Genomic DNA, 115,343 nt, shown 5'->3' with positions numbered 1-115,343 from the left:
TACAGCCTTTCCAGCAAGAGTATCACCAGAAACTTATCCCCACCATGCAGGTTGAAGGCGTCATTTACAGAACAAGGACAGTATGATGCGGCTCCTTGACCTCCTTCGAACTTTTTTCAAACAACCAATTGCCACCTTCAACAAAACCCAATACTCCCCGCGTGTATGTGACGCGACAGGTACATTTTAATGCAGCTCACCGCCTCCACAATGCGGCATTTGATGATGCTTGGAATCACCAGACCTACGGCCATTGTAACCACCCCAATTGGCACGGACACAACTATGTATTGGAAGTTACCCTTGCTGGGCCTCCAAATCCAGACACAGGGTATCTTATGGATCTGGGCGAACTGAACCGGATCCTTCAGGAAAAAATTGTAACCAAATGTGATCATCGTAACCTAAATATGGATGTGGACTTTTTACAAGGCATCATTCCTTCGTCCGAAAACCTAGTGGTCGCTTTTTGGAATGAGTTGACTGGTGTGCTGCCTCCTCATCTCTTGCATTGTGTCCGCCTTTGGGAGACTCCCCGCAATATGGCCGAATATTTTGGAGAAATGGCCTGATTTTTATTCACCGAAACAACTTTTGATACATATGTGTGACTTCCGTCCAGAACCCGAAGAATTTGAGGTATCTCCAACGACCCATGGCTACGAGAGAAGCGATACCTATAACGCCGAAACAACCGATCGGATTGCTCAGAACATCCGGCAAAATTTGCAGCTCTTGGGTGAGGATGCAACACGCGAGGGGTTGCAAAAAACACCGGAGCGGGTGGCCAAGGCCATGCAATTTATGACGCAAGGGTATCACCAAGACCCCCGCAAAATCCTTACCTCCGCACTATTCGAGGAAGACTATAGCGAAATGATTTTGGTGAAAAACATCGAATTTTATTCGATGTGCGAACATCATATGCTCCCTTTTTTTGGAAAAGCACACGTGGCCTATATCCCGAATGGCCGTATTGTGGGCTTGAGCAAAATTCCACGGGTCGTGAACATTTTCGCACGGCGGCTACAAGTACAAGAACGCATGACGCTTCAAATCCGCGATGCCATTCAAGAGGTTCTCCAGCCTTTGGGCGTGGCGGTAGTATTAGAAGCCCGTCATATGTGTATGATGGTTCGGGGGGTGGAAAAACAAGACTCCTCTACCATTACCAGTGCCGTGAGTGGTGAATTTATGAAAGAGGCCACCCGTGCCGAATTCATGAAGCTCATTCGTTCCCACGCAAGGGGCTTATGAGTATTATTCAAAAGCCCGAAGCAGGTTTTCGCAGGCTTCTTCTAAGACGGGCCATTCTTTTGCAAAACAGAACCGCAAATAATAATGACCATCTTCGGGATGATGAAAGAATGAATTTCCTGGTACCGAAGCCACTTTGGCCCGTTTAACGAGTGTTTCGCAAGCGGCCCTATCGTCCGAAAATCCAGCCACTTTTCTTGAAAGGTCTTCAAAATTCGCCAATATATAATATGCGCCTTGTGGCCAAGGTACCTCGAATCCAATCGCTTCCAAGGTATCCCCCATCCGTTTACGCTTGCGGGTATAGTCTGCCATCATGTGGGTAAAGTAATCATCTGGCATCATAAAGGCTTCGGCAAGGCCATATTGTAAAGGTGCTGGCGCACAGATATAAAACAAGTCATTCAATAAGCCCATTTTTTCAATGAGCGGTTCGGGTGCAAGTGCGTATCCGAGCCGCCAGCCCGTCATGTTATAGGTTTTAGAGAAACCGGAAAGCGTGATGGTACGCTCATAAGCGTTAGGCAGCGACGCAAAGGACACATGTTCATTCCCGTCATACGTCATGTATTCGTAAATTTCATCTGTAATGACGTACAGGTCATATGCTTCGGCAATTGCCTTTATTTCCTCTAATTCTGCTCGGGTCCACACTTTCCCGCACGGATTTCCGGGGGTATTGATCACGATGGCCTTTGTTTTGGAAGAAAGGACCGCACGCACCTCGCCAAAGTCCACCTGCCAATTCAAACCACGCATGGCAATGGTTTTGGTAACCACGCCTGTCAGTGCCAGCAAATTGCGGTGATACCCATAGAACGGCTCAAAGAGAATGGCCTCATCACCCGGCTCGAAAAGGGCAAACATAGTGGAAACAAAGGCTCCCGTAGAACCTACGCTCACCATTACATCATTGGAGGAAGGGACCGTAATGTGGTTAAAACGGCGGGCTTTTTCGGTAATAGCAGTCCTCAACTCAGGAATACCCGCATAAGACGTATAAATGCTTCGGTTTTCCTCGATAGCCGCTTCTGCCCCTTTTTTAATCGGCTCCGGCGTAGGTAAATCGCAAATACCCTGTCCCAGATTAATGCCGTTTACACGGTTAACAAGAGCGGTAACGGCACGAATGTCACTTTGGAACAAGGTGTCGGTGCGTTTGGCAAGTGGTTTCATGACCAGTTGAAAGGGTTCGTCTTTGTAAGCAGTGAGATTTATTTAAGCGCCTACAATATAGGTGTTCCACACCATAGAAGTCCACCCTTACCCAATCCCCACTGTCTTGTACCTCGAACCCATTCTCTAATTCAAATTTAATCTTCTATTTTTTACCATAAAAAGACTTAAAACACCTAAAAACATTCTAAGGTGACAATTTATCACCTTGTATATCAAAAATGATTTTTATACCTTAACCAAGAACCCAACAAGACGGATATCTCCCACCGAAGCCTTGTTGAAAAATCCCACCCCCACAAAACTGAACTGCGCTATCCACGCAGGCCTTTGTTTATCCTCTTAGCCGGACTGTTAACAACCTTTCGCTCGCTTTCATATAGGGCGGATGGCAGGAAGCAACCCGACCTTTACGGGTGGTTTCGGCTTAGGTAGATGCCTTAGGACGCTGTTTTTGATCGGGTAGTGCAGTGTATACTACAGACGTTGCGTAATCCACTTGGCTTATAATGCTCGAAAGTGGGTTATGTATGACCTCACTTATCCAACCAAAACCAAAATTCTATGCTCAGACCTGTAAAAACACTGATCGGTTTGGTTTTCCTTCTTACACCGTTTGTGGCGATGGCCCAAAGTGGGAAAGTAGCAGGAAACGTAACTGATGCTAGTTCTGGCGCTCCGTTGCCAGGTGCAACCGTCCGTTTGGAACCTACACGCCTTGGTGCTGCCACCGATAACGCGGGCCGTTATGTGGTAACACGTGTACCAGATGGTGAATATACCCTCTCTGTCACCTTTATCGGTTACCGCAACTTTAAACGTGCGGTGACGGTGCGAAATGGCGGTGAAGTGGTGGTAAATGTCTCACTTCAAGAAGACCCCACAGGTCTCGATGAGGTGGTAGTAACGGGTTTGGCCGCTACAAACTCGAAGGCCATTGCCCCTGTAGCAACCTCCAAGGTGGATGTGGGCGCGCTGACGCAGGACAAGTCTTTCTCGAATGTAAACCAAATGTTGGCGGGCAAAGTCTCTGGCGTTACGGTGGCTTCTTCATCGGGGAATGTGGCGGGCGGTTTGCGCTTCGACATTCGTTCCGGTGGTGGTCTTTTTGGCGGCGGTCAGCCATTGATTATTGTAGATGGTGCCCGCATTTTGGACATCCAAAGCCTTACGTTCGGAACAGGGGGGCAGTCTATGGGAACGTTTGTCACCCTAAACCCAGACGACATCCAAAATATTGAAGTGCTCAAGGGGCCAGCAGGTGGCGCACTCTACGGAACGAGTGGTGCAAATGGTGTTGTAATCATTACCACAAAATCCGGCAAAAAAGCCCAAGGCGCTGGCGGCCTAAAAATCGAATACAAAGGCATTACAGGCTATAACGAGCGTCAAAAAGAATATACCGAAGACATGGCAATGTCGTATAAAGGACACAATGCCTTGTACATCAAAGGCCCTATCCAACAGCACACGCTTAATGCCGCAGGAAGTACAGGAGCCATCAACTACTTCACCTCGTTTGATCAACGTAAAGAAGAAGGAATCCTCCGAAACAATGGCCTTGACCGGACGAGCTTCCGCGCCAACTTCGAAGCGTATCCTTCCGATAAGTTCACGATTCGCGTCTCCTCCAGTTTCTCCAATAGCAAAGCAGACCTTCCACAAAACGACAACAACATCCTTGGTTATTTGGGTAATACCTTGTTGTTTGGACCTAACTTGACGACAGGTGTAAGACGCGACTGGGGCTTTACCGATAGCTTGGCCGTAGAAAACATCCAAACCCAATCGGAAGTCAACCGCTTTATCGGGTCTGTTGGGTTAGACTTTAATCCCATTCAAGGACTTTCGCTAAAGGCCACGATGGGCTTCGACGGCTTTGACCAACGCGACGACCAAACGTTCCCTGCAAACTTCCGGTATTCCGGTAGAACCAAAGGAGAGCGCAACGTGGCCATGCGCCGCTATCAACTATTAAACTATGATGCTACGGCGCGTTATAGCACCTCTTTTAGTGAGATTAGATCCAATACTAGTATCGGATTAACGGCTTTTGCCAATACAGCCTCTAACTTCTTCATCACCAAACAAAATTTTGCCACCGAGCTAACGACCAATGTGGGTGCAGGGGCAGATTTTATTGGCGGTAACGAGGGCTTTGGTGATAGTCGCGAGGCAGGCGTTTTTGTGCGGCAAGAATTGACCTTTAAAGATGCCATTTTGGTATATGGCGGTGCACGGATGGACTTTGCCAGCTCGGTTGGGCGCAATGCACCGAATGCGATTTATCCGCAAGCGGGCCTTTCGATTAACTTAGAGCGACTCGGTATCATGCCATCGCACTTTAACCTCTTGAAATTCCGTACGGCCTATGGTGCATCAGGGGTATTGCCCGGTTCGTTGGATGGCTACGACCGTCTTTGGACTGCCGTAAACTCTGGCTATGGTGGTGCTGGGGTGTTGGCACAAATCGGGAATGCGGGTATTAAGCCAGAAAGCCTACAAGAAGTGGAAGCTGGTCTGGATGCCGAGTTATTGAATAGCCGTATTGGTTTTGAAATCACCGGATTCTACAACTTTGCCACAAACGCCATTATTGGGAAGCCCAATGCACCTTCTACAGGACAGACCGCCTCATCGGTGCCGTTCAATGTCGGTAAACTGAATGGCTGGGGCGTAGAGTCCAAAATCTATGGCACACCCGTGAAGTCACAAAATGCCGTTTTGGACCTGACGTTTATCTGGAACTACAACGACAACGAAGTAAAAGACATCGGAGACTCGCAACCGATCTATGATGGCTTTAGCCGGAACGTGATCAAAGCCGGACTTACCCGTAGTGCATTCTACCTCCCGATTGTCGTTGGGGCAAACTTCGATGCAAATGGCAAGTATCTTAGTCCAAAGTTTCAGACAGATGCAAATGGTGTGCAAGAACGTGTTTATGTAGGTCGCCCAATGCCACTCTACAATGGTTCCTTTACTGCAAACCTGAACCTCTTTAAGAGTCTGAATGTGTATGTCCTTACCGATTGGGCATTGGGTCATAGCATGTTTAATGGAACCCAGCAATTCCATAGCAATCCCACCTATGGTAACAACAAGGCTTATAACGAACTGCGGGCGCAATTGGGCTTGGTCACCATCCCCAATATCACAGCGCTTGCTGTTGGCTCTGCCGAGTATAAAACCGCCGCCGAAAAGTTGGTGTATATGGAACACAGTGTGATTTCCAACTACATCCAGCCTGCAGACTACTTCAAAATCCGCGAGGTGAGCGTTAGCTACAATATTGGTCAGTTGCTTACCAAAACAACGGCCAATAAAGTATTAAAAGGGGCAAGCCTCTCGGTCGCTGGACGCAACCTCTGGACCTTGACCGATCCAAAATTCAAAGGGGCAGACGTGGAAATCAATGGAACGGGGGCTCGTAGCTTGGGTCGTGGACAAGACTTCCTGACACTCCAAACCCCACGTCAGTATTATGCAACCCTTAGCTTGGGCTTCTAAGCCATGGCAACATTCTTTTGGATTTTAATATGAAAACCTATATGAAAAAGTACTTTTTAATGTTAGGACTTGTGTTTGTCATTACTGGTTGCGATAACTGGGTGCAAGACATCGAGAAGCCTATCAACGTAATTACAGAAGAAGACCTGACTACCGAGGCACAAATCCCGTTCTTGGTATCTGGTGTAAAAGCCCGTTTTTCGTCCACCTATGACCAATTGGCCTATATGTCGGGCGCGCTATCGGACGAACTGATCTTCGATACCCGTGTGCCAAATGCCACTTTCCCGACCTTTGACCAATTGAACAAAGCCGATGTATTGCTGGATAACAACTCGGTTACGGGCGGGATGCTGGCTTTGGGAGAATTGCTCTACTTCTCGGACAATCTCGCCGAGCGGGTGGGGAAAATTACCTTCAAATCTGAAGCCACCAAAAACGATGCCCTCTATAATGCAAACCTTTATGGGGCTATTGCACGTTATTTTTGGGGCGCATACTTCGGGTTGAATCCCCAACAAGGTGGCGGCGTGATCAATGCAGGTCCGTTTATTGCTTCCAATCAAATGTATGACGATGCCGTAAACAAGCTAAAAACAGCACTTACCTTCGTACAAGGCAAAGCCTATGAGACCAAGCTCGTGAACTCGGTGATTGCAAAAGTCCTCTTTGCGAAAGGAGACTACACTACGGCAAAAGCCCATGCACAGGCGGGATTAAAGAAAGGCGATAACCCAATGTTGGCCCTTTACGCCACCACTGCCGCAAACGGTTGGTATAACAACGCTGGTATTGGCCGTGCGCAATTGGTTGCCGATCCGCGTTATGCCACCTACGCTGCCGAAACGGGAGAGACCGCACGGGTTCCACTTACCAAACTCGGAACCACCTATGTGTATTACCGCCAAGAGAAGTTCCCCGCACGCGAGTCTTCTATCCCGTTTATAACGTGGCAAGAAAACAACTTGATGTTGGCCGAGATCGCTGTCCGCGAAGGAGATGCCCCAACTGCCCTCTTGTTGGTCAACGAAGTTCGGACGACGGGTCGCACCATTCCTGCACTAACGGAAAACCCAACGGTGGACACCATCCTCGTTGAGCGCGAGAAGGAACTCTTCTGCCAAGGTGTTCGGTTGATAGACCAACGCCGTACCGGAAAGTGGCACCTCGGCAACACGGCCGCAGGAACGCCAACGTGGCAGTATATGCCGATCACAGAGCGGGAACGCAATGCCAATCCGAATCTGAAATAACACAAAAAACCTCCTCCTCCTGCTCCAAGGGCCCTGTGTACGTAACGGGGCCTTTGGTGTTTATGGGAATGTAGCTACACACGCCACACCAGAACGGGGTCATTGGATTATTCGCTACACAGTCATTTGAACAGTATCAGAGAACCCATGCACAAAGAAACTGCACCTACAAACCAGGCCTACTCTCCATTCTGGATGCCACCTCCTGACGCACAAAAACCGGAGAAGCCGGAAATACAAAGGCCATCACCAGACGGATCACCCAGACGCAAAAAAACGAGAAAAAGGGCGCAGCCAATACATCTATTGTATAATGTACATGTTGCCACAGCAATAAAAGCGCCACGAGTACTGTCCCAAAAATGAAGGCCAAGCGCCAGCGAACATCCCGTTCCATAAAAATGAACATCCCTACCGTCGCCGTATGACCAGAGAAAAACAAGTCTTTGATTTTGGGAGCACCCGCATAGACACCTCCCTCCAAAAAGGGGTCGCGCAAAGCCATAATTGTTTCAGGCGGTTCTAAAGGAACAATGGCCATGGTGATCATTCGGAACAAATTGATCCCGGCATAGGCAAAAATAATCCAAAGTACATGGTGTGGTGAGTGGATGTTGCGGAACACGCCCAAGAAACTAACCGAATAGGTCGCCACAAAAATCCATTCTGAAATATGAACCGGACCAATGATAGCCAGAACGGGGTCATATATGCGGCGACCCGTTCGCGCCTCGATGACGTCTAAAAACGGAGGTAGGATAAAAACGATAGCAGCAATGGCAAGCAAGATGCCAAAGACCATCACCAAAATAAATTTCCAATCTGTTATAACCTCCGACCAACGCGGAGATGAACCATTTCTCATGCGAATTCGTTTATCGCTTCTTCATAGAAGCACTCTATTTTGCGCATAATCGTCTCCCAATCGTACAACTGGGCACGCTTCACCGCTTCTTGTGACATGTTTTGGCGCAGTGTAGCATCTTCAAGAATGGTGCGGGTCGCCTTATAAAAAGCATCTACATCTTTAGGCGGTGCCAAGAAGCCCGTCACACCCGGCTCTACCAATTCCTTACTGCCCGTAGCATCGGCACAAACCGCCGGAAGCCCCGAAGCCATCGCCTCGAGGGTTACCAGTCCAAAGGTCTCGGTATCACTTGGAAAGAGAAAGACCTCTGCCGAGGCAAAAGCACGCGCCAAGGCTTCTCCCTTGAGATGGCCCGTAAAAACCGCATCAGGCAGTGCGGCACGTAGCCCTGGCTCCATCGGGCCTGCCCCCACAAACAGAGTTTTGTGTGCAACACCATCGGCAGAAAGACGCTGCACCACCTCTCGAAACACATCGAGGCCCTTTTCTGTAACCAAACGGCTGACAAAGGCCACAACCCGGTCTTCATCGGCAAAGCCCAGATTTCGCCGCCATTCCAATGAGCGTTTTGTGGGGTTAAAACGATCGGCCTCTACGCCATGCTCCCAAATACGCATATCAGCCAAGATGCCGTTTGCATGGAGTACATCGGCCATAGACTGTGAGGGTACGTACAACTGAAGACACGATTTGTAAAAACCACGTAGGTGTCGCCAAATCATTGGCTCCAACCAGCCCAGGCCATAAAAAGACAGATAGGAGCAAAAATTGGTGTGATATGAAGCCACAATGGGGGTATTCGCCTGTTTGGCATAGCGAATGGCCGCTTTTCCAAGCATATCGGGCGTTGCCAAGTGGACAATATCCGGCTTAAACGCCTTGAGTCGTCGAGCCGCATCCGTACCCATCCGAACAGGAACACGGTATTCTTGTCGGTTGCCCACGGGCATTGGAATGGATGGTACTGGAACATATGCCCCTGTATGCTTTATTGCAGGACGATCGCTGTGCGGGCCAAAGACCAATACTGTGTGCCCACGTAATTCTAAATGGCTGACCAAGCGATTGAGCGTTAAGGAGACGCCATCCGCAATATGGTTGTAATTGCCGGTGAATAAGGCAACTTTCAATGTAGCAAGGGTTAAGGGGCTAATCGGGGGGCTTGTAATTGGTATTATGGCTATTTTATTCAAATAAGCAACTGGATGGCAAAAGACGCCCTGCCAATTAATTGACGGGGCAGTGCCATATACAAGAAAGTCCCGAATCAAAAAGGTAACAAACTTTTAATGCTAACACAATACACCGCGAACTTCTGCTTTGACCATTTTTTAGTAAAAGTGTCATGAATTAAAAAAACCACATATAATAGTCATTAAAGATTACAAAAAATAAATTAAAAGCGTTTTTATAATTCATAGAGGCTTCGCAAGCTTTTGAAGAGCTGGTAACATACGAATAACGTTTTAGCAACTTAAAATTTATATTTTGAACATACAAACCACCAAATGACCCGTATTGGGTCAAAACCCTCAAACACCAAAACCATTTCTCCATGTTTAATACCCTCAGACGTATGTTTGGGATGGGTCTTTTGTTATTTGGCCTGTTCCATTCTATCGCCCTTGCACAGGTAACCACTGCCGCTTTATCCGGACAAGTAACGGATGCCAAAGGCGAAGCCTTGCCTGGTGCCACTGTAAAAGCCATACACCAACCTTCGGGGACCGTGTTTGGGACCGTAACCCGTGCAGACGGACGGTTCAACCTACCGAATTTGCGTATAGGTGGCCCATATGTGGTCGAGTTTAGTTTTATTGGATATAAAACCAATCGGACGGAAGGAATCCAACTATCGCTGGCCCAAAAACTGAATCTTTCGGTGGCGCTGGAGGAATCCGCACAAACCACAACCGTGGAAATAACGGCCAATACCGATGCTACCATTAACAAAGAGCGGACAGGAGCAGCCACCTATGTGAGCCAGGCCCAAATACAAGCCTTGCCCACCATCTCGCGCTCGGCCTCGGACTATACGCGCCTGACACCCGCTTCGGATGGAAATTCGTTTGGCGGTCGAAACGACCAATTCAACAATTTCTCGTTGGATGGGGCCATTTTTAATAATCCTTTTGGTCTGGACGCGGCCACACCCGGCGGTCAGACCGATGCGCAACCAGTTTCATTGGATGCCATAGACCAGATTCAGGTTTCACTCGCGCCTTACGACGTCACGCAAGCGGGGTTTACGGGTGCTGCCGTAAATGCGGTAACCAAATCTGGAACCAATTCTTTTGCCGGAACCGTATTTAGCTTTTACCGGAACGAAGCGCTCACGGGTAACAAGGTGGGCAGTAGCGAAGTCTTTAAAGGTGATCAATCGCAGTTTCAAGGTGGTTTTGCCATTGGCGGCCCGATCATTCAAAATAAATTATTTTTCTTTGCCAATGCCGAATTTGAGCGGCGGTCCGATCTTGGCTCCAACTACTTAGCGGCGGCTTCTGGACGCACTGGCGAGAATGTTTCACGGGTTTTGGCCTCCGATCTTATGGCCGTTTCCAATGCACTGAAACAACGATTTGGCTACGATACGGGTGCGTATGAGAATTATACCCACCAAACCCCCAACCAAAAAGGGATTTTGAAGTTAGACTGGAACCTGAGTGATCGGAGCAAACTCGCAGCCACCTACCAATTCCTCCAAGCCTCTAAAGACAAGCCTGCCCACCCATCTGCTATTGGACGTCGTGGCCCCGATTATACCACCTTACAATTTGAAAACGCTGGCTACCGCATCAACAACAACCTGAACACGGCAATCGTGGAACTGCGTACCCTCTTTGGTAACAAAGCCAGCAACAAACTTCAGGCTGGTTTCTCCTCGTTCCGAGATACGCGGGATCCGTTTTCTCCCCCTTTCCCGGTCATCAACATTAATAAAGACGGGATTCGCTACATTGTGGCAGGTCACGAACCTTTTTCCATTAATAACCGATTGAACCAAAACGTTTATCAGTTTACCGACAACCTCAACCTCTACTTAGACAAGCATACCCTGACATTGGGGGCTTCCTTCGAGAAATTCGAGTTTGATAACTCCTTCAACTTAGATGCCTTTGGTGGCACCTTTACACCCGGTTATAACAGTGTTCAAGAATTTATCACCCTCGTCAATTCAGGCGGTTTAGACACTGCAGTGAATGCGGCCAAGAATACAGCGGCCACCAAAAATGCAAAGGCATGGGGAGACAAAGACGGTTGGGCACTCGCCGAGACCAATATGGGGCAATTTGCCCTTTATGCACAAGACGAACTGGCCGTAAGCCCTACTTTGAACGTCACGTTCGGGGTGCGTGTGGATATGCCCTTATACTTCGATAGCGCCACCAAAGCACAAGAAAATATTGATCGCAACTGCTGTTATGACCCCAGTGTAGAATACTTTACCGAAACGGGTGCCAAGATTAAGTTCGACTCCACTCAATTACCCGATCAAAAGCCGCTGTTTTCGCCTCGTTTTGGTTTTAACTGGGACGTAAAAGGCAACCGGACCCAACAGGTTCGTGGTGGGAGTGGCCTCTTTACCGGACGTTTCCCCTTCGTTTGGGTGGGTAACCAAATCGCCAACCCGAACTTCTGGTTCTATACCGTAACCTCGCCCGACTTTAAGTACCCGCAAGTTTGGCGCACCAATTTGGGATACGACCAACAATTTGGCCAAGGCTGGACGCTCTCTGGTGACTTTATCTATACCCGCGACCTCCATGCGATGATGGTGCGGAATTATGGCCTTAACAAACCTTCGGGAACCCTGAAAGGGGTGGATAACCGCCCCATTTATACTGCTGCCGATCGCACAGTACCTTACGCCAATAATGCCTATGTCTTTACCAATACCGACATTGGCTATACCTTCAATGCCTCGTTCCAACTACAACGCAATTGGGCAAATGGCCTTTACACATCGCTCGGCTATAACTACGGCATAGCCATGGATGCCTCTTCGATTGATGCGGAAATCTCTTCGGATGCCTTCGACCGGAATCCGGCATACGGCAATGTAAACGAGGCCATACTCGCCCCTTCACTTTATGGCAATAAACACCGGATTGTGGGTGCGGCCTTTAAGAAATTTAGCTATGGCAATGGCAGAATGGCTACCACCGTTTCCCTGTTCCTGCAAGCAGCCGAAGGCGGACGCTATAGCTACACATATTCTGGAGACCTAAACGGTGATACTTCTGGCTTGAACGACCTGATCTTTATTCCTACCGATGCACAGATTGACCAGATGAAATTCTCCGGCACCGCCTCCGAGCAAACTGTGCAAAAAGCGGCCCTGAAAGCCTATATCGCACAAGATGGATACCTCTCTACCAATCGTGGGAAAGTGGCAGACAAGTTTGCGACAACCTCCCCTTGGTACAGCCAAGTGGACTTACGCCTTCTGCAAGACTTCAACCTAAGCATGGGTGGGCAAACTAAAACCCTTCAGGTAAGCTTGGATGTGTTGAACCTTGGCAACCTGATTAATTCCAATTGGGGCGTGCGCCAAATCCCTGTTAATACACAACCTATTGGGGTGTCGGTAGATGCCAATGGCAACCCTACCTATAGCTTTGATACCAACCTTCAAAATACCTTTGCCGATGACTTTAGCCTGCTTTCGCGTTGGCAAGCACAGTTGGGCATTCGGTTTATTTTCTAATCTGACACGTTAAAAAGTAACGACAAAAGCCGTTCCGGAATACACCGAAGCGGCTTTTTTGATCCTCAACACCTGCTGTTAAAACCCATCCCCAAATGCAGGTTCAATTTTGCCTTTCGGCGGCCTCCTGCCCACACTGAATGATCCCAAAGACCGTTTCCATCAGAGCGGGAATGTCTTTTCGGGTAAAACCATTGGTTTCTATGGCCGGATGAAAAATCACCCGAACTTCGCCTGGCGAGACCAAATAGCGGCGTTCATCGGCACAAGCATAAAAACCCACAAAAGACATTGGAATAATAGGGACACCTGCCTCAATGGCCACCTCGAACGCCCCTCGCATAAATGGAACCATCTGGTTGCTCCACGTGCGTTCTCCTTCCGGATAAACCATGATCGCATGGCCTTCGCGCACCATTTTTCCGGCTTGCCGGATGCTCTCGACGGCCTTACGCGGCGTGGAACGATCCACAAAAACACAAAAACGCTGTAGTACCCAGCCAATAAAAGGCGCTGTTTTAAGTTCTACCTTCGCCAAAAAGCCAAATGGGACAGGTATAAATCCAGTAGAAACAAAAATATCCAGCACATTTTGATGATTTGCCAAAAAGATATATGGCTTTGTGGGGTCTAGAGCAAAAGGCAATGCCACATGGGTCCGTATGCCCATCAACGCCAACATGCCTCGGCCCCAGCGCCTACTCCAGCGATGAAAGATGGCAAGGCCCGGCTTTAAAAGGCTGTGTACCAGCACCGCTGTACAACAAAAAATGGTATAAAGACTGCCGGAAAACAAAATCCAAACCGTCCAGCACCCAGTTTTGAAGGAGGGCTTTAAAACATCCTCCGAAGTTCTTTTTGGGACAGCACTTGTGGGGACATTCATGGTACAAATAAGGTTAACAATGTTAATATCCGAATTAACACCCGATTCTGCAAAAAAATGATCGGTGAAAAACACGGAACTTTACCCGCAAAATGTCCTCTTCGCTTTATGCCGGCACTTGTTTTTCCGCAACCTCGCGAATGATTGATAGCAGATAATCTATGGCTGCCTGGTCTTTTCGGTGATTGATGAGGCAGGCACGCAAGGCGAATTGTCCTTTTAGCTTGGTTCCCATGATAAATACACGCCCATCTGCCTCCAGTGCCGGAACCAAACGCTGATTAAATGCGGCCTTTTCGGCCTCGGTGACCATCGCACCTCGATATCGAAAACAACCCACCGCCAATGGCCCCGATGCGAGCCACTCAAAATCGGGTGCTGCTTCCACTTGCGCTTTCAGATATTGGGTAAGAGCAATGTCTTTCCGGATCATGGCCCGAAACCGCTCGAATCCATAGACCTTAACAGAGGTCCAGACCTTGAACGCCTTGGCATTGCGCGAGAGTTGGAAATAATGGTCGTTAAAATCAAATTGTACCGATGCCCCGTCGAAGTTGTTGTCCAAATAATCCGCATGTTGATGGTAAGAAGTCCGCAGCGTTTGCCAATCACGGACCAATACACAGCCCACCTCGAAGGGTTGATACAGCCATTTATGAAAATCCAAGGCGATAGAGTCCGCCAAGGCTATTCCACAGTACGCAGCGCTTAATTCTGGAAGCCCGGAAGCCAACCCACCATAAGCCCCATCCACATGGAACCACAACCGATATTTTTGGGCCAGCAGTGCCAACGACTCTAACGGATCAATCGCACCCGTATTCACCGTCCCCGCATTGCCCACAATACAAAAAGGTTGTAAACCAGCCGCCAAGTCCGACTGAATCTGTGCCTCTAACAAATCCAACCGAATGGTAAAATCGGCATGAGTGGGGATTTTGCGTATGTGTTTACGCCCAAGCCCCAAAAGAGCCATGCTTTTATCTATGCAATTATGGGTTTCTTCTGAAGCATATAAGATAAACGGCTTTTGACCAAAAAGCCCATTGTTTTGCACTTCTAAGGTATTGAAAAACGTATTTCGGGCTACGGTCAATCCAGCCAAATTGGCCTCAGAGCCTGCACTAACCATCGCCCCACCTGCATCGTCGGTAAAACCAATCATGGCAGCGGCCCATTTGACCACCCGTTTTTCAATCTCGGTCATGGCTGGCGCCAAATGCCATTTTGTATTATTTTGGTTTAGGGTGGTCATGATCAACTCGGCCAAGGTTGATACCTGATTTCCGCCAGACATGACATAGGCATACATGTGTTTGCCAAAATTGCCGGTCGCCGTCACCACCACTTTTTCCCGAATCTCGTCAAAAACCTCGGACAACGGCTGTGGTTCCTCAGGCAGCGGAGCATCAAAAAGAGCAGCCATTTCTTGTGGAGTTCCAGCATTAAACCCTTTAAGGGACTCCATATGCCGATAAAACCCCATGACCATCTGGAAGGTTTGGTCTAACATGTCCTGAAATTCATCCAGTGGGAAATCGAGTGTTTGGGTATGGTTTTTTGATGGGTGCATGTTTTTTCTCTAAGATACGGACACCCGAAGCGATATACCGGACTCTATGACGGATGCTTCCATAAATCCTTTTCCTACTATGCTAAGCTAAGTTACTCCCGCCATCTATGAATGCCTATCCGACGTGGCCTTTATAGGTGTGTAAAATATGTAATTAACTATATGTAATTAGTTATCTTGATGTGATTGATGTCCTAGCAGGGCAGATGTATGGGAAAGATCAAATTGGATTGGCGATAACCCATCCGGTTCACACCAAGCACTTTTTTTTTATTCATCCCTTTTTAAAGTGAAACAAGGCTGCAAGTTGGTCGTTTATGTATTAACTTTAAAATACAAAGTTCTTTATAATTTTTATTTATTTACCGAAACCAACCCCATTATGTTGAAAAGAATCATCGCCATCGGCTTCATCTTTATCATGACGGCCATTGCATGGTCTATCCTCGGCGCCAACCTGTTCATCCGCTCCAACGAGTCCGACCAAAGCCTCACGCAGGCGGTCGGGGATTTATGGGGGCGTCCGTTGGAGCAAACGGCCCCACAGGTGTATTGGGAAGAAAAATCCACCAAAACCGTAGTTGAAGCGGTGGATGGAAAAAATGTATCGCGTACCCAAACCGAGACCGAGCGCCACCCTGTGAACCTTGCAGGTTCTACGGTTGATGTACGCTTTAAATTGGAACACCGCCAAAAGGGCTTGATGTGGTATCCTACCTACTCCCTTTGGTACGATGCCACCTATACCATCCTGAACGATACTGGAGAACCACGTACTTTGCGATTCCATTACACCTTTCCCTCGTCTTCGGCGGCCTACGACGACTTCACTTTTCAGGTGGGCGATAAAATGCGGGCAGATATGACGGTAGAGGGCAGTCAAATGGTAGAAGATTTGGCGTTGGCCCCCGGTGCTGCTCAAGTCATCCGCGTGAAGTACAAAACGCAGGGCATGAAAACCTGGATGTATAACCTAGGCGAGGGTGTAAAACAGGTACGTAACTTCCGCCTGACGGCCCATACCGATTTCGACAATGTGGATTTTCCAGCAACAGGGGTTTCTCCCACCCAAAAATCGCAAACCAACGGTGGTTGGAAGCTCACTTGGGCTTATACCAACTTGCTGGCAGACATTAATGTAGGTCTGGTAATGCCCCAAAAGCTAAATCCGGGGCCTTGGGTGGCGAAAGTAACTTTTTTTGCCCCTATTTCGCTCTTCCTATTTTTCTTTGTGCTCTTCATCATTACAGTTATTCGGAAGGTGAACATCCACCCCATGAATTACTTCTTTATTGGGGCCTCTTTCTTTAGCTTTCACTTATTATTAGCCTATTTGGTGGATCATATTTCGGTAGAATGGGCCATGCTCATTTGCTCGGTGGTGTCTATCGCACTCACGGTCTCGTACATGCGGCTGGTGGCTGGCAATACCTTTGCATGGCGAGAGGTGGGCCTAAGCCAATTTGTATATCTGGTTTTGTTTTCTTACACCTTCTTCTTGGAGCACTACGTCGGACTGGCAGTTACGATCCTCTCTATCCTCACGCTCTTTGTGGTGATGCAAATGACAGGTCGCATCAACTGGGACGAGGTATTTACCAAACCCAAAACCACGTCCGGATAAAAAAAGGGGGCTTTATTTTATCCGGAGTGGCACAGTGTACTACTCCGGATTTTTTTTGCCGTTCTGCCCTAAAGGTTGCCCCTATAGAAAGATATTTCTCATGATGCTACGACCACTTCACAACCAATACACGTGGACATGGCCCCTCTTCAGGGTGGTTTTTACCTAAATAGATGATTAACTTCCGGCTTCTTGCCGAACACGCCCTGAATCCACCACGCCCAACCAAACCGAGCTTATACCAAGATGTCTATCACCCGCGAAAAACTAGCCCTCGCCCTTAAAAAGGAAGCCCTCCGGCTGGGATTCTCGGCATGTGGCATCTCTAAGGCCGAGTTTTTGGAGGACGAAGCCCGAAAATTGGAGGCTTGGCTGAAAGGCGGACACCAAGCAGGAATGGCTTGGATGGAAGGACACTTTGATAAACGGACGGATCCCCGTAAACTAGTGGAGGGCGCAAAATCCGTGATTTCCGTGATCCATACCTACTACCAACCCATCGAGCGCTTAGACCTGCCCACCACCGGAAAAATCAGCCGATATGCTTGGGGAGACGACTACCACGATGTCCTAAAAGATAAACTCAACATGCTTTTTTGCTGGCTCGAAGCGCATGTGGGCACGCTGAATGGACGGGCATTTGTGGACTCCGCACCCGTTATGGATAAAGTGTGGGCGGCCAAAAGCGGATTGGGATGGATCGGTAAAAACACCAATCTTATTTCTCGTACCGCTGGCTCCTTTTTCTTTATTGGAGAACTGATCGTGGACCTCGATTTGCCTCCCGATAGCCCAATACCCGACTATTGCGGCTCTTGTACCCGCTGCATTGATGCTTGCCCGACTGATGCCATCCATCCAGCAGGTTTTGTTCAGGCCGAAAAATGTATCTCGTATTGGACCATCGAACACAAGGGGATCGAGGTGCCGGACGCTTTAACGCGGCAATTTGATCAATGGATTTTTGGGTGCGATGTCTGTCAAGAGGTGTGTCCCTGGAATAAGTTCAAGAAACCAACCCAAGAACCACGATTTGAAGCCCGAACGGGCATGACGGACACTTCCTTGCAAACTTGGATGGAATTGGATTTGGAGGAATTCAGAAAACGCTTCAAAGGAAATCCCGTAAAACGCACCAAGTACGAAGGATTTAAACGCAATATCCGATGGGTTTTACCCGATGACCTTCCTCCGTAAAGGTTGTAGCACCCCCATAGGGGATCACAAAAAAAGCCGCTCCCAAATAGGGAAGAGCGGCCCTTATGCAAAAACAAACGTAACAGAACCCTTATTTAGCAGGGCTATATGGCAAAGAGGAGTGGTGTAGTACAATGCGTAACTTCCCATCTACCCCTCTCTTATAACCAAATGTTTTGTCCACCATGGTTTCTTTGCCATCTTTGCCCGTGATATAGACGTTCCCTTGCCAAATGGCCATATTACCATCCGTATTCAGGCTACTCGTAACGTAGCGAGCAGCCGTCCAGCCCTTGAGTGCAAAACCAGTATCCTCAGGGTACTTTGAATTGCCTCCGATAAAATAGGCGGCTGCACCCTCGCGGGTTGTGCGGAAGGTCCGTTCTCCAGAGGCTAAGGTTGGCTTGAAGGATACGGGCGCATCTGCATAATTATATAAATTGTCTAAGACCTGTCCGGCAATCGTCTTATAGTCTTTATTTTCTGCATGAGCTTTGGAGATGCTCACCAATCCATCGCACCATGCCCGAAGCGCAACGTCCACGTTTGACTGTGTGATTCGGTTGCTGGTAGCGGTACTGGTGGTGGAGTTTAATGAGATCGCTTGCTTAGGCGTGCTACATGCGGCGAAGGTAAAAACAAAAGATGCTAACAAGAGGTTTAAGACATTTTTTCTCATACATATCGGATTTAAAAAGTTAAGGGTAATTATTTACTATTCGTTGAAGCCTATAAAAAGACCCAGTAATTTTCTAAAAATGTGGGCCATCTAAAAACTTATTAAGACAATCTCTGAATTTACCAATACCTTATTAAGTACTTATTAGTGTAGGGTTAGAAGTGAATTAAAAAGACATCCTACGATACATTTTCAAAATCATCTTCTTAGGCGGTGGAAAAACGGTGGCGAGGCACCTCTGGAAGGCGGTAACGCGTAGGGAAGGCGGTGTGATAAACACCTCCCGATCCTTCGGCTGCGAAAGGGTTTTTCGTTCCACCTTTCGGCGTTCGCAGCACCCCAAAGCGTTAACAAAAACAAGATTATCATCAAAACCACCACGGTGCGGCAATAAGCTCTTTTTTGATAAGGAACGCCCGTTGTTTCATAAAGCGTTTGATGGCAGCTGCACCCATGCGCGTTCCACCAATCCCCGACATTTTGAACGATTGTTTCTCGCCTTCATGCACCATCGAGGTTAAAGCACATTCGTTAATCGAGATCGCGCCCGCTTCGATGTGTTGCCCAATGTGATAGGCTGTTTCCCAATCTTTGGCAAAAACCGCCGCACTTAATCCGAAAATCGTGCCATTCGCCAATGCCAGTCCTTCTGCTTCGGTTTGGAACGTCATCACAGGAATAAGGGGCCCAAAAGTTTCTTCTGTCATGACCTTCATGGTGTGGTTTACGCCTATTAGCACCGTTGGGCGGCAATACCAACCACCATTTTTCTGCTCACATTGTGCATTTCCCGTCAGCAAGGTTGCCCCTTTTTCCAACGCATCTTGTAGATGGGCATTGATGATACTGACTTGCTTATCTGAAATCACGGGTCCAATTTGTCCATCAGAAACGGTGGGATAAGCAAGTTGTACCTTTTCCGCTTTGGCTTTTAGTAAGGCTAAAAAGTCGGGTGCAATAGATTTTTGTACATAGACCCGCTCAATAGAAAGGCAAGATTGTCCACAATTAACCGTACTACCCCATAAAATCGAGGCAGCAGCTTGGTCTAAGTTCGCGCCTTCAAAGACCAACGCGGGGTCTTTTCCCCCAAGTTCGAGAAAACAAGGGATAAAGTTTTTCGCACAAGCGGCATACACCTTACGCCCCGTTGCAACGCTTCCCGTAAAGCATAATAAATCCACATGCTTAAGCAAAGTCGCGCCTGTTTTGCCATCGCCTGCCATAAACGACAATACGCCTGCAAGTTCGGGCGTTTCTTGAATCGAACGCATCAAGGGTTCAATAAAACGCGGGGTTACTTCGCTCGGTTTGATCACCACGCTGCATCCTGCTAAAAGTGCGGGCAAGGTATCTATCAAAGCCAGCAAGAGGGGAAAATTCCAAGGACTAATCACACCCACCAAGGGATAAGGCTGCAAGTCTTGCTTGATCTGAATGAAGGGAATGGCGGAGGTTTTATCGGGGCTGGGGACAAAGAAATCCGTAGCAAACCCACACCAACGATCTATGCTTTGGGCAATGAGTTTCGCCTCCAATTCGCTTTCATACCGCCGCCCTGTATCAAGCGTAAGTGCTTCAATGATGTCTTCTAAGTGTGAAGCAAGGCCGTTCTTCCATGCTTGTAAAACCGCAATGCGTTCGGCAATGGTCTTCTGTTGCCAAGCCACTTGATTGGTACGAAGCCGCTTCGTTTCGTTGCGGATTTGAGCAGGGGTTGGGAGCGGAAACGTATAATCCAATGCCCCTGTTCGAGGATTTCGGACCTGGTAGAGTTGATCTGATTTCATGACATTCAAGAAGGTTTATATGCGGTCGTACTCGATAGGGGTGCTGTAAGGTGTGAGGCGTTGCCCGTCTTTTTCCAAAAGCTCCATCACCTGCAAGCGGTCTTTTGCAATGGTTTCGATCAAGGTAAAACGCATTCCATTACCCCAATCGTTGGGCGCATGAAGCGTAAAAGCTTCGTCGTTCAAGGCATATTCGGCGGGAGCAAAGCGTGGACTCACTTGAAGCGTACCAAAATCAATGGAAAGCGTTGGATTGTCGTTGGTAAGTTGCGCCATGGGGAGCGAATCGGGTAACTGATAGGCATAAAGCCGCACGGTTTGCGCGTTCACGCCTTCAAAAAAGAACAAGTGATGGTTGATTTTCTCGCTGCCATCAGGATAAGTGTAATAACTTTCTTCGATGAGCCAAAATCCGTTCCGCGATGGTGCGTTCCTAATTTTCTCATCTGCAAGGCGGTTGATATGGCGGGCAAAAGGATGGGCTTGTGTGCCATTTTTTCGCTCGCGTTCTACTTGTTGGTGGTTGTCAAAGTCGCCTGTAATGTAAGTTTGAAATAAATCAAGGACTGTCATTTATGTTATTATGATAGGGTTTGATGGCAAGAACATGGTTTCATAAATTGGCAGAGCCTGCACTTTGGGCGTGTTAATTCTGAATCGTAAACGCTGCCACACGTTGCTACGTTCCGATGAGGCTACGAAAAACGGCAAGGCGAGAATGCGAGATTGGGTTTTGGGTAACGACGGAACTGTATGCAGTTGCCCGACTGCGGGCTGCTTTTCGGTCGAGCCACACCGCAGTTGTTGTGAGCTACGCGATTTGTCGTCAGGCCATTGACATATAGTTTTTGTTGCGTTAGGTTTTTCTATAATGGTGGCCCAAAATTAAGGGAATTCGAGATAGTCATTTTTTTTGTGCATTTAATATGCAGGAAATAATTATTTTTACAACGTGTTTGAGGGCGAAAAATAAATTTTGAACTTTATTCTAAGAAATGGCTAATATATAATAGAGGAAAATAAAACATTACCTCCTACACCAAAAGCTTGGAGAATGACTTTCAGGGGTAATATTGATTGATTGATTATCCTGAAAACCAAAGGTAATGTTATTTTTAACGTTTTTTAGCGAGAATAAGGTTTTTTTATTGTCTGGTTTGGTCAAATTTTTGGAAACTAAATACTAAAAATATGTCAAAAATTTATTCGTAAATGAAATTTTCATACAGCGATAAAAAATAAAATAACCCCTAATTCGGCTACATATGCTGTAATGTAATCAGGGGTATTTATATTACACATTATCTAAAGAAGGATTCTTGAAAATTGTTTTTGGCATCACTTTAGCATGGCTCCCATCGCCCCCCAAGCGCGTTATTTTTTAGCTCGCCTCGCATCAACATCCTTGCGCCGCTTCTTGTCGGCCGTGTACAATCCTCGTTTACCTTTGGTTATGTTACACATATTCTTCGATCGGCGGGCAGGCACATACCAAATTCCGGTCGCCATACGCATTGTCCACCCGTCCTACATATGGCCAGAACTTGTGGCTTCGGAGGCCGAGTAATGGGTAAGCGGCCTTCTCGCGGGAATACGGGCGTTCCCATTCCCCAAGCAATACCTCGGCAGTATGGGGAGCATGTTTTAGTACGTTGTTATCAGCGGGATAAAGCCCGTTTTTTACTTCTTCCATTTCCTGACGAATGGCGATCAGGGCATCACAGTAGCGGTCTAATTCGGCTTTGGTTTCAGATTCGGTCGGCTCTATCATGATGGTTCCTGCCACCGGGAAACTCATGGTAGGCGCATGGAAACCATAGTCCATGAGGCGTTTGGCCACATCTTGGTCATCAATCCCTGTTTCTTTTTTCAATGGACGAAGGTCTATCATAAACTCATGCGCCGATCGGCCATTGCTTCCTTTGTATAAAATCGGAAAATGCCCTTCTAAGCGCTTGGCCATATAATTGGCATTCAAAATGGCATATTTGGTGGCATTGGTCAACCCTTCTGCACCCATTAAGGCGATGTATGCCCACGAAATGAGCAATACACTTGCCGAGCCGAAAGGGGCTGCCGAGACGGGGCCTTGTGCCAAACCGAGGGAAACCACGGGGTGTCCGGGTAGGTGGGGCGTCAGGTGCTTGGCCACGCAAATGGGTCCCATGCCAGGCCCGCCTCCTCCGTGTGGAATGGCAAAGGTTTTGTGCAAATTCAGGTGGCAGACGTCTGCGCCAATGGCTGCCGGAGAGGTGAGGCCCACTTGGGCATTCATATTGGCGCCGTCCATATAGACTTGTCCGCCGTATTGATGGATGATTTCGCAAATTTCGTGGATGGCTTCCTCAAAAACGCCATGCGTAGAAGGGTACGTCACCATCAGTGCGGCCAAATTGGAGGCGTGTTTTTCGGCTTTCATGCGAAGGTCCGATACATCTATATTGCCATGATCGTCGCAATTTACCACCACCACCTTCATTCCAGCCATCACCGCCGAGGCCGGATTGGTGCCGTGTGCCGATGAAGGGATTAGGCATACGGTGCGGTGGTGGTCGTTATTGGCTTGATGCCATGCACGAATCGTTAGCAAGCCCGCATATTCACCTTGTGCGCCGGAATTGGGCTGGAGCGAAACGCCATCAAAGCCCGTAATCTCGGCAAGCCAGCGCGAAAGCTCCTCAAAAATCATCTTATAGCCCGTCACTTGGTCTTCCGGCGCAAAGGGATGGAGGCCGCCAAAAGCAGACCACGTTACCGGAATCATCTGTGTGGTCGCATTGAGCTTCATGGTACAGGAACCCAGTGGAATCATGCTGGTGGTGAGCGAGAGGTCTCGCGATTGCAGGCGGTGGATGTAGCGGAGCATCTCGTGCTCGGTCTGATACAGGTTAAAGACCGGATGTGTCAGATAGGTTGACGTTCGGCGCATATGGCCTTGATAGCCGCTTTCTATATCCTGTGCATACAAGGCGGATGTCCGCTGAAAATTGGTATGTAAAAAGACTTCCAGAAGGGCATCCACATCGGCAGCGGTGGTGGTTTCGTCTAAAGAAATCCCCAGATGGCCATTTGGAAAAGTGCGCACATTGAGGTGCTTGGCCAACCCTCTTGAAACCGCAAGGTCAGCGTCGTGATGGTTCATTTCCACCTCAATGGTATCGAAGAAATCGGTGGTAAGGACGTTAAAGCCTTTGTCCGTAAGTCCTTCTACCAAAATTTTGGTAAGGTCATGAATGCGTGTAGCGATTTTTCGCAGGCCTGTCGGGCCATGATAAACGGCATACATCCCCGCCATCACCGCCAAAAGGACTTGTGCTGTGCAGATATTTGAGGTTGCTTTGTCTCGGCGGATGTGCTGTTCACGGGTTTGGAGTGCCATCCGAAGGGCCGTTTTGCCATTGGCATCTTTAGAAACCCCGATAATCCGTCCGGGCATTTTGCGTGTAAAGGCTTCCGAGGCGGCCATAAACGCGGCATGTGGTCCGCCATAGCCCATCGGAACACCAAACCGTTGTGTATTTCCGATGACAATATCGGCCCCAAACTCGCCGGGCGGTGTGAGCAAGGTCAAGCCCAAGAGGTCTGCTGCTATAATAACGGTTGCTTTGGCAGACTTGGCCCTTTCGCAGAAGGTACGGTAGTCGTGAACCTGTCCGGTGGTGTTGGGGTATTGCAAGACCGCCCCAAAAACATCGTCATGGAAGGCAAACGTTTGCCAGTCTCCCACCTCTACTTTAAATCCTAAGGGCAGTGCACGGGTTTGGATAACGGCGATGTTTTGCGGATGGCAATGGGCATCCACAAAAACCGTCTGCCGTTTGGGTTGTTGGCCATGTGCCATACTAACCGCCTCGGCACAAGCGGTGGCTTCGTCTAAAAGGGAGGCATTGGAAATTGGCAGTCCAGTAAGATCCGCCACCATTGTCTGGAAGTTCAGCAGGGCTTCCAACCGGCCTTGTGCAATTTCGGCCTGATAAGGGGTGTATTGGGTGTACCAGCCGGGATTCTCCATGATGTTCCGGAGAATCACAGGGGGCGTAATGGTATCCGAATAACCCATTCCGATGTAGGACTTGAATATTTTGTTTTTGGAAGCAATCTTACGCAGGTACGCCAAGACTTCCGATTCGGCCATCGGCGGGTCTAAAGCCAAGGGTCGAGGCAGACGAATGGATTCCGGGACGGTTTGTTCTATCAGGTCTTCTAAGGTTTCTGCGCCCACCACTTCCAGCATGGCTGCCAAATCGGCAACAGAAGCGTTGTGACGGGGTTCAAAACAGTCTAAAGGGGCGAGTTGAATAGACATAACAACTTTGTAGGTGAATGGTTTAGGCTTTTTGCAAGTTAATCAATCCCATCCGGAGGATCTGCGAATTTGTCTTCAGGTTCTTTGAAAGGGCTTTTTTGATAGCATAAAGCCCTTCTTGGTATCGAGGGGTCTTGTTGCTCCCCGAACAAATCGGGAGCCAGTTGCCCAAGGGCAAACAACGCCAAGGATGGCTCATCTTGTCCTGCCAGTACCCCCGATAACAGGCGAATGGGCAAAAAATAACCCAAAACTTGTTTGTCTCATGTAGGCATTGTATTATGATCTACGTTTATTCGCCGCCCACCTTCACGCAAAAACATGCTGTGTGGAAGGACGCGGAGCAGACCGCCTAAGGGAACAATTACGCGGAAAAGCCGCAAGGATATGCTTAAGGAGTGTAATTTTCAGCAGGCTGCGGTAAACGTTTCTGCACCAGCTAAAGCCAAGCAAGTGGTGCAAAGTCTTGGTAGGTCCTCATGCGGTCTTACCGTATTCGTATGACCTGCTTTGTGTGAGAGGACGTTGGGGTTAGCAACCGAACCCAATACACTCCATTGGGCAATTCGTTACCTGCGTCATTTTTCCCATCCCATACAACCGACGTTTGACCAACTTCCAGATGCCCCTGAAGGAGTGTACGTACTTGCTGCCCCAATAGGTCATAGACCATTACTTGTATGCGCTGAGGAGCGGTCAGCGTGACCGGAATCCGAACCTCAGAAGAAAAAGGCATTGGATATGCAGCGGATAATCTGGATTGGGTGGGAAGGGCGGTCTCTTGCGATTGTGCAGCAGATGTACGGGTGTGCCAGAGCGCCAAGCGCGGCGATATCTTGCCCCCAGCCGATGAGAACTCGCCGCCCACATAGAGTTCGCTGCCGAGGACGGCAAGAGACAAAACCGTATTATTCGTGCCTTGTCCGAGTGCCGCCTATGTATTGGTCGCTGGACTGTATTTGGCGATGTTATTAGCTTTTACGCCGCCTATCTGCAAAAACTCGCCGCCTACATAGAGGTTGCCTTGTGCATCTTTGGCAAGGGCATAAATCACAGTTACAGCATCCTGGTTTTCAAAGCGGCTGTCCCAGTTGGCATCATCGTCGGTGGGCGTGCTTTGGGGGATAAAGCGCGGTGCGCCGTTTGCGTCCTGCACCATGCGGAAGCCCTTGGCCTCGTAGCTACCGGCGGGCAGGTTGCGGCGGAGGCGACCGTCTGCATCTAAGGCTTTTTCAAGCGGTGTAGCAGGAGTCGTAGGGATTTGGGCCATCACCCCAAAAGGGAGGAGTTAACACATCCAAAAAACAAGTGGTATAGAAAGGCAGTCATTTGTTTGGCGCTTTTGCATTAAAGAGAAACCTTAAAATACTATATACCTACATACCAAAACAAAACTTAATTATTCAGTTTACCCAAACTTAAGGGACTATACTTCCATCGCCAATTGTGTCAAGAAAGCCCGCAGGAAATCGGCCCGGCATTTTGCTTCTTTTCGGCCCGTTTCGGTTTGCATTTTATCTGGCAATAAGAGCAACTTGGTGTAAAAGTGGTCTATGGTAAACGTGGCATCGTCGGGCGGGCGTTGCGTGCAAAAGGGGTCTTGGAGGCTGTATAACGGCTTGCCCCAAGCACCACCGAGCATGAGGCAGCGGGCCAGTCCCACCGCGCCGATGGAATCCAAGCGGTCGGCATCTTGAACCACTTTGGCCTCGATGGTTTCGGGGGGGATATTGGCCGTGAAGCTATGCGCCTCTATGGCATGACGTATGTCTGCGAGATGCTTGGTGGGATAGCCAATTTTCTTTAGAAATTCCTCGGCTTTCTGTGCAGAAATGCGGGAGGCTTGAGAACGAAGCGGACTTGTTTTCTCGACATGTACACAGTCGTGGAGCCAAGCGGCGGGAGTCACTACGGCCAAATTGGCGCCTTCGGTAACGGCCAAGACTTTGGCTGTTTTCACCACCCGCTGGATGTGTGAAAGCCCGTGTGCGGCATCACTGCCGGGTTGTCTTTCTAAAAATGCCCTAATCTGGGCTTCCCATGCTTCCATTTGGTTGTGTTTTCAACGTAAAAAAGTGAAGATACGTTGCTTGTTTTGTATGGCCAAAAAGAGATGGGTTTTTGCTGCGTATTGCCCTATTTTGGCTTGATGACTGGAGCCTGGTTGAAAGTGTAAGGACTTGTAAGACCACCAGTAGGACTTTTTGTGCTTGTTTTGTGTTCATAAAAAAAGCCCGGAATGAGCCTCCGAGCTTTTCTGATAGACGCCTGTGTGCTTAGTTAGAGATCGAAATCCCCAACATCGGGAGGAAAAATTCCTCGGTATAGGGGTTGGCCACTAATTTTAGGATAACAGTTGCGGGAAGTGGGCCTAACTTCATTTCTTTCGAGAGGTTCAGCCCCAGTTCCGTAAGACCTGCTTTATTGGTTCCATAGTAGCCGCTCTTGCTTAGTGTGCCGCCGCCTACGATCTCGAACGTCAGGTTGTTACGGGTAATGGGGTATTTTACCTGAACGTAATTGGACTTGTCGTCGTCTCCAGAGACATTCAGGTTGCCATTAATGCTAAGTGGGAAGTTTTCTGGACCGCTCCACGTGGCATTCAACTCTATGGTTTGATACGTATCGTCATCGGCAAACACAAGGTAGTCGGTTGCGCCAACGGCCAAAGAACCCGCATTGCCCAAGCCCAATTCGTAGGCAGCAATCAGGTCCACTTCTTTGGCGGGGCCATGAGTTTTACCTTCTGGTACGCCAAATGCAAATTTGTCTAAGGTGAGGTTGCCCCAAGCACTAACAGACAATTTACCAATCCCTAACGACAGGCCTGGTTGGATACTGGGGCCATAGCCCAACATGCCATTCCGCCAGTGATATTGGCTGTATAGGTCGAATGTAACGCCCACTTCAACTTGGGCAAATGCCCCTGGGGCCATGAAGGCCATCATGAGTAGGAGGGTAGAGAGTCTTTTTTTCATGTCGTTTTAAGTTTTGTTGGTATAAGAATATTGGTTATTGGGGAATTTAGGGTTTTTAATTAAAAACAAAAAGTTATTAGGATTATGTTATTAATAATTTAAGTTAAATACACACTAAATCATTAATTTATTCAAAAGTGGTTGATAGGTATCCACTCTTCGGTCTCGCAAAAAATGCAAGAGTTCACGGGCTTCCCGTATTTTTTGCAAGGCACAATCGGCGTAGAGAATGGTTTCATCGGAGCCGGCTTGTGCCAGAAGGTCGCCAAAGGGATCGCTGACGAAACTTTTGCCATAGAACGTCATCTCGTCCTCGGTTCCTACGCGGTTTACGGCGGCAATAAACACGCCGTTGGTAATGCCGTGTGAACGGATAACGGTTTGCCATGCAGCATCGGAAGAATAATCCGGACGGTCTGGCTCCGAGCCTATCGCAGAGGGATAAAAGATAATGCCTGCGCCCTGTAAAGCAAAAATCCGCGCTACTTCCGGGAACCACTCGTCCCAGCAAATCCCTACGGCAATACACCCAAACATGGTCTGAAAGACCGGATAGCCAAGGTTTCCGGGCGTAAAGTAGTACTTTTCGAGATATTGCGGGCCGTCTGGAATGTGGGTTTTGCGGTATTTGCCCAGATCGCGGCCATCAGCATCGAAGACCACGACCGTATTAAAATACACACCGGGCAGGGCTTCTTCATAGATTGGTACGATGATCACCACACCCAACTCCGCAGCCAGTGCCGAAAGGGACTGGGTTGTTGGATTGGGCAAGGGTTGTGCATACCGATACCCACTTACTTCCACCCGTTGTGGGAAATATACCGCATTGTACAACTCTTGCAAGCAGATGATTTGTGCGCCATGCGTAGCGGCCTCTTGGATTTTTTCGATGGTTTTGGCTTCGTTGGCGGTAACATCGGGGCCACAAGATAACTGCAAAAGAGCGATTTTTACGGAACTTAGGTCGTTCATTTCGTTCGTTCGGTTTGGCGGGTATTATTTAGACGATGGTTCCTGTTTGGTGATACAGTGGATGCCACCACCGCCAAAGTTGATGGCAGTTGCATCTATCTGAATCACTTTACGGTCGGGGAAAAGGCTCTCCAATTGCTTTTTGGATTGTTCATCGCGCTGTTTTAACACAGGATCCATACCAGGACGATAAAATTTTTGGGCGATGATGAGGCCATTCGTAATCAGAAAATTCAGGTAACTGGCAGCAGCAACGGTGGCTACGGGTCTGCCAACGGGAAAAGGGATGCCCGTTTTTTTGTATTCCATGGTTGCGATATAGTCGTAGGTTCCATCTCCGGGCTTTTGCATCCGGATGATAGAGCGAGGCATAGGCATACGTACAATTTTGAAGGGTTTTTCATCCTGATCCGTTGCGTTCCGCAGGATTTCGAGGTTTTCGTCTATACGTTTTTTATTCTCTACGGCAATTGGGTCGTCCATATCGCTCGGATCCACTTCGGCAACGGCAATGGTTTGGGCGTCAATAAACCGGACATGCTCATCAATGTGGCCATTGGTGGTGACCACAGTATATACTTTTTGGCCGTTGGGGCCGTCTATGGGGCCATTGAAGGTATGTTCGTCTTCCAGCACGCCTTTTTTTAACCAGATCACTTTTTTGAGGTGGTATTTTTGTTTATAGATCGCAGCCATTTGGTCTAAGGTGAGGTTCGGATTACGGCTTTGGTCGGATTGTGCAACCGCAAGCATCACCCCTTTGCCATTAAATTCATGGTTCCCGCCTTCCGAAATCATCCCTGTGGAAGCCAACGCTAATCCTTCCATTTTGGCAATTCGTTCATCCACGGTTTCGTCTAAATCTGCCAGCACATCGGTTGTGTCAGGGATATAGCCCCAGGTGTTAAAGTTGAGATCCACCATTTTTTTTCCTCCTTTACCATTCACTAAATAGGAGGGGCCCATGTCGCGCACCCAAAATTCCTGATAGTCCATTTTGATGACCTTAATCTTGCCACTGGTGAAGGCTTCTGCGGGTAACTTGGGTTTGATAACATTGAGGGCCGAGTCGTTTTTGACAATCAATTTTACAGAGGTGGTTTCAATAATGGAACGGATAATTTGGGCTATTACATCCTCGTTGTTCTCATCTGCAAGGTGTTGCACGTTGTTTAAAGCCATCCACACAGCATCTTGGGACTCAAATTCACCGGGCATTCTCCAATCAGTGTTAACTGTCTGGTGGGGTTCGGACGTGGAAGCGGGCTTCTGGCAAGCGGAAAGAAAAAAACTTATAAACAAAGTGAGCACGAGGGTACGCATGATTGTTTTTGATTAAGGTTTTGTAAAGGTTATTATGTGCTTTTTTGCATAGAATCAAAAATTGTTCTTTGATGGGTGGGCAAACACAATTTAAGTTCTTTTAGTCTAATCAAGAAAATATGAATGAAAAATATTGAATTTTAAACCATTCTTCTTTACATTTAAGTAACAGGAAGCCCACCAAAATTTAAAAAACACAAATCATCACATGTTTAAACAATATATCGGCGGCCAATGGTGCGATGCCGTAGGTGGCGGGGAATGGTCGGTGATCAATCCGGCGGATGAATCCGTCATCTTGCAAATTCCATTTGGCGGGGCGGCAGATGCCCGGGCTGCTTTGGCGGCTGCGGAGGCTGCTTTTGGCGGCTGGAAGGCGATGAACCCGTATGAACGGGCAGGTATTTTGAAACGAGCCGCAGAAATAATGCGGGAGCGGGCCTATGAGTATGGGGAAAAAACGGTACTGGAGTCAGGCAAGCCGTTGATGGAAGCTGCAGGCGAATGGATTGTTGCCGGAAATTTATTTGAATGGTTTGCCGAGGAAGGGAAACGTTCTTATGGCCAGATTATTCCCGCAGCACGGAATGGCAAGCGCCAACATGTCATTTATCAACCAATTGGCGTGGTGGGGATTATTACGGCGTGGAACTTTCCGGCCTATAATACAGCACGGGTATGGGCGGCGGCATTGGCGGCAGGATGTACTTTTGTGGCCAAACCGTCTGAATTTACCCCTATGACGGCGCATCTGATGACGGCGGCTTTGGAAGAAGCGGGCTTGCCTGCGGGCTGTGCCAATTTGGTGATCGGAGATGCGCCTGCCATCGGAGAGGTGTTTCTGGATAGCCCCGCTTGCCGGAAAATCCACTTTGTAGGTAGTACCCGTGTGGGCCGTTTGCTGATGGATGGTGCTTCTCGGACGCATACCAAACTCTCGTTGGAATTGGGCGGCAATGCCCCCGTCCTTGTGTTTCCGGATGTGGATGTAGAGAAAATGGCGCCCTCTGCGGTCTCGGCCAAGTTCCGAAATTGTGGCCAGGTCTGTATCTCGCCACAACGCTTTTTGGTACACGAGGCGATTTATGACCGTTTCGTGGAAATTGCGACCACACAGACGGTGGCCCTAAAATGGGGGAACGGCTTGGCGGTTAGTAGCAATGTAGGGCCTTTGATCAATGAACGTCAGCGCGTGCATGTGGACGACTTGGTGAAGCGCTCCATTGCGCATGGTGCCCGCTTGATGTGTGGCGGAAGAATTCCGGAACTACCTGAAAAAGGCTACTTTTATCAGCCTACGGTGTTGGCAGATGTGACGCCCGATAATCCCATCTTTAATGAAGAACTTTTTGGGCCAGTGATGCCCATTACCCCATTCCGTACAACCGAACAAGCCATTGCCCTTGCCAATCAAACAGAATATGGCCTTTCGGCCTATATCTGGACGCAAAACCTGAGCAATGCCATGCAGGTGGCCGAGGCCATTGAATTTGGCATTGTGGGGGTAAACGAATGGGCGCCCCAATCAGTTGAAGCGCCTTTTGGTGGTTGGAAGGCCAGTGGCATTGGTGCGGAATGTGGCCAAGACGGACTCCACGAATACCTTGAACAAAAACTAATTTCCTACGGCTTATGAAACCTCTTACCCCATTTTCCAACCGGAAAACCTCTCTCATCGGAACACCCGTTCCACAAACGCCTCTCGCACGCTTCCTGATGGGGGCGGTATTGGTCTTGGTTGCCTTGATTCCGATGGCTGTATTTGCACAAGAAGCAGCAGAAGATGCCGAGGCCGTGAAACAATATTTTGGATGGCTCTCGTTAATCCCGCCGATTGTGGTAGTGGCGGCGGCAATCCTGATGAAACGTGCTTTTGAACCTTTGGTGCTTGGATGCTTGGTGGGATTTGTAATGACGGATGGGCTCTCCGGTTTCTTTACAAAGTCGGTGGATACCACGATGGCGGTGCTGATGGATGAGTCTTCGCAATGGGTGATTATGGTGTGTGGCTTGTATGGATCGCTCATATTTTTGTTGATGATTTCCGGGTCTGCGCTGGCCGTAGGAGAAAAACTAAAAGAACATGCCAAAACCCCACGGAGTGCGCTCTTGGTGACGTGGTTTATGGGGATTTTCTTGTTCTTGGATGACTATCTGAATGCACTTACAGCGGGCGTTACGATGCGGAAGGTGACGGACTCGCACCGCATTTCCCGCGAGATGCTGGCGTTTGTGGTTTCTTCGATGGCCGTAACGGCGTCGGTGCTGATCCCAATGTCCACTTGGCAAGCCTATGTGGGAGAACTGCTCGTGACATCAAATTTAGTGACCGAAGACAATGCTTGGCAGGGCTTTGTCTGGACAATTCCCTATAACGTATATGCATGGGTGAGCCTCTTCTTGGCGCCTTTGGTTATTTTTAAGGTGTTGCCTATGTTTTCTGGTCTAACAAAAGCGGAGTTGCGCGCCCAAACCACCGGCCAGTTGGTTCCGGATGGCTCCGAACATATGGTGGCCGAGATGCCACTCTCCGGAACAGCCCACAAAGCGCAGTGGTTTGACTTTGTGGTTCCGGTTGTTGTCCTTATTGCCGCTACCTTCTGGATGGAAATTGATGCGTTGAAAGGGATTTTTATCGCCATTGTATTCACCATTCTCTATTACTGGGGCCGTGGTTTGGCCACATTTAACCAACTTTCTGATGGTATTTGGGAAGGATTCAAAAGCATGGTGTTTGCACTTGGCATCCTGATGCTTTCCTACATCCTCAAAAAATTGGGTGATGATATGGGGTTGACCGAATTTGTGGTGGATAGCATCAAAGATGTTAATAAAGGGTTTTTACCTTTGCTGGTCTTTGTAAGCCTCGGCGCCATTTCGTTTGCAACGGGTAACAACTGGGGAATGTATGCCATTGCCATTCCATTGATGGTTCCTGTGGCAGCGGCAACAGGAATTAATCCGTATCTCTTGATTGGGGCCATTATTGCAGCAGGGGTTTTTGGGGCCCATGGTTGTTATTACTCCGATGCACGGGTACTCGTTTCTGCAGCAACCGAAGTGGATAATGTTCGGCATGGCCAAACGCAAATTCCGCTCGTAATGATTACCTTTGCCGTCACCTGCCTGATTTACTTGGTCTTGGGCTTTACGGCCTAATAGAATCTTTTTTATACAATGGGGGTTGTGTAGGGCGACCCCCATCTTTTGGATGCAAAAATGATTTATGCAACATTGCCTTCGGGGCTGGTGGTTCGTGAAGCCCGGCCTGAAGATGCGGCAGATATGGAGGCGGTCCAGCGTGCCTGCTACCCCACCCTCTCGGAGGTGGAAATCATTACGGCGGCCCATTTTACGAACCATATTCGCCTTTTTCCAGAAGGGCAAGTGGTGATCGAGGACAACGGGCAGGTCATTGCCTCGGCCTCGGCCATTCGGTATCATTATGCCAACGAACACCATACCTTCTTAGAAATCTCGGACAACCTCTGGTTCGGTACACACGAACCAAATGGCGAATGGCTATACGGGATGGATATGGGCGTCGCGCCAGATTATCGTGGGCAAGGATTGGCGAGGCAAATGTATAATGCACGTCATCAGGTCTGTCTTAGACTCGGCCTAAAAGGCCAAATTATCGTAGGGATGCTGAGTGGGTACCAAACCTATAATTCGCAATATGACGACCAATACACGATCGAACAATATTACGAAAAGGTAAAAAATGGCGAAGTTTTTGATCCAACGGTCTCGGTTCAGGAACGAAATGGTTTTACCATCACCAGTCTGATTACCGAATACCTAGATGACCCCTGTTGCGGAAATGCAGGTGCGTTTCTCAGAAGGTCGGTCTAAATTCTTTCCCACCTGTTCCTTTCGCTATGTACACCTCCTCAATCTCATTAGTTAAACATTAATAGAATCCTCTTTAACGTTAAACCGGAAAAACGGAACCATTGACTTTATGCCAACAATTCAACTTAAAACAGCGATTCCCGGACCCATGAGCCGTGCAATTTTAGAAAGACGTGCGGCTGCTTTCCCAAACGGCTTGGCCAAATCTACCGAAGTGGTGGTGGCAAAGGCGCATGGCGCCATTGTAGAAGACGTGGATGGTAACATCTTAATAGACTTTGCAGGGGGGATTGGAATGCAAAATGCGGGCCATTGCCCGCCTTCGGTGGTACAGGCCATTCAGAAACAGGCCGAGCAATACATTCATCCAGGGCTTTTGGTCACCACGTTTGAACCGGCCATAGAACTGGCGGAGATGTTGAATAAACTTGCTCCGATGAAAGGTCCCAATAAAACCCTTTTGTCCTCCTCGGGAGCCGAAGCATTGGAGTATGCGGTTAACATTGCAAAATATTATACAAAACGTCAAGGCATCATCGTATTTGAAGGTGCCTATCATGGCCGAACCTTGCTGACGATGAGTCTAACAAGCAAGTATAACCTCTTTAAACGTGGATACGGTGCGATGGTGGGTGATATTTACCGGATGTACGCCCCCAATCCATATCGTCGGCCAGCCGAACTTTCCGAAGACCGATACATAGATTGGGCCATCCGGCGCTTCGAGGATGCTCTTGTCTCGCATGTGGACCCCTCGGCGGTAGCAGCAATTTTGATTGAACCTGTGCAGGGGGAAGCTGGCTTTGTTCCGGTACAGCCACGGTTTATGCAGTACTTGCGTGAAGTAGCGGATAAACATGGGATTGTGTTGATTGCCGATGAAGTCCAGGCTGGGTCTGGCAGGACGGGTAAACTGTTTTCTATTGAACATACGGGCGTTGAACCCGATATTGTCACCGTCGCAAAATCGGTAGGGGCGGGAATGCCCCTTTCTGCCGTTATTGGAAAGGCGGAAATCATGGATGCACCCCATCTGGGAGCAGTAGGTGGGACGTACTCTGGCGCACCGCTTGCGGCGGTTGCAGGCATCGAAACGCTTAAAATCTTGACCAGTGAGGCTTTTGTTGCGCACGGAAACCGTGTTGCCGAGGTCATGGAAGAAGTGCTCTCTTCTTGGGTGAAGCGTTTCCCGCTGGTAGGCGCGGCACGTGGCTTGGGCGCGATGCGTTTGGTCGAGTTTGTGAAAGACCGCGAAACCAAAGCACCAGACCCCGATCTGACGCTGGAAATCATCAAGGATGCTTCTGCCCAAGGGCTGATCCTCATTCGGGCGGGCTTGTTCTCCAATGGCATTCGTTTCTTACCACCTATGGTAATTTCGGAAGAAGACCTGCGCGAAGGCTTTGCGATCCTCGAAGGTGCTATCGAACGGGCGCATAAAAAGCGTGGTATCTCAATTGAAAGTGTTGTCTGAGGTTGATTTTGGCTGAAGATGATGGTCTAATGGTTACTTTCATCCAAACCCCACAGATCAGGCATTGCATTCTATGGGCGCGAATTGGTATATTTCGCGCTCCAAACGGGTTCTTAGCTCAGTTGGTTAGAGCGCCACGTTGACATCGTGGAGGTCGGTGGTTCGAGTCCACTAGGACCCACAACATATAAGAGCGTTTCGGAAAACCCGATGCGCTCTTTTTGTTTGGGTAAAAATTGTGGTGGATGTGTCTTAAAACGAATAAACTGCCGTAGTTTTATCACATAACAAGTTTACCGAAATTACCGTCTTACAGACTTATAAGATGATTCAACTAACCCTTCCGGATGGCTCCATCCGTACGTATGAAAGTGGCGTGACCGGGCGCCAAGTTGCTGAAAGTATTTCGATGGGCTTGGCCCGGAATGCCTTGTCTATCTCGGTGAATGGAACTGTAGTGGACTTATCCCGCCCTATTACAGCCAATGCCGACATTGCTATTCATACATGGAATGATGAGGAAGGCAAAGCCACCTATTGGCATTCTTCTGCACACCTAATGGCCGAAGCCATCGAAGCCTTATATCCTGGCACGTTGTTTGGCATTGGTCCGGCCATCGAACAAGGCTTTTACTATGATGTGGATCCCGGCCCCGACCGTAAACTGACCTCGGAAGACCTGCCCAAAATAGAGGCTAAAATGGTGGAATTGGCGAAGCGCGATGTGTCTTTTGTACGTAACGAAGTAAGCAAGGCCGATGCCGAAGCGTATTTTCGTAAAAAAGGAGACCCGTACAAGTTGGAACTGATCGAGGGGCTACAAGACGGCGAAATTACGTTTTATGCGCAGGGCAACTTTACAGACCTTTGCCGTGGCCCGCACATTCCTTCTACAGGGGCCATCAAGGCCATAAAATTACAGGCGGTGGCTGGGGCTTACTGGCGTGGGAAGGAAACAAATCCGATGATGACACGAATTTATGGCATTACCTTTCCTAAGAAAAGTGAGTTGGAAGCGCACTTGCTCCGGTTGGAAGAGGCCAAAAAGCGCGATCACCGCAAGTTAGGCAAAGAATTAGAACTCTTTACTTTTTCGGAAAAGGTGGGAATGGGGCTACCTCTGTGGCTACCTAAAGGGGCAGTCTTGCGAGATACGTTGGTGGAGTTTTTGAAGAAAGCCCAAACCGAAGCCGGGTATTCGCCTGTTGTTACGCCTCATATTGGCAGCAAAGCCCTATACGTTACATCGGGGCATTACGAAAAGTATGGCAAAGATTCTTTTCAACCAATTGCCACGCCAAATGAGGGCGAGGAATATTTGCTTAAGCCGATGAATTGCCCACATCACTGTGAAATATATAAATCCAAACCACGCTCGTATAGGGAGTTACCCATTCGGTTTGCAGAATTTGGAACGGTCTATCGCTACGAACAGTCGGGCGAGTTGCATGGACTAACACGTGTCCGGGGTTTTACGCAAGATGATGCCCATCTCTTTTGTCGGCCCGACCAACTCAGCGACGAGTTTAAAAAGGTGATTGATCTGGTGTTATATGTCTTCACTAAACTTGGATTTGAGGACTATACCGCACAAATTTCCCTCCGCGATCCCGAAAACAGAGAAAAATACATTGGCGCTGACGAAGTGTGGGAAAAAGCCGAGCGGGCAATCATCGAAGCTGTGGCCGAAAAAGGTTTGCCTGCCATAACTGAATATGGGGAAGCTGCATTCTATGGCCCTAAATTAGACTTTATGGTGCGGGATGCGATCGGACGGAAATGGCAATTGGGGACTATACAAGTAGATTATAACCTACCCGAACGATTTGAATTGGAATATACCGGAGCCGACAACCAAAAACACCGTCCTGTGATGATTCACCGGGCACCTTTTGGGTCTCTAGAACGTTTTGTAGCGGTTCTGATTGAGCATTGTGCGGGCAATTTCCCCGTTTGGTTGGCACCCGTACAGGCCATTGTCTTGCCTATTACCGATGCCCAGAACGATTATGCACGTCATGTGGTAAAAAACCTACAGGCTGCCGGCTTCCGCGCCGAGTATGATGAACGTCGCGAGAAAGTGGGAAAAAAAATCCGAGAAGCCGAACTCCAAAAAATTCCTTTTATGCTGGTTGTGGGAAAACAAGAGGCCGAAAACCACACCGTAGCCGTCCGCAAACACGGCGAGGGAGATATGGGGGTGAAAACGGTACCCGAATTTTTCAAGATGCTACATGAATTAATAAATATCTGAAAAAATATCTTGCACGTTTTTTAAAAAACAAGCCCCAATCCTAAAATGGACTTTGTGGGGTCTGTGTTTTTTTCTATATTAGAACTTTCCTTCAAAAATCGTTAACTAAACCCTTACAGCCATCGGAAAACAGTTTCAGGGCCAGCGAAATCAAGACAAAGATCGCAACCGAGACCAGGGGCCTCGCATTAATCGGCAAATCCGTGCAGACATCGTCCGTTTAGTGGACACCGAGGGGCAGCACGGTATCATGACCTTAGATGAAGCGCTCGAATTGGCGCAAAGACGGGAGTTGGATCTGGTGGAGATTTCGGCAGATGCCAAACCCCCCGTTTGTAAAATTATTGATTTTGGTAAATTCCGCTACGAACAGCAAAAAAAAGAGCGCGAGGCCAAAAAGAAACAACATACCATTGTTCTCAAGGAAATTCGCTTTGGACCACAAACCGATGAGCACGATTTTCAGTTTAAGCTAAAACATGCACAAGAGTTTTTGGCTGAGGGAAACAAAGTGAAGGCCTATGTGCAATTTAAGGGACGTGCTATCATGTATAGCAACCAAGGAGCCGAGTTGTTGAAACGCTTTGTGGCCGAATTGAAAGAAATCTCGAAGGTGGATCAGGCTCCGACCCTTGAAGGGCGCCGTATGACCACTATTCTCTCGCCGGTCAAGAAAAAATAAGGCATCCTCTAACCTGTTTTTTTAGAAAGACTAACCTGATCTTCATTGGGGTGTGGGTGTGTCTTTTTGTATTTTAGAAATTCTGCAATTTTTGCAGGCTTCAGACCAACCCATAAAATCTTTAACGGCCATGCCAAAAATGAAATCCAACAGCGGCGCAAAAAAGCGTTTTAAGCTGACGGGCAGCGGCAAGATCAAACGGGAAAAAGCATACGCAAGCCACATCCTGACGAAAAAGTCTCGGAAACGGAAACGCGATTTGCACCAATCCACGCTGGTCTCGCCTCAAGATGCACCGCGTGTACACCGGATGCTCCAGGCCTAATGCGCCGCAACCGATCCGAAAGGACGGTCTTTTATAATCACCATTTAACGAGGAGAAACGCAAATGCCACGCTCGGTAAACCATGTGGCTTCCCGTCGCCGTCGTAAGAAAATTCTGAAACTTGCGAAAGGCTACTGGGGTTCTCGCAGCAAACTGATCACAACCGTTAAACATGCGGTGGATAAAGCGCTGGGCTATGCCTATCGCGACCGCCGCCAGCGTAAGCGTCAATTCCGCCGCCTTTGGGTGGCGCGGATTAATGCCGCCGCCCGTTTGAACGGAACCACGTACTCTCGGCTAGTTCATGGTCTGAAGCAACATAACATTGAACTGAACCGAAAAGTACTGGCAGATCTTGCCGTGAATGACCCCGATGCCTTTGCCGCAGTAGTCAGCAAAGTGAACGGCTAAACGGAAGTCAGTATCCCCTGATAAGCCCTGTTCTTCGGAATGGGGCTTTTTCTTTGTAACACAAAATACAAAATAAACGAAAACCTGTTTTATCTGGTTGTCACCTAAAGATGTAGGAGGTTTTTGTGGAAAAATATGCCCACGTAACCCATTGTAAAGGTGTAACTTGGCAGGTTAATGAAAAGTCTTATATCCAATAACCCCAAACCCAAATTTGTCATGAGATCCGTGCTTTCATTATTGTTTATAGGACTGATTTGGTCTGTGGCTCCTACGTGGTCTCAGCAATCTCCTGTGCAGGTACCTCGCTCGGTTATGCAGGCCATGCGTACCACTACTCCACCGGAAATAGATGGACAAGTGAATGAAGAGGAGTGGGCTCAGGCCATTGTTTTTGATAAGTTTATACAATTTAAGCCGGATGAAGGGAAGCCTGCTTCCGAGCGTACCGAAGCCCGTGTTTTATACGACAATGATGCTCTATACATTGCTGTTGTTTGCTATGACCGGAAACCCGATAGCATCTTGCGCCGTCTCTCGCGGCGCGATCGGTTAGTGGAGTCGGATGGGGTGGGGATTGCGATAGATAGCTATGCAGACCGGAAAACCTCGTTTTTGTTTGTGGTGAACGCGGCGGGCGTGAAGTCGGATGGCTTGTTCCAAAATGATGGAGGAGAGCCAGACATGAACTGGGACGCGCTTTGGGAAGGAATGGCTGCACCACGGCCAGATGGTTGGAGTGTGGAATTTCGGATTCCGTATCAAGCCCTCCGTTTTGCGCCGGGCGAAGTCCAGACATGGGGTATTTTGGTAAACCGCCACATCAGTCGCACGGCCGAGGATGCGATGTCTAACCCCATCCCCAGGTCGGCAACGGGTTTTACCTCCCAATTTGGTACGTTGGAAGGTATCCGAAACATTAACCCAAAAAAGACCCGCTTGGTTACGCCATATGCCTTGGGTGGAGTAACACGCTGGCCCTCGGATGCCGAGCCAGCATGGGAACACGCTTTGGTTCCAGAATATCGTGCCGGACTCGATGCGCAAATCGGAATCACTAGTAAAACGATTCTTACCATGACTGTAAACCCAGATTTTGGGCAGGTTGAGGCCGATCAAGCGCAACTTAATTTAACGGCCTTCGAGACGTTTTTTCCGGAAAAGCGCCCATTCTTTTTGGAGGGCACCGAAATTTTCAGGACGGTGGGTGCATTGGGCGGTGATGGTCCTAGGACGGAGATGTTTTATACGCGGCGCATTGGGCGACGGCCAGAAGGGTACGAAGATTTTCCGGAGGGTTATGATGAATCAAAAGGTAAAATCCGCAGTAATCCGGTGGCTACACCGATTATTGCCGCAGTAAAACTAAGCGGAAAACGGGACAATGGCTTTTCATATGGATTACTGAATGCCCTAACGCCTGCCACTCATAAACGATTGCTTACGGCGGCGGGTCAGGAATTCGTATATCAGACCTCGGCAGCGGGGCGCTATAGTGTGGCCCGCTTTCAGAGCCCACTAAAAGGGGCCGGCTCCTATGTTGGCGGAATTATTACGGGTTTGAATCGTAATGACAGTAGTGAAACAGATGCGTTTTCTGGGGCGTTGGATTTTCGGTACAACACAGATGATTATCGTATTTCTACGGAAGGCGTATTGGCCACAACCCGCCGTCTCACCGAAGAGGGTACTGAACAAGGTCATCATATGCAACTCCGGTATGGCTCGTTCGATCATCCTGCTTTCCTGTGGCAAGTGGGTGTGCAGGGTACATCGAAAGGATTTGATGCCGGAGACATGGGGTTTTCACAAGGAGACAATGACGGCTTTGGGTTTGTATGGACACAATACCGAAATTTAAGTCCCGGCGGGAAGATGCAGCAATTTTCCATTAATGCTGTTACATGGCACTCAAGGGTTTTTCGTCCGAAAAAGATATTTGAACAGGGATTTAACCTCAACCCGCAAATACAATGGAAGAATCAGTGGTTGACCGCGTTTTCATTGAATGTGAATACAGCGGGATATGATCCGTATGAATCACGGGATCATGGCTTATATCGTAAACCACTTAATGCGCAGTTTTTTGGTGTGGTCAGGAGCGACGCCCGAAAGTCTTTCTCCTTTACGGCAAACCCATTGCTTTCCGCAGACCAATTTGGAAAACGGGGCTGGGGTCTTCAGGCTGTGCTAAGCCTAAATGTTGGTTCTGCTACCCAACTCGCTTTGGAACCAGGTGTGAATTTTACCAAAAACGAGACTGGTTTTGCCGACGAGGATAGCTTTCAGGGCGAGACCTATGCCGTTTTTGGTAGGCGCAACGTAGATTATACAAATTTAACCCTGCGCGGTATTCATACCTTTAGACCCAATCTAAGTCTTCAGATGTACGGGCAATATTTTTGGGCACGTGGTGTGTATCAGCGCCTTCAGAAACTACTTGCCGATGGAAAATTGGGGACATTGCCACAGCCTTATTCTGGAAACCCTCATTTTAATTATAGCGAGGTGAACCTAAATGCCATTGCACGCTACGAGTTCAGACCTGGCTCGGTTTTATTCTTGGTTTGGACGCAAAACCGTGCATTAAGTGAGGATAATACCACCATCGGTGGGCTGGATTTTGTTCGGAATACCTTTGAACGTTCATCTGCGAACGTTCTATTGGTAAAGATGTCTTATGCGCTGGGTCATTAAGAATGATAAAAGGTACCACATTTTGAGATACTTTTAATGAAGACGTATTTATATTACTTCTCCTCCGAATTATCTTCATTCATTGTTATGATTCTATGTTCAAGCAGCCTTGCATTTTAGGCGTGTTACTGACCTTTTCTTCTGTCTTATACGGATTTGCGCAACCCAATCGCAACTTAACGGGGACGCACCTGAAGCGGGTCTGGACGACCGCAGACGGCTTGCCCGTAAACCATGCGAACGATGTGGAAGTGGATCGGCAAGGGTTTGTCTGGATTGCAACCGTAGAAGGGCTGGTTCGTTTTGATGGATTTACTTTCTTTGTGTACAATCGGGATAATACTCCTGTGTTGTCGAGTAATCGGATATTATCTATCTTTAAAACGAATGAGGGAATTATTTTCTCGACGCAAGACAATGTTCATTATTTATATCAGAATGGAAAAATTGAAAAATTAAATTTCATCCATCAGCAATACGACCATCGGATTCAGTATCATGAAAAATTAAATCTGCTATATGAGCTTGGATCGAAATCGTTTTCAGTTTATAAATCTGGCATTAAAATATTTAGTATAGCCGGAGATTACTTCAGTCGGGGAGTCTTATCTGATGATGGGGTATATGTTGCCTCTTCAAAAAATATTTCGTTTTATCATTTTCCATCTAATTCTCTCAGAACGATCTATGAGCTTGATAGCGGGTATAAGATTAATCATTTTAGTATTCAAAAAGACCTTACAGCATTTGTGCAAAGAGTTGGTAAAGATGTGATGTGCTTAGAACAGGGTGGGTTAAGAAAAGAAATGAAAAACGTATTTGTGGTAAGAGAAGGGAAGAAAAATTATGTTTCTGAATACGTAAATATTTTCCAAGGGAACCAACTGTTAAAAATGAATCGGTGTAACCCTGTCACTCATTTTGAACTTGATGCGTCTGTAAATCCTTTATTTAGTGCATACTCGCAATTTGTAAGACGAGAAATAGATCAAAAAAATACAGCTTATTATTTTGGCAATTATTTTTATATTAACGATCATAAATTCGATTTTATTAAAAGCCCAATAACCGGTATCATTAAAGATATAAATGGCAATTATCTTGTAACGACAAGTGGTGGAGGACTTTTAATGTATTATACACCTAAAATTAGTAATTGGGCAATAGATTTAGGAGAAGCATCTAATATTTATTCGATATTTCAATTGAATAAAGATGTTTTATTGATAGGGACGAATTTAGGCTATATCTATAAGTTTGATAACAAAACTATGGCGTCGGAACGCTTTGTAAAGCCTTTTAGTGGCGACGACGGCAAACCTTTTAAGGATGCCAACAGCCAAATGTGGCTTATACATGATACCAAACGCTGTAAAGTAAATGCAAAAGGTATTGTGGGTACTTGTTTGCCGCCACTTCCTTTTCAGGGGGTATTTATCATCGAACAGGCCCCTAGCGGCCATTTCTGGGTTGCTACAGGTGAAGGATTATACACAGCCTCGGATTGGAATGGCGCCTGGCAAGAGGTTCGTACAACCGAAGGGGAGGCAATGGATGGGGTTTACCGGATCAGTTTTGTGGATAATGGAGAAGTTTGGTTTGGGCGGCGCGACGATGGGTTGTTTCGTTTTCGGAAGGGGAAGGGTGTACGTGTTTTATCAAAAGAGCATCCGTGTGGAAACCAAACACGGGAAATCATCAGCGATGGTCGTCATCATGTTTGGGTGGGCACGGAGTCTCAAGGAATTTGCCATATTGCATTGTCGGGAAATGGGCAAGTGGGACGTGCTACACAGATCAAAAAACAACACGGCCTTTTTTCTCAGGGAGTCCACCGTATGATAGATGACTATATGGGGCGTTATTGGATGAATTCAAATTTTGGCGTTTTTTGGGTGTCAAAACGGTCTTTATACGACTTTGTGAAGGGGCGGGTAGGCCATGTCTCTTCGGTGGCTTTTGGCGAACGGGATGGCTTGGTGAACCGTGAAGGAAATGGTGGCCGACAAAATTCGGGTATTTACACGATGTCGGGCAAAATACTTTTTCCAACACAGAATGGTATTGTAGAAATTGATCCACGGCAAATCCCTTTCACGACGGCTATACCATCGGTATATCTTGTATCCGTTGACAATCTGGGGAGGCGGTATATGCCCGATGCAATGCTTGCGCTACCTGCCACAGCCCGTGATTTGACGTTTCACTATTCAGCCATCGAAATGGTACAACCCCACAATGTGGTCTTTAGGTATCGTTTGCAGGGTTACGATGAAAGTTGGCGACCAGCTTCGCAAATCCGGTTCGCAAATTACACCAATTTGCGTCATGGTTCCTATACCTTCGAGTTACAAGCAGGCATTGCAGGAAACTTTTCGGGTACTATATTTCAGCAAACTGTTTCTATTGCTCCTTTTTGGTTTGAAACATGGTGGTTTTATGGATTCGTATTGTTTGGGATAGCCTTGTTCGGGAATGGTTGGCTACAATTCCGGACACGGAATATTTCGGCACGAGCACGCGAGTTGGAGGCCAATGTCACCATGCGCACCCTAGAAATAACACATCAACAAGCCCTGCTGAGTCGCCAAAACCGGAGCCTTCAGGAACAGACCGAACAAATACGGCAACAAGCCGCTCAGCTGCAGGAAATAGACAAAGCCAAATCTCGGCTTTTTATCAACTTAGCCCATGAATTCCGGACACCGTTAACTGTGATCTCAACGCCTGTTGAGGCTTATTTGAGGCGAAAAGGGAATCAAGTGTCGGAAGATCAACACCGCCTCTTTGCGTCAATTTTGCGAAATAGCAATCGCTTGTTGGAATTGGTGAATCAACTCTTGGAAATTGCCCGCTTGGAGTCTGGTATGGTTCCTATTCGGTTGGTGGATACCGATTTGCCCGGGTTTGTTCGAGATTGGATTGAGGGACACTTCCGAGAGATGGCTACCGAAAAACACATTCGGATACGCTTCGAGGCCGAGCCTCTTGCCTTCCAAATGGGGGCAGATACCGAAAAATTGGGTACTATTTTGTCTAATTTACTCTCGAATGCCATCAAATTTACGCCGCCAGAAGGCTTGATCTTGGTACAAGTACGAGGCAGTAAGACCGAAGGGTGCCAGATTTGTGTGACTGATTCGGGTGCGGGTATCCCAGAAAACGAAATAAAACGTGTGTTTGATTGGTATTATCGGGCCAGTATGCACGAGATAGACCATTCGGGGACGGGAATTGGGCTTTCGCTCTCGCGGGAACTGGCCTTCGCAATGGGGGGCGATCTGGTTGCCACCAGTAAATTGGGCGAAGGGGCACGTTTTTGCCTGTCATTACCCTTTGTATTGGGAACAAGTCCGAGGAAAATAGAGCCGGAACCCTTTTGGACACCCCAAGAAATGGGGGCTCCTTCTCAAAACGCCGATCTACCGTTGGTGTTGATTGTGGAAGACCAAAAAGAAATTGCAACATTGATTGCCGATGGACTTGCAGAAGAATATCGTACAATTTGGGCTGAAAATGGCGCGGTGGCCTTAAAACTCTTAGATGAACACTTGCCCGATTTGATCATTGCAGATGTGATGATGCCTATTATGGATGGATGGCGATTTGTGCAACATGTACGAAATCGGCCTATTGGCGCAAACTTGCCTATTGTCATGCTTACAGCCCGCGCCGACGAAGATGGACACCGTAGCAGTCTGAAATATGGGGCAGATGTATATTTCAAAAAGCCTTTTGTAATGGATGTCTTGCTGTTGCAAATACACAACTTATTGGGGCAACGCAAAGAATTGGCACGGAAACTCCGGATGCAATGGTTGGCCGAACAAGCCCCAAAAACGGATATAGCCTTACCAGAAGATGAAAATGCGGTGTTTTTACAGACATACGAAAAAGCCCTGACCGATCAATTAGGCAATCCAGATTTTGATGCAGATCAATTGGCTGACATCCTGATGATGAGCAGGGCAAAACTCTTCCAAAAAGTCAAACAACTCACCAATGAAACCCCGACCCATCAATTAAATCGAATGCGAATGGAAGAGGCATTACGTCTTTTGGAAAAGGGGGTTAGTGTTACCGAAGTGGCCTTTGCTGTAGGGTATCATAGCCTGGCGGGGTTTTCTAAGGCGTTTAAGGCCAAATATGGTATTTCGCCTTCGGAGTTTAGAAAAAACACGTTTAGCAAGACCGATCATTCAGCGTAAGATGAAGAGGGACTTTAGTTAGCGTAAGTATTTAAGAGGTCTCGGCTTCTCTTTCCAAGCCCTTACGCAAAGAAGCAAAAGAGAGTCCGTAATATGCATCCTTCTACGAAACACCACGCCCTATACACAACGCCCTTGTAATATCTCACCGATGCCGACGGCAACAAGGTTTTGATGGTGTTATCTTTACAATATTCTGATTGGCTGTATTGATAAATAAAAGGGTATATTTTTGAGATGTGTAGTTTCACTGTGTTGTGTGGCTCATTTTTTAATTATTTATTTTGTAACGATATGAGAAATTGGATTTTTTGGATTGTGGTGGTCTTTGGCCTCTGTACGCTGCCGATTGGAGTACACGCACAGAGCCGTTTTACCATCAGTGGCTATGTGGAGGATGCCGAGAGCGGTGAAAAGCTCATTGGAGCCACCATCTATGCACCAGAACTGAAGGCGGGTACAGTAGCCAATAAATATGGGTTTTATAGCCTTACCTTGCCTGCCTCAGAGGTGGTAAAAATTGTGGTATCGTTTGTGGGCTACAAAGTACAAATCCTACATATTTCAAACCGGAAAGATGTGGTGATGAATATCCGACTCACGCCCGAACCGACCTCTAACGAGACCGAAATTGTGGGTGAACGGGTAGAAAATATCATCCAATCTACCCGGATGGGTACCATAGATGTGCCAATTGAGCAAATCCGAAAAGTGCCAGCCATTTTAGGAGAACGCGATCTATTAAAGGCCATTCAACTCCTTCCAGGTGTAAAAGGGGGAACGGAAGGCTCCTCCGGGTTGTATGTGCGTGGTGGTGGCCCAGACCAAAACCTGATCCTCTTAGACGGTGCGCCTGTCTATAATGCCAGTCACCTTTTTGGCTTTTTCTCAGTGTTTAATACCGATGCCATACAACACGTAGAACTTACTAAAGGGGGGTTCCCTGCACGATATGGTGGTCGTCTTTCTTCTGTTTTAGATATTAGTATGAAGGAAGGGAATTTACGGGAGTGGCAAGCAGATGGCGGGGTGGGCATTATCTCTTCGCGGCTTACCGTACAGGGTCCACTGATCAAAGACAAAATGAGCGTGTTGGTATCGGGACGGCGGACCTATGCGGATGTGCTGGCGCGACCTATCATTCGATCGCTAAATGCAAGAGGCGAAGGGCCGGGTGGGGAGGTAGGGTATTATTTTTATGACCTGAATGCCAAACTAAATTATATCATCTCCCCTAAAGACCGGGTTTATTTGAGTACGTACTCTGGTAAAGACCATGCTTATACGAATATTATCCAAAATAATGAATTGGACAATCTTGCGCTGGGTTTAAGTATATCCACCTCCGAAAGTACCAAGGGCGATTTGAAATGGGGTAATCAAACCACAACATTTCGCTGGAATCACTTGTTCTCTAAGCAACTTTTTGCGAATACCATGATGACGTACTCGGATTATACCTTTAATATAGACCTCGGATATGAATATAAACGATCCGAAAATGGCAAATTGATCGAGCGAGATTATCAACGGGCTCAATATCTTTCTGGGATTACAGATAAAAGTGCGCGAATAGATTTTGACTATCTGCCAATTCCGGCACACGCCATTAAGTTTGGAGCATTGGGGATATGGCACGCATACCGCCCCGGAGCGGCCAGTCTGCGAACAGAAGAAACCGGTGTCGCTCCCAGAGATACTACCTTAGCCCCGAAAACTACGCTTACAAAAGCCACAGAATTGGCGGCTTATATAGAGGATGATTGGGCGATTTCGGAGAAAATGAAGTTCAATGTGGGCTTACATGCCTCTGGATTTCAGGTAGGGAAAACATTTTATCCATCTCTTCAGCCGCGTTTTGCATTTCGGTATTTAACGGGAGCTTATGCCTTTAAAGCCTCTTTTGTGACAATGCGGCAATACGTCCACCTTTTGGCCAATAGTGGGGTAGGACTTCCAACCGATCTTTGGTTGCCAGCAACCGAACGGGTGAAGCCACAATCGGCGTGGCAAGCGGCTTTAGGCATCTCACGTGTGTTTTCGGAAGCAGGCATCGAAGCCAGTATCGAGGGCTATTATAAACCTATGAAAAACTTGATCGAGTACAAAGTAGGGGCAAACTTCCTGAACGATCCCACTACCGATTGGCAAGACAAGGTGGAAATTGGCAATGGCGAAGCATATGGTTTGGAGTTCTTTCTCCAAAAGAAAACGGGGCGAACCAGCGGATGGATCGGTTATACGCTTTCGTGGAGTAATCGGACATTTCCCAATCTGAACAATGGGCTCACATTCCCTTATCGCTACGATCGGCGGCATGATCTCGCCGTAGTAGTGAGTCATAAAATATCGGAAAAAGCAGATTTTGCCTTTAACTGGGTCTATGGTTCGGGAAATGCCGTAACATTAGCACAAGCCCGCTTTCGAGGGATGGATCAGTTGCCCGGAGACCCCATTGGGCTTGTCGGAGGAGGATTTAGGGGCCAGTTGCACGATCTGCGTATGGTGCTTACGGATTATGGGAGCCGGAATGGATACAGAACAACCGCCATGCACCGATTGGATGTAGCCCTCAATATTCATCGCAATAAGTCTATGGCTTTTTTGGGTAATCGCATACGGACGTGGACGTTTGGCGCGTACAATGCCTATAACCACAAAAACCCATTTTATATCTATTTGTCCACAAGATATGAATTTCCGGATGGGTTTTTCGGAGAACCAAAAATGACGACGCAATACCGACAAGTGAGTATTGTTCCTGTTATTCCTTCTATTTCTTATACCTTTAAAATATAATTGGTTACATCATGAAATATATCTTCTTGATAATAGGTCCTTTCTTATTCTGGGGGTGCGACTTCGAGCAAGTGGTGGACATTAATATCCCGCTAAAACCCCAATTGGTGCTCAATGGAGCCCTGAACCCAGACAGTAGCTTGACCATCCAACTGTCGAAAAACACCAATTCGGTTGGCGAGCATAAGATGCCGGAATTTGTACAGAATGCAACCGTTACGGCATGGGAAGATGGCGTAATAGTGGGGAATATGAAGTGGATAGGTGTGGAAGGGCGATATCGTTTGGAAAATGTATATCCGCAGGCCGGAAAAACCTACCGGATTAAGGCAAGTGCCGCTGGTTTTCCGGATGTTGAGGCTGAAACGACTATTCCTAAACCAATTCAACTAAGTGCCAATATCGTTATGCAAGGACAGAATGCGACCCTGAAACTGGTGCTTACAGATGTGCAGGAAGAAATAAATTATTACATGCTGGCAGCCTATACGTATCACCCCGAAACAACTTTGTCTGGGTCAGATGGTGGCCCGAGGACGTTGCCAGCGAGTATTGGCTGGGCGAATTGTTCCGTCAAAGCCTCTTTTCTCCCCGCGTCCTCGTTTGAATTAGAGGGAATGGGGCAATATTGCAGTGGCCGCAGGATGTTGTTTAGCGATGTACTTATGAAAGCAAAAGAAAACCCATTTGAGATATTGCTTTCGGAGTTAGACCAAAGGGACGGAGTAAAAACCTGTGTAGTTGTGGCGGCCATTCCCAAGATATTGATAGACTATGATGCCACCACGTATAACAACAACTCCGATCTTGGCTTGTTTAGCGAGCCAATGAATGTGTTAGGCAACGTAAAAGGTGGGCTTGGTCTATTAATCAGTTATAATGGGGTTCGGTACGATATTTAATGGATCAAAATTTTAACTGGATGCTCAAACTTGGGTTACCATCGGGCGCGGAGAATTGAACCATTGTTTTATTGGCTTTTCTTACCCCTCTGGAAGCCGAAATAGCCGAAAATAAGCGGTTTCCTACTAAAAGCCCAGTAAATAAAATCCGTTGTCGGCGCATGGCTTCTGCTTGATCGCGAAGAGTGGAGTACTGTGCCCTTGCCTCAGTACTGCTCCAAGCCCAGGCATTTTCGGGGTCTTTCGCAGCCTCAAGTTGCCCCCATCGGCGGGCCAGTTCCAGAGCAAAGACATAATCTTCGCTACGGTCGTAATTGCCAATGCGTACCATAAACGCTCGGTCTTTATCCACCAAAGATATCCCTGCTTGGATTTGGGCGTGGTTATAAGATGCTTGCGTATAGTAGTTGTGTCGCCGTAAAGAGCTAATAAACCCAAGCCATAATCCAGCATCGGCGGCAATAAAGGCCGAGGCCTTTCCCTTCCAAGAACCATTCTGGAGGTATTGTTGCCCCCAACCTGGTAATAGCAAACTTTTGGCAAAAGCCTCACTGCTTTTTTTGGTGGCTTGCGCTTCGATGTCAGGAGCATAAACCAACGACAAGAGGAGCACCACAAATGTACCCCAAAAAGAGTGTTTTCTCATTAAAAACCTAGTTTTTTCTTATTGCCCGTATCGGTAAATCGCTCTGGATGAGGGAACTTTTCTTCCCATTCTTCCCGTAATAAGCCCATGAGCATGAGATCGCCATGTTTTCCACCCGAATACGCCAAATGCCTTAGACAACCCTCTTCCTTATACCCTAATTTGTTGTGTAAGGAAATGCCTGCGTCGTTGGTGGATAAGGTGGCAATGGTTACTTTATGATACCGCAACTCCTCAAAGAAATAACGGAGAATTAGTCCGATCGCATCTGTGGCATAGCCCTTTTGTCTAAACTCGCGCTCAACAAATACTTCGTATGAAAAAGTCCCAACACGACGATCACAGGCAACGGTCGTAATCCCCCCCACCACTTCTTTGTTGTTGTCTTCGATCAAAAACCGATAATTATCGTCGTCCAAAGGGGCCGTATTGTGGCGTTCAATGAGGTGTTTTTGCCATGTTTTGGCCACAAGAGGAGGAAGTAGGTCCAATTGGCGCATTGCTTCGCTGTCATTTCGCCAGTCAATTAGGATATCGGTATCTTCGGTGTCTATTTCCCGAAGGCGAATTTTTTTGGTTTGCCAGAAACTCATGGTATTTTGCGGAATAGTTGGAACGGAGGAAGAAAACAAGATACACAAAACACCTGTTTGATTTGGTATAAATCCTGCTGATTTTTTATTGTTCGACGAAAGTCTGGTCGTGTTTTGCGACCCTAGGCCCATAACGTTTTTTTCATTGAGTGGGCCGCCGTTGGGGACACTTTCGCAACGGTGGATATGGGTATATACGGTCTAAACAAAGAAAGTGGCCTAAAGGTGCCAGCCGATAGACCACTTTCCCCCTTATCCGCAATGTTTTCTTTCCTCTATACGCAGGCTCCGTTTTAATTGAAAAAATATGGGTTAGCTATTGTCAGCGATTCTTTAGGATGCAGCACGGAATGTACTGTCGGTATGTAGTGACACAGGAATTTTGGCTCCCGGTGATGGGGGGTGGTTTTCTTTATTACGAACCGGAAGGGAAAGGGGGGTAGGAGCAAAACCATGAAGGGTATAGGTAAGGTTCTGGATTGTTCCCTTTCTCGTTTTGGAACCGCCAAGTAATGTACTAAGCAGTTGATTGTATTCGCCTTCTGTTTGTGGAATGTGTTGCAAAGAGCGGCTATACCGCATTACGGTATTGCTCATTTCGGGAGTGACTTCCAGCACTAAGCGTGGCGAGGCAATATCCTGTACGTCTTCCAATACATTTCGTACCAACGAGGCGATGCATTCGGCAAAGAAATCGTTCTTTTTGGTATTGGTAGAAAGTGCCAGTGAGCGACGTATCGAAACAGGCGGCACAAAGTTGTGCAATTCCCGATCATAGGAGGGTGGGTGAAGTGCTGTAAAGACAATTCTGCCTTCTTCGCCATATCGGCTGATCCAGTATTCCAAAGTCCAGTCTATGACCATACCTAAGGTCGGGTTACCGTCGGCCTCTAATCGGTCTAAAATTTCGGTATTAAATAGCCATGCACGTAATACATCTATGCTACAGGTTGCCAAAAAGTCACGTCCCATGCCTTCTGGAATATCGGTTAGTTGTCCGGGGAGGCTATACATGGCCGCAAATTTTGCAGTGGATAAATTTTCTCCGCATCCCACCCTTGCATGGAGTTGTTCGGCCAAATCTACCGCTTCTTGAGAAGTTAAGTACCGGAAAACTAATTGCCCAGGTGCAATCGGATACATAAAAGGGGTTAGGGCATAAACCTCCTGAATCGCTTCGTGCCATACACGGGTGCATTCAACTGGATCCAAAGCCGTAAAGAGGGCGTCGGGAAAACGGGATATTGCTTCGTCTAAAGGGGTTCCGGCCATAAGCCCAGCCTCGGCCAGATCGGGCGTTCGTGAGACAATTCGGTTTCGCTGAAAAACAGCAGTTTCATGGGTGCGGCTATGTTGGCGGGCGGTGACCCAGGCCGGGAAATCTTGAATGTAGAGGTAACCGATCATTTTGGTATGGGCTTGTGGTTGATTGCTGGCCCCATTTTACGGCAAGAAAAATCTATACACAATAGTTACACATATGTATTTTGTATTTTGTGGATAAGAAATTGTCTAAAGGAATTTTTATTAACACCCGTTTGTCGTTGAAAAAACTATACTTGGGAACAGGAAATTAATATAGTGACTAACATGTTATCCACATATGTATAAAAAAATGTTGCCCTTTTGAAATTTGAAAGGTGTTTATTTGTACTTTGGTCTAAAACAAGATACACAAATGAAATTAGACGTTCTGGCACTTGCTGCTCATCCAGATGATATTGAACTTTCCTGCGGCGGTACGGTGTGCCTGCTGGTTAAACAGGGGTACCGTGTGGGGGTTGTGGACTTTACGCGGGGCGAATTGGGTTCTCGTGGAACCCCTGAACTTCGTGCTTTAGAAGCGGCAGAAGCCTCAGAGGTGATGGGCATACATGCGCGGGAGAACCTAGGTATTCCGGATGGCCATATCGAGAATACTCCTGAAAATCGTCTAAAAGTTATTGAAGTACTGCGTCGGTATAGACCCCATCTTGTCTTGGTGAATGCGCCTAAAGACCGCCATCCCGATCACCCTAATGCTGCCGTTTTGTCTTTGGAGGCTATTTTTTATGCCGGACTTCGTAAGATTATAACGCACGAAAAAGACGGGACCGAGCAAGTACCGTGGCGACCGAGCCATGTCCTCCACTATTTTCAATCGGTTATGGAAGAGATGGAGCCAACCTTGGTGGTGGATGTGACCGAGGTGTGGGAACAACGTGTGGCGGCCATGCAGGCTTTTCGGTCGCAGTTCTGGTCGAAGGCGTATAATCCAAGCGCCGATGAGCCGGAAACATTCATTTCTTCGCCAGCTTTCATGGAGTGGCTTGAGGCGCGCGCGCGCACCTTTGGTTATCGGATTGGGGCAAAATATGCAGAACCTTTTTTATATCACAATGGGCCTATTGGCGTGAAGGACTTGATGGAGACCCTGACCGCCGAAAAGCCATATTGATCAAGGGGTGTCCCAGAGGTCAGAGGTCAGCCCTTTTTGTTTACGAATATGGAGCATTTCTATATGTGCGATAGCGTCTGCTACATCATGGACAATAAAATGGGCGAGTGTTTCGTAACGCTCAGACCGCCCATATCCGGTAAGTACCAGCAAAGACATCATACCCAAGGCACGCCCGGCTTCGATATCCGTATTCCGGTCTCCGATAACAAAGGAATGCTTTGGATCTAACCCCCATTCTTCGATTGCCCTCTCAAACATGCCAGTACCTGGCTTACGGTCTGGGTGGTCTTTCCGATATGCTTCCACGCTGCCCTCCGGATGATACGGCGAGTAATAGAAGGCATCAATATGGGCATTTATTTCCTCTAGTTGGCTTTGCATAAAAGCGTGTAATTGCAAGACTTCTTTCTCCTCATAATAACCACGGGCAATGCCTGCTTGGTTGGTCACCACAATAACGGCATAGCCATTTTCATTAAGCCAGCGAATGGCTTCCGGCGTACCTTCAATCCAACGGAAGTCCTCGATCCGGTGCAGATATTGCACCTCTTCATTCAGGGTTCCGTCACGATCAAAAAAAACGGCTGGGCGCTTTCCGGTGCGTAAAGGGGAATATTGGTGGGGGGGGGGGAGGTCTGATGTTGCTTCGGCGTCCGACCACGACTCGCTAAATTCCTCGAACAGCCGTGCCAGTTTTTCGTTTTCCCAATTTTCCATCGGTTACATCATATTAAGGAGGGGGTGATGGGACTGGATCAAGATGTCTTGTACCTCATAAGTTTGGGTGTCTGGAAGGTAGGTACGTTCCCAAAAATGTAACAATCCTTGGTGGTCTGCTTGTAAAACTGAGTTTACCCGAGTTCCATAGGCTGGAGACCGGATGCACATGGCCGAGAGTACCCGTTCCCATTCTTGGGAAACCCCTGTTTGAGGTAAATCTTCGTCTGGGTAGATGGTTTCATCTTCAAGTAGCGCAAGAAAGTGCGCTGGTTTGGGTGCTTCTTTGTGCAAAATGTCTGCAAAACGACTTCGTCCTATGACTACTTTGGGCCAAGGCGTATTTAGTGCGGCATTTGACAGACCATAAATTCCGGATTGAAGTTTGATGGGTATAGACAAAGAGGTCTTTTGCCCATGATGTAAGTACCAGATTTCGGGAACACCTCTTTCGTTTTTGAGCAATCCCACCAATAGATTGAAGCCATTATACCGATTCAGCGTAGGAACCACTTCCTCTAAATATGCTAAAGGATGTTTATCACTTGTCAGAAAATCCGATACCACTGTCCCTCGTGTAGGAGCATTTGGGGTCAGGTTATTGAGGTCTCGGTAATTGGTGAGGGTGGCAAAACGCCCAGATTTTGTAATGCCCAGCCACGTCCCCCCACCTGCCAAATCGCGTCCGCCGTAAACATTCGGAAATTCGGGCCACCATCCGGCAGGTTGGGTAGCGCGTTTATAAAACTCATCTCGGTTTCCTGCCAGAACAAAGGGGAATTGGGGGTGTTGTCCTATTGCGAGCAATAAAGTACACATTTTGAAACCTATTTGGCGAAAGGTTTGCTCCTGTTGTATATCCTCATAAAGCTATCATGTAAAATAGGGAATTTGGAGTGCTCTTTTTTAATAAATTAATTGATTATGAAAAGGGAATGGTGTAAGTTAAAGATTGCAATGCTGTACGAATACCATAATGCTCAAAAGAGAACAAGCCCTTCCTTTCGGGCGGGCTTGTGGGCAGCTAATGATACGGATCCAACAGGAACCTAAGGGTGACCCCTAATAAAGCGGAAGGAGTAGGATGAGGGGCGAGCACCATGTATCACTTTCTCAGGCCTTTTATGTTAATACACGAATAGCTTAAATATAGCGACATCGCTGGCGAACAATCCATCACCAAAAATACCTCGCCACATGTATAGTTCCGATCAAATCGAAAACTTGCTTAAGGCCATGAATGAGGGAGACCTTAAAGCAAGAGATGCCTTGTTTAAATTGGTCTATCAGGAATTGGGCCATATTGCACGCGCCAATCTTCGGAATTGGCGTGCCGCTCATCCAACGATTGATACCCGTGCCTTGGTACACGAAACCTTTTTAAAACTCACTTCTGGCAAATCCCCCGATTGGCAGGGGCGGGCACATTTTTATAATGCAGTGGCAAAAGCCATGCGTCAAATTATTCTCAATTATGTCCGCGACAAACAAGCTGGCAAACGCAATGGGGTGAACGAGTCTGTTTGGGAATTGGATGAACAACTGGAGTTGATGGTAGCTGATGCGCCGGAACGTATCGAAGCCCTGAATGAAGCGCTGAAACTGCTCGAAAAAACAGATAAACGATGCTTCGACGTTGTGAATTATCGTTTTTTCCTTGGGTTAGACATTGGGGAAACGGCTGAATTGTTGGGGATAAACCCCCGAACGGTTAACCGAGACTGGTCTTTTTCGCGGGCATGGCTCGAAGCACGAATCGAAGAAATTTTATCACCCACGTCCTGATCCACGTTTCTGCATGGAAACCTCTACCTTTCATCGTCTCCGTGAATTGATTGCCATCCTCGAAGACCTTTCGGGCGATGATGCACAAGCATTTTTAGATAAAATATCAAGCGAAGAACCCGAAATCGGTGGAGAGTTACGCATGATCTGGCAAAAAATGTGTGAGCCAGAATTACCCTTAGATCGCTTGATTGCGCATACACCCCTCCTCCATGAATGGGCTTTTGAACAACCCCACGCCGACCTTTCTGGCCGGATTTTTGGACATTATATGCTCAAAGTCTGGATTGGGGAAGGAGGAATGGGTGAGGTTTATCTGGCAGAACGGATAGATAAAAAAGAACTGATCGCTGCGGTCAAGGTGCTTCGATTAGGGGCCCCTGCGATCCGGCGTCAGTTCGAACAAGAGCAAAATATCTTGGCGGGACTAAGACACCCTGGAATTGCCTATTTTTTAGATAGTGGAACGACACACGATGGGATTTCTTATTTGGTTATGGAATATGTGGAAGGAATTCCAATAACCGAGTATTGTAATTGTTTCCAACTTACGATTGATGCACGATTGGCCTATTTTGCAGAAATTTCTGCGATTGTACAATATGCACATAAGCATTTGGTCGTCCATCGAGATCTTAAACCATCCAATATATTGGTAACACCAGAAGGAAGACTAAAGCTATTAGATTTTGGGATTGCAAAATTGCTCCAACCTACCTCTAACCGCGTAAAAACACAGCTACACTTTCTTACGCCCGATTATGCGAGCCCAGAACAGTTATTGGGCGAGGCCATTACTACGTCGTCTGATGTGTATAGTTTGGGCGTTTTGCTCTATGAGCTATTGGTACAAGTGAGGCCCTATAACTTTGAGCATAAAAATCTGGGACAAATCTTGGAGGTCATTCAAAATAGCCCACTCAAATTGCCGAGTGTATACTTAGAAGCGGCATCGGAAGCCATTGGACTTTCTGTTGCTCAATCACGTCAGACGACCGTGGTATCTCTGATCCGAAGGCTGCAAGGGGACTTGGATATGATTGTCCGCAAGGCATTGGCAACAGATCCAAACGAACGGTATCCCTCAGCCGAAGCCTTGATGCAAGACGTTCGGTTGTTTCTGATGAATAAGCCCATTGGCGCGAGAAAACCAACTTTCTCCTATAAAGCGCTAAAATTCTATGACCGCAATAAACGACTGGTGGTTAGTGGTGTACTGGCTGCTTTGGTTTTATTATCTGGCATTACTGCGATTATCGTTCAACAAATGGAAAATTGGCGACAAACCCAACGTTCGGAAGAGTTGGCCATTTTCTTAGAGAATATACTGCTCGGTCAGAGCTATGAAGGACAACAAACGGTGCAGTTAGACTCTCTAAGAGCACGGCAACTGATTCAGCTTGGGTGGCAAAGAATGGAAGATCGATTGAGGCAGCAGCCCGAGATGCAGGTACGTATCCTAACAGCCCTATCGGAATTGGCTTCCTCGAACGAATTTTGGATTACGGCGGATACACTGGCACAACATGCGGTCAGGAAAAGTGCATTTGCCAGAAATTCACCAAAACTGTTTATCCGAACCTATTTGCAGGCTGCTTTTGCCGCGACAAATTTGTCAAAAACCCTAGTATCAAATAAATACCTTGAAACTGCTGGAGATGTATTAAACCAGATAAGTCCTGTTGACCATAAAATGCGGGCCCGTGTGATGACGGCACGTGCCCGAAACGATTTGTTGGAAGGAGAGACAGAGACCGCCAAGACAATGTTACAGACTGCTTTAGAAATCGTGAAACCCTTTCAAGACCATAATTCTTATATCATTCGAGGTGAAATTTACCGACAACTTGGCCGTCGGGATGCCATGGAAGATAAAATTGGGGGTTCAACCAACCACTATAAAGAATCCTTGATGGCTTTCCAACTGGCCTATGGCCGCCAACACCCTAAAGTACTACAAGCCATGACAGACCTGAGCCGGATGTTGAACTTGGACCGGCGCGAGAAAGATGCCGAGTACTTGCTCCGAGAGGCGAGAATCAATGCGCGGGCTTCGCGGTCTGAGTTGCCATGGATACAAGCCATGATTGATGTTGAACTGGCGAACAGTATGTATGGCCAAAACCGCCTCGAAGAAGCGACTTCGTACTTGGTGGCTGCCGAAAATGCGCTTGGGAAACAATATCCGCACCTCCAAAAGTTGCAAATTCATTTATCCGTCGCACAGCGCTTGGCAGGGTTGTATTCCCAAACAGGAAAAACGGAAGAATACCGAGCCATTCTTTCGGTTGCATCCCGCCTTGCCCGAGACTTGGTGACCAATACAACCCAGTTGTTCGAGCCCGGCCATGTGCAGCGTGTACAGGCCTGTATCTCGCTATCGGATGTTTTGCGGGTGAATGGCGCCTACCCAGACGCCATTTCCAACTTAAAACAATGTACTCGGGTATTGCAACGCCAACGAACTTCCCAATACCTGACTTCTCTTGCCCGCATCCGGTTGGCAGACCTGTATATACTGAATCGCGACTTCGGTGCGGCCGATGCTGAACTCTCCTTAGCCCGAAAATCCGAAGAAACAAATAATACTACGTTCCATCCAAGTATCTGGGGCGAACTCAGAAGTGTAGAAGGATGGCTGGCTTGGCAAAGGAATCAAACTGGGCAAGCCCTTCTTAAGAGTGGTTACGAGATGCTTCTTGAGACAAGAGGGATCACAAATCCTGCTACACAAGAAGCATTGCGTCGGGTAGAGGTCTCGAACGGGCAAAAAAACCTTCCTTAACAAAGGTTTAATAACCCGAATTTAAGAAATCAGGTTTGGTTAAACCCCTACTTCATTGTATCTTTCGGATGCCCGTTTCACCCAAGTCCTTTAGTGCGAAGATGAATATTTGTGTTTTCTGTGCGTCTAGCGAGACCATTGCCGAAGCGTATAAAACCATCGCACGGCAATTTGGGTACGCCATTGCACAGCGGGGCCATACATTGGTATATGGCGGCGGAAATGTAGGGCTGATGGGAGAATTAGCAAGGGCCGTACATCAGGAAAACGGCCATGTCATAGGGGTTATTCCGGAATCCCTAAAACTAAAGGAGCGGGCCTATACACATGCCGACCGTTTGGTGGTGACACCAGATATGCGGGCACGTAAAGCTGCAATGGATGAATTGGCGGATGTTTTTGTGGCGCTTCCAGGTGGATTTGGGACGCTCGAAGAAGTGACAGAGGCGATTACAGCTCGTTATTTAGGGTTCCACCATAAGCCCATTTTTTTCCTGAACACACGCCAGTTTTATAATCCATTGTTTGAATTATTCGCCCATTTTTCACGGGAAGGGTTCTCTCAACCCCAACATGATGTGGCATTTGAGGCAGTGGAAACCCTCGACGAGCTCTGGACAAGGTTGAAACATTAAACGTTCTAACATCGGTTTCACTCTTTTAGGAAGAGGTTATTGATGCCTTGGGCATCCGTATATCGGTTGCGAATATTAAACCCTCACGATAAATATCCCTAAACATTATGGCTCAGGATGTTATGGCGGATACCGTTAGCCTCCCCTCATTCCGTGATTATACCGTAATCGCACGGTTAGGACTTGGAGGCTTCGGCACTGTTTACAAGGCACAACACAATTACACCAAACAACTTAGGGCAATTAAAATCCTTCCGCCAGGTATTCAGAACGAAGCGGTTACCCTTAAACAGTTTCAGGACGAAGCACAGGCAATGGGGGCTTTTGACCACCCACACATTGTAAAAATCTATCACGCTGGAATCGAAAACGGTTTCCCCTTTTTGGACATGGAGTTTATAGAGGGAGAAAGCGTACATGAATTGATTCAAGAACAAGTTGCCTCCGGCGAGAAGCCCATGCCTGTAGGCGAAGTGATTCGGCTGGCGCGGGAAATGGCCGATGCCCTTCGGTATATTCATACCCAAAACTTGATCCACCGCGACATTAAACCGCAAAATATCATGCGGCGCGGAACCGATAAGGTGTTTAAACTTACGGATTTTGGGATCGCGTTTGAATCCAAACTTTCCACCCGTTCTACCGACTTTGCGGGTACTGCCGAATACATGAGCCCCGAACAGATAGAGGGTGATCAACTGTTTCCGCAGACCGATATTTACAGTCTGGGCGTTGTCCTTTATGAAAGCCTGATTGGCAGGCCGCCGTTTCGTTCTGAAGGCACCAATTTTGCCTCCCGATTGCGATTACAACAACAAATCTTGGAAAAAGCACCCCTTAAGGTACACGACTTTAATACCGATGCGCCGGATTGGTTTGCAGACATTGTGATGCGCTGCCTCGAGAAAAAAGCAACCAATCGCTTTAGTTCGGCACAGGAATTAATGGATTCCATAGATACGGGCATTCTGACGGATAAGTCGGTCGCAGATATGCGTCTTTCCGATGCCGAGCGGTTGGTCAAGGAAAATCGCTACGAAGAAGCGGTTCCAGTTTTCCAAGATGCAAAGCGTTTATATGTGAAGTTGAGCACCTATCTGGCTGTGAGCGGTATGGGAGATACCGTCCGGAGCCTCATCCGTCAGTGCGATGAGCGGTTAGAGTTCTTGTCGGAGCGTGGACAAAAAGTACGTAGCTTGCGCGAACGTGGTACCCAATTGATGGGCATCCAAGATTATAAAGGGGCGATTCCCTTTTACCAAGAAGTTTTAGGCATCTACGAGAACGACTTAGACGCTCTCAAACAAATTAAGCGGTGCGAAGATGGAATCCGGGAACAGGAAGCACTTCGTCAGTCAAAAATAGACCTACTTCGTAAACAAGCAGAAGGGGCCCAAAAAGAATTACGCCTGCGTGAAGCACGGCAATATTGGCTTGAATTGGCCAATGTAGCACCAGAATTTGCTTCGGAAGCAAATCAGAAAGCCCAAGCCATCCAAGATGAACTGAGTCGTTATTGGAAAACCCACTTTGATAAAGAACGGGAAGCCGATAATTTGGTGGCAGAAGCCCAACAAAAAGGGTTCAACGAAGCTTACCATAAGCGCATCGTCGAGTTGTACAAAGAAGCACAGCACTTTGCAGAACGTGGCTACGAAGGGGACGCCAATGTGTATCGGAAACGGAACAATGCTCTGCAGGAAAAAGTGGGGGCTGCCAATCAACTCCTGACGGATTTCCGGAGAATGATTCAGGAAACCCGTTCCGAGGCAGACCGCTTGTTTGCGGGTGGTCGGTATATAGAGGCAAAAAAACGTTATCAGCAGTTGCTCGCACAATCGCCGGGTGATAAATCGCTTCAGGAACGAATTGTGGATTGCACGAATGGCGAAATCCGGGACCTTCGTGAAAAAGCAGGTTTGTTGTTTGCCGAAGAAAACTATGAAAAAGCTGCAACGCTCTATCGTGGATTGATTGAACTCAAACCAAACGACCCGGAGGCCAAACAACGTCTTGTAGAATGCGAAAACTTTATTCGCATCAATAATCAAGTGCGTGAACTCCAAAGTCAACAGGTCAGCCTTCTTATTCAGACAGGGGACCAACTGGCATCGGTAAGTTCCTATAAGGCTGCTTTGGATAAATATAATCAGGCACTGGCCATTCAGCCAGAACACGAAGGGTTACGTGCAAAGATAGAGAGCATCACTCCATTGGTGCAACCTTCTTCGGGACAATCCCGCAGCCTTTTTGGCGGACTTATGCGGTCCACTCCCAAACCCGCTCCTGTGCCCAAGCCTGTTGTTGCGCCCAAACCAACCCCGGTACCACCCTCGAAGCCGCAACCCGTGGTTGCCAAGCCAGAACCTGTGGTTTCGGCACCAGAACCTGTGATACCGACACCAGAACCTGTGATACCGACACCAGAACCTGTGATACCGAAACGGGAATCAAACTCGGCCCCGCTCAACAAGGCAGCCTCCGAATCGGTAGCAACTGCCTCCAAAGACGCTTCAGCACCACTTCCGGCCTCTGCTAAGACAATCGAGACGCCGTCTAAGTCATCCGCCAAACCGCTTTCGGCGTCCTCAAAACCCGCTCTAGCAGCCAAGCCAAGCGCTGCACCGAAAGCAGCTACCAAGCCCCAGCCAGTAGTCAAACAGCAAGCTGCTTCCGAAAAGCCTAAAAAAGCCTTTAGTGAGCCCAAACCGATTGTTCCTGATGTCATAGACCAAGAGGAGAGTGGGTCCAATCGTTGGATTTTAATCGGGGCGGCAGGAATTTTGCTAATTGGTCTGATCTATATTGTCGTTATGGATCCATTTGGATGGATGGGGAATAAGCCCGTCCCCAATCAGGTGGAAGTGATCAGTGATACCGAGTTTAAGAACAGTGCAGGCATCGAATTGGTAAAAATTCCTGCGGGTGCTTTCACGATGGGAGATCCGAATGGTGATGAAGATGCTCGGCCTGACCACGAAGTGAACATTACGCAGCCGTTTTGGATTAGCAAATACGAAGTGACTTCAAAAGTTTTTAAACGATTTCAGGCTGATACAGGCTATCGTACCGAGGCCGAACAAGCCGAAAGTTGTCAGGTGTATCAGAACGGAGAGTGGGTTGAAGATAATACTGGCACATGGAAAGGGTTTATGAGTGGCGATGATCGTCCGGCGGTATGCGTCAGCTGGAATGATGCCCAAGCATTTGTCAACTGGCTGAATGCCAAAGAAGGAACCACTGCCTATCGCCTACCAACCGAAGCGGAGTGGGAATATGTTGCACGGGCCGGCGCAAGTACCCGCTATGCCTTTGGTAGTTCGCCCGAGATATTGGCAGACTATGCCTGGTATTCTGAAAATGCAGGTAATCAGCCACAAATAGTTGGTAAAAAACGCGCTAATGCTTGGAATGTGCATGATATGCATGGAAATGTTTATGAGTGGGTGAGTGACTGGTATAATGAGACCTATTACCAAGCTTCCCCGAAACAAGATCCTCAAGGACCCAGTGGGGGAAGCGATCGGGTTTTGCGGGGAGGGTCTTGGGCATACGACGCAGATGCATTGATTGTTAGCTACCGAAACAGCGATGTACCCACCAAACGCAACACCAATATTGGTTTCCGGATTGTAAAGACACAATAACCACGAAGCCTTTGGTGTTTCACTGGCTTTCAGGATAAATCGAAATACCTTCACGACTGTTTGGAAGAAATAAATCCATCACCAAACCTTCTTCCAGCGAATTGATTGACTCCCTATGAAGCAAACTAAAAAGTTGGTCATTGCCTGCTTGCTGATTGGCATCTTGGTTTTTGTACCTGCCTCTTGGGCGCAGAAAAAGCCTTCTGGTTCTAAGCCCGTCAGTAAGCCAGCAACCACCCCGGCAAGACCCAATACGACCCCAGCGCGGCCAACCCCAACGCCCGCACCCAACCGAAACACGCCCGCTGCGCGACCAGTAACTGCCCCTGCGACTTCTCGTCCCGAAGCAGCTACATCTACAACGGAGACACCTACGGCCAATCGCACGGTAAATGAACGTACACTTACCATTAATGCGGTGGAATCCTGTGAGATTCGAATCAATGGTGGGCCTGCGATTGCGATTGAGGCTGGAAAACCACAGGTGGTTACCTTGCAACGCCAGAATAATGATGTACAAGTGATTGTTCCCGGAATGAACTTTTCTTGGACACAACGTGCACCACGGGTAAATCCGGGGAAAAATGTGGATTGGGAACTGGATATGTCCCGTCTTTATGCAGAACGGCTTCGTCGCTTAGACGAACAGCGTATCCTCGCCGAAGAAACCCTTCGTCGTCAGCAACGGGTAGCTGATAGCCTTTTACAGGTACAACGAAATGCCCAACCAACAGCTACCAATACACCCGTACCACCTCCGTCCAATACACAAACTTCTGCCAATAACACGGTTTTGGAACCACCCCGGCAGCCCGAAGTAAATCCTACTAATACGGCTTCTGTAACGAGCCCGCAACGGTTGTTGCCGCCTGTAGAGCGGGTAACGGTGAACCCGCCCGTGAATCCTGTTCCTGGGCAGACATGGGAGAATTCCTTGGCCTCACCAATGGTTTGGGTCCCTGCAGGTGTGTTTCGAATGGGAGGGAATGCCTCTTTCGATCAACGTCCGGTGCATCCAGTTGATCTTGCAAGAGGAGTCTGGATGAACAAGTTTGAAGTGACACAAGCCGAATGGGAGGCGGTGATGGGAAGTAATCCGAGTTTCTTTAAAGATCCTAAAAAGCCAATTGAGAATGTTTCTTATGAAGAGGTTCAGCTTTTTATTGCACGCCTGAATGAACGTGAAGGCACGACAACATACCGTCTTCCAACCGAAGCAGAGTGGGAATACGGGGCGCGAGCGGGGTCTTCGCGGGCTTTTGCATGGGGCAACGATGTGGAAAAGGGTCGGGCCAATTGTAAAAACTGTGGTTCCCGTTTCGATGGGAAGGAAACAGCACCTGTTGGTAGTTTCTTCCCCAATGCCTTTGGTCTGTATGATGTTCATGGCAACGTTTCTGAGTGGGTTCAGGATTGGTACAGCGAGGAGTATTACAAACTTCCCGAAGCCTCCAGAGACCCGATTGGGCCTCAATCGGGCACGGCACGGGTAATTCGCGGCGGGTCGTTTGATTTACCCGGTGATGAACTGCGGGTTTTTGTCCGAGGTTCTGCACCACCCATGTATAAGTCTGGTAACTTAGGATTCCGGCTGGTGAAGGTCATCAATTGATTTGATAAAAAGGCAGTGGTTTGATCCCTGCCTTTCTGCTTTTTCCTATGCGAATGCTTCTTTCTGTTAATCTTGAATACATTTTGTGATGACAGCTCGGCCGGGTTACTGCATTTAATCGCTGCGTAGTATGACAAAGCCCTACCCAGCCGCACGGAAGCATTAGATATTTGTAAAGTATAAAAAGCGCGTCTAAATTGGGAGCATTACACGCACAAAACATTTCATCATGAAACGGCTTTTGCTATTAAGTAACTCCCGCAGTCTAAACGAGAAACCATTCCAGTGGGCGGCAGACACAATCTGCGATTTTTTTGGGACAACTGTTCATGAACTGCTGTTCATTCCCTATGCGGGTGTTACGCTGAGTTGGGATAACTATACCGATTGGGTAAAAGAAGCACTTGCTCCGTTGGGTTATCGGGTTTCAGGACTCCATACGCAGGATGACCCACATTTGGCCATTCAACACGCAGCGGCATTGATCGTTGGGGGTGGAAATACCTTTCATCTGCTTTACCATCTTTATCAAAACAACTTGATCAACACCATCCGTGAACGTGTATTGGGTGGAGTACCCTATATGGGTTGGAGTGCAGGAGGCAATGTGACGTGCCCAACACTCCAAACCACGAACGATATGCCCATCATAATGCCGCCCCGTTTTGATGCCCTCAACTTGATCCCATTTCAGATCAACCCCCATTATACGGCATTACATCCGTCAGGGTATATGGGGGAAACCCGAGACGACCGAATCAAGGAATTTATTGAGGTGAACCGCGCTGTAAAGGTGGTAGGATTGCCGGAAGGATGTCTTTTCCGAATTGAGGGCGACGAAATCCATATGCAAGGCGAATACGATGTGCGGATTTTTCAATATGGAGCCGAAATCAGAGACTTAAACGCCAACGCGGATTTCGCCTTTTTGCTTGAACCGGAATAAAAAAACCGCCTCACAGGACGTAAGGCGGTTTATCAAACGCTTATAGATGCGGCTTATTCTTCGTCATTGTCCCAACGACGGGGTGGACGAGCCGATGCATCACGGCGTGGCGGACGGTCACTGCCAAAATCGCGACGTGGCGGGCGGTCACCAAAATCACGGCGTGGGCGATCACCAAAATCGCGGCGCGGCGGACGGTCACCAAAATCACGGCGAGGGCCACCACCGCCTTCGCGGCGCTGAAATCCACCCGGACGCTCTTCGCGTGGACGTGCTTCGTTTACGCGGAGGTCGCGGCCTCCTAGGTCTGCTCCGTTGAGGGCCTCCATTGCGGCCTTTGCTTCGTCGTCATCGGGCATTTCTACAAACCCAAATCCACGGGATTGTCCCGTCTCGCGGTCTTTAATGACAGCGGTGTGCTTCACGTAACCATATTCCGAAAACGTGGCTCGCAGATCTTCTGCAGATGTTTCGCCAGACAGGTTACCAACAAAAATGTTCATAAAACAATACGTAAATAAATATGGAGTATAGAGATTTTAAACTGCACGGGCGACCACTGGATTGGAGGTCTTGTCACAAAAGCGAGCGTGGACTTTTAGAGACAAGACATGAAGCAGTATTCGACGATGCAAACTCATTAATGCCTTAATATACACCATCGCCGGGGCAATACCTAAATTCTTTTTTAGGGGCAGACTAATTTTTAAATAGAAAAAATATATATTAAGTTGTTTTTGTAACGTAAAATTAATATCTCAGATTTAAATTTTAGAGAAGAAATTCTTGTGTATGCATTTGGATTTGAAAGATTTACGAATTGGTTCACATAGTTGAGATGAAACCGTACCGTCTGTATGGCGTATTTTGTGCATACAAAACTACATGCTGGTATTGCACATGAAAAGGAACAGACTCCGTTACATATCCCTTTTGCCCCTTGCAATGGTGGTCTGGTTATTGGGGGTTGCGGTCATGATTTATACATATGCTTCCGAGCACGACGAAAAAGTGGCGGATGCAGCAGTGGTTTTGGGTGCTGCTGCCTGGTACAACCGCCCGTCGCCGGTACTTCGTGAGCGGATCAATCATGCGATCCGTCTTTTTCAGAGTGGTCAGGTTTCGGTACTGGTTTTTACAGGTGGAAAAGGAAAAGGAGCACCAATGGCCGAGTCGGAAGTCGCACGCCGATATGCTATTCAGCAAGGGGTTCCCGCGTCACAAATCCACATAGAAACGGTTTCTCAGACCACTTGGGAGAATGTGCGAGAAGCCACACGGCTCACAAGGGAACTTGGCCTGAAGCGGCTTTTATTGGTCAGCGATCCTTTTCACATGAAAAGAGCCATGCGTATGGGGCGAGATGCTGGTATGGATGTGTATCCTGCGCCTACGCCCTCTTCCCGATACAAAACATGGGATACTAAATTTGATTTCCTACTCCGGGAAGTGTATTATTACTCCGCCTATGTGTTGGCTGGGGTCACGACGAACCGTTAAGACAGCAGTTACTGTGTTATATTCATCCCAAATAGAGGTAAAATACCATGAGAGCCATTCTGATTTTATTGCTGTTAGCAGGAGTCGGATGCGAGCGTCCGAAAGGTACACAAGCCGAATCTGGCCGTAGTGCTACCACACAAGAGACAACAACAGTGCCTGTAACCCAAATGACAAACGAAAAAGGCGTCCGTAACTTGGTTATCGAGCGACAGAATCCTGTTTTACCCACAGGGGTGCAGGTGTCGGGCAAACCTGTTTCCGTAGCAACTTGGAGAGATGATGCTGGCGAACATGTACTGGTACAAAGTACCCGCAAGGAAAATGGTAAAGATGACTATCGTTCTGCTTATTTATACGGTAATCATTTTCTCAAATCGGGGGCATCATATACGCAACAGTGGAAAATCCAAGATTTTGTCCGAGATTGTCCTGTGGATATAACATTGGAGTTCGCTTCGGATTCTCCCAAAGTGGAGGACTTAGATGGTGACGGCACTGCCGAAACCATGTTGCTCTACAGCCAAGCTTGCAAAGGGGATGTGAGCCCTAATGATCTGAAACTATTGTTGCATAAGGGCCAAACAAAGTATGGGATACGCGGAACACAGGGGCTGAATATTCAGGGCAAATTGGCCGAGAAGCCCGTTATGCAAATAGATCCTTTGCTTAAAAAAGCACCAGTTGCCCTACAAAATGCAGCGTTAAATTGGTGGAAGGCCAACGAGGTGCTGCATTTTTGAACTTGAAGGAACCATTTCGGAGACAAAACGTCTTTGGAAGTGACTCGTTTGAAGTTTGTAGCAGTACAGCTTATCTATCTGAAATGTGATATTATATGCGTTTCGTTTTGTTATTAATGCTTTTTGCCTCTGTTGTATATGCACAAGATGGCGTTGGTGCAGGCCGGAAAGGAAATACGCGCTATACCGAGAAAAAATATACCGAAGCAACACAGTATTATCGGCAAGGTATTTCGGTGATGAAGCCCACCCCATCTAGAGACCTTTCTGCTTTGTACAACAATCTTGGTAGTAGCCTTTATCGTCAAAAGCAGTTTGCGCAAGCCGACGAAGCGTTTGGTCGTGCTATGCTGGCTTCCACGGAGAAAGGGGACTTTAGCCGTGCAGCATATAACCGAGGCAATGCTGCTATGGGGGCACAAAAGACCGAGGAAGCACTTGAGGCTTACCGACAGGCCATGTTGGCAGATCCAAACAATGCCGATGCGCGGTACAATTATGAAATAGCCCGTCGGCAACTTCAAAAAAAAGGGGGGAGCAAGCAAAACAAGGATCCGCAAAAGCAACAACAAGATCAGAATCCGCAAAATAAAGAACAACAGAACCAAGACCAAAACCAGCAAAATAAAGAACAACAGCGAAATCAGAATCCGCAAAACAAGGATCCGCAAAAGCAGCAGCAAGATCAAAATCAACAAAACAAGGATCAGCAGCAACAAAATAGCGATCAGCAAAAGCCTGAACAGCCTCAGCCGGCCAAGCCGGATAAAAAAGTAAATCCGGAACAAGCCCGACAGATCTTGGAGGCGATGAAAAACGATGAGCAGCGGCTGCTGCAACAATTACGCAGACGTCCCGCACAACCTTCGACCATCGAAAAGGATTGGTAATCATCACATGATGCGACCCAAAATCACCTTGATTGGCGTCTTTCTGTTGTTACCGATGCTGTTTGGTTTTCGGGTGGTTGCACAGCGGATTAGCGTGACGGCTAGTGTAAGCGATAATACGGTTGCCATGAATGAATCAGTGGTGTACACCGTAGAAATTCGTTCCACCTCTGGACCTTTGCCCAATATTTACAATCCACAAGCGCCTGATGCACAGGGGTTAGAACTTCTCCACGACAATGCTTCGACGGGCAGAAAGAGTATTTTTGCAAATGGTCAGATGACCCAAACCTATACCTACACGTGGTTTTATCGGCCACTCAGAGAAGGGGAGGTTTCTATTGGTCGCACGACAGTGGTTATTGGTAAAGAAACCCTGACCACCTCTCCCATTTATGTACGGATTGTGGGTACGGGGAAAAAGCCTAATGCCCCTAGTTTCCGTTCGAAGAGTTTATTTGATGACCCTTTTGCCAAAGATCCGCAGAATAGTGTGCAGGCTCCTACGGCACCGGAAGTTTCAAAACAAGATGTCTTTATTCGCGCCATCCCCAGTTCCACAAATATTTTGCAAGGCGAACAAATGTTCATTGCCTATTACCTCTTTGCGCGGAGAGGGGTCGAAATTCGGAACAGCCGTCTTTCGGATTCGTGGGATGCCGAGGGGTTTTGGCGCGAAGAACTGAATGCGGAGGCAAATACCGAGTTGGAGACTATTGGGGGCGAGGCGTTTCGGAAAATCCTGATCAAACGGGTTGCTGTGTTTCCGACGCGTACTGGCAAGCTAACGGTGGACCCCTTAAAAGTGCAGGCCGATGTTTCCATGATTCGGATGGACGACCCTTTTGATGCGTTTTTGGGTGGTAGTGTAGGGCCTTCGCAGAATATCACCATTGCTTCCGAGCCACTCATCATAACGGTGCGAGTTTTGCCCTCCAATGCGCCACAGGGCTTTGCTGGGGCGGTCGGGCGGCTAAACATGACGGCAAAATTAGACAAAGAACGAGTGGAGGTAGGTTCTCCCGTAATACTCACGGTTATGATTGGCGGAAGCGGAAATATTGCGACGCTGGCCACACCGCAGATCAATGTACCTGAAGTAGTGGAAAAGTACGATCCTGAAGTGAGTAGCGAGATAGACCGTTCCGTGCAAGTTTATGGAAATAAGACTTTTCGATTTACTTTGATCCCACGAGAAAATGGGCAACATACCATACCAGCCTTCACCTTTTCGTATTTTGATCTGCTTTCCAATAGCTATAAAACCATCACCGCAGGGCCATTTAAATTTACTGCTACTGGAACGGCACAAGCCCTTACATCGGGCAAAAAGGTCTTTCCTGTAAACGATATTGCAGCCATTCTGCCTCAATCGGGCACATGGATTACCCGTACTTCCACGCCATTGCATCGTCAGTGGTGGCCCTTAGGGGTCTTTTTATTGCCCATTGCAGGACTCTTGGCCTTAGTGTATTATCGTCGTCTTTCCGATCGGATGCAAACCGATGTGGCTTTTGCCCGCACCCGGACCGCACAGTCCGAAGCCCGAAAACATTTGCACGTTGCCCAAAATTTGATGGAACAAGGCCAGCCAAAGGCGTTCTACGACGAAGTTGCACGTGCGGTAACTGGATTTTTGGGAGATCGGCTGAATATTCCGGAAAAAGGAATGTTGCGCATGGCATTATTGGAAAAAATGACAGAAGCAGGTATGGAATCGGGGTTGTGCGCGGATATAGATCGCTTATTGGACACTTCCGATGCAGTCCGTTTTTCGCCTGTATTACCTACGCCGGAAATGATGCGCTCTTCTCTTGAAGAGGCGGTTTCGCTTATTGAACGCATTGAAGCGTTTTATAAATTGGAGCGCAAGAAAAAATAACATGTGCCCTAACGTAAAATTAGTCTTGCGTCTATTGGTAGCTGTGGGGTGTCTTGAGACCATAAGCTGGCAAACAGGATATGCCCAACAAACGCCTTCCGTACTTTTTGAGGCCGGAAATCGTGCTTATGGGGCGACAAATTATGATACAGCCATACAAGAATACGAAAAAGCCGTTGCCCAAGGTGGGATCAGTCACGCGTTGTATTACAATCTGGCCAGTGCCCATTATCGCAGAGGCCATATCGGGAAATCTATATTGTATTATGAAAAGGCCTTAGCACTGTCCCCGTTTGATGCCCGAACGCGACATAGTTTGGCGATTGCACAGAAGAAAATGCAAACCGCCATTCCACAATTACCTTTGTCCCCCCTACAAAGCTTATGGCAATATATCTGTTTTCAATTGGGTAGTTGGGGGCTTTTTGGTATTGCACTATGTCTGTATGTTGTGGTTATTGGACTTGTGGCACATTGGATTTGGTTTAAAGGACAAATGGCTTGGCGGCGACGTGCCCTATTGCTGTCTGCGCCTTTGGCTCTGATTTTTTTGGTGATGGCATATATTGCGTCTGTCCAAACTTTGTCGGATCATAAAGCGGTTGTGTTGGAAAAGCAGGTGGAGTTGCGGCAGGAACCTTCGGAGCAAGCACGTAAAATCCGGACCATAACCGAGGGCATTACGCTCGAAGTCATTTCGGAAAGTCGGGGATGGCGTGAGGTACGTCTTCCAAATGGAGATGTGGGGTGGGTGTCCCGAAAAGGCTTGGGCGATGTATAAACCCATTGCATAGTGGTTTAGGTATTGATGCTGTTCATTCGTATATTCAAAAAAAACATTATGCTGTGGAGATAATATCTTTTTTTCACCCAAATCCATAACCATATGAATCCAAACATGGGATCCACCGATCGGATTATCCGAATTGTGGTTGCGGTTATTTTTGCTGCACTTTATCTGACAGGAACCATTACGGGCACCGTAGGCATTATTCTACTGGTTCTGGCAGTGGTATTTGTGCTGACCAGCGTTGTCCGCTTCTGTCCGTTATACCTACCCCTTGGTATCAAGACCAATAAAACAGGTTGACGATACTGCTTGCTTAATTTAGAAACGCCCGGTCTTCTGGCTTTAGAAGTCGGGCGTTTTGATAGTTGGAACGTTTTTAAAAAGAGTGACTGAGTTGAAGCGTGGCCTGAATTTCTCGGAACGATTGGGCGGATGTACCGTTTCCGCTGTTTTGTGCGCTACTGAGTCCTCGTACCATCAACTGGATCCGGTCTTTCCAAGGCAAGAGCCAAGCTGTGTTTAGGGTAATCCCTCGTTGTTGTCCAGTGATGTTTTGGTTGCCCGTTGTTGCCTCTAAGGCCGTTATTTCGCTTCGATTTCCAGACCACGATGCGCCCAAATTAACGGTAACTTTCTCTCTCAAGGCCGAAAAACCATAATTCGCCTGAATGCCGGAGGCGGTGGTTGCCACTTGTGGTACATCACTTCGCAGATAATTGCCCGTAAGCCCCAATGTGCGTTTTTGGGGTAGGCTTAAGCTATAGGTCAGGGTACCATTTAGGTTTTTAGTATCTGTTTGGAGGGCTGTCCTTAGGTCTCGCATAGATTGAAGCGATGCGTTAAGCATCAGATTATGGCCTATTTCACCCTTTTGGAGCGTAATGGTAGGCGAAAACATGAAGGTACGCACTTCCTGACGTGCACTTTGAAGGTTATCGGCATCGGTTCCGATATTGTTGCTTTGGTCATATGCACCAGAAAGCGAAAGCCACTCCGAGACTTGTGCCACCAAATTACCACCCCACTGAGAACGGTTGGTGGTGAGGTTTCGTGTATTGTTCAGGTTGTTTCGGCGGCTTTGATAGTTAAACCGGGCTTGTATTTTCTGTCCCCAAAGCCGTATTTGTGGAGCAATCCTGAACGATGCCTGATCGTCGCGCATCTGAGAAAGCCCCATTGTCTCGAAGCCTTGTTCTACGCGCTCATAACCGCCTTGTAGCCGAAAAGCTTTTAAACTGAGTTGAAGAGCACCTTCCCCAGCATATGCCAGTTGTGTAGTGGCGGGCAAGGGGAGCAAACCAAAAAAAGCGGCATCGCGGGTCGGAGCATTGGCCGCATTACGGTTACGGTTAAAAACAGATGCCGTTAGGCTGCCATCCAACTTTAGCTTGCCCTTGAAGAGAGCAAGACCGGCCTGAGGAGCCAAAACGTAGTTTTCCGCCGGGATGGGGGCTTGTTCAATACCCTGAAACACAATTCCCTTGTCGCGGCCATAAAGCCCGGAAACGCTAAAAAAAGATTGCCCTTTTCGGCCATATCCCAGCCTCGCCCCTCCAACGTTTTGTCCGATCGCCTCGCCTCGGAAGGCATCTTCTGTGGTGGCGGTGGTAGCACGTTTAGATTGTCCGCCCGTGACCATCAAGTCGAATTTCCCCGGAGCAAATCCAATCAGACCACCCCGCACCACTACGCCATTCAGGCTATATTTAGAAAGAGTTGGTGTGACGCCGCCTACGCCAACAGTCAACGATTTGTACTGGGTATTGAAGGCTAAACGATTAATACTCTGCCGAATTTTGGATTCGTCGGTGGAATAAAGCAGGTTAATTCCCGTTTTTAACCCGAAAAGATCGGCAGTCAGATTCGCATTGGCCCGGCCTAGTAATGGAGCACGTCGGTTCTCAATGCCGGAAGCAGCATACGCTTCTCCGGATACTCCTAATGTACCCCCTATTTTAAGGCCTTTAAATACCTGAATGCCTTGTGCCCGCATGGTCTCTGATGAACACAAAAGCATCACCAATAGAAACCAAATGCCCATACGCCGATGTGTTTGCATAGCAGAATGGAATTTTCGAAAAGTAATGGTGGGGTGTCCCCCTTTTATTAACAGCAGATGGATTGCAACAAATGCGGTACTGATCTGAAAAGAAACCCTTCAAAACACGACGCTAATAAAAAAGCTTGGTTTGATAGGACGCTCAATACAAGCTACAAAATGATAGGATAAAAAACAACCTCCTTTAGGCCCATTCGTCTGAATGGCAAACAAAGGTTTCCAATAACTTGATGCGGGAAGAGAACAATGTTAAACCGAGATATTCCAAACCCATTGGTCTCCACCCGCCGCAAGCTGTTTGTACGTATTCCAATGGCAGTACAATCCAAAAGATGGAAACAATCAATCCGTTCGAAAATTTTTATGGGAAGAGATTTGGATACACCCCTTGTAATAGGACAAGAAATGGGTTTATTTTTATTACCCCTGCCAAGTGTTTGTATTTGTTTAAATTAATCCCATCTGCTTCCACTAAATACTTCGCACAAGCTGTATGATTTTCCAAATGATTGTTCCGAAGGAGCCATTAGGTGACTTTGTGGAATCTATCTTATATTACAAAGACTTCCACCCCACCCATCAAATAGACCGTTTTTTACCAGATGGGAATGTAAACCTTCTAATCGAATTGACGGGCAAGCCCCAACCAATTTACGATAACCAGTCGTTGAAAATCCTTCAGACGTGTACAAAAACATGGTTTTCAGGTATTCGTACACAGCCCATCTCCATTCCATCGGGTTTTGATATCGAAATGGTGGTGGTCACTTTCCGGAAGGGGCGGGCTTACCCGTTTACGGACATGCCACTCCACGAGCTGACAGATAAGGTGGTGGAGGCAGATTTGGTGTTGGGCAACCATATCTTGTCTCTTCGAGAAGCACTTCTCGAGGTTCCTGACCCGTTGAAAAAGCTTAAAGCCGTAGAAGATTTTTTAAAGTACCGCTTCCGGCGCCGCTTTGTGCCAAATGAATGCATTCATTTTGCGGTTAGGTCGGTTCTTTCTCTGCCTGAACCCCTTACTTTGGAGCGGCTTTCGCAAAAAGTAGGGTATTCGCAAAAGCACCTGATTAAGCTGTTTAAAGACCATGTAGGGCTTACGCCTAAGGCTTTCATGAAGGTATCGCGCTTCCAGCAAATCATTCATCAGATAGAACAAAGCAGTACCATCCATTGGGCCGAGTTGGCATTAGATACTGGGTACTATGATCAGGCGCATTTTATCCACGACTTCCGGCATTTTTCCGGTTTTACGCCAGCGCAATATCTGGCCCTGAAGCGCGATATGCTTAATTACGTTCCGGTGGGCTGAGGTAAATTTTTTACAATATTGCTTGCAAGGGTATGCCGTAAACTGATCCCTGTATTCCTTACCTAAAACCACAATACAATGGGAGAAGTTTACTTAAGCCATTTGGCCATATTGGTCAGTGCGATTTCTAATCTTGTTTTTGGTGCCATTTGGTACTCTAAGGCCATGTTTTATGAGGCATGGAGAACGGAGAGCGAGCTAAGTGAAGAGCAGATAAATCGCACGAATTTTCTAAAAATCTATGGATTGGTGTTCTTGGTTGCATGGATGATGAGCTATAACCTTACATTTTTTTAGGAGATGCCCATACCAATGCGGCTTGGGGTGCAACAGCAGGTTTTTTGGCCGGATTCGGGTTTGCGGCTCTTGGCTTTGTGGTTATAGGACTTTTTGAACAGCGGTCTTGGCGGTATATTTTGATCAATGGTGGCTACCTTGCGGTTTGGTTCACCCTGATTGGTTTTATTATCGGGGGATGGCGTTGAATAATCTAATTTTTTGAAAAGCCTTATGAAGTATCTTTGGATTCCATGTTTGTTTGTAACCGCTTTGGCCGGATGTAGTGTAGTCAAATGGGGTAGCATTCCGCCCTACCGTCTGGCATACAATGTCTTTGTACCTGATAGCACAAAAGACAACTACGAGGTTTTTGCTATGGAAATAGACGGGAGTAAAAAAGAAAATCTAACCCGCCATCCAGATGTTGCGTGGACGTATCTCGCCTATGGTAAACGGTTGTTTTTTATAAGTGACAGAGGAACTTGCCGTCGTTGTTATTTCTTGTACGAAATGTCTTCGGATGGACAAAATGTGAAGAAGATCAGTGATCTTCGATTGGAAGACAGTTGGATGAGTAGCCGAAAAAGCGGACAAGAACTGGTGGTCTCTGGTAGAATTGAGCGGGATATCCGGATGCAACTCTTTATTATCAATACAGAAACAGGTGCCTATCGCCAAATAACGACCGATACCACGGCCATGTACCGAGATCCTTTATTCTCTCCGGATGGAAAACAATTGGTGTTTGCCTATAAGAAAAACAGGAGAGACCGAAATACACATGAAGAATTGTTTATCATGAACGAAGACGGTAGTGATATGCGCCAACTGACGACTTTTCCCGCCAATGATCTTAGTGCGAAATCTTATGGTTACAAGGCCGGGCCGCCTCGTTGGCATCCTACAGAAGGTTTTATATCGTACCACTCCAAGCAAAACGGAAAAAACACCTTGTTCGCCGTAACGCCGAATGGAAAGAAACATTGGAAACTTACCAATTACACAGGAAGTGAAGGCTGGCACGATTGGTCCGCAGACGGTAGGTGGTTGGTATTTGATACCAGTAATGCCGATGAAACACAATACGACATTGTACTTATGAATTGGAAGACCAAGGAAACCCGCCAATTGACACATGCGGAGTATAAAACACAGCTTTCACCCGTTTTTGTTCGACGATGAATAAGGAAAGCCGCTCCGAGGTTCCGGAACGGCTTTGGTACAATGGGGAATGGGCTGGCTTATTTTGCATCCGTTAACTGCATTATACCTTCAAGCTGTGCATAAGGAATGGTGAATTCCGTTGGCCCAGCAGCATAAGGCATGATCTCATAAGGATTATAAAAGATTTTAAGCCCTTCTTTGGTAAACGCCATTTCGTTGGGCAAGGTCAATTGGTCATCGAAAAGTCCGGCTTCCTTCCATGGTTGCCCCTCTGGAATTTCACGCGCTTTGCGGAATGCAGACTCCAATACGGATTGGAATTTTTTTGTATTCGTAATGTGGCTCTGAGGGTCAATGTATTGCCCTTGCGGGTTGAAGTTGAGTAGGCGGGTTACTGTATTGGGGTGTGCGCCTCCTGTAAATGTATAGCTTGTGATGGAAATACTTGCCACAGGTTGGGTTTGTAGTACCTCCGTTTTTACGTCCACTTCCCATCCGTAGGGAGCATCAGGAAATTCCTTGCGTTGTTCTTCGAAAGACTTTTTAAAAAACGCCGCAACTTCCTGAAGGGTTTTGCTGGGCTGGGCTCCTTCCCAGTCCACATCTGCCATACGGACATAGATGGTATCCAGAACCGTATTGATCTTTTTGGCATTTGTGCCTTCGGCAGATACGTATTGTACCGATATTTTCGCGCATGGGTCGTCTTCCTTGACGCAAGTTCCCCCCTGATCGGTGAAGACATGTTGTTGGAATGTAAGGGGCTTGGTGGGGCTGGACTCGTTGCTGGGTCCGCAGGCCGCAAACCATAAAACGGTCATGCTGCAAAGTAGCGTGCTAAGAAGGCGCATAAGGTATAATTACAAAAGAAGTTGTTTTGGCGTTGAATTTACCTATTGTAGATTCCTGAAACTACGCCGATTACGCCCCTATTCCAAGCAAGTTACAACAACCAAAAAATAAAAAGGCCCCTATTCGGAGCCTTTAAAAAACGGTCGGAAGGAAGTATTAGCCCGCATTCGGACCACCTTTCCCTTTACCGCCGTGACCCTTCGGTTTACGATGGGTGAGCGCATCATGGATCAGCACAATTTCCACCTGAGTGGCCGAAAGGAAACCAGAGATGGTGGTTTTGAAGGCTTCTCGAATGGCTTGTAGCTGGGCTGGAACATCTTCGATAGCAATTTCTTTGTTTTTTACTTTGGTCGCCAATGCTTCCAGCGCGGTCAGTTGAGCAGCATAAGCGGCATCTAATTTGTCTGATGTGGCGGCATCAATGGCAAGTACCGTGTTTCTCGATTCCTTTTCGGCAGCACGGGCCGCTTCGAGGCGGGCTTTGGCTTCTTCGAGGCGTGTGGCAATGGTTGCTTTTTGCTCTTCGGTCAGGAGTGTCGTCAATTCTGCTTGACGTGCCGTATGGAGGGCCTCCATCTGCGATTTGAATTCCTCGGTAGTGAGGGTGGATTTTTTATCCATCAAGGCTTTGATTTCTGTACCATATTTCTCCATAACGGTTTTTACTTGTGCCTTTTGGTCTTCGGTCAGCAGGTCGAAAGGAATAAATCCGGGGCGTCCTGTTCCCTTGATACCATCCCCTTTCATGCCGTGAGGCGAGAAAAACGGACGTAGTCCTCCTTCTCGATTCCCCGCTGCGTCGAGGTCTGGATTGAGTAGTTTTTCTTTTTCCTCGGCCGTTAAGGTAGCTTGGAGGTCTTTCGCTACACCCCACAAAAAGCCGGGTTGTTTATCGGCGTGTTTATTAAACGAACTACTTACATTTCGGGCTGTGGTGCCGCTCAATTGCAATTCACTCGAAACCTGAACCGCCATTTGGGCCACTTGTACGCTGGTAAGGGTTTCGGTCGTAGTGTCGGTGGCCTCTGGCGGATGAACAGCATCGCAACCGCTGACTACAAACCATAATGCCAGAAGTGCAAGTAGAGGTTTTTGGATGATGGTACGCATTGTGTTACTCCTTATAATTGTTGTGTAGAATATGATCCGGTGTTTGGTTGGATGTAAACTACACCGCCGCATTTTGGGAATTGTTACAACTTTGCGGCTTTCACAATGCGATTTTATTAAGATGTTTAGACGCTCTTAACAAACAGTCACAAAACCAGTTGCCATACCGTTATAGGATGGAACCCTTCAGGATGTTGCAAGCGTATAGAGAAAATGGCCCCGATCATGGAGGACTCGCGGCCATTCCCTGTTTCACCATATCCTTAAAGATCAATTTTTCTGCTTTTTAGAGGCTAAACTCCAAATCAGGTTCGCAAAGGTTATGATAATCCCTAGGCCAAGTAAGACAGCGGATAAGGTGGTCAAGACCTGAAAGGTTCCAAACATCTCGGGATAGGCGTATGTCCGTTGTTCCAAGCCATTGCTACCCATCACCATGAGGGTAAAAAACGTTCCGTTAATGCCTAAAAACATCAGACCGATAGCCCATTGGGCCACACTTTCGTGGTAATTGGTCCCTGTAATATGCTTCCAGTAGTAGTGAAGTCCACCCAGAAAGGCAATTGTCAAGCCACCTAACATCATGTAATGGAATTGTGCTGTGGCATACGTGGTGGTACCCAGATACGAGGAGACATTTAGGGCACCCAGTACCAAAGAACTAATCAGCGATACCGTAAGCATAAATAAGAATGTAAATACATATAGTATCGGTGTGCGCAATTCAAGATTACTTTGATAAAGAGAGGTTAACATATTTGCAACCACAACTGCTAAAGGGACAAGCGCCAGATTGGCAAAAGCAGCAAACAAAATAGAAGCAAACTCAGATTGTCCGGCATTTACAAATTGTTGTCCCCATACCATAAAACTCAATATTCCGTAAGTGCCCATCATCCAAACCAGAAATGGCCTTCCAAATGCGTGTCTTCCGGTAGATCCTGCTAAAACATCGGCCATGAGTCCTATTGCAGGCAAGAGAGCACTATATACAGCCGGATAAGCAGCAAACCAGAAAAAGTGGCGGTACAACAAGATGTCGCCACCCAACTTGGGATCAAATAAACCCAATTGTAAGGTTTTTTCAAGGATCAACAACTGGCTGCTTAGGCCCATCAACAGCATTACGACAATTTGAATGGCTGCCGAAATATAGAGTCCCCATACAAATAAAGGAAGGTCTTGCCACGACATCCCAATAGGCCGCATTTTATGTATGGCCACCACAAAGTTGATACTCCGTAACACTGCCGATGCACCAAGTGTGAGAATACCCGATCCGAGCCATACGACAGCAAATAGAGTTGGGTCATCGGTAAAAAAAGTCTCAATCATCGTCCATCCTATTGGGGTGGCACTGGCTAAAGAGCCGATAAGCGCAAAAATACCGCCCATCCAATAAAGGTATAAGCTCATGAGGTGGAGCCTTGGGAAGGGCAGGTTGCGGCTATGCAATAAATTTGGCAAAAAATAAGCGCCCAGTGTGGCGGGTATGGCGGGAATGACAAACAGCAAAACCATGATGGTTCCGTGGGCCTCCATCAGCCGGGTATAGGCGGTCTGCGAAAGAAACGGGTATCCTGCATCAGGCAGTCCCAGCCTTGCGACAATGGCCAAGATAGCACCCAAGAGGAAGAAGAACAGGGCCGATCCTAAGAACATCAACGAGATACGTTTATGGTCTTCAGTTAAGAGCCAAGATCCGATTCCCGTGCGGGGTACCGTCGTTTGGGGGGTGGTTGTCGCCGGATTTTGTAGCGGCGAGGGCATAACGTTTTCCATGATCATTTGAAATAGGTTGATTTTTTCTTCAGCTAGCCCTTAGGCATTGGTTATCACTAAAGCAATTTTAAGCTTTTCCCAGACAATTTCCAAATCGGCGGTGTTGGTATCTTTGTTGTTAATGCGATACGTGAGGCGCTCGGTATGGGGTTGGTTGGTTTGGGGTTTTACCCGAATCCGTAAAACATCTTCTTTTTCGCTGTATTCATCGGTAAGGTGCTGATCCCAGTTTTTATTGATGACCACGATCCATTCCTGTTTTCCGGGAATGGTAAATAGGGCATATTTCCCTTTCGGTAGGCGTTGCCCGCCGATTAGCACGTCTTTTCCGAGTGAAATGGAGGTGGCTTGGTGTGCGCCTGTCACCCAAACTTGGTCGTATGGCACCAAGCCGCCCCAGATGATCCGATTGCGAACAGCAGGCGCGGTATAAGCAATATGGACATGGTTACTGCCCAGATTGGTCATAGCCGTTTGGGGAATGCTGCCTTTTGTGGTGTCTGTTACCGTTTCTTGGCTGTGGTGGTGGGTGCTATGGTCATGCTTGGGTGTGGTTGCTGCTTTTTGATCCGGTGTTTGGTGGGCTTTATGATCTTGCTGGTGATCTTGACACGCAGTCAGAGAAAAGGTAAAGACAACGGTAAAAACGGTAAATACATATATTTTCATGATGAGGTCCTTAATGGGGTTGCTGGTTATTGTTTTAGGACATCTTTTTTTCTTTCATGACCAATGGTTGATTGTTTATCGGGCCAAAGTGTCGGATTAAAATTGGGGGTATATCATGAAAGAAAGTGCCTGAAGCATCAATGATGGTCTTCGTGGGGTTCCTTAGACAAACGGATCACCTCGTGAAAAACATCGTGGGTTTTGGAAAGCTGTGCAATTATTGCGGCTTCGCTGGCCCTTCCCTTGCGAACCATACGATCCATTTTAACACTCTCTTTCTTTAGTTTTTGAATGGTCTTGCGCATAGGCCGCGTATCGTAAGGCGTAGGAATTGGTTTGCCCGCTACTTTTTGTGCCCAAGAAGCAAGCTCACCCGACTTTGCCTTGATCGGTGCGGTGTCTCCATTCTCGGAAGGATGGAAGGTAGTAGATAGGACATCGTGGTATAATCCCAATTCAGGCCAATTGCCGAAAAGAGATTGGGCATTTACCAGATTAAAAAATCCTAAAAAAAGGAATGTTAAGATCCTAAAAATGTTGTTCATGTTGAGCATTATTTAAAGATTAATACCGTAATACATCTGGCCATATTTGCCAAGCTACGCAAAAAAAGACATATGTATTCTTGCCTTTTAATGTAAATAAAAGACAGGGTAATATTGAAAAAAGGTAATTATTTTGATCTATCCGTATGAACCCAATCTATAACCATTGGCGGCCCTTAAACAACATGATGTGGGAGTAGTGGTTAATACCAAACGATCATGGTGCGTACACAGGAAAGGCGTAGGCTAAGAAAAGCTCCTTTCACAATGCCAACTACTGAAAATAGGAGCCGCTCGGTCAGGTTTGCCGGGTTAAACATTGGGTACCTGAGAGGAGAATTAAATGCGGGGCGGATGGAAGATGTCTGCCGAGAAAAGAGATTCATGATAGGCAGAAGACTGCGGGAAAGGATTTGTCGTCATCTCCGAAATACCTTTTGCCCACGAAGGTGCAATACTCAAGTCAATAAAATACAATACTTCAGACTGCTCCTTGTTTTGTTTGACTGGGTTGCTTTGTTGTTCTGCTGCTTTTTTTAGTTGTCGGCTCAAAACACAAGTCCCCTTGCAGTTCATTTTAGGCTTGAACCGATTGATACACATCGTGCGTGCGATGTATTGTTGGTTGACCTTGAATGCAATCTGCGTCACCAGCCCACTCAGCGGTTGAAGGGCAAGCATGAGGACCAATACTATTTGGACCGATATTTTCAAGGTGGAATAATTAAAGTGTAAAACGGAAAAATAATATTCCATTAATGTAGTAAATGCAAATGAAATACATGAGAACCGACAATCTTATTTTTATTTCTGCCTTTTAATTGCTGATACCATGCTCGTGGGCCGTACTAAAGGGCACAAAAAAAGCCCCCGATAAATACCGAGGGCTTGGAAGTAGAGCTTATAGGTTATTAAGCAGGCTCGTTTTTGTCTTCTATCAAGGAGGACAATCCCGGAACTTGTTCTATAAGTTGGCTTAATGCGTTTTGTCCGCCGTCGGATCGGATAGCCCCCATCAGTTCTTTGATAACGGGAAGCACCATACCTGCCTGTAATACCGTGCCAATGATGGAGCCTGCAACGGAGGAAGAGGCTCCATCGCCACTGTCTTGTTGACCTTGTAGGCCGTGTACGTTCAAGACACGAATACTTTCTATTTTCTCGGCGGGAATCATTAGTTTCTCCACTAAAATAGGAAGTTGTGGCATCAATTCTTTTAATGCTTGTGCCAGAATGGCCTGTGAATTGATCACGTTTTGGGCATCAAGGTTGGCACGAGTGGTTGCCGCTTGCGCAAGACCAACGGTCTCGATGGCTTTGGCTTGTTTTTCGGCGGCCTGCGACTCCATCTCAGCAGCGTCTAATTTGGCTTTCGCAACCGTCGTAATTTCATAGGCCCGTACATCCGATTCTACTTTTTGCTTTTCTTTTTCTACAGCAGCCGCTTTTTCGGCCTCGATGATTTCAATCGCTTTTTGGCGGTTGGCTATTTCGAGGGATTTAACCGTTTGGGCTTGTTCTTCGGCTTTTAGCTTTAGGGCTTCTTGTTTGGCCACCTCTTCAAGAACAGACAATTTGGCTTTTAGTGCCTCAGATTCTGCCTTCTCGCGTTCAATTCGTGCTATTTCGATTTGCTGAAGTTTTTCCTGCTCGGCAATCTGAATGGCTTTCTCCCGAACGATTCGTGCACTTTCTACATTCCGCTTCCGTTCTTCATCGGCCACCTCAATGGCTTTTTGTCGCTCAATCTCGGTCGCCTTGATTTCACGGTCTTTAATAATTCTGGCTTGTTCAGAGAGTTTCTCTTGTTCGGCAACGGTTTGTTGCATCGTTGCTTGTTCTCGTGCTTGGGCTTCCGCTATTTCGCGGGTTTGAAGTGCTTGTTTTGCTGCAATATCTTGCTCTATTTGTAATTGTTTTAGTTTTGCTTCCCGGTTTTGAGTGGCGATGGTTACTTCTTTTTCGCGAAGCCGTTTATTGGCCGCTTCCACCTCGGCAGAGGTCCGTTGGGCAATTTCTTTGCGGCCACGGGCATCCAAAACATTGTTTTCGTTGTGCATTTCGAGCGGTAATTGCTCCAGATACTGGATGGCCACATCATCTAAGCGATAACCATTTAGAATAACCCCATTTTCGGCATCTTGTCCTAATGCCTTCATAATCTCGTCCCGAAATTCACGGCGATTCTGGTAGAGTTGATCGAATGAGAGGGCCGCGCCAGCGGTTTTGAGGGCATCTGCAAACTTGGCCTCAAACAACTCGCGAAGAATGCCAATATCCGAGGCTCGACCACAACCTATTGTCGAAGCAACGTGACGAATATCTTCTTCAACAGGATTGATTTTGATGTAAAAATCCACTTCTACCTCTGCGCGGATCCCATCGGCACACGAGAGGCTTTCATGTGCCCTCCTTACGGTCCTTACGGTCTTTACAGTCAAGTCTATGCGTTCGGTTCGGTGCAATAAAGGAATAGAAATGACCGAACTCAGATATACCCCCGGTTTACTCAGGCCAAACCCTGTTTTTACCAAAGCTTGTCCGGCTTCGGCTTTCACTAAAAAGCGGTTAAGCATGCTAAGGAAAACGAGAATGAATAATATTACACCAACTACAGCGGCAATACTCAAAATTAAAGATTCACTCATGGTAGATGTGATTAGGGTTTAACATATAAAAGATTAGGTTTGCTGTGCCAATAGACGCACTAAGCATCAAAAGGAGTTACTTCAAAAACTTCTTTGCCCGGAAGTTTGCCTGTTAGGAGGACGCGGGTTCCGTAAGACAAAGCGATGTTTGGATTTTCGGTTCGTATGGCGATCTCAATTTCGTTTCCATTTTCCAAGCGGAGGCTGGCAGCGCCAAATGTGGCGGAGGCTTGGTTACTTTTGACGGTTGCCACCTTGCCAATCAGGTCGCGTTCGGTGGCAGCGACACCATAATCTTTGAATAGTGGCTTCAGCAAGCGGGATAATACCGAAGACATGATCAAGCCAATAACCAAAGCGAGTGGAATGAAAACGATATTGGGCAGCCAATCAGATGGTAAGTAAGCGCCTAATGTAGCGTGTAACACCAATCCGGATAAGCCAAACCCAAATAAAATCCAGGTTACTACCAACGATAAAGGAACCAGACCAAACCCCAGCAAATGCAGCCCGGTATCCACCCAGCCATGATCGGCGTCTAAGTGGAAGTCTGTTGTAGAATCCACATCGCTGTCGTGGCCGCCGCCTATGCCCATTGCACTAATGACCCACAACGAAAATGCAAGCATTAATGGAATGGTGAAAATCAATCGTGCCGGTTGAAAAAATACGTCCATAGTGTAAATGGTTTATCGGATAACGGTACGAAATCGGGGCCTTTGGTTGCTCTTTCAAAAGCAATAATCTATTGCATTCATTTTCAATTCACATTTTTATTTGGGTGAAATTCTTCCGACAGTTATGGACGATGGGTACTGTGCTGACCGATAGATGGTATGAGTCTGCGCCTTGAAGTCGGAATCTTTGGCGTTATAGATATCTAAAAAAACCTGTGGATTTCGGTCTATTAAAGGAAAAAAAGAACTTTGTACCTGAATCATCAGGCGGTGCCCTTTTTTGAACGTATGGAAAATATGTGGGCTTTTCCAGCGTACTTCGGTCACTTTTCCAGGCTGGAGCGGCTCTGGTTTGGAAAAGTTGTTGCGAAACTTGCTTCGCATTACAGCATATCGCACCAACATCTGGTAGCCAGCGAGGGGATTGGGCAAATATTTTTTGTCACGGGACTGCACCTCTTTTGTGGAGTCCGGAAAAACATCCACCACCTTCACAACAAAATCGGCATCGGATCCAGTAGTGGAGACGAATAATCGAATATCTACCGGGCCAGCCAAGGTGAAGTCTTCTGACAAGACCTCTGTTTCATACACCAAGACATCCGGACGAGAGGCCGCAAACCGCTGATCTTCGGTCATGTATTCTCTGGTACGGTCATAGGTGATGCGTTGGGAATATGGCACTGGCTTGGCGGGGTCCGAGACGTAGCGATCGTTCCCACTGTTTTTGGATGGAGCTTGGGTGCTAAGGCCGCCTTGTTCGGTTAAGAACCAAGTAGTCGGGCGGGCTTCTTTCGGTGGCCAAATGTCAAAGTTGTGCCAGTCATTGGAGCCTGTTGCAAAGGCTCGGACATTTGCCTGATCAAAAGACCCCTTGCCCTTCAAATAATAATTAAAGAAAGGGAGGTCTATGGATGCACGGTACTGCACCGCTGTTTTTTGTACAAAGGGCACATTCCCTAAAAAATCCCCTTCTGAACGCTCCCAACCTCCATGAAACCAAGGGCCCAGTACGAGGCGGTTGCTGGTTGTTTCTGGACTTAACTTCCCGATGGAGCGATAAATCTCGTAGCCGCCATAAGGGTCTTCGGCATCGAATGCCCCGATAACCGTCATCACATTGGTTTTTACCCCTTTAAGGTGGGGAACAATGTTGCGCTCCTGCCAAAACTGATCATACGTTCCGTGCTTCATAAAAGTGTTCCAAAAATCCACGCTGCCTTTGAAATATCGTGCATTGGCATTGGGCAAGGCGCCTAAACGCAGGAAAAAAGCATAGGCGTCGTCGGAATTAATACGGAGAGATGGGCCTCTTTTTTGGGTGGGAGTGGGTTCTGGGTGCTCAAAGCCAGAGAAAAAATTAAACGCATCTTGAAGGTAAAAAGCCCCATTTGCGTGAAAATCATCTCCAACAAACCAGTCGGCAATCGGGGCTTGGGGAGAAGCGGCTACAATTGCCGGATGGCTGTTAATAATGCTTGCGGCCACATAAAATCCAGGGTAGGAAATGCCGTGTAAGCCTACTTTTCCATTGTTATATGGTATATTTCTAAGCAGGAATTCAACCGTGTCATAGGTGTCGGTACTCTCATCTACTGTACGATGACCCGTTACGTTGGGTATCGCTGGGGTCATATTGGTGAAGGTGCCTTCGCTCATCCATCGTCCCCGAACATCCTGACAGACAAAAATGTACCCTTCCTTTGCAAACCGATGGTCTCCCTGTGGGCCCAAAATGCCCGGGAACTTATCGGGTCCATAGGGGCCACAACCATAAGGGGTGCGTTTAATTAAAAATGGAAGCGGTTGGGTATTGTTTTTTGGGACATAAACCGCAACATATAACTTGATCCCATCTCGTACAGAAATATTATACTCTAATTTTTCATAATTGTCTTTTGGGGAATATTCCTGAATGGGTTGGGCATTTGCCTGAAGTGAAAATAGCAGAATAACCACCCAGAAAACGCGGAAAAATAAAGTAAACATGGCTTTTTTCTTTGTCTTGTTTTGGAGAGGGGACATAAACTTAGGGATGTACGTTTGTCTCGACAGGCAAAAGGGCATCTGCTAACAACATAAAAAATTTATGGTTTACGAACAAACCTTTTTATTGCTGAATGGATCGGTATGGTTTTAGAGGGGTCTTTAATATAGCTACCATACCCGTAAAATCTAAAAAGCAACATCTTTGGCTTCCTTCTTTGGCAAGAAGAAGCCGCTACCTTCATTTGTTCCTCGAATTGTGGTGCCTCCACAAAACAAACCTCAGGTGTGTTTATATGATGATAAACTTTTCAATCTTCAAAACAAATGCCCGTTTCATTAAAAGTTGGGGCATGGGTCTGTTCTTGCTTTCCCTATTGGCAAGTACCGCTACAGCTAAACCATTCGTATCAAAAATATCCTATTACCCCAGAGCTGATGGCCGGGGGTACGTTGTTTGGGTTGCGACTTCGGAACGTGTTTTTCGATACGATCTTAAACGGCAACGCGAACAGTTGACACTGACCCTGTTCGATACCGACTTACAATCCAATGTTAATCAAGGACAAACGGCGGGGCCAGTCTTGAGACACGCAGCACGTATGCTTCAAAACGATGTGGTCATTACATTTGATTTAGACCCCAATCAATTGGTGGAAGCAACAGCGTATCCCGAAAGACAAGGGAGCGCGATGCTGATTTCGCTGGCATTCACGGGAAATGCACCAACTTCACTTGCTGTGGCAGAGCCTCCGGCCAATTCAGGCACGTTTGGTAACCGAAGTGGTGTCGTAACGAGTGCACCAGTCTCTGCCGACCCCTCTTTGCGTCGTGGGGCATCCAAGACTGCAATGGCTACGAGTGGGGGCAATGGTTCCAGTAAAACAGATACCCAGGCGTCTCTTCGTCCAATCGAGGCACCCGCTCATGCTGGTGGTGCATTAATGCCAGATTATGATAATCCCAATGTGTCTTTGGATTCCCCCCTTCAAGCACCTGCCCGAACCAATGCCGCAACGGGAAATCCGAAAGACTATTTTAATACAACCGCGCCCAAGACCACAACGGGCAATGGCGCAGTCTCAAATCCAATCCCAGCAAATAATAACCCAACACCCATTGGGGGAGGTGGTGCGGGGCCAGTAAGTACGGGAGGGAGCACCAAGACCGTAGCGGATATCCTGAATACCGACAATCCGATCCGATCCGCCGAGGTGCTTTTGTTGGAAAGTGAAGCCGATGCGTTGGCCCGTCAATTAGCCGTCGCAAATAGCCAGAACCAAAGACGGCAAATTGAAACGACTTTAGATGCTAAATTGGGTCAAATCTTTGACGCCGAGCAGACGTTGCTACGTAATCGGGTAGCAACCCTGCGATTAACAGCTACTGCCGAAGAAAAAGAATTACAACAACGCCTGCGTGCGCGCAAATCTATCATCGCAGAACGCAAACAAAACCTGATTTCGCTGGCCACTAAGTCCATAGAAACCCCGAATGCCTCCACCGGAAAGTCACTTTGGGACTTTTAATTAGGAAAGAAGTAAAAAAAACAAAGGGTTGTTTCGTAAGCCGAAGCAATCCTTTTCCGTTTTTTTTAAGGTAATTGTTCGTTACCACCTTTCGTTATATACATTGGATACGTTCTGCCATTCGGTCAACCGCTCTCTCGTGGAACGTGCCATATTATCGGGCAATGCCTTTAGTGAAAAAAAACAGGCCTCTTTGATTTCCCATTTATTGGGTTGAGGATTTTCATCGGTAGCAGCAACTATCACCACCACCACATCCGATCGGTAGGGGTTGAGGTCCGTATAAACCCCCAATGTTTGGATTATAACCAGGTGCTGAAAACCAAGTTCTTCCTGAAGTTCGCGGTGCAGGGCATCTGCCAAACGTTCTTGTCGCTTGATGCCGCCACCGGGGAGATACCAATATCGGTCGTCATAGGGATGTTTTATCAGCAGTACTTCTCCTTTGGTATTGGTAACAATACCCCGTACACGCACCGAGCGTGGTTTAATAAGACGGGTCAAAATATTCCGTAGGTGCAGCAAAAGCCGGATAACCCCGATGCAGAAGTGGTACATATTTAAATTTTAGGTGATGAAATGCGAGGGGTGTTGCTCTGTTTTTATAAAAAAGTTATATTCGTGGGCTATAATAAAAACAAAGCAATCTAAAACAAAAAAAGACCATGGCACGCAAAGACCAACTGACGGGCCGGAAATCGTTGACGGGCAACCACGTTTCGCACGCGAACAACAAAGTTAAGCGCCGCTTCGGGGTAAATTTGCAGCGTAAGCGTTTTTTTATTCCGGATGAAAACCGTTGGGTTACGCTTCGGGTTTCCACACAAACCATGAAGACCATCAATAAAAATGGGATTGCGGCGGTTGTAGCCGAAGCCCGTCGTCAGGGCATTACGGTCTGAAAAAGGCATTGTGTCTGATCTATCCATCCGTTGTGCAGCATAAATCCATTGTGAGGAGGCCACCATCATGGCAAAAAAATCTAAAGAAGCCCGAATCAACATTATTTTAGAGTGTACGGAAGCCCCCGGCACTTCTCGGTATGCTACGACCAAAAACCGCCGGAATACTACCGCGCGTCTGGAACTGAAAAAATATAATTCAGTCTTGAAGAAGCACACTGTTCATAAAGAAATAAAGTAGGATTGTAGAGGGGATAGCGGGCGCTAAAAAAAAGCCTTATATTGCCTCAATCTAATAGACGCCTAAACGACATCATCATGGCAAAGAAAGTTTCTAAGAACCAACGTACCGACCGGGGTAAGAATGCCAATAATAAAAAAATGGCTAAAATCCTTGTCGCAGAAAGAAAGCCTAACGGCCAATTTGCCTATAAGGTGAAAATGGTACATTTAGACAATGTGCAGGAAGAATTGAAAGCCGTTCAAAGTTAAATAAGTTTCGGGGCGTAGCGCAGCCCGGTTAGCGCGTCTGCTTTGGGAGCAGAAGGCCGCAGGTTCGAATCCTGCCGCCCCGACAACAGTACGTAATGCGCCTGTAGCTCAATTGGATAGAGCAACGGACTTCTAATCCGTAGGTTACAGGTTCGAGTCCTGTCAGGCGTGCTCAAATTGCATAGATTCGTACAATGCGGCGACGTGGCCGAGTGGCTAGGCACGGGTCTGCAAAACCCTCTACAGCGGTTCGAATCCGCTCGTCGCCTCTCAATGTTTTACCGAACTTCATTCTGAAGGATCGGTTTTTTTATTTTCGCCCTTCCGGTTTTGGGCATGATCTCTCCTTTTTCCTACGTCTCCTCCATGTCCTCACGCTTAAGTATTCGTAAGCGTGTTTTGTCTGATTCAGTATAGGATTCATCGAAGAATAGGGGGGCTTTATCTAATGCCGCCCGAATAACAGAAAAAAAAATGGTTGTTTCCAGCCGAACCAAATTCCTCCATGTCCTCAATTGTTCGGAGACAACCATGATTAAATCTGCTACCTCGGCTTTTGTACACCACGATTACATCCCAACGGCTTCCACGTTTATTTTGGAACAAGACATCCGTCGTGCCATTCAACGAGGCGATACTAAGATGTGTTGTTCGGTACAGGTGACCAAAACGACCACTTGGGCATCAGACTTTGTGGACGTTGTTAACTCGTTAAAGAAAAAATACGGTCACCAAATTGCTATCGAAAGTGCTTTTGAGGTGGGTTTTTGGGATGCTTCTGGACGATTGGATTTGCCTAAGTTAGACCTAAAGCCAGATATTCTGATCGTTCGGCCCACATTGGTGCCCTACGGCAATGCGGTCTATACACCGCGCCAAATTCGTTTGTTGTGGATGGATGAACTTACGACACCGCATATGGTGTTTAGACACCTTTTTCGGGCGATGATTGGTGCAATGTGGACGTATCCCAATGTAGTGGTGGCAGAGCCGTTGCATCTGGTAGGGCAGGTTGGTTTGCACGAAATGGATATTCCAGTAGAAATGTTGGCGGGTTTTGCACAAGCAGTTGCGGAAACACAAACCCCCCTGATCTTGCAGCAAGCGTGGATTCGGGGCGTGAATTCGGCGGTAGAGGTACTGAAGTTGTTTGGTTTAAACCAAAGCGGTAAAGCCTTTGGAGCGGCTATCGAACAGGTACCTCAGCAGCGGTACAACCTTTCTGACTTATCACCGCTGGAAGTGAACCGGGCTGTTGTTCCAAGGGCACATGCGGCTTAAATCGTTCTAAAAACAGGTCTTCCAAGTAAACAAAATTAATACAAAAGCCTGTTCTTTTACTTTCCGGTAGTGCTGGCTTTGGCCTCAAGTAGAAGTCCGGCGGTAAGGCGGTCCGCAAGGGCTTGGCGGTAAGATGCCTTCATGAGTCTTGCTTGGTCTGCGGGGTGCTGAATGTTTGCGGTTTCGACCAGAATGGCTACGGGTTTGGGGTATAAAAGCATGTGCAGTTGATCCCGTGTTTGTATAGATCCGGAGTAGGAGCGTCCTTCTGTCGTATAGAAAGGTTTCATGGTGTCAAAAAGAATCCGAGACAAGCGGGCACCATCGTCGCTTCCTGAATAATAGGAGAAGTGTGGATCCATTGGGTTGGGTACGTCTTTCAGCGAACGCGAATCTACATGAATAGACAAGAGACGATGCGCCGTTGCTTGCGGGTTTTGGTCGAAGAGGGCGTTTACAATGCCAGATCGTTGCCGAAGCCGATCTACAAAGTTGGTGACCATTTCTACATTCCCCCAAAAGACCTCGTGTTTATCTGGCAGTAGGCGAGTACCTTCACGAATCCCATCATTAGGATCTTGGACAATCAGATATACTTTTGCACCATGTCGTAATAAGTTGCGGGATAGTCGAAGGGCTATATCGTAGGCGTACTCGTCTTCCTGCATGGAGAAGCCTTCTACCTTATAAACAGCGCCTGGGTCTGGACCACCATGGCCTGCGTCTATGTAATAAACACGTCCGGCAAGTTTGGTATCTTGGCGGGTAATGGTGGCATATTTACTGCCAAAAATGGGCCAAGTGGCTGTTTTTCCCTGAAGGTGTGAAGGTGTTTGCGGAAGCCGAACTTCGGGTTCTATGGTGGCAGGGTGGATGTTCTTGGCCTCGTGGTCTGGTACCCAAAGGGCCAGCGAGGTGAGGAAGTCGTCTTCCCGAACGCCTTTTGCGGTCATTCGGTTGTTGTAGTCTGCAATGCGTTGTGCACGGTTGTAGTCCGAGATTCCGAGGGTTGTCCGAATGCTTTTCTGGTTATAGCGGTAGCGCCGTATGGGCATTCGGTAGGTTTGATCTATTTTTACCCCTTCGTTGGGTTTAAGGTTATTGAGCCTACGGAATTGTGCCACCATTTGCGGGGTAACAGGAAGCTCAAAACGGCGGAGCATCCCCATAATGCCTTCACTTTCGTGTGGTAAAGCGGTGACATGGTTTTGGGCGTTTGCGGAAATTAGGCAAGCCTTCAAAACAAGAACGACCCAGATAAGGCGACTCATAACGTGCGGAATAAGAATAATGAAGCTAAAAGGCCCAAAACGAAAGTGTATTATACTACATACAGTTGTGGCATCCCAAACAGAACCTGTGTCAATTCTGATTGAAGCCATAAAAAAAGCGTCATGGACGGTTTTGCCCATGACGCCGTGGGATGGGTTTCCGTTTAAACGCACCTTGCCAGTAGGGGGTGTCCCTCGCGAGTAAACAAAACCTTTGCCCAATTTGGGCCTTAATATCGTACACAAATCGCTCCAAAACAACAATAAATCCAACCTATGACCGAAAACTTGTTCCCTGTCGCTTGAAGAATCCTTGAAAGAAGGCTTTACTTGTGAAATGGTTATCCTTATTATTCACAAATTAGACCATAATGAGCCGCTAAGACGCCACCTCTTAAGGATCCCGTGTTTGACTCTGCCTATGTTCCTGCCCGGAAACCACAGAGTGGCAAAAAAAACTTCCAATGAAAGCACGATTTTTGTTCCAAATATTGTTATGGGCCTCAACTGCCGTTGCTGTTAAAGGCCAAGGGACTGTATCAGACAAGTCTTTAACCCTTCTTAATGCCACTGGTAACGATTTGACTGCCGTTTATGTATCTGTACCAGATGCTGCATGGGGCGAGAATCAACTCCGTAGTGGGCGACTCCTGAAAGGAAAATCTGTTACGCTCGTGTTAAAACTGCCCAATACAGCCTGCTTGGTTGATGTTTTGGCAGAAAGTGGGCAAGGCAAAATCTTTCAACTTTGGGAAATAGACGTATGCGTGGAGCCGGAGTTGGAGATCAACCAGCAGCATGAAAAAGGTCTGGGGAGTCAGCCTATGGTCGAAGTAATGATCACACCAACACCGATTGATGAAATAAAAGAAAATCCTGGAAAAGTGACGCTGCTAAATCGGACAGGTTTTACGTTAGAAGAAGTGTATATCTCGGATGATGTGGAGGCATGGGGCCTCGACCGATTGGGAGACGAGACGATGAATACAGACCGTGACCGAATCATAGACTTGTCTGGGGAACAGGGATGTGTATTTTCTATCCGTGCATTAGATGAAGAGGGCGATGTTTATCGCGTGGGGAACCAAAATTTATGCGAAAAAAATGAAATTGTAATTACACTGGATGAGATGGGGAAAGATTTTTTGGATCCGTTGCCCATGATAGAAATGGAAATGGAGGGTCGCTCGGTTGGGGTGAAAAATGGACTTTCCGAAACGGTGTTTTATCTTTTTGCGCGTGTTTCCGGGAAAGAGGGTTTTTGGGGAAATGATCTTTTGGGGGAAGGAGGCACGATTGCCTCCGGAGTGTCCACAACGGTGAGGGTTCCCGAATTGGCTCCTACAGCCTGCCGATTTGATCTGAAGGCCACAAATTTGGAAGGAAATAGGGCGTGGGTTATGCGCGATATTGATCTTTGTACCCAGAAAGAAATTGAGTTTACCGACGAGATGCAAGATGATTCGGAGGTGGAGGAGGTCGAGGGCGTCGATGCTGCTGATGACCAAGTTATGCACAAAGTGGAAATGGAGAATCGTTTACGCCAGACCATATTTTATCTCCATATTCGGCAACATGATAACGAAGATGGGGATTGGGGGGGCGACCGTTTGCAAGAAGACAATGCCTTGTCTCCACGGGAAAAAGTGGAGATTTTGGTGCCGGAACTTTATCACCGGGTCTGTTTGTATGATGTCCGCGGCTTAGACCTCGAAGACCGGGAAATACTCCGGATACAGCGTGTGGACTTATGTGCAAACAAAACCCTTTTATTAAAATAAAAAAACCTGAATGCTGTACAGGTTTAGAAATCCGTACAACATCTCTGCACCAAAAGTCGTTATGGCAAAGTATTTTATATCAGACTTCATGTATTGCACCTCACCCGCTATTCTACAACTTCAACCCACAATAATGAAATGAAAAACATGATGACCCTTCTCTTGTTGCTTATGGGTTTTAACCTGACGGCAGCAAATCCTTTCCCCGCCCGTACCGTAACCATCAAAAATAATACGGGATACACCTTGAATGAGGTGGTTTTCCGTAAAGCTGGGGTGGGAGACTGGAGCGAAACGCTTTTGAAATCAGATGCACTTGAAGACGGTGAACAAATCAAGATTACCATTCCAGACGCAGGACCTGATAATTGTCTGTTCGATATTGGGTCGGCATCGTATGAAGAAATTGGATTGGAGTGGGTTATCGAAAATGCAGATGTGTGTAAAACCCGGGTTTTTACCTTCGATGAGGATAATTTTGTTGAATACGACAGCGCACCAGAACAAGATGTGGTATCAGAAAACAGTGGGAGCAGTATTCAGGTTACTAACACCGTCGGAGAGACCATTTTTTACCTTTTTGTTCGCCCGGCGGGTACGTCTTCTTGGAGTGGTGATCTTTTGGCCGGTGCTGGTTCGGATCTTTACACCTTTCAAGATGATGAAACTGGTAACCTTGTGATCCCTGGTTTGGGGAATGGTACTTGTCGGTTCGACTTTAAGGCAACAGCTTTAGACGAATCGAAAATCCTTTCCCTTGTTAATAATGTGGACCTCTGCAACAATCCATCCGTTACATTCAGAAAAACAAGTAATACAGGGCAAGGGGGCAATACCAATCAGGGCAATACTGGTTCTGCGGTTACAGGTACTATTAACATTGCCAATAAATTGGGTGAAACGGTTTTTTACCTGTATTTTCGCAAAAGTGGAACGAGTGATTGGGGGAGCGACTTGTTAAAGACTGCTGGACAAGAACTTTATACGTTTCAGGATGGAGAGCGTGGACAACTCCGCATTCCAAACTTAAGCCGCAATAATTGTAAATTTGATATTAAAGCCACGGCACTTGATGAAAACAAAATTTTGGTAGATGCCCGAAATGTTGACCTCTGTACCATGAACGATATAGAATTGGTCCCCAAAAACAATGCCAATAATGGTGGTCAAGAGGTAAAGGTGACCAATAATATAGGCGAGACCATTTTTTATCTTTACGCCCGTAAATCCGGTACCAGTGATTGGGGAGAGGACTTGTTGGCAACTGCCGGGGAAGTGCTCTATACCTTCCAAGATAAAGAAACAGGTTCTTTGTCTATTCCGGGCTTTAGTCGTAGCGCGTGTAAATTTGACTTTAAGGCCACTGCATTGGATAAAAGCAAGGTGCTAAAAACATTGAACAATGTGGACTTGTGCCGAAATCCCAATGTTACCTTCCGCTAAGACAAGACGCTTGCTTGATCTATACTTCTTCAAATATTTTCTTGTTAGCTATCATAACCCTATGAAATTTCTTAAGACCCACACCATTGGGTTTCTGCTGCTGGCCTGTTTGGCTGCCCCACTTTGGGCAGCCAAACCAGCCGTTTTGGTAAACAAAACCAGTGAAACCATTTTCTACCTGCGTTATCAGGCACAAGGCGCCAATGAATGGAGTGAAGACCTAATGGCCTCGGACCAAGTGCTGGAAAACGAGGCCTCGCTTACCGTCAATATTTCCGAGGCAACTAATGCCAAATGTGTATTCACCTTTCGTGCAACCGATTTGGCAGGGTCCACTATATGGCAAGTGGAAAACCAAAATATTTGCCGAAACAAAACAGTGACATTTACCCCTGAAACGCGTATAGAATCCGACGAAGGAGACGAGGCTGGAGGAGATAAGAAGGCCATTACGTTTCAAAACGAAACGGATAAGTCTATTTTCTACTTATACCTGCGCCCCAAAGGGGAGAGTGAGTGGGGGCAGGATTCGATGGGGGCTGGTCAGGTTATTTCAGGTAATGAAACCGAAAAAGTTTTCCTCTCTTTGAAAGGCGGTTGCTATTTTGATATAAAAGGGACTGATCTGGAAGAGAAAACGTTGTTTGTATGGGAAAAGAGGGATCTTTGCGAAGACGACACGTTTGTAATCAGTGATTCTGATCTGAATCAGGATGACGGAACCATGCAAAACGGACCCACGTTCACCCTGGAAAACAAATTGGGTGAGACCATCTTTTATGTGTATGCCCGCGCAAAAGGAGACCCTGACTGGGGTGCTGATCTTTTAGACCTTGATGGGGTGACAAATACGATCTCGGATGGATCGAGTCATGTGTTACGCTTGCCACTTCTATCCACAACCAACTGTGTTTTTGATCTTAAGGTAAAAGGACTCAGCGACCGTGGCGAAATTAAAACGTACTCAAATGTGGACTTGTGCGCAAACGAAACCGTCACGTTTAATAAAACTGGTAAAACACCCAAACTCACTACCCGCAAAACCCCTCTGGTTGAGGAAGTGGTCCGGGAAACACCGGCAGCAACCACCGGCCAAGAAATCACGGTGACCAATCAGGTGGGAGAAACCATCTTTTACTTGTTTGCCCGGCCATCCGGAAGCGAAGACTGGGGGCAAGACCTTTTAGAAAATGCTGGAGAGACGCTTTATACGTTCCAGCATGAAGAATCCGGCGCACTGATGATTCCAGGGCTGGGCCAGGGGAATTGCAAGTTTGACTTTAAGGGAACGCGGTTGAATGAGTCGGAAGTCTTAACCGTAAAAAACAAAGTGGACTTGTGCCGGAACAATGCCATCACGTTTACGCTTGCAGATGGGGTGACGCCTTCTGCGCCAGATGAGCCGTCGGAACTAGACGAAGAGGGGGATCCGATAACCTTGACCAATCAGGTGGGAGAAACCATCTTTTATTTGTATGTACGGCCTGCCGGGTCTGGTACGTGGAGTGGTGATTTACTGGCCAATGCTGGCGACGATCTCTACACGTTTCAGGATCAAGAAACGGGATCATTGAAGATTCCGGGGCTGCGTGCCGGAAATTGCCGTTTTGACCTGAAGGCCACTCGTTTGGATGAAAGTCAAGTTTTGAGCACAAAAAACAACGTAGATTTATGTCTAAATACGAATATTACCCTCACGTTGGATCCGGGCGTCACGCCTGCACCAGAGGACGATGGCGGAGATCCTGCGCCTGAGCCAGAAGAAGAACCTATTCAGGTGGATGGCGACCCTATAAACGTAAGCAACGCTACGGGCGAAACTATTTTCTACCTTCAAGTTCGTCCTGCCGGAACTCAGGAGTGGAGCGAAGACCTTCTGGAAAATGCAGGCAGCGACCTTTATACTTTTCAGGATGGCGAATCCGGTTCGTTGAGGATTCCTGGCCTAAAACGAGGGAATTGTGAGTTCGATCTACGTGGAACCCGTTTGGATGATACTCGGTCTGAAATTACCCGCATGAATAATGTGGACTTATGTCGGAATGCGAATGTTCGTTTTACGCTCACCGAAAGTCGTCCAACCGTGGAAAACAACAATAGTAACCCTGTTCCGCCGCCGCCTGTTCCCAGTGGGGCATTCGATTATGGCCGAGTGACGTTCGAGAATGCAACCAATGGAGATGCCCTCATGACGGTTCGGGTACGGCCTAAGGGAACGGCAAAATTTACTGAAGTCTATAATGCCAAAGATGCCGATGCTGCAATGGGCGCCAATGGACAGGTAAACCTGTCTAAGTTTAACGGAGAATGTGTTTTTGATATTCGCGCCGTTGGACTTGAGGCAACCTATGAGAAAATGGGCGTGGATATTTGTCGGTCCAAGAAAATACGGGTTACGACTAGCGATAAAAAATAAGTCCTCTATTTTGGTGCAAAGCCCCTTTGGATTCCATTGGGGCTTTGTTTTTTGAAAAAAAAAGATATAGATAAAACTTTCTTGCTGCATACAACGTAGGGGGAGACATCAAACTTTTTTCTTTTCCGATAAGATTATGAACAGGAACCGTATAAACCGGATTTTATTGGTTGTTTTAGCCCTTTTGGGTGTTGGAGTTGTTATTCGGAGTCTGGTTGGAACGACAGACAAAGAAGGATTTCTGGTCTGGACCAACATCCCTAAAGGTCAATTGTACCACCAAACCGTCGAAGTTGCACGCCCCGTTGAAGTACAGGTTGATGCGAGGGGTTCGTTTGAAAAACCCGGCGTATTGGCAACGTATGGTTGGATTGTTAACCAACTCGATCATTCGGTGGTTTGGCAGATGACGCCGCAAAATACCAAACTGGAACAAGGGCAATTGGGCAGAACCGTATCTACCTTTACCCTTCCAAAAGGGGTTTATTCGGTCTATTATTCGTCTTATGGCGACAGTCAAGTTCCTGCTGGTGAACGTACTTTGTGGGCCAAACTTACGGGTGATGACGATCGCGCTTGGTTTTCGGAGGCAGAGCGTTGGTACATGGCCATTAAGACCATTCGTAAAGAGCAGGCCGTAGATGTGCGGTTGATGGAGTACCGCGAGGAAACATCCCATCGTTCGGATATTGTGAATCTCCAGCGTCAAACGGGTTTTAAAAATGAGCGATTTAACTTCGAGGTGAAAGCCCCAAGTCGTATCCACGTTTTGGCGATGGGCGACTATGTAGGTCGGTTTACGGATTTTGCGAAAATTGCTAAGTTGGATAATGGGGAGTTGGTTTGGAAAATGAGCTATGAAAATACCAAGCACGCAGGAGGGAGTTTACGTAACCGGTTATTTGAGGGTGAAATCTGGCTACAACCTGGTATCTATCAGGTGCTGTTTGAGTCCGACATGACGCATCATTATACTGGATGGGAAGATAATCCGCCACTAAACCCAACCGCTTGGGGAGTGCGTATGCGGGCTGTATCTGGTTATGAGGCCAATATTGGCGAATTGCGCCCCTTTGATCGTCCTCTGATTGCGGGTATTTTGCGTCCTGGTGATGATGCCGATCTGGTGCAGCGATTCTCGCTTCAACAAAAAACCGGTGTTTATATACACACAATGGGTGAATACACCGATGGTGAGATTTTTGATAAAGGCTGGTTGGAAAACGAAGCGGGTGTTATTGTTTGGGAACCCGATATTAGCAAGGCCAGAGATGCCGGAGGGAATCCAAAAAACCGACAAGAGGATGCTTTTATTACCTTGGATGCAGGGGTTTACCAACTTCGATTTAAAAGTGATGGCTCACACTCCTACAATAAGTGGAATGTGGATCCTCCGGAAAACAAAGAACGATGGGGTGTTTCCATATATGCGCTCGCTTCGGATGCCGTCTTTAGTGCAGAAGAACCCGTAGGTCGTGGTGGGTTGGACGAGGTGATTAAGGATGTTCTGGATGGCGCAAGGGATGCCATTGAAGATGTGCGTGGCAGTTTACGCCCTAAAAATGGTGCTCTTGGTGAAAATGAACGGGTTTTGGTAAACCTGATTCGAATCGGAAATCAAGAGGCGGTGAGCGAATCTCTTGAATTGATGGAGAGCCGTAATGTACTCCGGATTATCGCACTTGGAGAAAACGAAGCCGGACGCTGGCGAGACTATGGCTGGATTGAGGATGCAGACGGGCGAAAAGTATGGGAAATGCGGATGAACGAAACCGTCCCTGCTGGTGGGGATAACCGCAATCGCCTTTTTGATGGAAAAGTGATCCTTAAAGCAGGCACTTATCGGGTACACTATCAAAGCAATGGGTCACATGCTTTTGGAGACTTCTCATTTGGCTCACCGGATTCTCCTGCAGGCTGGGGTATTCGGATTGTCGAAGTTCAGGAATAATTAAAAAATGTTTCTTTTTTCGTGGAACAGGTAAGTAAAAAGTGGGTATAAAATCTGTTCAGTTCGCTGGTCATGATAATAATCAAGCTACGGCCAGATTTAATCAACGGTAGATTTAACCCAACTCATATGGCTATCAAGACTTTGGATGTGGATCTTTTGGGTTCCCAATACGATAATATTTACGAAGCGGTTTGTGTAACCGCAAAGCGTGCCCGCCAAATTTCGGCAGAGGTTCGTTCAGAAATGACTGATCGGCTTTCGTACTTCGATGGTTTCGATCGTGATCCGGAAGACCGCCGAATGAACGATCAGCAGGTGGGTATCTCGTTAGAATATGAGCGTGCGCCGAAGCCTACGGAATTGGCTTTAGACGAATTGGTTGCGAGAAAACTGGCGTACCGATATGCGGAACCAGATCCCGCTGACCTTTGATCGTTCTTTTTGGAATGTGGCACCTTCCTTTTTGTGTAAGCCGTCCAACTTAACCTCGGCTTGCCTATAAGGGAGGTTTTTTTGTTCATCATGTTCGCTATGCTTCAAGAGTCGTTTATTTTATTGGGCGTAACAGGCAGTATTGCTGCCTATAAATCTGCGGAATTGGTGCGTCTGCTTCGGAAAGTTGGCGCCCGCGTTCAGGTGTTGATGACCTCCGATGCCACCCGTTTTGTTTCTCCACTTACCTTAGGAACCCTTGCAGAGTCGGAAGTTTTAACAACGGTATTTCCAGAAAACGAAGCGGGTTCTTGGACAAAGCACATTACGTTGGGCCTTTCGGCAGACCTTTTGGTGATTGCGCCTGCAACTGCACAAACCATTGCAAAATTAGCGCATGGATTTTGTGATTCAATGCTAACGGCCACGGCGTTGGCGGCAAGATGCCCCGTTATGGTATGTCCGGCGATGGATCACGACATGTATGAACATCCGGCTACCCGTAGAAATTTGGAAATTCTACGGGGATATGGTTATACCGTTATAGAGCCAGAACATGGGGCATTGGCGAGTGGGTTGGTCGGAAAAGGACGTTTGCCTGAACCGAGGCATATCCTGGAAGCGATCCAGACCTTTCTTCACCCCGACAAACCACTTGCGGGAGAGCATTTGCTTCTAACTGCTGGCCCAACCCGCGAACCGATAGATCCGGTGCGCTATATCTCCAATCATTCTACGGGAACCATGGGTTATGCTTTGGCGCGAACAGCGCGGGATTGGGGCGCGGAAGTTACGTTGGTAACAGGTCCAGTCTCGTTACCAAGACCCACAGGCATGAAGGTTGTGGAAGTTACCTCGGCAGAGCAAATGAATCAGGCCGTTCAAGCACATCTACCGGTAGCAACCTTTATGGTGGCCGCCGCCGCCGTTGCAGATTATGCACCTGCCGCCGTTGCCGTACAAAAAATCAAAAAAAAGGACGAAGACCTCAATATTACCCTTCGGAAAACGCCTGATGTACTGTACAACGCGGGGCTAAAAAAACGACCAGAACAGGTATTGGTGGGGTTTGCTTTGGAAACCAACGATGCCGAAACCCATGCGGAAAGTAAACTTTTGCGTAAGAACTTAGACTTTATTGTCGTTAATGACCTTTCGGTTCCGGGAGCCGGGTTTGGAACGGAGACCAATCAGGTTGTGATTCTTGGAAGAGATGGGCAGCGTCATGAGTTGCCCTTGGCAGATAAACAATCAATTGCCACAGGAATTCTTCGGTTTTTAGTGCCTTTTTTGGGTCGGCGCTAAAGGTTCTTTCGAGGTTTGGTTTTCCACTTACCCTTGTAGAAAACTTGTGTATAAAGAAACATTGGGGTTTTATACAAGATGTTGTAGCTTGAGACTCATTAAGCCACCACCTTTATGTCTGCAACAGAACTTCTATCCCAGATCAAACAGGTTTTAGCATACCAAGAAGCGGTATATGGCGCTTGGATACTTCGTGCTCCAATAACAAATTTGCCAGAAGACGCCCAACTGGATGTAGCGGTATCTTCGCCTGTACAAGAGACCCGTAATCATTTGCCATCAACACCGCGCGAAACGCCTTGGAGAAAAATTGAAGACCTGATACCTGCCGCACATGCTTTAAGCCGTGTCAAAGACATTCCAAGTTGGTATCGCTATATGGCAGATCATGAGATGCTAGGTGTTGCTTCGCAGGTCGTACATCCAGTATCGGTCATGGTAATAGAAGATGAAACAATGTTGCACCATGCGGCAGCGGATGCCTTGCTGTGGAAGATGATGGCAGCCATCCAATTAAGCCCGAAGGAGGTGTATCGGACGGCACTCCGAAAAAGTGGGTTAGACCAAACAACGGATAAACTCATGCTCTGTAAAGAAATCGGGTTGTTCCAACCACACGTATTGGTGTGTATGGGAAGCCTTACAGGACGGATGATGAGTGGGCAAAAACAAGCCTCTGTTACAGCCCTGTATGGCAAGTGGTTTGACTTTATGGGCATTCGGGTGCGGGTCATTCATTCTACCGCTCAGTTGATGACCGACCCAGCACTCAAGCGTGCAGCTTGGGAGGACCTTAAAACCATTCGTCAATTTCTGGACGTACAAAACACCAAGTAACCATCATGGAGCCATCTTATATACCGGAACAATCTTGGGTGAGTTTGCCGCACTTGCAGCAAGACTTGGGTGCATCTAACAAAGAGCCCGTGCGTGAAGCCAAGTCTTTTCCCAAAGAACCTGCATTGCAGGATGGACGTGTTCCACCTCAGGCACCGGAAGTAGAACAGTCTGTTCTGGGGGCCATGCTGATAGAATCGGAAGCGATTCCAGAAGCCATCGAACTCTTAGAGGAAAAGAGTTTTTATGATCCGCGTCATCGCTTTATTTTTAAGGCAATTGCTGGACTTTTTGAGCGTAATGTTCCAGTAGATTTGATTACCCTCACAGAAGAATTGAGAAGGCTTGGACACCTCGAAGTGGTAGGGGGGGCGTATTATATTTCCGAACTTTCTACGCGAGTGGCTTCGGCTGCGAATGTGGGGTATCATGCCCGTATTGTGGCGGAAAAGTCGTTGTTGCGGCAGATGATTGAAACCATGACAGGGGTTATTCAAAAAGCATACGATCCATCCACGGATGCCTTCGAGTTGATGGACAGCGCCGAACAATCCATTTTCCAGATTTCTCAAAATCAACTTCGGAATGCTGCACAGCCCATGAATGTTGTGGTTAGAAAAGTGATGGAGCATTTAGAGGCTATTCATGGGCAAGAAGGTGGTATTACGGGAGTCCCCTCTGGCTTTAGTGCCTTAGATGCGATGACCAGTGGTTGGCAAAACTCCGACCTGATCATTGTGGCGGCGCGTCCTTCGATGGGGAAAACTGCTTTTGCCCTGAGTTTAATTCGTAATGCCGCACTGAATCCCCGAAATCCAATTCCTGTAGCCATTTTTTCTTTGGAAATGAGTGCTGCGCAGTTGGCAACACGTTTACTTACTGCCGAAGCACGCATAGACGCCCAATCTGCACGTATGGGTAAACTTTCGGAAGAAGCTTGGATGGAATTGCCCCGTGCGGCGGGACGTCTTTCGGAGGCCCCAATATTTATTGATGATACGCCCGGATTGGGGGTTTTGGAGTTGCGTGCCAAATGCCGTCGGTTAAAAGCAGAGCATAATATCGGTCTGGTAGTGGTGGATTATCTTCAATTGATGCATGGTGGGAAAGGCGCTAATAGTCGGGAACAAGAAATTGCTCAGATTTCCCGGTCTATGAAAATTTTGGCAAAGGAATTGAATATACCAGTCATTGCGTTGTCTCAGCTTTCTCGTGCTGTAGAAACACGTGGGGGGGATAAAAAACCACAATTATCGGACTTGCGGGAATCTGGATCTATTGAACAAGATGCTGATATGGTGCTCTTTATTTATCGTCCGGAAAAGTATGGGATTGCGGTGGACGAGAGTGGGCAATCTACGGAAGGCTTGGCCGAAATTTTGGTTAGTAAACAACGGAATGGCCCCATTGGGACCGCGAAATTAGCCTTTGTGGACCGATTTGCCCGTTTCGAAAACTTAGCCCACTATTACAATCCGGATGAGTATGTGCCGCCAGCGCCGGGAGGAGATGGCTTTGATGCGTATTTACCCCCCTCGCAATTTGATGCCCCTTTCTAAATACAAAGGAGCGACCAAGAGTCTTATAAGGCAAAAAGCACCTACACATAATGGTGCAGGTGCTTGTGAGTGGGGTTTGTGGGCAACCGCTTAGCCGATGGCTTGAATTAGGGCCATAAGAGCTACGAGCGCTAATAATGCCATTCCTATACCGATACCCCATTTAGCCCGTCGGTGATTAATCGGGATAGTCGTCGGACGGATTTCTAAAGGTTTTTCTTTGAATCGGTTGCGGCTGCGTTGCCTACGGCGAGAGCGAGTTGGAGAAAGAGAAGAGGTTTTCATGATGTTTTTTCACATTAAAGGGGCGAACCCGAAAAATATAGGATATGGTTACGTTTTCTATTTTTTTGAGCGGTCTGTTGATCGTCACGGTCGGTGCAGGTATTGGCCTTAGCCGGGGGGCGAAGGCTCAGGCACATACTCGGTTTGCTGATACAGGAGTTATAGCAAAAGAGGCAGAGAATTTAAAAAGATCATCCGAAGATTCCTTGTTGGAAGTCCAAGCCCTTCAAAAGAGAGCCGGAACACTTGAGATCATATTGGATGGATCATGATAAGCATTGTCATACTGGGAACTGGTTCCAATTATATAGACTTTTAGGCCCTAAGGATAAGATACACCTTTTGGCTGATCTTGATCCCTAACTGATACGCTTTTTCAGAATCTTCAATTCCTTTTATCAGGATTACCAAGGTATAAGGTGGCCCTTTTTCGGGATAGACAATGGCTGCATCATGCCGATGGGCCGTGATTTCTCCTGTTTTGTGGGCTACTTTTACCCCATCAGGGACGCCTTTCGGAATCATTTCGTTGAATCGTTGCGCCATCATAATGTCAATCATTGCACGATCTTCATCTTGTCCAACGGCTTTGCCTTGTGCAATTCGGGCGAGAAGAAGCGCAAGGTCGTTGGCGGTGGCTTCGTTGTTCAGACCGCGTTCATATGCCTTCGTGTCTTCTACCCCACGTCGTACCTGCATTTGTGTGGTACCGAGCCGTTCAATGGTTTGTTGAACGTTTTGCGCTCCTAAGGCATCTATGAGAATGTTGGTGGCTATATTGGATGAAACTGTAATCATTTGAAAAACAAGATCATAATAACTCTTTTTTTTGCCTAATTCTCTATAAGTCTGATCATCGGAGTCATCACTGATGGAAAAGTGTGTATCATCTACAATAGACCGGAACTCATTTTTGACCATCAAGGAGTCCTTGAGCCGTAGTTTTTTGGTTGCTGTTTGACGAAAAACCTCAATCATTACTGGGATTTTCATGGTGCTGGCGGCGTGCATCCGCACATCGCCGTTTATGTTCATGGATTGTTTGTTTGCCCAGTCCACGACAGAAACCCCGACGGTTGCATTGGGGTATTCAGCAATGAGTTGTAAAAGATCGGCCTTCAAGGTTTCGATCTTCTGTATTCGGTTCTGTTGTGGTGCCGTACAGCCGTTTAAGAGGAACATACCAATCGTACACCATAAAAAGTAATGTGGTCGTTGGGCAAAAGCAGTCACGGAGTTGTATTTATATTGTGACAAACCTATTTCCAATGTGCCGACAGAGCTGCGGAAGAGATTAACAGGTTGTTTAGGAAAACGGAAACATTTCCATAAAGACTTAAAATACAAAATACAAATGGGATAATGCAATGGGTACAGGCGTGCGTACTTTTTTATGGTTCTTTGTTTTTTTGTTTCCGATAGCGGGCAGTTGGGCACAAGACCCTGTTCAAGAGGTCCCTTCCCTTATCCAAGCCTCTATTAGCCGAGGGGATACACTTCGTTTGCAGCGTCCGATGGTTGCATTGGTACTTAGCGGGGGGGGTGCAAAAGGGATTGCCCATGTTGGGGTGTTGCAAGTTCTGGAAAAACTGCGGATTCCGGTGGACTTAGTGGTCGGTACCAGTATGGGGGCTGTTGTGGGGGGCTTGTATGCGTTGGGTTATGCACCCGATAGCCTCGCCCATATTGCGGTGACCCAAAAATGGGGGGAATTGTTAACAGGGTTGACAGGTTTTTCGGCGCGGGATGTGGCTGAGGCGGCTGTTTCGGAACATGATGCTTTTGCACTTACGTTTCCTTTGGGTAAACGGAGCACGACCCCAAATGGGTTGCTTTCCAGCCAGCGATTAGACATGTTGCTTAGCCGCTTGCTGGTCCGAGCGGATTCTTTACAAGACTTTATGAAGCTCCCGACACCGTTTGTCTGTACAGGGACAGATGTCGAGAATGGGGCGGCCAAGCTCTTTACACGCGGCAATTTGCATCAAAGTATTCGTGCGAGTATGGCCATTCCGGGGGTTTTTTCCCCTGTAGAAATGGAGGGACGTTATTATTTTGACGGAGGGGTAGCCCGGAATCTGCCTGTAAAAGAGGCATTTGATATGGGTGCCGATGTCGTGATTGCGGTGGATGTGGGGTGGCAGCCGCAACCCATGTCTTATGTGCGTAACTTTTCGGATCTCATCAACCAATCCATTGGGTTTTGGATGGAAAAGTCCATTGAGGAAGACCGTAGGTTGGCGACCGTCTTGATTCGCCCAGATGTAACAGGATTTGGTGCCTTCTCTTTTAGCGATCCATCTGTATTTATTGCGCGCGGTCGGGCAGCCACAGAGAATCTGCGCAATGAATTAATGGCCTTGCGGGATTCACTTGGTTTATCTCCACAACCCCGCGCCTATGCTCTCCCCATCTACGATGACCATCTTCAGGTGCAAAAGATTGTGGTTTCGGTGTTGAATGAATCGCGGGAACCTACCTTTATTCGGGAAAAAATCTTGCAGCGCTTGCCGCAAGTTCCCAGTACCCGCATTTTAGAAGACTTGGTGCGGTTTCATTTTCGTATCCAAGATCAGGAGGGGTTTACCATGCAGGCCCTATCTGATGGGATAGATCGTGTGATGTCTTCGGGCCAATTTCAACAGGTTGGCTATCGCTTTGTGAAACAAGACAGCCTCCCCACCTTAACGTTGGAGGCGATACGCCGGAATAATAGTTTATTGGGCCTTGGTGCGCGGTTTGACCAACCCAGTGGTCCTGTTTTGATGGCGGGATTGCGCTTGGATGGTATGTTGCAAAGCGTACCAGCAAGATTGGAATTACGGGGGGTACTAAGCAAAAACTGGTATCTACAATTCGTTCCATCTGTGATGGTAGCGGGTAATCCAGTTACCGAATGGTCTTATATGTCGCAATTTTCGGACAATCTTTTAATGTTTCCTTCCGAAATTGGCAAGCCCACAGAAGCGCAGGAAGTCATCGAGGTCCTACAAGAAGGTGGTATAAAGGTGTCTTTGGGGAGCCGGATTCAATTGAACATGAAAGCACATTGGGCCACCTATTTTGAGCGCAGTCGGGTAATCGGCGGACGATTTGGGCAAGAGCAACACTGGGGCGGTCTAAGCATCGGCACCGTGTTTAAATCCGCCCTTCGGCCAGAAGAGGAGCGGGAACGGGGGTTTCATAACATAGAGTGGGGCGTTTTGTGGGGACTTTCCCCAGATCAGAACGGCGAGAAGTCTTTTTTTCAAGGGTGGTACAACCAATCGGGCTTGTATTTACCTGTCCCGCGTGTTCATGTCACAAGCGATTTTCAGGTTGGGGTAACATGGGGCGCCGCAGCGCCTTTGTATCAGCGATTTTATATGGGTGGTTTTACCCGAAATTATTTATTCCGGAACCATCATGCCCCCTTAGTCGGCCATTCTGATCAGGCTTATTGGGGTGATTTTTTGAAAAGTGGAACGATTGGCTTAAACTATCGCCTCTATCGTCAAGCAAGTGTTGGTGTATTATTTAGCGTGGGTCACCTTTCTTCGGGTTCTTTTTTTGACGCGGAAGCGCCTATCAGGTTAGGATCCGGTATTGTCTCCGGCTATACTTTAGACCGGATTGGCCCTGTGCGTGTGGGACTTTTGACGGACTTTAGGTCTATACGCCCAGTGCTAAGTGTGGGGCATGTATTTTAGTGTATTAATTGGCCTCTTTTCCTGGTGGATGTACAACAATTCGTGCGGGCGCACTACGCATAAACCGGCCTTCTTTGGTTTGTCCTTGTAGGGCAATGTGGTGAACACCTGGAGCAAGCGGCCAGTCGGTATAGCGATAATCACTGTGCAGTACTACATTGTTTATGACCCAGCGGAGGTTGTAGAAAGCATCGCTCACCACACTTCGTAGCCGTATGCGTTGGTATTCACGCCGGAGGACGGGGTCTAACAGGAAAACCGTTCCAGATGCAGGATACTGCACTTGCAATAAATTGGTATAAGACCAATTTTGTGAAGTTGTTGGAAGGTTTATTTCGGTATTTCGCGGTGGCAGTCGCAGCCCGTTCTCAAGCATCCAAGCTTGGTATTCGGGTGGATATACCGTAAACAGTTCTTCGCGGACGAGGGCCGAGTGGGTTTGGTGGTCTGCCAGTTCTCCTGTTTCTATATTGATTTTGATAGACTGGTGAACGGTACAGGTATCTTTAGGGATGGTTCCGAGAAAGAAGACTTCCTTTTTAATGGTTGGGCAAAAGGCGCCGGGTCGTTTTCCGCTGGCTGGACAAACGACGGCCTCCTCGATGGCGTGGGGAACCGAGAAGTCTCCTCCTGGCCCTAATACCATCATCATATCATGCAAAATGGGCCCTGCGCCCGATATGCCGGAAACGTATTGCATGGGGCTTCCATCAAAGTTGCCTACCCAAACGGCGACGGTATGAATGGGGGTATAACCCACGACCCAGTTATCGCGGTAGTCTTTGGAGGTTCCGGTTTTGGCAGCCATAGGAAAAGGCAGTTCAAGGACATTGCCGCGTCCGAACGCTGGTGCGCGTGCCTCCGGATCGGCAAGGATATGGGTAATCAGAGAGGCTACTTGTGGCGAGATACCATTGGGTGCTGTATGAGCGTAAGGTTGGTTTGCATATTTTAATTGTGCTTGTTCATCGCGGACAAATGAAATACCGGGCAGTAAGCCACCACGCGCGATGCCTGCATATGCCCGCGCGAGTTCAAGCAAGGTGACTTCGCCATTGCCCAAGGTCAGTCCAACGCCATAGAATTCCGCAGGTTTGCGAAGGGAAAAAAGACCTGCTTTCCGAAAACTGTTCAGCAAAACCGTAGGCTCAATTTCCCGTGCCATTCGGACTGCAGGAATGTTGTAGCTGCTGGCCAATGCCTGACGAAGTGGAACGGGGCCATGGAATTGTTTATCATAGTTTTCTGGGGAGAATGCACCGCCTACTTCCAAAATCTGGGTGGGTAAATCAGGCAAGATGGTAGAAGGGGTATATTTACGTGAAGCCAAGGCACGGGCATAGGTAAAAGGTTTAAGGGCGCTACCTGGTTGTCTGAGGGCCTGTACACCGTCATTTTGTCCACCAAGGCGTTCTTCCCAAAAATCCACGCTGCCTACATAGGCCAATACCTCCCCCGTCCGGTTATCCAACACCACTGCAGCAGCATTGCTCACATTCGATTGTCCGATCCTTCGCATGTGGCCCTGAATAATGCGTTCGAGGCTATGTTGTAGGCGAAGGTCGAGGGTTGTTTTTAGGGTTTTCCATTTCCCAGTGCCTAAGGGCAGTTCTTGTATTAAACGGTTTACAAGATGAGGAGCCCTAAAAACCTGTTCTGGTTTTGCAAGAGCGAGCGGGCGAATGATTAGGGAATACTTTTGGTCGGGAGCAATCCCACCAACGGCTACGAGCGCAGACAAAACTTGTTCTTGTCGCCGTTTTGCCCGTTCCGGCTGACTAAATGGGTTATATGCAGAAGGGCTTTGTGGTAGGCCAACCAAAAATGCACCTTCTGCCAGGTTTAAGTCCCGTGCTCGTTTTCCGAAATAAAATTTGGCGGCAGATTCTATCCCGAAAACCCGATTTCCGAAGGGGGCTTTATTGAGCCACATGGTCAGAATTTCTGGTTTGGACAAATGAAGTTCCAAGCGCCAAGCCAACAATACTTCCATTCCCTTTGCCCACCAGCGGGCAAAACCACGACGGGGTGCATCTCGGAGCATCCGACTTACTTGCATGGTGATGGTGGACCCGCCCCGGCTGATGCCTCTTTTTTTAATGTTCTGCCAGAGGGCTTGTGCCATGGCGGTCATGTCCACCCCGGAATGCTGAAAAAAGCGTCGGTCTTCAGTGGCCAATAATGCACGGATCACTTTAGGTGGAACTTCGTGCAGTTCTACGGATAGGCTGCTTCCTTCAGGGCGATATTCATACAAAAGCTGTTCATTCCGGTCGGTAATGCGTACACTCCGGCTTTGTGCTTGTGGGGCAAAGTCTGAAGGCAACGGCCAGAGGATATAGAGCCACATCCCTCCAAACATGAGAAAGGGGAGCCTTTTGGCCACGTGAGGGACGATGGGGTGTAGGAAGATGGGCGGCAGGTATTTGCGCCAAAATTGCTGCATAGGCTTCCACCAAAGCAATAATAAGGCTTTGATGTTGGAGATCCATAGTTGCGGTTGGGTATTGTTCCACATGTCGAAGGGCGAAATAAAATAGAGGCCATAGAATATACCCCAAGCAGGATGCAGGTTGCAAATTAGCCTTACTCCTGCTAAACGAGGCAAGTACGATAAAAATTTGTATGCTATTTTGATTTTTGAATGGTCGTTTTGTAGCTTCCAACATATTTTACACACATACGATTCCCGCTTCCATGCTCCGTTCGTTAAGCATTCGCGATTATACGCTCATAGATCGGCTCGAAATAACGTTCGAAAATGGCCTTAACATCATTACAGGTGAGACGGGTGCCGGTAAATCTATCCTAGTGGGTGCGCTCAAACTAATTTTGGGCGAACGTGCCTCAACCGATGTCATCCGGAGTGGTGCACATAAAGCTGTTTTGGAAGGTGTATTTGATGCGCCACATGCCCCCAAAATTCGTGAGGTTTTGTTTGATCATGGGTATGAATACGACGATACCCTAATCCTACGTCGGGAAATAGGCTCCTCCAGCAGTCGGGGGTTTATCAATGATAGCCCCGCTACCATGCAACTGATGCGGCAAGTGGCAGAAAGTGTGATAGACCTGCACGGCCAACATGAACATCAATCTCTTTTACGTACCGAAACACACATCGAGGTCTTAGACAACTATGCGGGTCTTGGTGAACTGCGTGCGGAATATCAAATGATTTATCGAGAGATGGAGGGGGCCGTAAAAGCACGCCGTCAACTCATTGCACGGGAGAAAGACCTGAAGCAAAAGCAAGAACTATATGCGTATCAAATAAAAGAAATAGACGAAGTCTCGCCTAAACCCGGTGAAGAAGCCACATTGGAGGCGGAGGCGAAACTGTTGGAAAATGCCGAAAAACGCTTCGCTGGATCAGGTGACCTGGTTCAAATGCTCTATGAGTCCGAAGAAGCTGTTTATGACCGTTTGGTTCGTGCCCGAAGCGTATTTGCCGAACTGGCCACAATTGATCAACGACTCCAAGAGCCGTTGGCAGACCTCCGATCTGCCGAAGTATTAATTGCCGAGTTAACGAAATTTTTGCAAGACTATCATGCACGGGTGGCTTTCGATCCGGAGCGGCTCTTGGAAATCCGGAATCGTCTGGGTGAATTTCTGAACTTGAAGCGTAAATATGGCGAAACAATCGAAGAAGTCATCGCCTTTCGCGAAAAAATAGGGGCACAATTTGAGTTGGCGGCAGATTTTGAAGGGGCCATTGCCCGTGCAGACAAACAAGTGATCGAATTGGCGCAAAGATTGGCCCAAACAGCCCTTAGGCTTTCGGCCAAACGCAAAGAAGCAGCCTTACACATCGAAGAAGCGATTGTACGTGAACTCCGTGAATTGGGCATTGTCCATGCGGCCTTTCAGGTTCAATTTGGAGTACAAGCCGATGCGAAAGGGTGGATTCGCGACCAGACAACAGGCAAGCGATTTGCCGCTTTACCCAATGGGGTGGACGAAGTAGCGTTTTATATCTCGACAAACCTTGGAGAAACCCCGCGACCACTTGCCAAGACGGCCTCTGGCGGGGAGATTAGTCGGATTATGCTGGCCCTTAAAACCATTCTGGCAAAAAATGAACGTTTGCCAATTCTGGTTTTCGACGAAATTGACACTGGGATTTCGGGGCGGATTGCCGGAAAAGTGGGTGAAGCCATGAGAAGTCTGGGAGAATATCACCAAATTATCGCTATTACCCACTTGCCCCAGATTGCAGCGCAAGGGCATAGCCATTATGTGGTCGAGAAATTAGTGGCGGGAGAACGCACCCGCTCCCAGATTCGATTGCTTTCGGTGGAAGACCGGATCCGAACGATTGCTGCAATGTTTTCGGGCGATGAAATTACGGAAGCTGCACTGGAGAGTGCGCGTGCCTTGCTAAAACAGGTCTAAAATCCCAAAGCGGTTTCTAAGGCTTGCCAGCCGATACCCGCTGCGCCTGTCCTGATGCGTAGGGTACACCACAAGTCTAAGATGAACATTTGTGCGGCATGAATGGGTACGGCAATCCAGAAAGACCGGGTGCGCCAGCATAATGCCCCAAGTGCTACACCACCGAGAATAGAAAGGAACGCTTCGGCAAGCGGTTTGTCGGCATGTAAGATCGCAAACGGAATCATTTGCACAAAAATGGCCCAGTAACCCAATGTGCGTGCCGTTCCAAACTGTACGAAGCCGCGCCACAAATACTCCCATCCCATCCAGTAAAACAAAAAAAGTGCCTCGTATAAAAAAAATATGCCCCAATTTCGTGCGGCTTCGGGGTAATGTGGATAATTGGATTGAAAATCGGCACCATTGGAGAGGATCCATGTGCCAATAACCACCAAGGGGATGTAGGCCAAGGCCAACGTTGAGGCCAACTTCCAATCGCCCAAGCCAAGTCCCATCGCTGCCCAAGATTGCCGAAAGCCTAATTTTAGGATCAACACTGGAATCACAAAGCCCGTAAAGCCTTGTGTACCAAACCACCATGCCCACTCTGCGATGCCTTGCCATTCAGATGGGACCCAAGGGCCGAAGGTGCGGAGAAAAAATAAACGCCCGCCAAAATTGATTTGAATCATGATAAGTGCAACGCTCACGGTGAGCACGACCACGGTTTGGGTGTCTAAGGTTTTATAGACCCGCCATGCGCGGCCCAACTCTGTTTTAATTTCTGATATCATGGTGCAATAGGGTTGTGTTTTGCGCTCAATTTAGCAAGTCCAAAGAAAAAATCACCTGATCCCTGTTTTTTTTCAAAAGTGAGGTTATGCTTGTGGTTATGCTGGTGTCTTAAGGCTGTATCATTTCTCCATTCATACACCTCTCTCAATACTGCTTGTCAACATAATGGTGGGTAAGTCAGCCTTTGGCACAGAAGGCTGACTTTTTTGTTGCCTAAAAGTGGGGTTTTGCCTCACCCGTGTGGGATGCCTGCTGAGAGATTGCTTTCAACTGCGCTTGGGTATCCACCTTTAGTGGTCTTGAATTACCCATTGGGCATTGCTTTATAAATAATATACCCAAAACCCGTTGCCGTGATTTTGGTGTCGCACCAACGGGTCATATTTATGGGAATAAGCCTGAATTATTTTGCTTGAATGGGCACTTTTACAAACCTGCCCCAAGCCACAAATACTGCCAATGCGAACAATACGATATTGGCGAATATTGGTTCGTTACTTGTGATGTGCTGGATAGCTGCCAATACCATAATGATGGCAACTCCAACTGCCGCAAGCGGCGTTAAGACTGGTTTGATACGTAGCGCAGCAGGAAGTATTAGACCAATGGCCCCAAGTACTTCTGCTACGCCAATAAAGCGCACCATTTCAATACTAAATTGATTGACGAATGTCATACCGTTCGCTGCCAATTGCGCAATGGGGGCGGTCATTTTCATAAAACCTGCCATACCAAATGCGGCGGCCAATAGCCCTTGGACAACCCATAGGGTGGTGTGGAGTGCTTTTGAGTTTTTTTGTTCGGTCATTTTGTTGTTGAATGGGTTATGGGTTATCGTTTGTATAGCCTTTTTCTTCTCGGGATCATCTGTTAGGGATGTAGCCTTTCTTCCTTGATAGGCGTTAGAAGGTCATGTGCAGGTCGTTTTTTCGGATTTTCTGATAAACGTCTTGCTATTCATTCATTAAACGCGGTTGAAAAGGTAGTGTAATTACTTTACATTTACAAGTAGTTACAAATTTGTATAATACATGATGTTAATTGTAATTAAAAAACAATAGGTTATGGAAAATAAAAAACAAACTGAAAAAGAATGTAGTATCCTCAAAACAGTATTGGACATTATAGGAGGCAAATGATCTTTGCGAATTATACACTCTCTATTTGAAGACAAGAAACGGTTTTCTCAGATAGAGCGTTCTATAGAAGGCATCAATACTCGTATGCTATCAAAAGAGCTTAAGAAACTGGAACATTATGGGATTATTACAAGAAAAGCATTTACAACAATACCCCCAATAGTGGAGTATTCCCTTACGTCTAAAGGCTTAAGTCTATTGCCCATTATTATTGAGCTACATCGCTGGGGGCAAGAAAATTACCAAAACGTTCCTGTTGTGGCTCCTTATGGAGAAGCAACTTAATGTCTGATAAAATAGGCAAGACACTTTTTCTATGAATGGGGCTTATGACTTAGAAAGTGTATTCCGATGGTATTGCCCTAAAACCTGGTTGCCGATTCTCCTCAATTCCAAAAAATGCAAGGCCCCTTTTTTAAAGGTAAGAGGTTATATCTGTCAAGTTGTTGGTGTCTATCGAGTGCATCATGTCTCATACCAACAACTCCTATTGAATACTGCTTGTTAACTTAAAGGTGGGAAAGTCAGTCTTTGGCACAGAAGGCTGACTTTTTTCATGGTAAAAAATATATCTTAATAGGTTATGTTTTAATGAGTTGGATTGTCTATGTGGCATCAGAGAACTTAACCCTTTAACGTCATGCGATGGATTTACAAACTTCAGTCAAAAATGGGTATAACCCAATACGAAGCACTGGCATTGGCCACTTTGGTTGGATTATTTACCCTAGGATACGGAATTGACCTTTTCAAGTCTTGGTCAACCGATGCACCCTCGGAAAAAAAAGTAATGACTACCTCTGCCCGTTTGTCAATGGTGCCGCAGGTTGTTGCTCCAAAGACAGTCAGTCCTTCGGATAGTAGCGCGTCCGTATTGGCCTCGCCCATCATACCAGCACCAAAAGATTCTTTGGAGACCCCTGTGCCCGTGGTGCAAGATGTACCGCTTCTTCCAATGGAGGAAGTTCTTAAAGCCCCCAAGAAAAAATCAGAGAAAAAGATGCCACCTCGTCGTCCGATCAGCCTAAATACAGCAAGTCTGGCAGAATTGGAGACCTTGCCCGGCGTTGGGCCAGCGACGGCGCAGAAAATTGTGAGTTATCGCGCCAGTATCAAGAAGTTTACGGAAATCTCGCAGATCATGGATGTGAAAGGCATTGGCGAAAAGAAGTTTGCCGAAATGAAGCCCTATTTGACGCTGTAAAGAAAGCGTACGGTCTCTTTATACCTCAAAAGGCTGCTTTGTTGAACGAAGCAGCCTCTCTTTGTCTTGTCTTATAAACTAAACAAAAAATACCGGAGCACTTTTAGTTCACCATCACATTAATGGTCAGGGTATAGGTTCCCGGGGCGATATTGCCGAGCGACCAGAGGCCAGAGGCATTGTCGTAAGAACCAGTGGCAGTGGTCGCACTGACAAAGTTCAGGCTTGCTGGAAGCATATCT

At 47.4% G+C, this 115,343-nt stretch carries 93 protein-coding genes and 4 tRNA genes; 57 read left to right on the top strand and 40 right to left on the bottom strand.

Annotated elements, in window-relative coordinates; genetic code table 11:
* Positions 1-161 precede the first annotated feature (161 nt).
* The gene (locus tag JNN12_12965) at positions 162-572 is read left to right on the top strand and encodes a 6-carboxytetrahydropterin synthase (GenBank protein ID MBL7979243.1); all 411 of its coding nucleotides are present in this window, start codon (positions 162-164) and stop codon (positions 570-572) included.
* 31 nt (positions 573-603) lie between these two features.
* Positions 604-1,257, top strand: coding sequence for a GTP cyclohydrolase I FolE (gene folE, locus JNN12_12960; GenBank protein ID MBL7979242.1), 654 nt, complete (start codon positions 604-606; stop codon positions 1,255-1,257).
* Positions 1,258-1,260: 3 nt separating this feature from the next.
* On the opposite strand, the gene JNN12_12955 is transcribed toward folE, so the two are convergent.
* A complete protein-coding gene (locus tag JNN12_12955; GenBank protein ID MBL7979241.1) occupies positions 1,261-2,433 on the bottom strand; it encodes a pyridoxal phosphate-dependent aminotransferase in 1,173 nt (390 codons plus the stop codon).
* Positions 2,434-2,997: 564 nt separating this feature from the next.
* On the opposite strand from JNN12_12955, the gene JNN12_12950 reads away from it, so the two are divergent.
* Together JNN12_12950 and JNN12_12945 are read left to right on the top strand one after the other, a co-directional pair.
* Positions 2,998-5,943: a TonB-dependent receptor gene (locus tag JNN12_12950; GenBank protein ID MBL7979240.1), complete on the top strand. Its 2,946-nt coding sequence runs from the start codon at positions 2,998-3,000 to the stop codon at positions 5,941-5,943.
* A gap of 41 nt (positions 5,944-5,984) precedes the next feature.
* Complete coding sequence (locus JNN12_12945; protein ID MBL7979239.1) at positions 5,985-7,196, top strand: RagB/SusD family nutrient uptake outer membrane protein; 1,212 nt, start codon at positions 5,985-5,987, stop codon at positions 7,194-7,196.
* 166 nt (positions 7,197-7,362) lie between these two features.
* Here the strand turns inward: JNN12_12945 and JNN12_12940 are convergent, their stop codons facing one another.
* Together JNN12_12940 and JNN12_12935 are read right to left on the bottom strand one after the other, a co-directional pair.
* Positions 7,363-8,061 (bottom strand): hypothetical protein, encoded by a 699-nt coding sequence (locus tag JNN12_12940; GenBank protein ID MBL7979238.1) that lies wholly within the window; start codon positions 8,059-8,061, stop codon positions 7,363-7,365.
* The gene (locus tag JNN12_12935) at positions 8,058-9,194 is read right to left on the bottom strand and encodes a glycosyltransferase family 1 protein (protein ID MBL7979237.1); all 1,137 of its coding nucleotides are present in this window, start codon (positions 9,192-9,194) and stop codon (positions 8,058-8,060) included. The genes JNN12_12940 and JNN12_12935 overlap by 4 nt, the downstream gene beginning before the upstream one ends.
* A gap of 425 nt (positions 9,195-9,619) precedes the next feature.
* On the opposite strand from JNN12_12935, the gene JNN12_12930 reads away from it, so the two are divergent.
* On the top strand, positions 9,620-12,772 hold the full coding sequence (locus tag JNN12_12930) for a TonB-dependent receptor (GenBank protein MBL7979236.1): 3,153 nt from the start codon (positions 9,620-9,622) through the stop codon (positions 12,770-12,772).
* A gap of 103 nt (positions 12,773-12,875) precedes the next feature.
* On the opposite strand, the gene JNN12_12925 is transcribed toward JNN12_12930, so the two are convergent.
* Positions 12,876-13,658 (bottom strand): 1-acyl-sn-glycerol-3-phosphate acyltransferase, encoded by a 783-nt coding sequence (locus JNN12_12925; GenBank protein ID MBL7979235.1) that lies wholly within the window; start codon positions 13,656-13,658, stop codon positions 12,876-12,878.
* Positions 13,659-13,764: 106 nt separating this feature from the next.
* On the bottom strand, positions 13,765-15,231 hold the full coding sequence (locus JNN12_12920; protein MBL7979234.1) for a hypothetical protein: 1,467 nt from the start codon (positions 15,229-15,231) through the stop codon (positions 13,765-13,767).
* Between the two features lie 382 nt (positions 15,232-15,613).
* Here JNN12_12920 and JNN12_12915 point away from each other — a divergent pair, with 382 nt between their 5' ends.
* Both JNN12_12915 and queG read left to right on the top strand, forming a co-directional pair.
* Positions 15,614-16,855, top strand: a complete 1,242-nt coding sequence (locus tag JNN12_12915) for an inner membrane CreD family protein (GenBank protein ID MBL7979233.1) — start codon at positions 15,614-15,616, stop codon at positions 16,853-16,855.
* Positions 16,856-17,101: 246 nt separating this feature from the next.
* Positions 17,102-18,052 carry a tRNA epoxyqueuosine(34) reductase QueG gene (gene queG / locus JNN12_12910; protein MBL7979232.1) on the top strand — a complete coding sequence of 317 codons (951 nt, stop codon included), beginning with the start codon at positions 17,102-17,104 and terminating at the stop codon, positions 18,050-18,052.
* 91 nt (positions 18,053-18,143) lie between these two features.
* On the opposite strand, the gene JNN12_12905 is transcribed toward queG, so the two are convergent.
* The 11 genes from JNN12_12905 to JNN12_12855 form a co-directional block, all read right to left on the bottom strand.
* Positions 18,144-18,731: a hypothetical protein gene (locus JNN12_12905; protein MBL7979231.1), complete on the bottom strand. Its 588-nt coding sequence runs from the start codon at positions 18,729-18,731 to the stop codon at positions 18,144-18,146.
* Between the two features lie 368 nt (positions 18,732-19,099).
* The gene (locus tag JNN12_12900; protein MBL7979230.1) at positions 19,100-20,521 is read right to left on the bottom strand and encodes an aldehyde dehydrogenase family protein; all 1,422 of its coding nucleotides are present in this window, start codon (positions 20,519-20,521) and stop codon (positions 19,100-19,102) included.
* A 15-nt stretch (positions 20,522-20,536) separates the two neighbouring features.
* Positions 20,537-21,094, bottom strand: a complete 558-nt coding sequence (locus JNN12_12895) for a hypothetical protein (GenBank protein MBL7979229.1) — start codon at positions 21,092-21,094, stop codon at positions 20,537-20,539.
* An 883-nt stretch (positions 21,095-21,977) separates the two neighbouring features.
* A complete protein-coding gene (gene gcvP / locus JNN12_12890) occupies positions 21,978-24,827 on the bottom strand; it encodes an aminomethyl-transferring glycine dehydrogenase (GenBank protein MBL7979228.1) in 2,850 nt (949 codons plus the stop codon).
* Positions 24,828-24,865: 38 nt separating this feature from the next.
* Positions 24,866-25,078 carry a hypothetical protein gene (locus JNN12_12885; GenBank protein MBL7979227.1) on the bottom strand — a complete coding sequence of 71 codons (213 nt, stop codon included), beginning with the start codon at positions 25,076-25,078 and terminating at the stop codon, positions 24,866-24,868.
* A 236-nt stretch (positions 25,079-25,314) separates the two neighbouring features.
* Entirely contained in the window at positions 25,315-25,728 is a 414-nt protein-coding gene (locus JNN12_12880; protein ID MBL7979226.1) for a T9SS type A sorting domain-containing protein, read from the bottom strand.
* Between the two features lie 33 nt (positions 25,729-25,761).
* Positions 25,762-26,097, bottom strand: coding sequence for a hypothetical protein (locus JNN12_12875; protein ID MBL7979225.1), 336 nt, complete (start codon positions 26,095-26,097; stop codon positions 25,762-25,764).
* Between the two features lie 156 nt (positions 26,098-26,253).
* Complete coding sequence (locus JNN12_12870; protein MBL7979224.1) at positions 26,254-26,877, bottom strand: HD domain-containing protein; 624 nt, start codon at positions 26,875-26,877, stop codon at positions 26,254-26,256.
* Positions 26,878-27,103: 226 nt separating this feature from the next.
* Positions 27,104-27,805 carry a hypothetical protein gene (locus tag JNN12_12865; protein MBL7979223.1) on the bottom strand — a complete coding sequence of 234 codons (702 nt, stop codon included), beginning with the start codon at positions 27,803-27,805 and terminating at the stop codon, positions 27,104-27,106.
* Between the two features lie 114 nt (positions 27,806-27,919).
* Entirely contained in the window at positions 27,920-28,780 is an 861-nt protein-coding gene (locus JNN12_12860; protein ID MBL7979222.1) for a carbon-nitrogen hydrolase, read from the bottom strand.
* Between the two features lie 24 nt (positions 28,781-28,804).
* Positions 28,805-30,103 carry an agmatine deiminase family protein gene (locus JNN12_12855; protein ID MBL7979221.1) on the bottom strand — a complete coding sequence of 433 codons (1,299 nt, stop codon included), beginning with the start codon at positions 30,101-30,103 and terminating at the stop codon, positions 28,805-28,807.
* 208 nt (positions 30,104-30,311) lie between these two features.
* Here JNN12_12855 and JNN12_12850 point away from each other — a divergent pair, with 208 nt between their 5' ends.
* From JNN12_12850 to JNN12_12790, 13 genes are all read left to right on the top strand, one after another.
* Positions 30,312-31,739, top strand: a complete 1,428-nt coding sequence (locus JNN12_12850) for an NAD-dependent succinate-semialdehyde dehydrogenase (protein MBL7979220.1) — start codon at positions 30,312-30,314, stop codon at positions 31,737-31,739.
* Positions 31,736-33,262, top strand: a complete 1,527-nt coding sequence (locus JNN12_12845) for a hypothetical protein (protein MBL7979219.1) — start codon at positions 31,736-31,738, stop codon at positions 33,260-33,262. The genes JNN12_12850 and JNN12_12845 overlap by 4 nt, the downstream gene beginning before the upstream one ends.
* Before the next feature lie 60 nt (positions 33,263-33,322).
* Positions 33,323-33,958, top strand: a complete 636-nt coding sequence (locus JNN12_12840) for a GNAT family N-acetyltransferase (GenBank protein MBL7979218.1) — start codon at positions 33,323-33,325, stop codon at positions 33,956-33,958.
* A 109-nt stretch (positions 33,959-34,067) separates the two neighbouring features.
* Positions 34,068-35,432 carry an aspartate aminotransferase family protein gene (locus tag JNN12_12835; protein ID MBL7979217.1) on the top strand — a complete coding sequence of 455 codons (1,365 nt, stop codon included), beginning with the start codon at positions 34,068-34,070 and terminating at the stop codon, positions 35,430-35,432.
* Positions 35,433-35,539: 107 nt separating this feature from the next.
* Positions 35,540-35,613, top strand: a tRNA-Val gene (locus JNN12_12830).
* A 144-nt stretch (positions 35,614-35,757) separates the two neighbouring features.
* On the top strand, positions 35,758-37,686 hold the full coding sequence (gene thrS, locus JNN12_12825) for a threonine--tRNA ligase (protein ID MBL7979216.1): 1,929 nt from the start codon (positions 35,758-35,760) through the stop codon (positions 37,684-37,686).
* A 121-nt stretch (positions 37,687-37,807) separates the two neighbouring features.
* On the top strand, positions 37,808-38,368 hold the full coding sequence (locus tag JNN12_12820; protein ID MBL7979215.1) for a translation initiation factor IF-3: 561 nt from the start codon (positions 37,808-37,810) through the stop codon (positions 38,366-38,368).
* Between the two features lie 130 nt (positions 38,369-38,498).
* A complete protein-coding gene (rpmI, locus tag JNN12_12815; protein ID MBL7979214.1) occupies positions 38,499-38,693 on the top strand; it encodes a 50S ribosomal protein L35 in 195 nt (64 codons plus the stop codon).
* A gap of 63 nt (positions 38,694-38,756) precedes the next feature.
* The gene (gene rplT / locus JNN12_12810) at positions 38,757-39,104 is read left to right on the top strand and encodes a 50S ribosomal protein L20 (GenBank protein ID MBL7979213.1); all 348 of its coding nucleotides are present in this window, start codon (positions 38,757-38,759) and stop codon (positions 39,102-39,104) included.
* A 219-nt stretch (positions 39,105-39,323) separates the two neighbouring features.
* Positions 39,324-41,801, top strand: a complete 2,478-nt coding sequence (locus JNN12_12805) for a carbohydrate binding family 9 domain-containing protein (protein MBL7979212.1) — start codon at positions 39,324-39,326, stop codon at positions 41,799-41,801.
* Positions 41,802-41,896: 95 nt separating this feature from the next.
* Positions 41,897-46,009 (top strand): helix-turn-helix domain-containing protein, encoded by a 4,113-nt coding sequence (locus tag JNN12_12800; GenBank protein ID MBL7979211.1) that lies wholly within the window; start codon positions 41,897-41,899, stop codon positions 46,007-46,009.
* A gap of 294 nt (positions 46,010-46,303) precedes the next feature.
* Positions 46,304-48,808, top strand: a complete 2,505-nt coding sequence (locus JNN12_12795) for a TonB-dependent receptor plug domain-containing protein (GenBank protein MBL7979210.1) — start codon at positions 46,304-46,306, stop codon at positions 48,806-48,808.
* A gap of 11 nt (positions 48,809-48,819) precedes the next feature.
* Positions 48,820-49,710, top strand: coding sequence for a DUF4249 domain-containing protein (locus JNN12_12790; protein MBL7979209.1), 891 nt, complete (start codon positions 48,820-48,822; stop codon positions 49,708-49,710).
* Between the two features lie 4 nt (positions 49,711-49,714).
* Here JNN12_12790 and JNN12_12785 read toward each other — a convergent pair whose 3' ends face one another.
* The 3 genes from JNN12_12785 to JNN12_12775 form a co-directional block, all read right to left on the bottom strand.
* Positions 49,715-50,356 (bottom strand): hypothetical protein, encoded by a 642-nt coding sequence (locus JNN12_12785; GenBank protein MBL7979208.1) that lies wholly within the window; start codon positions 50,354-50,356, stop codon positions 49,715-49,717.
* Positions 50,356-50,949, bottom strand: coding sequence for a GNAT family N-acetyltransferase (locus tag JNN12_12780; GenBank protein ID MBL7979207.1), 594 nt, complete (start codon positions 50,947-50,949; stop codon positions 50,356-50,358). Before JNN12_12780 ends, JNN12_12785 begins: the two co-directional genes overlap by 1 nt.
* A gap of 333 nt (positions 50,950-51,282) precedes the next feature.
* Positions 51,283-52,356 (bottom strand): hypothetical protein, encoded by a 1,074-nt coding sequence (locus JNN12_12775; protein MBL7979206.1) that lies wholly within the window; start codon positions 52,354-52,356, stop codon positions 51,283-51,285.
* Between the two features lie 271 nt (positions 52,357-52,627).
* Between JNN12_12775 and bshB1 the strand changes: the two genes are divergently transcribed.
* Positions 52,628-53,386, top strand: a complete 759-nt coding sequence (bshB1, locus tag JNN12_12770; protein ID MBL7979205.1) for a bacillithiol biosynthesis deacetylase BshB1 — start codon at positions 52,628-52,630, stop codon at positions 53,384-53,386.
* Here the strand turns inward: bshB1 and JNN12_12765 are convergent, their stop codons facing one another.
* Together JNN12_12765 and JNN12_12760 are read right to left on the bottom strand one after the other, a co-directional pair.
* Complete coding sequence (locus JNN12_12765) at positions 53,387-54,106, bottom strand: HAD family hydrolase (GenBank protein MBL7979204.1); 720 nt, start codon at positions 54,104-54,106, stop codon at positions 53,387-53,389.
* A 3-nt stretch (positions 54,107-54,109) separates the two neighbouring features.
* Positions 54,110-54,925 carry an NRDE family protein gene (locus JNN12_12760; GenBank protein MBL7979203.1) on the bottom strand — a complete coding sequence of 272 codons (816 nt, stop codon included), beginning with the start codon at positions 54,923-54,925 and terminating at the stop codon, positions 54,110-54,112.
* Positions 54,926-55,303: 378 nt separating this feature from the next.
* Here JNN12_12760 and JNN12_12755 point away from each other — a divergent pair, with 378 nt between their 5' ends.
* From JNN12_12755 to pepE, 6 genes are all read left to right on the top strand, one after another.
* Complete coding sequence (locus tag JNN12_12755; GenBank protein ID MBL7979202.1) at positions 55,304-55,891, top strand: sigma-70 family RNA polymerase sigma factor; 588 nt, start codon at positions 55,304-55,306, stop codon at positions 55,889-55,891.
* Positions 55,892-55,904: 13 nt separating this feature from the next.
* Complete coding sequence (locus tag JNN12_12750) at positions 55,905-58,676, top strand: serine/threonine protein kinase (protein ID MBL7979201.1); 2,772 nt, start codon at positions 55,905-55,907, stop codon at positions 58,674-58,676.
* A 101-nt stretch (positions 58,677-58,777) separates the two neighbouring features.
* Complete coding sequence (locus JNN12_12745) at positions 58,778-59,311, top strand: TIGR00730 family Rossman fold protein (protein ID MBL7979200.1); 534 nt, start codon at positions 58,778-58,780, stop codon at positions 59,309-59,311.
* A 107-nt stretch (positions 59,312-59,418) separates the two neighbouring features.
* Positions 59,419-62,958: an SUMF1/EgtB/PvdO family nonheme iron enzyme gene (locus JNN12_12740; protein ID MBL7979199.1), complete on the top strand. Its 3,540-nt coding sequence runs from the start codon at positions 59,419-59,421 to the stop codon at positions 62,956-62,958.
* A 115-nt stretch (positions 62,959-63,073) separates the two neighbouring features.
* Positions 63,074-64,570 (top strand): SUMF1/EgtB/PvdO family nonheme iron enzyme, encoded by a 1,497-nt coding sequence (locus JNN12_12735; GenBank protein ID MBL7979198.1) that lies wholly within the window; start codon positions 63,074-63,076, stop codon positions 64,568-64,570.
* Between the two features lie 229 nt (positions 64,571-64,799).
* A complete protein-coding gene (pepE, locus tag JNN12_12730) occupies positions 64,800-65,516 on the top strand; it encodes a dipeptidase PepE (protein ID MBL7979197.1) in 717 nt (238 codons plus the stop codon).
* Between the two features lie 53 nt (positions 65,517-65,569).
* On the opposite strand, the gene JNN12_12725 is transcribed toward pepE, so the two are convergent.
* Positions 65,570-66,019, bottom strand: coding sequence for an RNA-binding protein (locus JNN12_12725; GenBank protein MBL7979196.1), 450 nt, complete (start codon positions 66,017-66,019; stop codon positions 65,570-65,572).
* A 397-nt stretch (positions 66,020-66,416) separates the two neighbouring features.
* Here JNN12_12725 and JNN12_12720 point away from each other — a divergent pair, with 397 nt between their 5' ends.
* The 6 genes from JNN12_12720 (at position 66,417) to JNN12_12695 (ending at position 71,621) form a co-directional block, all read left to right on the top strand.
* Positions 66,417-67,016 (top strand): YdcF family protein, encoded by a 600-nt coding sequence (locus tag JNN12_12720; protein ID MBL7979195.1) that lies wholly within the window; start codon positions 66,417-66,419, stop codon positions 67,014-67,016.
* Positions 67,017-67,063: 47 nt separating this feature from the next.
* A complete protein-coding gene (locus JNN12_12715) occupies positions 67,064-67,759 on the top strand; it encodes a hypothetical protein (GenBank protein ID MBL7979194.1) in 696 nt (231 codons plus the stop codon).
* A gap of 95 nt (positions 67,760-67,854) precedes the next feature.
* A complete protein-coding gene (locus JNN12_12710) occupies positions 67,855-68,649 on the top strand; it encodes a tetratricopeptide repeat protein (protein MBL7979193.1) in 795 nt (264 codons plus the stop codon).
* A gap of 7 nt (positions 68,650-68,656) precedes the next feature.
* Positions 68,657-70,531, top strand: a complete 1,875-nt coding sequence (locus JNN12_12705) for a protein BatD (GenBank protein MBL7979192.1) — start codon at positions 68,657-68,659, stop codon at positions 70,529-70,531.
* Position 70,532: 1 nt separating this feature from the next.
* The gene (locus JNN12_12700; GenBank protein MBL7979191.1) at positions 70,533-71,312 is read left to right on the top strand and encodes a tetratricopeptide repeat protein; all 780 of its coding nucleotides are present in this window, start codon (positions 70,533-70,535) and stop codon (positions 71,310-71,312) included.
* 105 nt (positions 71,313-71,417) lie between these two features.
* Positions 71,418-71,621 carry a DUF2892 domain-containing protein gene (locus JNN12_12695; GenBank protein MBL7979190.1) on the top strand — a complete coding sequence of 68 codons (204 nt, stop codon included), beginning with the start codon at positions 71,418-71,420 and terminating at the stop codon, positions 71,619-71,621.
* A 76-nt stretch (positions 71,622-71,697) separates the two neighbouring features.
* Here JNN12_12695 and JNN12_12690 read toward each other — a convergent pair whose 3' ends face one another.
* Positions 71,698-73,362, bottom strand: a complete 1,665-nt coding sequence (locus tag JNN12_12690; GenBank protein MBL7979189.1) for a hypothetical protein — start codon at positions 73,360-73,362, stop codon at positions 71,698-71,700.
* Between the two features lie 511 nt (positions 73,363-73,873).
* Here JNN12_12690 and JNN12_12685 point away from each other — a divergent pair.
* From JNN12_12685 to JNN12_12670, 4 genes are all read left to right on the top strand, one after another.
* The gene (locus JNN12_12685) at positions 73,874-74,692 is read left to right on the top strand and encodes a helix-turn-helix transcriptional regulator (protein ID MBL7979188.1); all 819 of its coding nucleotides are present in this window, start codon (positions 73,874-73,876) and stop codon (positions 74,690-74,692) included.
* Between the two features lie 78 nt (positions 74,693-74,770).
* Positions 74,771-74,989, top strand: coding sequence for a DUF1761 domain-containing protein (locus tag JNN12_12680; protein MBL7979187.1), 219 nt, complete (start codon positions 74,771-74,773; stop codon positions 74,987-74,989).
* A gap of 44 nt (positions 74,990-75,033) precedes the next feature.
* Positions 75,034-75,177 carry a DUF1761 family protein gene (locus tag JNN12_12675; protein MBL7979186.1) on the top strand — a complete coding sequence of 48 codons (144 nt, stop codon included), beginning with the start codon at positions 75,034-75,036 and terminating at the stop codon, positions 75,175-75,177.
* A gap of 25 nt (positions 75,178-75,202) precedes the next feature.
* Entirely contained in the window at positions 75,203-76,153 is a 951-nt protein-coding gene (locus tag JNN12_12670) for a PD40 domain-containing protein (GenBank protein ID MBL7979185.1), read from the top strand.
* Positions 76,154-76,212: 59 nt separating this feature from the next.
* Here the strand turns inward: JNN12_12670 and JNN12_12665 are convergent, their stop codons facing one another.
* From JNN12_12665 to JNN12_12625, 9 genes are all read right to left on the bottom strand, one after another.
* Positions 76,213-76,986, bottom strand: a complete 774-nt coding sequence (locus tag JNN12_12665; GenBank protein ID MBL7979184.1) for a DUF3298 and DUF4163 domain-containing protein — start codon at positions 76,984-76,986, stop codon at positions 76,213-76,215.
* A 157-nt stretch (positions 76,987-77,143) separates the two neighbouring features.
* On the bottom strand, positions 77,144-78,100 hold the full coding sequence (locus JNN12_12660; GenBank protein MBL7979183.1) for a hypothetical protein: 957 nt from the start codon (positions 78,098-78,100) through the stop codon (positions 77,144-77,146).
* Positions 78,101-78,370: 270 nt separating this feature from the next.
* Positions 78,371-79,888: a cbb3-type cytochrome c oxidase subunit I gene (locus JNN12_12655; GenBank protein MBL7979182.1), complete on the bottom strand. Its 1,518-nt coding sequence runs from the start codon at positions 79,886-79,888 to the stop codon at positions 78,371-78,373.
* Positions 79,889-79,921: 33 nt separating this feature from the next.
* Positions 79,922-80,551: a DUF2911 domain-containing protein gene (locus JNN12_12650; protein ID MBL7979181.1), complete on the bottom strand. Its 630-nt coding sequence runs from the start codon at positions 80,549-80,551 to the stop codon at positions 79,922-79,924.
* A gap of 137 nt (positions 80,552-80,688) precedes the next feature.
* Positions 80,689-81,096: a hypothetical protein gene (locus JNN12_12645; protein ID MBL7979180.1), complete on the bottom strand. Its 408-nt coding sequence runs from the start codon at positions 81,094-81,096 to the stop codon at positions 80,689-80,691.
* Positions 81,097-81,435: 339 nt separating this feature from the next.
* Positions 81,436-81,777 (bottom strand): hypothetical protein, encoded by a 342-nt coding sequence (locus JNN12_12640; GenBank protein ID MBL7979179.1) that lies wholly within the window; start codon positions 81,775-81,777, stop codon positions 81,436-81,438.
* Positions 81,778-82,007: 230 nt separating this feature from the next.
* Complete coding sequence (locus JNN12_12635; protein ID MBL7979178.1) at positions 82,008-83,744, bottom strand: hypothetical protein; 1,737 nt, start codon at positions 83,742-83,744, stop codon at positions 82,008-82,010.
* Positions 83,745-83,803: 59 nt separating this feature from the next.
* The gene (locus JNN12_12630) at positions 83,804-84,421 is read right to left on the bottom strand and encodes a DUF1449 family protein (protein ID MBL7979177.1); all 618 of its coding nucleotides are present in this window, start codon (positions 84,419-84,421) and stop codon (positions 83,804-83,806) included.
* A gap of 96 nt (positions 84,422-84,517) precedes the next feature.
* Entirely contained in the window at positions 84,518-86,410 is a 1,893-nt protein-coding gene (locus tag JNN12_12625) for a CocE/NonD family hydrolase (GenBank protein ID MBL7979176.1), read from the bottom strand.
* A gap of 293 nt (positions 86,411-86,703) precedes the next feature.
* Between JNN12_12625 and JNN12_12620 the strand changes: the two genes are divergently transcribed.
* The gene (locus JNN12_12620) at positions 86,704-87,936 is read left to right on the top strand and encodes a hypothetical protein (protein MBL7979175.1); all 1,233 of its coding nucleotides are present in this window, start codon (positions 86,704-86,706) and stop codon (positions 87,934-87,936) included.
* A gap of 81 nt (positions 87,937-88,017) precedes the next feature.
* On the opposite strand, the gene JNN12_12615 is transcribed toward JNN12_12620, so the two are convergent.
* Positions 88,018-88,494 (bottom strand): NUDIX domain-containing protein, encoded by a 477-nt coding sequence (locus JNN12_12615; GenBank protein MBL7979174.1) that lies wholly within the window; start codon positions 88,492-88,494, stop codon positions 88,018-88,020.
* 107 nt (positions 88,495-88,601) lie between these two features.
* On the opposite strand from JNN12_12615, the gene rpmB reads away from it, so the two are divergent.
* From rpmB to JNN12_12580, 7 genes are all read left to right on the top strand, one after another.
* Positions 88,602-88,838, top strand: coding sequence for a 50S ribosomal protein L28 (rpmB, locus tag JNN12_12610; GenBank protein MBL7979173.1), 237 nt, complete (start codon positions 88,602-88,604; stop codon positions 88,836-88,838).
* A gap of 67 nt (positions 88,839-88,905) precedes the next feature.
* Complete coding sequence (gene rpmG, locus JNN12_12605) at positions 88,906-89,079, top strand: 50S ribosomal protein L33 (GenBank protein MBL7979172.1); 174 nt, start codon at positions 88,906-88,908, stop codon at positions 89,077-89,079.
* Positions 89,080-89,156: 77 nt separating this feature from the next.
* Entirely contained in the window at positions 89,157-89,330 is a 174-nt protein-coding gene (locus JNN12_12600) for a hypothetical protein (GenBank protein ID MBL7979171.1), read from the top strand.
* An 8-nt stretch (positions 89,331-89,338) separates the two neighbouring features.
* A tRNA-Pro gene (locus JNN12_12595) sits at positions 89,339-89,413 on the top strand.
* Positions 89,414-89,427: 14 nt separating this feature from the next.
* Positions 89,428-89,501, top strand: a tRNA-Arg gene (locus tag JNN12_12590).
* Positions 89,502-89,528: 27 nt separating this feature from the next.
* Positions 89,529-89,599, top strand: a tRNA-Cys gene (locus JNN12_12585).
* Between the two features lie 262 nt (positions 89,600-89,861).
* Positions 89,862-90,611, top strand: coding sequence for a hypothetical protein (locus JNN12_12580; GenBank protein ID MBL7979170.1), 750 nt, complete (start codon positions 89,862-89,864; stop codon positions 90,609-90,611).
* A 56-nt stretch (positions 90,612-90,667) separates the two neighbouring features.
* On the opposite strand, the gene JNN12_12575 is transcribed toward JNN12_12580, so the two are convergent.
* Positions 90,668-91,882: an N-acetylmuramoyl-L-alanine amidase gene (locus JNN12_12575; GenBank protein ID MBL7979169.1), complete on the bottom strand. Its 1,215-nt coding sequence runs from the start codon at positions 91,880-91,882 to the stop codon at positions 90,668-90,670.
* A gap of 464 nt (positions 91,883-92,346) precedes the next feature.
* Here JNN12_12575 and JNN12_12570 point away from each other — a divergent pair, with 464 nt between their 5' ends.
* The 8 genes from JNN12_12570 to dnaB all read left to right on the top strand — a co-directional run bounded on the left by JNN12_12570 (position 92,347) and on the right by dnaB (position 103,609).
* Complete coding sequence (locus tag JNN12_12570) at positions 92,347-93,663, top strand: hypothetical protein (protein MBL7979168.1); 1,317 nt, start codon at positions 92,347-92,349, stop codon at positions 93,661-93,663.
* Positions 93,664-93,810: 147 nt separating this feature from the next.
* Positions 93,811-95,106 carry a hypothetical protein gene (locus JNN12_12565; GenBank protein ID MBL7979167.1) on the top strand — a complete coding sequence of 432 codons (1,296 nt, stop codon included), beginning with the start codon at positions 93,811-93,813 and terminating at the stop codon, positions 95,104-95,106.
* Between the two features lie 61 nt (positions 95,107-95,167).
* Complete coding sequence (locus tag JNN12_12560) at positions 95,168-97,522, top strand: hypothetical protein (protein ID MBL7979166.1); 2,355 nt, start codon at positions 95,168-95,170, stop codon at positions 97,520-97,522.
* A gap of 136 nt (positions 97,523-97,658) precedes the next feature.
* Positions 97,659-99,473 carry a hypothetical protein gene (locus JNN12_12555; GenBank protein ID MBL7979165.1) on the top strand — a complete coding sequence of 605 codons (1,815 nt, stop codon included), beginning with the start codon at positions 97,659-97,661 and terminating at the stop codon, positions 99,471-99,473.
* A 129-nt stretch (positions 99,474-99,602) separates the two neighbouring features.
* Positions 99,603-99,908, top strand: coding sequence for a DNA-directed RNA polymerase subunit omega (locus tag JNN12_12550; protein MBL7979164.1), 306 nt, complete (start codon positions 99,603-99,605; stop codon positions 99,906-99,908).
* A 99-nt stretch (positions 99,909-100,007) separates the two neighbouring features.
* Entirely contained in the window at positions 100,008-101,213 is a 1,206-nt protein-coding gene (gene coaBC, locus JNN12_12545; GenBank protein MBL7979163.1) for a bifunctional phosphopantothenoylcysteine decarboxylase/phosphopantothenate--cysteine ligase CoaBC, read from the top strand.
* Positions 101,214-101,327: 114 nt separating this feature from the next.
* Positions 101,328-102,050 (top strand): hypothetical protein, encoded by a 723-nt coding sequence (locus JNN12_12540; protein MBL7979162.1) that lies wholly within the window; start codon positions 101,328-101,330, stop codon positions 102,048-102,050.
* Positions 102,051-102,055: 5 nt separating this feature from the next.
* Complete coding sequence (dnaB, locus tag JNN12_12535) at positions 102,056-103,609, top strand: replicative DNA helicase (protein MBL7979161.1); 1,554 nt, start codon at positions 102,056-102,058, stop codon at positions 103,607-103,609.
* Between the two features lie 90 nt (positions 103,610-103,699).
* On the opposite strand, the gene JNN12_12530 is transcribed toward dnaB, so the two are convergent.
* Positions 103,700-103,894, bottom strand: coding sequence for a hypothetical protein (locus JNN12_12530; GenBank protein ID MBL7979160.1), 195 nt, complete (start codon positions 103,892-103,894; stop codon positions 103,700-103,702).
* Positions 103,895-104,209: 315 nt separating this feature from the next.
* Positions 104,210-105,127 carry a serine hydrolase gene (locus JNN12_12525; protein MBL7979159.1) on the bottom strand — a complete coding sequence of 306 codons (918 nt, stop codon included), beginning with the start codon at positions 105,125-105,127 and terminating at the stop codon, positions 104,210-104,212.
* Positions 105,128-105,273: 146 nt separating this feature from the next.
* On the opposite strand from JNN12_12525, the gene JNN12_12520 reads away from it, so the two are divergent.
* The gene (locus JNN12_12520) at positions 105,274-107,583 is read left to right on the top strand and encodes a patatin-like phospholipase family protein (GenBank protein ID MBL7979158.1); all 2,310 of its coding nucleotides are present in this window, start codon (positions 105,274-105,276) and stop codon (positions 107,581-107,583) included.
* 4 nt (positions 107,584-107,587) lie between these two features.
* Here JNN12_12520 and pbpC read toward each other — a convergent pair whose 3' ends face one another.
* A complete protein-coding gene (pbpC, locus tag JNN12_12515; protein ID MBL7979157.1) occupies positions 107,588-110,191 on the bottom strand; it encodes a penicillin-binding protein 1C in 2,604 nt (867 codons plus the stop codon).
* 89 nt (positions 110,192-110,280) lie between these two features.
* On the opposite strand from pbpC, the gene recN reads away from it, so the two are divergent.
* Complete coding sequence (gene recN / locus JNN12_12510; protein MBL7979156.1) at positions 110,281-111,981, top strand: DNA repair protein RecN; 1,701 nt, start codon at positions 110,281-110,283, stop codon at positions 111,979-111,981.
* Here recN and JNN12_12505 read toward each other — a convergent pair.
* Together JNN12_12505 and JNN12_12500 are read right to left on the bottom strand one after the other, a co-directional pair.
* Positions 111,978-112,757 carry a CPBP family intramembrane metalloprotease gene (locus tag JNN12_12505; protein ID MBL7979155.1) on the bottom strand — a complete coding sequence of 260 codons (780 nt, stop codon included), beginning with the start codon at positions 112,755-112,757 and terminating at the stop codon, positions 111,978-111,980. The genes recN and JNN12_12505 overlap by 4 nt on opposite strands.
* Positions 112,758-113,161: 404 nt before the next feature.
* Positions 113,162-113,566 (bottom strand): DoxX family protein, encoded by a 405-nt coding sequence (locus JNN12_12500; protein MBL7979154.1) that lies wholly within the window; start codon positions 113,564-113,566, stop codon positions 113,162-113,164.
* A gap of 334 nt (positions 113,567-113,900) precedes the next feature.
* Between JNN12_12500 and JNN12_12495 the strand changes: the two genes are divergently transcribed.
* Together JNN12_12495 and JNN12_12490 are read left to right on the top strand one after the other, a co-directional pair.
* Positions 113,901-114,182 carry a helix-turn-helix transcriptional regulator gene (locus tag JNN12_12495; protein MBL7979153.1) on the top strand — a complete coding sequence of 94 codons (282 nt, stop codon included), beginning with the start codon at positions 113,901-113,903 and terminating at the stop codon, positions 114,180-114,182.
* Between the two features lie 355 nt (positions 114,183-114,537).
* Positions 114,538-115,101 (top strand): helix-hairpin-helix domain-containing protein, encoded by a 564-nt coding sequence (locus JNN12_12490; GenBank protein MBL7979152.1) that lies wholly within the window; start codon positions 114,538-114,540, stop codon positions 115,099-115,101.
* 103 nt (positions 115,102-115,204) lie between these two features.
* Here JNN12_12490 and JNN12_12485 read toward each other — a convergent pair.
* A partial coding sequence (locus JNN12_12485; GenBank protein MBL7979151.1) for a hypothetical protein occupies positions 115,205-115,343 on the bottom strand: 139 nt, incomplete at its 5' end.

It is taken from the genome of Bacteroidetes Order II. bacterium (assembly GCA_016788705.1).
GTDB lineage: Bacteria > Bacteroidota > Rhodothermia > Rhodothermales > UBA2364 > UBA2364.
This window is presented reverse-complemented; position numbering and strand designations above follow the sequence as displayed.

Coding starts and splice junctions, on each gene's coding strand:
- JNN12_12650 (MBL7979181.1), bottom strand. CDS start 80,551: ATGAAAATATATGTATTTACCGTTTTTACCGTTGTCTTTACCTTTTCT.
- JNN12_12580 (MBL7979170.1), top strand. CDS start 89,862: ATGATTAAATCTGCTACCTCGGCTTTTGTACACCACGATTACATCCCA.
- JNN12_12550 (MBL7979164.1), top strand. CDS start 99,603: ATGGCTATCAAGACTTTGGATGTGGATCTTTTGGGTTCCCAATACGAT.
- JNN12_12665 (MBL7979184.1), bottom strand. CDS start 76,986: ATGCGCCTTCTTAGCACGCTACTTTGCAGCATGACCGTTTTATGGTTT.
- JNN12_12760 (MBL7979203.1), bottom strand. CDS start 54,925: ATGTGTACTTTATTGCTCGCAATAGGACAACACCCCCAATTCCCCTTT.
- JNN12_12635 (MBL7979178.1), bottom strand. CDS start 83,744: ATGAGTGAATCTTTAATTTTGAGTATTGCCGCTGTAGTTGGTGTAATA.
- JNN12_12735 (MBL7979198.1), top strand. CDS start 63,074: ATGAAGCAAACTAAAAAGTTGGTCATTGCCTGCTTGCTGATTGGCATC.
- JNN12_12670 (MBL7979185.1), top strand. CDS start 75,203: ATGAAGTATCTTTGGATTCCATGTTTGTTTGTAACCGCTTTGGCCGGA.
- JNN12_12505 (MBL7979155.1), bottom strand. CDS start 112,757: ATGATATCAGAAATTAAAACAGAGTTGGGCCGCGCATGGCGGGTCTAT.
- coaBC (MBL7979163.1), top strand. CDS start 100,008: ATGCTTCAAGAGTCGTTTATTTTATTGGGCGTAACAGGCAGTATTGCT.
- JNN12_12860 (MBL7979222.1), bottom strand. CDS start 28,780: ATGAACGACCTAAGTTCCGTAAAAATCGCTCTTTTGCAGTTATCTTGT.
- JNN12_12710 (MBL7979193.1), top strand. CDS start 67,855: ATGCGTTTCGTTTTGTTATTAATGCTTTTTGCCTCTGTTGTATATGCA.
- JNN12_12500 (MBL7979154.1), bottom strand. CDS start 113,566: ATGACCGAACAAAAAAACTCAAAAGCACTCCACACCACCCTATGGGTT.
- rpmG (MBL7979172.1), top strand. CDS start 88,906: ATGGCAAAAAAATCTAAAGAAGCCCGAATCAACATTATTTTAGAGTGT.
- JNN12_12530 (MBL7979160.1), bottom strand. CDS start 103,894: ATGAAAACCTCTTCTCTTTCTCCAACTCGCTCTCGCCGTAGGCAACGC.
- JNN12_12945 (MBL7979239.1), top strand. CDS start 5,985: ATGAAAAAGTACTTTTTAATGTTAGGACTTGTGTTTGTCATTACTGGT.
- thrS (MBL7979216.1), top strand. CDS start 35,758: ATGATTCAACTAACCCTTCCGGATGGCTCCATCCGTACGTATGAAAGT.
- JNN12_12850 (MBL7979220.1), top strand. CDS start 30,312: ATGTTTAAACAATATATCGGCGGCCAATGGTGCGATGCCGTAGGTGGC.
- rpmI (MBL7979214.1), top strand. CDS start 38,499: ATGCCAAAAATGAAATCCAACAGCGGCGCAAAAAAGCGTTTTAAGCTG.
- JNN12_12565 (MBL7979167.1), top strand. CDS start 93,811: ATGATGACCCTTCTCTTGTTGCTTATGGGTTTTAACCTGACGGCAGCA.
- JNN12_12575 (MBL7979169.1), bottom strand. CDS start 91,882: ATGAGTCGCCTTATCTGGGTCGTTCTTGTTTTGAAGGCTTGCCTAATT.
- JNN12_12905 (MBL7979231.1), bottom strand. CDS start 18,731: ATGAGAAAAAATGTCTTAAACCTCTTGTTAGCATCTTTTGTTTTTACC.
- JNN12_12940 (MBL7979238.1), bottom strand. CDS start 8,061: ATGAGAAATGGTTCATCTCCGCGTTGGTCGGAGGTTATAACAGATTGG.
- JNN12_12700 (MBL7979191.1), top strand. CDS start 70,533: ATGTGCCCTAACGTAAAATTAGTCTTGCGTCTATTGGTAGCTGTGGGG.
- gcvP (MBL7979228.1), bottom strand. CDS start 24,827: ATGTCTATTCAACTCGCCCCTTTAGACTGTTTTGAACCCCGTCACAAC.
- JNN12_12930 (MBL7979236.1), top strand. CDS start 9,620: ATGTTTAATACCCTCAGACGTATGTTTGGGATGGGTCTTTTGTTATTT.
- JNN12_12620 (MBL7979175.1), top strand. CDS start 86,704: ATGATGATAAACTTTTCAATCTTCAAAACAAATGCCCGTTTCATTAAA.
- JNN12_12745 (MBL7979200.1), top strand. CDS start 58,778: ATGAATATTTGTGTTTTCTGTGCGTCTAGCGAGACCATTGCCGAAGCG.
- JNN12_12845 (MBL7979219.1), top strand. CDS start 31,736: ATGAAACCTCTTACCCCATTTTCCAACCGGAAAACCTCTCTCATCGGA.
- JNN12_12690 (MBL7979189.1), bottom strand. CDS start 73,362: ATGGGCATTTGGTTTCTATTGGTGATGCTTTTGTGTTCATCAGAGACC.
- rpmB (MBL7979173.1), top strand. CDS start 88,602: ATGGCACGCAAAGACCAACTGACGGGCCGGAAATCGTTGACGGGCAAC.
- JNN12_12920 (MBL7979234.1), bottom strand. CDS start 15,231: ATGCACCCATCAAAAAACCATACCCAAACACTCGATTTCCCACTGGAT.
- JNN12_12925 (MBL7979235.1), bottom strand. CDS start 13,658: ATGAATGTCCCCACAAGTGCTGTCCCAAAAAGAACTTCGGAGGATGTT.
- dnaB (MBL7979161.1), top strand. CDS start 102,056: ATGGAGCCATCTTATATACCGGAACAATCTTGGGTGAGTTTGCCGCAC.
- JNN12_12915 (MBL7979233.1), top strand. CDS start 15,614: ATGTTGAAAAGAATCATCGCCATCGGCTTCATCTTTATCATGACGGCC.
- JNN12_12870 (MBL7979224.1), bottom strand. CDS start 26,877: ATGGAAGCATGGGAAGCCCAGATTAGGGCATTTTTAGAAAGACAACCC.
- JNN12_12555 (MBL7979165.1), top strand. CDS start 97,659: ATGAACAGGAACCGTATAAACCGGATTTTATTGGTTGTTTTAGCCCTT.
- JNN12_12835 (MBL7979217.1), top strand. CDS start 34,068: ATGCCAACAATTCAACTTAAAACAGCGATTCCCGGACCCATGAGCCGT.
- JNN12_12640 (MBL7979179.1), bottom strand. CDS start 81,777: ATGCTTGCCCTTCAACCGCTGAGTGGGCTGGTGACGCAGATTGCATTC.
- JNN12_12785 (MBL7979208.1), bottom strand. CDS start 50,356: ATGAGAAAACACTCTTTTTGGGGTACATTTGTGGTGCTCCTCTTGTCG.
- JNN12_12680 (MBL7979187.1), top strand. CDS start 74,771: ATGGGAGAAGTTTACTTAAGCCATTTGGCCATATTGGTCAGTGCGATT.
- JNN12_12655 (MBL7979182.1), bottom strand. CDS start 79,888: ATGATCATGGAAAACGTTATGCCCTCGCCGCTACAAAATCCGGCGACA.
- JNN12_12630 (MBL7979177.1), bottom strand. CDS start 84,421: ATGGACGTATTTTTTCAACCGGCACGATTGATTTTCACCATTCCATTA.
- JNN12_12800 (MBL7979211.1), top strand. CDS start 41,897: ATGTTCAAGCAGCCTTGCATTTTAGGCGTGTTACTGACCTTTTCTTCT.
- JNN12_12685 (MBL7979188.1), top strand. CDS start 73,874: ATGATTTTCCAAATGATTGTTCCGAAGGAGCCATTAGGTGACTTTGTG.
- JNN12_12490 (MBL7979152.1), top strand. CDS start 114,538: ATGCGATGGATTTACAAACTTCAGTCAAAAATGGGTATAACCCAATAC.
- folE (MBL7979242.1), top strand. CDS start 604: ATGTGTGACTTCCGTCCAGAACCCGAAGAATTTGAGGTATCTCCAACG.
- JNN12_12645 (MBL7979180.1), bottom strand. CDS start 81,096: ATGAACAACATTTTTAGGATCTTAACATTCCTTTTTTTAGGATTTTTT.
- JNN12_12715 (MBL7979194.1), top strand. CDS start 67,064: ATGAGAGCCATTCTGATTTTATTGCTGTTAGCAGGAGTCGGATGCGAG.
- JNN12_12795 (MBL7979210.1), top strand. CDS start 46,304: ATGAGAAATTGGATTTTTTGGATTGTGGTGGTCTTTGGCCTCTGTACG.
- recN (MBL7979156.1), top strand. CDS start 110,281: ATGCTCCGTTCGTTAAGCATTCGCGATTATACGCTCATAGATCGGCTC.
- queG (MBL7979232.1), top strand. CDS start 17,102: ATGTCTATCACCCGCGAAAAACTAGCCCTCGCCCTTAAAAAGGAAGCC.
- JNN12_12615 (MBL7979174.1), bottom strand. CDS start 88,494: ATGTACCACTTCTGCATCGGGGTTATCCGGCTTTTGCTGCACCTACGG.
- JNN12_12950 (MBL7979240.1), top strand. CDS start 2,998: ATGCTCAGACCTGTAAAAACACTGATCGGTTTGGTTTTCCTTCTTACA.
- JNN12_12660 (MBL7979183.1), bottom strand. CDS start 78,100: ATGCGTACCATCATCCAAAAACCTCTACTTGCACTTCTGGCATTATGG.
- JNN12_12955 (MBL7979241.1), bottom strand. CDS start 2,433: ATGAAACCACTTGCCAAACGCACCGACACCTTGTTCCAAAGTGACATT.
- JNN12_12540 (MBL7979162.1), top strand. CDS start 101,328: ATGTCTGCAACAGAACTTCTATCCCAGATCAAACAGGTTTTAGCATAC.
- JNN12_12900 (MBL7979230.1), bottom strand. CDS start 20,521: ATGAAATCAGATCAACTCTACCAGGTCCGAAATCCTCGAACAGGGGCA.
- JNN12_12895 (MBL7979229.1), bottom strand. CDS start 21,094: ATGACAGTCCTTGATTTATTTCAAACTTACATTACAGGCGACTTTGAC.
- JNN12_12765 (MBL7979204.1), bottom strand. CDS start 54,106: ATGGAAAATTGGGAAAACGAAAAACTGGCACGGCTGTTCGAGGAATTT.
- JNN12_12705 (MBL7979192.1), top strand. CDS start 68,657: ATGATGCGACCCAAAATCACCTTGATTGGCGTCTTTCTGTTGTTACCG.
- JNN12_12560 (MBL7979166.1), top strand. CDS start 95,168: ATGAAATTTCTTAAGACCCACACCATTGGGTTTCTGCTGCTGGCCTGT.
- JNN12_12600 (MBL7979171.1), top strand. CDS start 89,157: ATGGCAAAGAAAGTTTCTAAGAACCAACGTACCGACCGGGGTAAGAAT.
- JNN12_12570 (MBL7979168.1), top strand. CDS start 92,347: ATGAAAGCACGATTTTTGTTCCAAATATTGTTATGGGCCTCAACTGCC.
- JNN12_12840 (MBL7979218.1), top strand. CDS start 33,323: ATGATTTATGCAACATTGCCTTCGGGGCTGGTGGTTCGTGAAGCCCGG.
- JNN12_12775 (MBL7979206.1), bottom strand. CDS start 52,356: ATGATCGGTTACCTCTACATTCAAGATTTCCCGGCCTGGGTCACCGCC.
- JNN12_12750 (MBL7979201.1), top strand. CDS start 55,905: ATGGAAACCTCTACCTTTCATCGTCTCCGTGAATTGATTGCCATCCTC.
- JNN12_12625 (MBL7979176.1), bottom strand. CDS start 86,410: ATGTTTACTTTATTTTTCCGCGTTTTCTGGGTGGTTATTCTGCTATTT.
- JNN12_12790 (MBL7979209.1), top strand. CDS start 48,820: ATGAAATATATCTTCTTGATAATAGGTCCTTTCTTATTCTGGGGGTGC.
- JNN12_12855 (MBL7979221.1), bottom strand. CDS start 30,103: ATGCGTACCCTCGTGCTCACTTTGTTTATAAGTTTTTTTCTTTCCGCT.
- JNN12_12875 (MBL7979225.1), bottom strand. CDS start 26,097: ATGGCCCAAATCCCTACGACTCCTGCTACACCGCTTGAAAAAGCCTTA.
- pepE (MBL7979197.1), top strand. CDS start 64,800: ATGAAACGGCTTTTGCTATTAAGTAACTCCCGCAGTCTAAACGAGAAA.
- rplT (MBL7979213.1), top strand. CDS start 38,757: ATGCCACGCTCGGTAAACCATGTGGCTTCCCGTCGCCGTCGTAAGAAA.
- JNN12_12865 (MBL7979223.1), bottom strand. CDS start 27,805: ATGAAAAAAAGACTCTCTACCCTCCTACTCATGATGGCCTTCATGGCC.
- JNN12_12725 (MBL7979196.1), bottom strand. CDS start 66,019: ATGAACATTTTTGTTGGTAACCTGTCTGGCGAAACATCTGCAGAAGAT.
- JNN12_12720 (MBL7979195.1), top strand. CDS start 66,417: ATGAAAAGGAACAGACTCCGTTACATATCCCTTTTGCCCCTTGCAATG.
- JNN12_12780 (MBL7979207.1), bottom strand. CDS start 50,949: ATGAGTTTCTGGCAAACCAAAAAAATTCGCCTTCGGGAAATAGACACC.
- JNN12_12695 (MBL7979190.1), top strand. CDS start 71,418: ATGAATCCAAACATGGGATCCACCGATCGGATTATCCGAATTGTGGTT.
- bshB1 (MBL7979205.1), top strand. CDS start 52,628: ATGAAATTAGACGTTCTGGCACTTGCTGCTCATCCAGATGATATTGAA.
- JNN12_12805 (MBL7979212.1), top strand. CDS start 39,324: ATGAGATCCGTGCTTTCATTATTGTTTATAGGACTGATTTGGTCTGTG.
- JNN12_12740 (MBL7979199.1), top strand. CDS start 59,419: ATGGCTCAGGATGTTATGGCGGATACCGTTAGCCTCCCCTCATTCCGT.
- JNN12_12755 (MBL7979202.1), top strand. CDS start 55,304: ATGTATAGTTCCGATCAAATCGAAAACTTGCTTAAGGCCATGAATGAG.